At 49.5% G+C, this 101,553-nt stretch carries 100 protein-coding genes and 3 pseudogenes; 33 read left to right on the top strand and 70 right to left on the bottom strand.

Annotated elements, in window-relative coordinates; translation table 11 throughout:
• Positions 1-107: 107 nt before the first annotated feature.
• The 11 genes from RW114_RS05400 (at position 108) to purD (ending at position 11,674) form a co-directional block, all read left to right on the top strand.
• Positions 108-1,190, top strand: a complete 1,083-nt coding sequence (locus RW114_RS05400) for a hypothetical protein (RefSeq protein ID WP_340121696.1) — start codon at positions 108-110, stop codon at positions 1,188-1,190.
• 343 nt (positions 1,191-1,533) lie between these two features.
• Positions 1,534-1,980: a type II 3-dehydroquinate dehydratase gene (gene aroQ, locus RW114_RS05395; RefSeq protein ID WP_340121695.1), complete on the top strand. Its 447-nt coding sequence runs from the start codon at positions 1,534-1,536 to the stop codon at positions 1,978-1,980.
• 3 nt (positions 1,981-1,983) lie between these two features.
• On the top strand, positions 1,984-2,421 hold the full coding sequence (gene accB / locus RW114_RS05390; RefSeq protein ID WP_340121694.1) for an acetyl-CoA carboxylase biotin carboxyl carrier protein: 438 nt from the start codon (positions 1,984-1,986) through the stop codon (positions 2,419-2,421).
• 19 nt (positions 2,422-2,440) lie between these two features.
• Positions 2,441-3,784 (top strand): acetyl-CoA carboxylase biotin carboxylase subunit, encoded by a 1,344-nt coding sequence (accC, locus tag RW114_RS05385; RefSeq protein ID WP_340121693.1) that lies wholly within the window; start codon positions 2,441-2,443, stop codon positions 3,782-3,784.
• A gap of 99 nt (positions 3,785-3,883) precedes the next feature.
• Positions 3,884-4,762, top strand: a complete 879-nt coding sequence (prmA, locus tag RW114_RS05380; RefSeq protein WP_340121692.1) for a 50S ribosomal protein L11 methyltransferase — start codon at positions 3,884-3,886, stop codon at positions 4,760-4,762.
• A 263-nt stretch (positions 4,763-5,025) separates the two neighbouring features.
• Entirely contained in the window at positions 5,026-6,222 is a 1,197-nt protein-coding gene (locus RW114_RS05375) for a class I SAM-dependent rRNA methyltransferase (protein ID WP_340121691.1), read from the top strand.
• A gap of 218 nt (positions 6,223-6,440) precedes the next feature.
• Complete coding sequence (locus tag RW114_RS05370; protein WP_340121690.1) at positions 6,441-6,968, top strand: hypothetical protein; 528 nt, start codon at positions 6,441-6,443, stop codon at positions 6,966-6,968.
• A gap of 393 nt (positions 6,969-7,361) precedes the next feature.
• Complete coding sequence (gene dusB, locus RW114_RS05365; RefSeq protein ID WP_340121689.1) at positions 7,362-8,345, top strand: tRNA dihydrouridine synthase DusB; 984 nt, start codon at positions 7,362-7,364, stop codon at positions 8,343-8,345.
• Between the two features lies 1 nt (position 8,346).
• Positions 8,347-8,631: a helix-turn-helix domain-containing protein gene (locus RW114_RS05360; protein ID WP_340121688.1), complete on the top strand. Its 285-nt coding sequence runs from the start codon at positions 8,347-8,349 to the stop codon at positions 8,629-8,631.
• A gap of 70 nt (positions 8,632-8,701) precedes the next feature.
• Positions 8,702-10,312 carry a bifunctional phosphoribosylaminoimidazolecarboxamide formyltransferase/IMP cyclohydrolase gene (gene purH, locus RW114_RS05355; protein WP_340121687.1) on the top strand — a complete coding sequence of 537 codons (1,611 nt, stop codon included), beginning with the start codon at positions 8,702-8,704 and terminating at the stop codon, positions 10,310-10,312.
• Positions 10,313-10,396: 84 nt separating this feature from the next.
• Positions 10,397-11,674, top strand: a complete 1,278-nt coding sequence (purD, locus tag RW114_RS05350) for a phosphoribosylamine--glycine ligase (RefSeq protein WP_340121686.1) — start codon at positions 10,397-10,399, stop codon at positions 11,672-11,674.
• A 109-nt stretch (positions 11,675-11,783) separates the two neighbouring features.
• Here the strand turns inward: purD and RW114_RS05345 are convergent, their stop codons facing one another.
• On the bottom strand, positions 11,784-12,566 hold the full coding sequence (locus RW114_RS05345) for a methyltransferase domain-containing protein (RefSeq protein WP_340121685.1): 783 nt from the start codon (positions 12,564-12,566) through the stop codon (positions 11,784-11,786).
• 621 nt (positions 12,567-13,187) lie between these two features.
• Between RW114_RS05345 and RW114_RS05340 the strand changes: the two genes are divergently transcribed.
• Positions 13,188-13,970 (top strand): PEP-CTERM/exosortase system-associated acyltransferase, encoded by a 783-nt coding sequence (locus RW114_RS05340; protein WP_340121684.1) that lies wholly within the window; start codon positions 13,188-13,190, stop codon positions 13,968-13,970.
• Positions 13,971-14,148: 178 nt separating this feature from the next.
• On the opposite strand, the gene RW114_RS05335 is transcribed toward RW114_RS05340, so the two are convergent.
• From RW114_RS05335 to msrB, 6 genes are all read right to left on the bottom strand, one after another.
• A complete protein-coding gene (locus RW114_RS05335; RefSeq protein ID WP_340121683.1) occupies positions 14,149-16,260 on the bottom strand; it encodes a TonB-dependent receptor plug domain-containing protein in 2,112 nt (703 codons plus the stop codon).
• A gap of 8 nt (positions 16,261-16,268) precedes the next feature.
• A complete protein-coding gene (locus RW114_RS05330) occupies positions 16,269-18,671 on the bottom strand; it encodes a sensor histidine kinase, YfiR-like protein-associated (protein ID WP_340121682.1) in 2,403 nt (800 codons plus the stop codon).
• Positions 18,664-19,206 carry a YfiR family protein gene (locus tag RW114_RS05325; RefSeq protein ID WP_340121681.1) on the bottom strand — a complete coding sequence of 181 codons (543 nt, stop codon included), beginning with the start codon at positions 19,204-19,206 and terminating at the stop codon, positions 18,664-18,666. Before RW114_RS05325 ends, RW114_RS05330 begins: the two co-directional genes overlap by 8 nt.
• 396 nt (positions 19,207-19,602) lie before the next feature.
• Positions 19,603-20,187, bottom strand: a complete 585-nt coding sequence (locus RW114_RS05320; protein WP_340121680.1) for an alpha-ketoglutarate-dependent dioxygenase AlkB family protein — start codon at positions 20,185-20,187, stop codon at positions 19,603-19,605.
• Entirely contained in the window at positions 20,187-21,494 is a 1,308-nt protein-coding gene (locus RW114_RS05315) for a M18 family aminopeptidase (protein ID WP_340121678.1), read from the bottom strand. The genes RW114_RS05320 and RW114_RS05315 overlap by 1 nt, the downstream gene beginning before the upstream one ends.
• Positions 21,491-21,889: a peptide-methionine (R)-S-oxide reductase MsrB gene (gene msrB, locus RW114_RS05310; RefSeq protein ID WP_340121677.1), complete on the bottom strand. Its 399-nt coding sequence runs from the start codon at positions 21,887-21,889 to the stop codon at positions 21,491-21,493. Before msrB ends, RW114_RS05315 begins: the two co-directional genes overlap by 4 nt.
• Positions 21,890-22,055: 166 nt before the next feature.
• On the opposite strand from msrB, the gene RW114_RS05305 reads away from it, so the two are divergent.
• The 3 genes and pseudogenes from RW114_RS05305 to RW114_RS05295 all read left to right on the top strand — a co-directional run bounded on the left by RW114_RS05305 (position 22,056) and on the right by RW114_RS05295 (position 25,561).
• Positions 22,056-22,289: an OadG family protein gene (locus tag RW114_RS05305; RefSeq protein WP_340121676.1), complete on the top strand. Its 234-nt coding sequence runs from the start codon at positions 22,056-22,058 to the stop codon at positions 22,287-22,289.
• Positions 22,290-22,506: 217 nt separating this feature from the next.
• A pseudogene (gene oadA, locus RW114_RS05300) lies at positions 22,507-24,321 on the top strand (sodium-extruding oxaloacetate decarboxylase subunit alpha).
• A 112-nt stretch (positions 24,322-24,433) separates the two neighbouring features.
• Positions 24,434-25,561 (top strand): sodium ion-translocating decarboxylase subunit beta, encoded by a 1,128-nt coding sequence (locus RW114_RS05295; protein WP_340121675.1) that lies wholly within the window; start codon positions 24,434-24,436, stop codon positions 25,559-25,561.
• Between the two features lie 97 nt (positions 25,562-25,658).
• Here the strand turns inward: RW114_RS05295 and RW114_RS05290 are convergent, their stop codons facing one another.
• The 6 genes from RW114_RS05290 to RW114_RS05265 all read right to left on the bottom strand — a co-directional run bounded on the left by RW114_RS05290 (position 25,659) and on the right by RW114_RS05265 (position 28,784).
• Positions 25,659-26,468: a hypothetical protein gene (locus RW114_RS05290; RefSeq protein WP_340121674.1), complete on the bottom strand. Its 810-nt coding sequence runs from the start codon at positions 26,466-26,468 to the stop codon at positions 25,659-25,661.
• A 278-nt stretch (positions 26,469-26,746) separates the two neighbouring features.
• Positions 26,747-26,950 (bottom strand): hypothetical protein, encoded by a 204-nt coding sequence (locus tag RW114_RS05285; RefSeq protein ID WP_340121673.1) that lies wholly within the window; start codon positions 26,948-26,950, stop codon positions 26,747-26,749.
• A 48-nt stretch (positions 26,951-26,998) separates the two neighbouring features.
• Positions 26,999-27,589, bottom strand: a complete 591-nt coding sequence (locus tag RW114_RS05280; protein ID WP_340121671.1) for a DUF502 domain-containing protein — start codon at positions 27,587-27,589, stop codon at positions 26,999-27,001.
• 14 nt (positions 27,590-27,603) lie between these two features.
• Positions 27,604-27,939 carry a hypothetical protein gene (locus RW114_RS05275; RefSeq protein WP_340121670.1) on the bottom strand — a complete coding sequence of 112 codons (336 nt, stop codon included), beginning with the start codon at positions 27,937-27,939 and terminating at the stop codon, positions 27,604-27,606.
• 23 nt (positions 27,940-27,962) lie between these two features.
• Complete coding sequence (locus tag RW114_RS05270; RefSeq protein ID WP_340121669.1) at positions 27,963-28,328, bottom strand: TSUP family transporter; 366 nt, start codon at positions 28,326-28,328, stop codon at positions 27,963-27,965.
• A gap of 66 nt (positions 28,329-28,394) precedes the next feature.
• Positions 28,395-28,784 (bottom strand): hypothetical protein, encoded by a 390-nt coding sequence (locus RW114_RS05265; RefSeq protein WP_340121668.1) that lies wholly within the window; start codon positions 28,782-28,784, stop codon positions 28,395-28,397.
• 117 nt (positions 28,785-28,901) lie between these two features.
• On the opposite strand from RW114_RS05265, the gene RW114_RS05260 reads away from it, so the two are divergent.
• Positions 28,902-29,519: a TetR/AcrR family transcriptional regulator gene (locus RW114_RS05260; RefSeq protein WP_340121667.1), complete on the top strand. Its 618-nt coding sequence runs from the start codon at positions 28,902-28,904 to the stop codon at positions 29,517-29,519.
• Positions 29,512-30,144 (top strand): pyridoxamine 5'-phosphate oxidase family protein, encoded by a 633-nt coding sequence (locus RW114_RS05255; RefSeq protein ID WP_340121666.1) that lies wholly within the window; start codon positions 29,512-29,514, stop codon positions 30,142-30,144. Before RW114_RS05260 ends, RW114_RS05255 begins: the two co-directional genes overlap by 8 nt.
• Before the next feature lie 29 nt (positions 30,145-30,173).
• Here RW114_RS05255 and RW114_RS05250 read toward each other — a convergent pair whose 3' ends face one another.
• The 4 genes from RW114_RS05250 to trxC form a co-directional block, all read right to left on the bottom strand.
• Positions 30,174-30,410, bottom strand: a complete 237-nt coding sequence (locus tag RW114_RS05250) for an RNA recognition motif domain-containing protein (RefSeq protein ID WP_340121665.1) — start codon at positions 30,408-30,410, stop codon at positions 30,174-30,176.
• Between the two features lie 131 nt (positions 30,411-30,541).
• The gene (locus RW114_RS05245; protein ID WP_340121664.1) at positions 30,542-31,144 is read right to left on the bottom strand and encodes a nitroreductase family protein; all 603 of its coding nucleotides are present in this window, start codon (positions 31,142-31,144) and stop codon (positions 30,542-30,544) included.
• Positions 31,145-31,231: 87 nt separating this feature from the next.
• Positions 31,232-31,372, bottom strand: a complete 141-nt coding sequence (locus RW114_RS05240; RefSeq protein WP_340121663.1) for a hypothetical protein — start codon at positions 31,370-31,372, stop codon at positions 31,232-31,234.
• Positions 31,373-31,395: 23 nt separating this feature from the next.
• Positions 31,396-31,827: a thioredoxin TrxC gene (gene trxC / locus RW114_RS05235; RefSeq protein ID WP_340121662.1), complete on the bottom strand. Its 432-nt coding sequence runs from the start codon at positions 31,825-31,827 to the stop codon at positions 31,396-31,398.
• A 188-nt stretch (positions 31,828-32,015) separates the two neighbouring features.
• Here trxC and RW114_RS05230 point away from each other — a divergent pair, with 188 nt between their 5' ends.
• On the top strand, positions 32,016-33,011 hold the full coding sequence (locus tag RW114_RS05230; RefSeq protein WP_340121661.1) for a hydrolase: 996 nt from the start codon (positions 32,016-32,018) through the stop codon (positions 33,009-33,011).
• Positions 33,012-33,062: 51 nt separating this feature from the next.
• Here RW114_RS05230 and RW114_RS05225 read toward each other — a convergent pair whose 3' ends face one another.
• Positions 33,063-34,874, bottom strand: coding sequence for an ABC transporter ATP-binding protein (locus RW114_RS05225; protein WP_340121660.1), 1,812 nt, complete (start codon positions 34,872-34,874; stop codon positions 33,063-33,065).
• Between the two features lie 710 nt (positions 34,875-35,584).
• Between RW114_RS05225 and RW114_RS05220 the strand changes: the two genes are divergently transcribed.
• A complete protein-coding gene (locus RW114_RS05220; RefSeq protein WP_340121659.1) occupies positions 35,585-35,716 on the top strand; it encodes a hypothetical protein in 132 nt (43 codons plus the stop codon).
• Positions 35,706-35,933 (top strand): ChaB family protein, encoded by a 228-nt coding sequence (locus RW114_RS05215; RefSeq protein ID WP_340121658.1) that lies wholly within the window; start codon positions 35,706-35,708, stop codon positions 35,931-35,933. The genes RW114_RS05220 and RW114_RS05215 overlap by 11 nt, the downstream gene beginning before the upstream one ends.
• A gap of 302 nt (positions 35,934-36,235) precedes the next feature.
• Here the strand turns inward: RW114_RS05215 and RW114_RS05210 are convergent, their stop codons facing one another.
• From RW114_RS05210 to RW114_RS05185, 6 genes are all read right to left on the bottom strand, one after another.
• On the bottom strand, positions 36,236-36,655 hold the full coding sequence (locus tag RW114_RS05210) for a CBS domain-containing protein (RefSeq protein ID WP_340121657.1): 420 nt from the start codon (positions 36,653-36,655) through the stop codon (positions 36,236-36,238).
• Between the two features lie 39 nt (positions 36,656-36,694).
• Positions 36,695-36,928, bottom strand: coding sequence for a hypothetical protein (locus RW114_RS05205; protein ID WP_340121656.1), 234 nt, complete (start codon positions 36,926-36,928; stop codon positions 36,695-36,697).
• Between the two features lie 162 nt (positions 36,929-37,090).
• Positions 37,091-37,294 (bottom strand): hypothetical protein, encoded by a 204-nt coding sequence (locus tag RW114_RS05200; RefSeq protein WP_340121655.1) that lies wholly within the window; start codon positions 37,292-37,294, stop codon positions 37,091-37,093.
• A 509-nt stretch (positions 37,295-37,803) separates the two neighbouring features.
• Positions 37,804-38,592, bottom strand: coding sequence for a ceramidase domain-containing protein (locus RW114_RS05195; RefSeq protein WP_340121654.1), 789 nt, complete (start codon positions 38,590-38,592; stop codon positions 37,804-37,806).
• Positions 38,593-38,622: 30 nt separating this feature from the next.
• On the bottom strand, positions 38,623-38,991 hold the full coding sequence (locus RW114_RS05190; RefSeq protein ID WP_340121702.1) for an HAD family hydrolase: 369 nt from the start codon (positions 38,989-38,991) through the stop codon (positions 38,623-38,625).
• Positions 38,992-39,027: 36 nt separating this feature from the next.
• The gene (locus RW114_RS05185) at positions 39,028-39,225 is read right to left on the bottom strand and encodes a host attachment protein (RefSeq protein ID WP_340121653.1); all 198 of its coding nucleotides are present in this window, start codon (positions 39,223-39,225) and stop codon (positions 39,028-39,030) included.
• 76 nt (positions 39,226-39,301) lie between these two features.
• Between RW114_RS05185 and tnpA the strand changes: the two genes are divergently transcribed.
• The gene (gene tnpA, locus RW114_RS05180; protein WP_340121652.1) at positions 39,302-39,730 is read left to right on the top strand and encodes an IS200/IS605 family transposase; all 429 of its coding nucleotides are present in this window, start codon (positions 39,302-39,304) and stop codon (positions 39,728-39,730) included.
• A 35-nt stretch (positions 39,731-39,765) separates the two neighbouring features.
• On the opposite strand, the gene RW114_RS05175 is transcribed toward tnpA, so the two are convergent.
• The 7 genes from RW114_RS05175 to RW114_RS05145 all read right to left on the bottom strand — a co-directional run bounded on the left by RW114_RS05175 (position 39,766) and on the right by RW114_RS05145 (position 44,806).
• Entirely contained in the window at positions 39,766-40,059 is a 294-nt protein-coding gene (locus tag RW114_RS05175; RefSeq protein WP_340121651.1) for a host attachment protein, read from the bottom strand.
• A 26-nt stretch (positions 40,060-40,085) separates the two neighbouring features.
• Positions 40,086-40,787, bottom strand: a complete 702-nt coding sequence (locus RW114_RS05170) for a dienelactone hydrolase family protein (protein WP_340121650.1) — start codon at positions 40,785-40,787, stop codon at positions 40,086-40,088.
• Between the two features lie 36 nt (positions 40,788-40,823).
• Positions 40,824-42,158 (bottom strand): erythromycin esterase family protein, encoded by a 1,335-nt coding sequence (locus RW114_RS05165; protein WP_340121700.1) that lies wholly within the window; start codon positions 42,156-42,158, stop codon positions 40,824-40,826.
• A 5-nt stretch (positions 42,159-42,163) separates the two neighbouring features.
• Positions 42,164-42,841, bottom strand: coding sequence for a phosphoribosyltransferase (locus tag RW114_RS05160; RefSeq protein ID WP_340121649.1), 678 nt, complete (start codon positions 42,839-42,841; stop codon positions 42,164-42,166).
• A 149-nt stretch (positions 42,842-42,990) separates the two neighbouring features.
• Complete coding sequence (locus RW114_RS05155) at positions 42,991-43,995, bottom strand: SDR family oxidoreductase (protein WP_340121648.1); 1,005 nt, start codon at positions 43,993-43,995, stop codon at positions 42,991-42,993.
• Between the two features lie 14 nt (positions 43,996-44,009).
• Positions 44,010-44,192: a hypothetical protein gene (locus tag RW114_RS05150; protein ID WP_340121647.1), complete on the bottom strand. Its 183-nt coding sequence runs from the start codon at positions 44,190-44,192 to the stop codon at positions 44,010-44,012.
• 197 nt (positions 44,193-44,389) lie between these two features.
• Positions 44,390-44,806, bottom strand: a complete 417-nt coding sequence (locus tag RW114_RS05145) for a PRC-barrel domain-containing protein (RefSeq protein WP_340121646.1) — start codon at positions 44,804-44,806, stop codon at positions 44,390-44,392.
• Between the two features lie 408 nt (positions 44,807-45,214).
• Between RW114_RS05145 and RW114_RS20950 the strand changes: the two genes are divergently transcribed.
• Positions 45,215-45,655, top strand: a complete 441-nt coding sequence (locus RW114_RS20950; RefSeq protein WP_422614788.1) for a CsbD family protein — start codon at positions 45,215-45,217, stop codon at positions 45,653-45,655.
• A 571-nt stretch (positions 45,656-46,226) separates the two neighbouring features.
• Here RW114_RS20950 and RW114_RS20945 read toward each other — a convergent pair.
• Positions 46,227-46,322, bottom strand: coding sequence for a hypothetical protein (locus RW114_RS20945; protein ID WP_422614789.1), 96 nt, complete (start codon positions 46,320-46,322; stop codon positions 46,227-46,229).
• A gap of 218 nt (positions 46,323-46,540) precedes the next feature.
• Between RW114_RS20945 and RW114_RS05130 the strand changes: the two genes are divergently transcribed.
• Both RW114_RS05130 and RW114_RS05125 read left to right on the top strand, forming a co-directional pair.
• The gene (locus RW114_RS05130; RefSeq protein ID WP_340121644.1) at positions 46,541-47,443 is read left to right on the top strand and encodes a heavy-metal-associated domain-containing protein; all 903 of its coding nucleotides are present in this window, start codon (positions 46,541-46,543) and stop codon (positions 47,441-47,443) included.
• A 63-nt stretch (positions 47,444-47,506) separates the two neighbouring features.
• On the top strand, positions 47,507-50,722 hold the full coding sequence (locus tag RW114_RS05125) for an HAD-IC family P-type ATPase (RefSeq protein WP_340121643.1): 3,216 nt from the start codon (positions 47,507-47,509) through the stop codon (positions 50,720-50,722).
• Between the two features lie 208 nt (positions 50,723-50,930).
• Here RW114_RS05125 and RW114_RS05120 read toward each other — a convergent pair whose 3' ends face one another.
• From RW114_RS05120 to RW114_RS05095, 6 genes are all read right to left on the bottom strand, one after another.
• Positions 50,931-51,737, bottom strand: a complete 807-nt coding sequence (locus RW114_RS05120) for an IS5 family transposase (RefSeq protein WP_340121642.1) — start codon at positions 51,735-51,737, stop codon at positions 50,931-50,933.
• Between the two features lie 43 nt (positions 51,738-51,780).
• Positions 51,781-52,269, bottom strand: coding sequence for an aldehyde dehydrogenase family protein (locus RW114_RS05115; protein ID WP_340121641.1), 489 nt, complete (start codon positions 52,267-52,269; stop codon positions 51,781-51,783).
• 301 nt (positions 52,270-52,570) lie between these two features.
• Entirely contained in the window at positions 52,571-55,666 is a 3,096-nt protein-coding gene (putA, locus tag RW114_RS05110; protein WP_340121640.1) for a bifunctional proline dehydrogenase/L-glutamate gamma-semialdehyde dehydrogenase PutA, read from the bottom strand.
• A 75-nt stretch (positions 55,667-55,741) separates the two neighbouring features.
• A complete protein-coding gene (locus RW114_RS05105) occupies positions 55,742-56,248 on the bottom strand; it encodes a hypothetical protein (RefSeq protein ID WP_340121639.1) in 507 nt (168 codons plus the stop codon).
• A 390-nt stretch (positions 56,249-56,638) separates the two neighbouring features.
• Positions 56,639-57,079 carry a VOC family protein gene (locus tag RW114_RS05100; protein ID WP_340121698.1) on the bottom strand — a complete coding sequence of 147 codons (441 nt, stop codon included), beginning with the start codon at positions 57,077-57,079 and terminating at the stop codon, positions 56,639-56,641.
• 11 nt (positions 57,080-57,090) lie between these two features.
• Entirely contained in the window at positions 57,091-57,663 is a 573-nt protein-coding gene (locus RW114_RS05095; protein WP_340121638.1) for a DNA-3-methyladenine glycosylase I, read from the bottom strand.
• A gap of 122 nt (positions 57,664-57,785) precedes the next feature.
• On the opposite strand from RW114_RS05095, the gene RW114_RS05090 reads away from it, so the two are divergent.
• The 3 genes from RW114_RS05090 (at position 57,786) to RW114_RS05080 (ending at position 60,890) form a co-directional block, all read left to right on the top strand.
• Entirely contained in the window at positions 57,786-59,321 is a 1,536-nt protein-coding gene (locus RW114_RS05090) for a thymidine phosphorylase family protein (protein WP_340121637.1), read from the top strand.
• An 8-nt stretch (positions 59,322-59,329) separates the two neighbouring features.
• Positions 59,330-60,205 (top strand): ribose-phosphate diphosphokinase, encoded by an 876-nt coding sequence (locus RW114_RS05085; RefSeq protein WP_340121636.1) that lies wholly within the window; start codon positions 59,330-59,332, stop codon positions 60,203-60,205.
• 118 nt (positions 60,206-60,323) lie between these two features.
• Positions 60,324-60,890: a HupE/UreJ family protein gene (locus RW114_RS05080; protein ID WP_340121635.1), complete on the top strand. Its 567-nt coding sequence runs from the start codon at positions 60,324-60,326 to the stop codon at positions 60,888-60,890.
• Between the two features lie 155 nt (positions 60,891-61,045).
• Here the strand turns inward: RW114_RS05080 and clpB are convergent, their stop codons facing one another.
• On the bottom strand, positions 61,046-63,622 hold the full coding sequence (gene clpB / locus RW114_RS05075) for an ATP-dependent chaperone ClpB (RefSeq protein WP_340121634.1): 2,577 nt from the start codon (positions 63,620-63,622) through the stop codon (positions 61,046-61,048).
• 32 nt (positions 63,623-63,654) lie between these two features.
• Between clpB and RW114_RS05070 the strand changes: the two genes are divergently transcribed.
• Positions 63,655-63,921 carry a hypothetical protein gene (locus RW114_RS05070; RefSeq protein WP_340121633.1) on the top strand — a complete coding sequence of 89 codons (267 nt, stop codon included), beginning with the start codon at positions 63,655-63,657 and terminating at the stop codon, positions 63,919-63,921.
• Between the two features lie 124 nt (positions 63,922-64,045).
• On the opposite strand, the gene phoR is transcribed toward RW114_RS05070, so the two are convergent.
• Positions 64,046-65,383, bottom strand: a complete 1,338-nt coding sequence (phoR, locus tag RW114_RS05065; RefSeq protein ID WP_340121632.1) for a phosphate regulon sensor histidine kinase PhoR — start codon at positions 65,381-65,383, stop codon at positions 64,046-64,048.
• Between the two features lie 89 nt (positions 65,384-65,472).
• Complete coding sequence (phoB, locus tag RW114_RS05060; protein WP_340121631.1) at positions 65,473-66,183, bottom strand: phosphate regulon transcriptional regulator PhoB; 711 nt, start codon at positions 66,181-66,183, stop codon at positions 65,473-65,475.
• 243 nt (positions 66,184-66,426) lie between these two features.
• Here phoB and RW114_RS05055 point away from each other — a divergent pair, with 243 nt between their 5' ends.
• The 4 genes from RW114_RS05055 (at position 66,427) to mscL (ending at position 72,061) form a co-directional block, all read left to right on the top strand.
• Complete coding sequence (locus RW114_RS05055) at positions 66,427-67,479, top strand: phosphate/phosphite/phosphonate ABC transporter substrate-binding protein (RefSeq protein WP_340121630.1); 1,053 nt, start codon at positions 66,427-66,429, stop codon at positions 67,477-67,479.
• Positions 67,480-67,574: 95 nt separating this feature from the next.
• Complete coding sequence (locus tag RW114_RS05050; RefSeq protein ID WP_340121629.1) at positions 67,575-70,694, top strand: bifunctional diguanylate cyclase/phosphodiesterase; 3,120 nt, start codon at positions 67,575-67,577, stop codon at positions 70,692-70,694.
• A 447-nt stretch (positions 70,695-71,141) separates the two neighbouring features.
• On the top strand, positions 71,142-71,513 hold the full coding sequence (locus RW114_RS05045) for a hypothetical protein (protein WP_340121628.1): 372 nt from the start codon (positions 71,142-71,144) through the stop codon (positions 71,511-71,513).
• Between the two features lie 140 nt (positions 71,514-71,653).
• The gene (gene mscL / locus RW114_RS05040; protein ID WP_340121627.1) at positions 71,654-72,061 is read left to right on the top strand and encodes a large-conductance mechanosensitive channel protein MscL; all 408 of its coding nucleotides are present in this window, start codon (positions 71,654-71,656) and stop codon (positions 72,059-72,061) included.
• A gap of 235 nt (positions 72,062-72,296) precedes the next feature.
• Here the strand turns inward: mscL and RW114_RS05035 are convergent, their stop codons facing one another.
• The 3 genes from RW114_RS05035 to rluD are packed head-to-tail and all read right to left on the bottom strand — an operon-like array spanning position 72,297 to position 74,791.
• Positions 72,297-73,121, bottom strand: a complete 825-nt coding sequence (locus RW114_RS05035; protein ID WP_340121626.1) for a ZIP family metal transporter — start codon at positions 73,119-73,121, stop codon at positions 72,297-72,299.
• A 4-nt stretch (positions 73,122-73,125) separates the two neighbouring features.
• On the bottom strand, positions 73,126-73,860 hold the full coding sequence (gene pgeF, locus RW114_RS05030) for a peptidoglycan editing factor PgeF (RefSeq protein WP_340121625.1): 735 nt from the start codon (positions 73,858-73,860) through the stop codon (positions 73,126-73,128).
• Complete coding sequence (gene rluD / locus RW114_RS05025) at positions 73,847-74,791, bottom strand: 23S rRNA pseudouridine(1911/1915/1917) synthase RluD (protein WP_340121624.1); 945 nt, start codon at positions 74,789-74,791, stop codon at positions 73,847-73,849. Before rluD ends, pgeF begins: the two co-directional genes overlap by 14 nt.
• Positions 74,792-74,912: 121 nt before the next feature.
• On the opposite strand from rluD, the gene RW114_RS05020 reads away from it, so the two are divergent.
• A complete protein-coding gene (locus tag RW114_RS05020) occupies positions 74,913-75,758 on the top strand; it encodes an outer membrane protein assembly factor BamD (RefSeq protein WP_340121623.1) in 846 nt (281 codons plus the stop codon).
• A 226-nt stretch (positions 75,759-75,984) separates the two neighbouring features.
• Here RW114_RS05020 and RW114_RS05015 read toward each other — a convergent pair whose 3' ends face one another.
• The 26 genes and pseudogenes from RW114_RS05015 to RW114_RS04890 form a co-directional block, all read right to left on the bottom strand.
• Complete coding sequence (locus RW114_RS05015) at positions 75,985-78,213, bottom strand: primosomal protein N' (protein WP_340121622.1); 2,229 nt, start codon at positions 78,211-78,213, stop codon at positions 75,985-75,987.
• A gap of 682 nt (positions 78,214-78,895) precedes the next feature.
• A complete protein-coding gene (locus tag RW114_RS05010; RefSeq protein WP_340121621.1) occupies positions 78,896-79,699 on the bottom strand; it encodes a class I SAM-dependent methyltransferase in 804 nt (267 codons plus the stop codon).
• Positions 79,700-79,829: 130 nt separating this feature from the next.
• A complete protein-coding gene (locus RW114_RS05005; RefSeq protein ID WP_422614787.1) occupies positions 79,830-80,339 on the bottom strand; it encodes a disulfide bond formation protein B in 510 nt (169 codons plus the stop codon).
• Between the two features lie 145 nt (positions 80,340-80,484).
• Positions 80,485-80,895 carry a CBS domain-containing protein gene (locus tag RW114_RS05000; protein WP_340121620.1) on the bottom strand — a complete coding sequence of 137 codons (411 nt, stop codon included), beginning with the start codon at positions 80,893-80,895 and terminating at the stop codon, positions 80,485-80,487.
• On the bottom strand, positions 80,888-81,244 hold the full coding sequence (locus RW114_RS04995) for a P-II family nitrogen regulator (protein ID WP_340121619.1): 357 nt from the start codon (positions 81,242-81,244) through the stop codon (positions 80,888-80,890). The genes RW114_RS05000 and RW114_RS04995 overlap by 8 nt, the downstream gene beginning before the upstream one ends.
• Before the next feature lie 8 nt (positions 81,245-81,252).
• Positions 81,253-82,032 carry a DUF1538 domain-containing protein gene (locus RW114_RS04990; protein ID WP_340121618.1) on the bottom strand — a complete coding sequence of 260 codons (780 nt, stop codon included), beginning with the start codon at positions 82,030-82,032 and terminating at the stop codon, positions 81,253-81,255.
• Positions 82,029-82,757: a DUF1538 family protein gene (locus RW114_RS04985; protein WP_340121617.1), complete on the bottom strand. Its 729-nt coding sequence runs from the start codon at positions 82,755-82,757 to the stop codon at positions 82,029-82,031. The genes RW114_RS04990 and RW114_RS04985 overlap by 4 nt, the downstream gene beginning before the upstream one ends.
• A 33-nt stretch (positions 82,758-82,790) precedes the next feature.
• The gene (locus RW114_RS04980; RefSeq protein ID WP_340121616.1) at positions 82,791-83,012 is read right to left on the bottom strand and encodes a hypothetical protein; all 222 of its coding nucleotides are present in this window, start codon (positions 83,010-83,012) and stop codon (positions 82,791-82,793) included.
• A 107-nt stretch (positions 83,013-83,119) separates the two neighbouring features.
• Positions 83,120-83,269, bottom strand: a complete 150-nt coding sequence (locus tag RW114_RS04975) for an NAD-binding protein (RefSeq protein ID WP_340121615.1) — start codon at positions 83,267-83,269, stop codon at positions 83,120-83,122.
• A gap of 338 nt (positions 83,270-83,607) precedes the next feature.
• Complete coding sequence (locus RW114_RS04970) at positions 83,608-84,051, bottom strand: DEAD/DEAH box helicase (RefSeq protein ID WP_340121614.1); 444 nt, start codon at positions 84,049-84,051, stop codon at positions 83,608-83,610.
• A 348-nt stretch (positions 84,052-84,399) separates the two neighbouring features.
• A complete protein-coding gene (gene typA, locus RW114_RS04965) occupies positions 84,400-86,211 on the bottom strand; it encodes a translational GTPase TypA (RefSeq protein WP_340121613.1) in 1,812 nt (603 codons plus the stop codon).
• Positions 86,212-86,361: 150 nt separating this feature from the next.
• Positions 86,362-86,754, bottom strand: a complete 393-nt coding sequence (locus RW114_RS04960; RefSeq protein ID WP_340121612.1) for a rhodanese-like domain-containing protein — start codon at positions 86,752-86,754, stop codon at positions 86,362-86,364.
• 459 nt (positions 86,755-87,213) lie between these two features.
• Complete coding sequence (locus tag RW114_RS04955) at positions 87,214-88,122, bottom strand: LysR family transcriptional regulator (protein WP_340121611.1); 909 nt, start codon at positions 88,120-88,122, stop codon at positions 87,214-87,216.
• A 41-nt stretch (positions 88,123-88,163) separates the two neighbouring features.
• Complete coding sequence (locus RW114_RS04950) at positions 88,164-90,224, bottom strand: polysaccharide biosynthesis protein (protein ID WP_340121610.1); 2,061 nt, start codon at positions 90,222-90,224, stop codon at positions 88,164-88,166.
• A gap of 58 nt (positions 90,225-90,282) precedes the next feature.
• Entirely contained in the window at positions 90,283-91,317 is a 1,035-nt protein-coding gene (locus tag RW114_RS04945) for an MraY family glycosyltransferase (protein WP_340121609.1), read from the bottom strand.
• 272 nt (positions 91,318-91,589) lie between these two features.
• Positions 91,590-92,573 (bottom strand): UDP-glucose 4-epimerase family protein, encoded by a 984-nt coding sequence (locus RW114_RS04940; protein ID WP_340121608.1) that lies wholly within the window; start codon positions 92,571-92,573, stop codon positions 91,590-91,592.
• Between the two features lie 183 nt (positions 92,574-92,756).
• Complete coding sequence (locus tag RW114_RS04935) at positions 92,757-93,938, bottom strand: glycosyltransferase (RefSeq protein WP_340121607.1); 1,182 nt, start codon at positions 93,936-93,938, stop codon at positions 92,757-92,759.
• Positions 93,925-94,857: an NAD-dependent epimerase/dehydratase family protein gene (locus tag RW114_RS04930; RefSeq protein WP_340121606.1), complete on the bottom strand. Its 933-nt coding sequence runs from the start codon at positions 94,855-94,857 to the stop codon at positions 93,925-93,927. The genes RW114_RS04935 and RW114_RS04930 overlap by 14 nt, the downstream gene beginning before the upstream one ends.
• Positions 94,858-94,904: 47 nt before the next feature.
• A complete protein-coding gene (locus RW114_RS04925) occupies positions 94,905-95,813 on the bottom strand; it encodes a glycosyltransferase family 2 protein (protein ID WP_340121605.1) in 909 nt (302 codons plus the stop codon).
• Positions 95,814-95,965: 152 nt separating this feature from the next.
• Positions 95,966-97,111, bottom strand: a complete 1,146-nt coding sequence (locus RW114_RS04920) for a glycosyltransferase family 4 protein (RefSeq protein WP_340121604.1) — start codon at positions 97,109-97,111, stop codon at positions 95,966-95,968.
• Positions 97,108-98,259, bottom strand: a complete 1,152-nt coding sequence (locus RW114_RS04915) for a glycosyltransferase family 4 protein (protein ID WP_340121603.1) — start codon at positions 98,257-98,259, stop codon at positions 97,108-97,110. Before RW114_RS04915 ends, RW114_RS04920 begins: the two co-directional genes overlap by 4 nt.
• Positions 98,256-99,110, bottom strand: coding sequence for a GDP-mannose 4,6-dehydratase (locus tag RW114_RS04910; RefSeq protein ID WP_340121602.1), 855 nt, complete (start codon positions 99,108-99,110; stop codon positions 98,256-98,258). The genes RW114_RS04915 and RW114_RS04910 overlap by 4 nt, the downstream gene beginning before the upstream one ends.
• Positions 99,110-100,144: a GDP-mannose 4,6-dehydratase gene (gene gmd, locus RW114_RS04905; protein WP_340121601.1), complete on the bottom strand. Its 1,035-nt coding sequence runs from the start codon at positions 100,142-100,144 to the stop codon at positions 99,110-99,112. The genes RW114_RS04910 and gmd overlap by 1 nt, the downstream gene beginning before the upstream one ends.
• A gap of 792 nt (positions 100,145-100,936) precedes the next feature.
• Positions 100,937-101,236: a HigA family addiction module antitoxin gene (locus RW114_RS04900; RefSeq protein WP_340121600.1), complete on the bottom strand. Its 300-nt coding sequence runs from the start codon at positions 101,234-101,236 to the stop codon at positions 100,937-100,939.
• A gap of 9 nt (positions 101,237-101,245) precedes the next feature.
• A pseudogene (locus tag RW114_RS04895) lies at positions 101,246-101,353 on the bottom strand (type II toxin-antitoxin system RelE/ParE family toxin); the annotation flags it as partial.
• Between the two features lie 15 nt (positions 101,354-101,368).
• Positions 101,369-101,553, bottom strand: a pseudogene (locus tag RW114_RS04890) (IS701 family transposase); the annotation flags it as partial.

The following is a 101,553-nucleotide window of genomic DNA, read 5'->3' as shown; positions in this document are numbered from 1 at the left end:
CAGTTTTTGTACAATTGAATTCGAAAAGCTTAGCGTTATGATTTTAAGTGCTCCTTTAAGTTTTTTCAGTAGAAATAAGTATATCTTCAAAGGAGTTTTTTACTGTTTTGGAAATTAATTTTCTGGAAGTCTATATGGAGAAAATGCAGTGGTATATCAATTTTATATTTTTTGAGGTGTGGTGTAAGGCTAAAGGAAAGGATTATGTCATCGAAGAGCTGTTTTCGGGCAATGAAGAGTTATGTGAAATTATTACGGAGCTGCATTACAGTCAACATAAAGGCGCCGATTTTTTTCTAGCCGGGTTGCAGCACATTTTTGAGGATTTCAAAATCCTGGAAAATACGGATATTGAAAATTTAAAACATTGGTATCGTTCAAATAATAGAGTCGATTTGCTATGTGCTAAAGACCCGTCTGTTTCGCCGGTAACATACAATGATATTGAAAAATTGTCGGATAAACTCAGCCATCATCTGAAAGATTTTTTTAAAAATCTCTATTCTCAAAGCTTTCTTTCACTCACCTCTATCTCCAGCAGAATCGGCCAAATAGAAAACCACTACACCGACTTTATTAGCAAAAATGCTAGCGGCAAATGCCCTTTTTGCGGCATCAATAATGTAAAAGGCAATTACCACAGCAAGCGGGAGGCTTACGATCATTATTTACCTAAAGGAAAATATCCGTTTAACTCAATAAACTTTCGTAACCTGGCACCGGCTTGCAACGAATGCAACAGCTCCTATAAATTAGCCCAAGATCCGCTTTATAACGCCAAAGATCCTCTCTTGCCCCAAACCGGAGGCATACGAAAATCGTTTTATCCTTATCAGGTAAATCAATACACCATTGAATTCAAAATTACACTGGATAGTCATGATTGGAATAATATTCAGCCTGCCGATATTGAGCTGCAAACCGGGCCTGACGAACTCAGGGAAGAATTGGATACTTGGTTGGACGTTTACGGAATAGATGAACGCTACAAAGCAAAATGTTGCACTAAAAATGACGGCAAGTACTGGATTGAGCAAGTGTTGGACGAATGCCAAAATGACGGTAGGACACCTGAACAGATTTTTAATACATTAGCTCGACAGGCAAAGCTTAAGCCTTACGCTGATGTCAATTTTCTGAAATTCCCTTTTTTGGAAGCCTGTAATAATAAAAGACTGTTTGATGTCTAGTTCTTTCAAGCATTAACCATCTACTTCATACATTCAATGTGCCGGCAAAATTGTGTACTTCATTTTAATCAGCCATTAACAAGACCCAACTACAGGCTGCGGATTCCGATTTTAATACTTGCAAAACTCTACAGGCAATTGGGGTGAACGATGCTTTTGAGGTCGACTGCCATACTGATGCACAAATAACTTTTAAAATCCGCTGACTTGTGCGTAACGACTCCAATCAGCTCGGATTCTGTCGCTATCTTTTGCTAAAAATAGAATATCTGGACAAAACCTTACAAATTGGGCAAAATTAGCGGCTAATTATGCTTTTAAACCCTAACCGACTTGCAGATTGATGGCGACTATTACCGTTCTAAATGGGCCGAATTTAAACCTGTTGGGCATTCGCGAACCCGGTCTTTACGGCAATCAAACTCTCGCGGACATTAGACAACATCTGGAACAAAAGGCTGTGGAACTGGGGCATCAGCTTAACTTCCATCAAAATAACGCAGAACACCAGATAGTGGAATTGATACACGAGGCTTACCAAGCCCAGGTTGATTTCATCATCATGAATCCGGCAGCCTTTACCCATACCAGCGTCGCTATTCGCGACGCGCTGCTGGCAACCAAGATCCCATTTATAGAGGTTCATTTATCAAACGTCCACGCACGTGAACCTTTTAGAAAACATTCCTATTTCTCGGATATTGCCAAAGGCGTTATCTGCGGATTAGGCGCAACAGGGTACGAATTGGCCTTACTGGCCGCTCATCAGATATTAGCCGAGAGACACTAAACCATGGATATTAGAAAAATAAAAAAACTCATCGAGATTATCGAAGAATCCGGCATTGCTGAACTGGAAATCAAAGAGGGCGAAGAATCCATTCGCATCAGCCGTTATTCTGCCGCCCCTGCACCTGTCGCCTATGCGTCGGCACCCGTTGCTGCCGCACCTGCGATAGCCGTTTCAGTAGCTGGTTCAGCAGAAGAAAACATCAGCGGACATGTGGTTAAGTCGCCGATGGTCGGCACCTTTTATCGTTCCGCTTCACCGGGCACCAAGGTTTTTGCCGAAGTCGGTCAATCCGTCCAGGTCGGCGACACCTTATGCATCATTGAGGCCATGAAAATCCTTAACCAGATCGAGTCCGATAAAACCGGCACCATCACTAAAGTCTTGGTTGAAAACGCCGAGCCTGTCGAATATGGCCAACCATTATTCATCATTGAATAACACCAGGGACGGAAAACTCATGTTCGATAAAATCGTTATCGCCAATCGAGGCGAAATCGCACTGCGTATTTTACGCGCCTGCCGGGAATTAGGCGTCAAGGTTGTTGCCGTACATTCCGAGGCGGATCGTGATCTCAAGCATGTGCGCCTGGCTGATGAATCGGTCTGCATCGGCCCTGCCGCATCCGCTGACAGCTATTTGAATATTCCGGCCATCATCAGCGCCGCTGAAGTGACCGATGCAGAAGCCATTCATCCGGGTTACGGCTTTTTGTCTGAAAACGCCGATTTTTCTGAAAAAGTCAAACAAAGCGGCTTTGTTTTTATCGGCCCGAATGCGGAAACCATCCGCATGATGGGCGACAAGATTTCCGCCAAGAAAGCCATGCTGACCGCCGGAATTCCCTGCGTACCCGGCAACAACGACCCCTTGTCGGATGACAACAAAAAAAACCTGAAGCTGGCTCAGGAAATCGGTTATCCGATTATCATCAAAGCCGCCGGCGGCGGCGGCGGCAGAGGCATGCGCACGGTACATACCGAAGCGGCGTTATTAAACGCCATTTCGATGACTAAAGCCGAGGCGGGCACTGCCTTCGGCAACCCCACGGTGTACATGGAAAAGTTCCTGGAAGATCCCCGGCACATCGAGTTTCAGGTCATGGCCGATGCGCACGGCAACGCGATACATTTGGGCGAACGCGACTGTTCCATGCAACGTCGCCATCAGAAAGTGGTCGAAGAAGCCCCGGCGCCCGGTATCACCGAAGCACAACGCAAAGCCATCGGTGAGCGTTGCGCCAAAGCCTGTGTCGACATCGGCTATTTGGGTGCAGGCACTTTTGAATTTTTGTATGAAAAAGGCGAGTTCTATTTCATCGAAATGAACACCCGCGTGCAGGTTGAACATCCGGTTACCGAAATGGTGACCGGCTTTGACATCGTCAAAGAACAGCTGCGTATTGCCGCAGGCGAACGGCTGTCAATGACTCAGGATCAGGTAAAAATTCAGGGCCATGCGATTGAATGTCGGTTAAACGCTGAAGATCCCAGAACTTTCATGCCCTGCCCCGGCACTATTGACCAGTTCCATATGCCCGGAGGCCCCGGCATCCGTTGCGAGACCCATATTTACAACGGCTATAAAGTCCCGCCTTACTACGACTCGATGATCGGCAAACTGATTGCCCACGGCGAAGACCGCAAGAGCGCGATTGCCCGGATGAACACCGCGTTAAGCGAAATCATCATCGACGGCATTAAAACCAATATCCCTTTGCAGCATGACATCATGAATGACAGCGCCTTTGCAGTCGGCAGCCAAAATATCCATTACCTGGAAAAAAAGCTGGGGATTTATTAAAAGCTTAAAAGTTCACCACGAAGACACGAAGTTTTCTGTTTATTCTTCGTGTCTTCGTGGTGAATAAATCCCCTGCCCCTACCCACAAGAATCCACATCATGACCTGGCACCAAATTTCCGTTATCACCGATGAAGACCTTGCCCCCCGGCTTGCCGATTTTTTCGACAACCTTGGCGCCGTGTCCGTTACCTACATGGACGCCGAAGACGAGCCGGTTTACGAACCGGCTATCGGCGAAACCAAAATATGGAGCAATACCGAAGTCATTGCGCTATATGAACTGGACGCTGAACCGGCGCTGATCAAGACTTTAGTTTATGCCCGGTTTAAGCCTGAACAATTGCTCAACTGGCGGTATGAAGAAGTTGCCGATCAGGAATGGGAACGCGCCTGGATGGAATTTTATAAACCGATGAAGTTTGCCGATAAACTCTGGGTTTGCCCAACCGATCAGGAGCAATATGAGCCCGGAACAGTTTGCCTGATCCTCGATCCGGGCCTTGCTTTCGGCACCGGCACCCATCCGACCACCGCTTTATGCCTGGAATGGCTGGCCGGCCATGACTTGGCCGGTAAAACCGTCATCGATTACGGTTGCGGCTCAGGCATACTGGCTGTTGCGGCAATATTATTAGATGCCAAAGAAGCGCATGCTGTGGATATCGATCCCCAGGCAATAACGGCAACACAGAGCAACGCGCTAAAGAACAAGGTACAAGATAAAATCAGCTGTTATCTGCCCGAACAGTTTTCCCCGTTTCAGGCTGACATAGTGCTGGCGAATATATTGGCAAAACCCCTGATCGATATGGCGGAACAGATTTCCAAGCTGGTTACTCCCGGCAGCCATCTGATTTTATCCGGCATCTTGCATGAACAAGCCGAAGCGGTCATGGACGCTTATCGGCCATACATAACGTTCGACGCACCGGTACAACAGGAAGACTGGATCAGGCTTGAAGGCATCAAGCGCTAAGCTAATTTCCGATAAGGACCCTACCAAAAGAATCGTCCACGAAGGACACGAAAAGCACGAAATATATTGCAATAAGATTCTTTCGACTGCTTTTTTTCGTGATTTTCATGAACCCTGTTTTTTCCTGCGGATCAAATTCTTGACAGGATGATCTCTCTCGGGAATTCTCCAAGTATCGCATCAGCATCAACTTAAGGCATATCCGCCTGAACATCGCCGCACTGAAAAGTCGGCGGTTATACTTTTTAACTCATTTAACGACAATGGCACATCCGGAAATTTATTTAAAAAAGAACGAGGACAAACGTCTGCGCAAAGGCCATCTATGGGTTTTCAGCAACGAAGTCGACACCAAGCGCTCACCGCTTGAACAGTTCAGCGCAGGCGACCTGGTACAGGTAAAAAGTGACGACGGCAAGGTAATGGGCACTGCCTACATCAACCCGCAAACCCTGATATGTGCAAGGCTTTTGTCCAGAAAGCCCAACTTGAAATGCGGCGCCAACTTCTTCAAAGAACGCTTGACTACCGCGCTGGCGCTACGGGAACGACTGTTCGACAAACCCTACTACCGTCTAATATTCGGCGAAAGTGACGGCTTGCCCGGTCTGGTCATCGACCGTTTCGGTTCGGTATTGTCGGTGCAGATAACCACCGCCGGCATCGAACTGCGTAAAGAATCGCTGTTTACTGCGCTGATTGAATTGCTGAGTCCCGAGGCCATTATCCTGAAAAATGATAACAGCCAAAGGCAACAGGAAGGCTTAAGCCTGGAATCCGAACTCGCTTACGGCAAGCTCCCCGAGCCGCTGATCATCGAAGAAAATGGCGCTCAATTTAAGATCGACATACTGGGAGGGCAAAAAACCGGCTGGTTTTACGATCACCGCAGCAGCCGCGCCCAATTAGCGGGTATTGCCAAAGAACAGCGGGTGCTGGATTTATTTTCCTATACCGGAGCATGGGGCATTCCTGCCGCTTTAGCCGGAGCCTCCGAAGTCACTTGCGTAGATGCTTCGGAAAGCGCGCTGGCATTAGCCGGGGAAAACGCAGTACTCAATCAGGTTCAGGACAAAATGCACTTTGTGCGCAGTGATGTGTTTGAATTCCTAAAGCAATCTCGTTTGGAAAACCAGCTCTATGATATTATCGTACTGGATCCTCCTGCTTTAATTAAACGCAAAAAAGATTTTAAACAAGGCTACGAAGCCTATCGCCGCCTGAATCACCTGGCTTTACAGGTATTGGCCAAGAACGGCGTATTGGTCTCGGCATCTTGCTCTTATCACCTGAGCCGTGAAAATCTGCATGAGATTTTACGCTCGTCAGGACGACACATAGATCGTCATCTGGTGTTTTTTGCAGCTGGAGGCCAAGGGCCCGACCACCCAATCGACCCGGCAGCTCCAGAGACCGAATATCTGAAAACTTTTTTTTGTTCTGTCTCGTCAAGCTTGTAAAATATGAGGCTTATATATGGGCTATGCAAAAGATAAGAAACCCTGCGTACTTTGCGGGCAACCGGTAGAAATCACCGGGTTTTCCCTGACCACGCGTGATGGTCTGCAAAAATTTTGCTGCGCCGGGTGTCTAAGCATTTATCAGTTATTTAATGAGGATAAGACAAAACCAACGATAACCCCCCTACTAACCGAGAAAAAATGAGGATATAAAAATAATGAAAGCCTGCGATTCCTGTTCCGGCCGCGTTGAAATCGGCAAAAACCATAAAAAAATTCCTGTCTGGCAAAGAGGCATCGGCATGGTCTTGATCTACCTGCCTTTACTGACCTTCCCTTTTGTGATTGCCAGCGCCTATCTGACCTACTATCACTTGCGCATGGAAGGCGCTACCAACCTCAAAACATGGGCTGATTTCATCCCTGACCGCGGCAGTCATCGTTATAACCTGAAAAACCAGATCACTATGGAAGGTTCTTTCGCAGCCAGTATGGCTCAGTCAAAACTGTTCTGGATACTGAACTGTACTTGGTACTGCCCTTACAGCGTTGCCTTATTCGAATGGCATGCCTATATGGTCAAGATCGTGGAAAACTGGTGGTGTCCGTTCACCCACGAGAAAAAAGAAAGCTATAACAATGCCAGCATCGATAAGTCGTTCTGGCATTTATATCCTGAAGATATTACTAAATTGGAAGCGGAAGACCGGGGAAATCCAATTTGGAATGATGCTGAAGACAAGTGATTTAGACGAAAGATGAAAGGCTAAGGGCGAAAAAATCTCCCTTAGTCTTTCACCGCTACTAAGCAGGACGGGTTCGGGTTCCCACGCTCTGCATCACTCCGATTAAGTTAAGCGGCACGACAAAATAATTGTTAATGTGGGGGCGACTTCGCCTCGGCAATTGCTCCTGCATTGCTCTACCTTCTGCATCCATGCAGTCGTAAAGCGCCTACTGTTGGTAGTCGCCGATTGAGTGGTAGGTTGTGTACTAACTGGGCGACTAAAGTCGCCCCCACAATTATTATCATGTCTTAACTTAATTGGCAGTGACGCTCTGCGTGGGAACAAGCGAAAATTTGCATTGACCGAGTTGCTACGATTTTTTCGCCTTTTGCCTTTTGCCTTTTATCTCTCATGCACATTGGTCCTTATCAACTTAAAAACAATCTGATTCTGGCGCCTATGGCCGGTATCAGCGACCGTCCGTTCAGGGAGTTGTGCACGCAATTCGGCGCAGGTTTGGCCGTATCTGAAATGGTGGCCTCCAATCCGGCTTTACGTCAGCACAAAAGAACGCTGTTAAAAGCCGATCATGACGGTGAAACCGGCATACGTTCGGTACAAATTCTGGGTACCGACCCTCAGCTTATGGCTGATGCGGCAAGACTCAACGCTCAACGGGGCGCTCAGATTATCGATATTAATATGGGTTGTCCGGCCAAAAAAGTGTGTTCAGTTGCCGCAGGCTCGGCGCTAATGAGAGATGAAGCGCTGGTAAAGCGCATACTGGATGCTGTCGTTAATGCCGTCGATATTCCGGTTACCTTAAAAATCCGTACCGGTTGGGATTTACACAGCCGTAATGCGGCCCAAATAGCCCGAATAGCCGAAAATTCCGGCATTGCCGCGTTGACTATTCACGGCCGAACCCGTGCCTGTAAATTTAATGGTCAAGCCGAACATGACACCGTTAAACAAGTGAAACAAGCCATCAGCATTCCGGTTATCGCCAACGGCGATATTGATACCCCGGAACAGGCGTTATTTGTGCTGCATACAACCGGTGCAGATGCCATTATGATAGGCCGCGCCGCCCAAGGAAATCCATGGCTATTTAGTCAAATAACTCACTTTATCAACCACGGTAAACACCTTGAAAAACCAACAGTTACTGACATATACAGCATACTCATGAGTCATTTGGACAAACTATATAGCTTCTACGGCAATGCAAGCGGTGTTAAAATAGCCCGTAAACATATAGCTTGGTATTTTAAGCATCTTGAGTCCGTGGCTCCGGATACCAAAATCAACATCAACCAGGCACAATGTCCATCCGAACAAATAGCGCTGATTCATTCGGCCTTTAATCTTTTAACTACCGACAGTGCTGCATAATATGAACGCATCCCAAAAAAGTGCCGAAATCATCAACATAGACAGCAAAAAAAACGCCGCCATTCCTTTATCTGCACATGTTAAACAGACCGTGGAGCAGTATTTTTTGCACCTGAACGGTCATGATGCGGTGGGTCTGCATGCGATGGTTATCGGCGAAGTCGAAAAACCTTTATTGCAGGCGACCCTGGAACATTCAGGCTTCAACCAAACCAAAGCGGCCAAAGCATTGGGTTTGAGCCGCAGCACCTTGCGCAAAAAACTGGAATTTTACGGCCTGTCCTAAGACGCCAACAAGCCGGATTTTTAATCCGCTCTAGCTTTAATCGTCCTCACCTTTCATTGAAGAGACCTGCATGAACAAAAAAGTCACTCGCGCGCTGATCAGCGTATCCGACAAATCCGGTATCGTTGATTTTTGCCGTGAACTCGATCACTTAGGCATCGAAATCCTGTCTACCGGCGGCACTGCCAAGACGCTGGCCGAACATCATATTCCGGCGACCGAGGTTTCCGATTACACCGGTTTCCCGGAAATGATGGATGGCCGGGTCAAAACCTTGCACCCCAAAGTCCACGGCGGCATTTTGGCGCGTCGCGGCATCGATGATGCAGTAATGGCCGCGAACGGCATTAAACCGATCGATATGGTGGTAGTCAATCTGTACCCGTTTGAACAAACCATTGCCAATCCTGACTGCGATTTTGCCACCGCCATTGAAAACATCGACATCGGCGGCCCGACCATGATCCGCGCCGCCGCCAAAAATCATGCCGATGTCGCGATCATCGTCGATCCGGCCGATTACGCAGCGGTTATTGCCGAGCTGCAAAACAACAGCAGCGAACTCGCGCAGCAAACCCGCTTCAATCTGGCGCTAAAAAGCTTTGAACACACCGCGCGTTATGACACCGCGATTGCGACTTATCTGGGCAACCTTCCCCGCGCCAGTTCCCGACAGGCTTGCGGCATACACACCATCCCTGGCGATAACGGCGTCCAGTTTCCCGAAACGCTGAATTTGCAGTTTTATCATCACCAGAGCATGCGTTATGGCGAAAATCCGCATCAAAACGCGGCGTTCTACCGGGAAAAATCACCGGCTAGCGGTACGATTGCCGCGGCCAAGCAACTGCAAGGCAAGGAACTGTCCTACAACAACATTGCCGATGCCGATGCCGCGCTGGAATGCGTTAAATCATTCGGCGACCAACCCACCTGCGTGATCGTCAAGCACGCCAACCCCTGCGGCGTAGCCCAGGCGGACAGCCTGCTTGCTGCTTACGACAAGGCTTATGCCACCGACCCGACCTCGGCATTCGGCGGCATCATCGCGTTTAACCGGGAACTGGACGAACCAACCGCCGCTGAAATCGTCAAACGTCAATTTGTCGAAGTGATTATTGCGCCGTCTATCAGCGCAGCCGCGCAAGCTGTTTTGGCGGCAAAACAAAATGTGCGCGTGTTGGAATGCGGTATCTGGAACAGCGAAAACCGGGCGTCACTTGATTTCAAACGCGTTGCCGGCGGCTTGCTGGTTCAGGACAAGGATCTGGGCGAGATCGGCGCCGCCGACCTCAAAATAGTCAGCAAACGCGCCCCGAGCGAACAGGAACTGGCCGATTTGCTGTTCGCCTGGAAAGTCGCCAAATTCGTCAAATCCAATGCGATTGTCTACTGCAAAAACGGCCAGACTATCGGCGTCGGCGCAGGACAAATGAGCCGGGTTTATTCGGCCAAAATCGCCGGCATCAAAGCCGTTGATGCGGGCCTGGATGTGCCAGGTTCGGCGATGGCTTCCGACGCATTCTTCCCGTTCAGGGACGGCATTGATTCCGCTGCCGAAGCGGGCATCACCGCAGTCATCCAGCCCGGCGGCTCGATGCGGGATAATGAAGTCATTGCCGCAGCCGACGAGCACAATATCGCGATGGTGTTTACCGGCATGCGCCATTTCAGGCATTAATTTTAGACAAAAGGTTAAGGGCAAAAGGCAAAAAAAGCCCCCCTTAGCCCTTAGCCCTTAGCCCTTAGCCCTTAGCCTTTAATTATGAAAATCCTCATCGTCGGCAGCGGCGGACGTGAACACGCCCTCGCCTGGAAAGCCAAACAATCATCCAAAGTCGAAAAAGTGTTTGTCGCGCCCGGCAATGCCGGCACCGCGCTCGAACCCTCTGTTGAAAACATCGCCATTGCGGTCGACGATATTGCCGCGCTGCTGGCATTCGCGCAACAACAAGCGATCGACCTGACCATCATCGGCCCCGAAGTGCCTCTGGTTTTGGGCATCGTTGACCGTTTCCAGGAAGCGGGGTTAAAGTGCTTCGGCCCTACCGCAAAAGCCGCGCAACTGGAAGGCTCGAAGACTTTTTGCAAGGATTTCATGATCCGCCATAACATCCCGACTGCCGCGTTCCAATCCTTTACCGACCAGCAGCAAGCCATAGCCTATATCCGGCAACAAGGCGCGCCGATTGTGGTCAAGGCGGACGGCTTGGCGGCCGGCAAAGGCGTGATCGTCGCCCAAACCGAAGCGGATGCAATCGCTGCTGTCGAGGACATGTTATCCGGCAATGTATTCGGCGAAGCGGGTAATCGTGTCGTCGTCGAAGAATTTCTGACCGGCGAGGAAGCCAGCTTTATTGTGATTGCCGACGGCAAACACGCCTTGCCGATGGCGACCTCCCAGGATCACAAAGCTCGCGATAATGGCGACCAAGGCCCCAATACCGGCGGCATGGGCGCTTATTCCCCGGCTCCTGTGGTCACCCCTGAAATACACCAAAGGGTTATGCGCGATGTGATCGAGCCGACCTTAAAAGGCATGGCGGAAGACGGCCTGCCTTATACCGGCTTTCTGTACGCAGGTTTGATGATTAGTGTCGACGGTTCGATTAAAGTGCTGGAATACAACTGCCGTTTTGGCGACCCTGAAACGCAGCCGATCATGATGCGCTTGAAAAGCGATCTGGTAGAATTGTGCGAAGCCGCCCTAGCTGGAGATCTTGATAAGACCACCAGCGATTGGGACGAGCGCGCCGCCTTAGGCGTGGTTTTGGCGGCTGGCGGCTATCCAGATGCCTATCAAAGCGGCGCGGTTATTTCCGGCTTGCCTGGCGAGGAGCGCGAAGACAGCAAGGTTTTTCATGCAGCCACCAAACAAGTCGGTAGCGATCTGGTCACAGCCGGCGGTCGGGTCTTATGCGCTTGCGCTTTGGGTGATGATATTATGGAAGCCCAAAGCAGAGCCTATGCGCTAGCCGAGCGCATCCACTGGGATAAGGTCTATTACCGCACCGATATTGGTTTTAAAGCCATTAAGAAATAAAATCCGAATAATTTGAACTCGCGATAAATTGTAGCGGCGACCGGCCGGTCGCCCATTGCGCAAAGGGTTGAGTGAATAAGGTGCGCCCTACACCTCAATAACAGTAGATTCAATTCTTACGTCCAGCAAACATCATGACATTGACACTACAAAAATAGACACCTTCTGAGTCCGCTTGCTCAAGACCAACCTGCCAGCGGTGGAGTTCCTTAGCCGTAATGACGCCCGCCTTAAGGGCTTCCTGTTCGATTCTTTCTGCCTGCGTTCCCTGACGAGCCAATGCATAATTGGGAGTAGCGACAGGAAACACCTCAAATGAAATATCAGCCAGATTTTGTTGTTTGAATAAGCGGTATAATTTTCGTCCCGAGTAACCATTATGCAAAGAGGATTCGGTCAGAAAGCGAGCCAGGCGGCGCTCAATATCAGTTTCATCGCTATCTGTTGATAAGCTACCCCAATCGGTATCCACAACGACTATCCATCCGCCTGGTTTTGTTACCCGGGTCATTTCAGCTAAAGCTGGTGCGGGATTGGGTAAATGCTGAAACAGCCGCTCACTACGGCAGGAATCGAAATAATCGGTTTCAATCGGCAGTGACATAGCGTCAACGCGTTTATGTCTGACCCATGTATTGACACCGGCTTGTTCGGCACGTTGCTCGGCTTCGGCAATCATGGCCTCATCGTAATCCGCGCCAATGACTTGTCCGTTAACTCCAACCAATGGCGCCAAAGGTATCGTGTCAGTACCCGGACCACAGCCCAAATCCAGCACCTTATGCCCAGACTGAATTTGCATCAGAGCGTAGGAGCGTTGCTTAATGTGATTGAGCTGATTGCCAATGATGCGGAGATAGTTCGGGTCTACATAGCCTTTGGGTTGTGCCATTTTTTATCCTTCATTACAGTTTGTGTGTCATATTGAGTTTGCATTCAAGAATTTCAACCCTTGAAATTTTTTGTCCGAATGGTCTTACCGCAGATCAAGCTCCTTTATCCCGGAGAGTAGCGGTATAAAAATCGACCTCCCTAAGCGCTGCTCAGCCTAGCCGTTGTCAGAAATTTTGCCGAACCCGAACATTTTCCAATGCCGTTTCCCCTGGATAACAATCAGATAGGGTAAGCTGTGCGTACCCTACCTGATTTTTGTTGGATGCTGCACCAATAAGCTCATGGAGTATAGCTCATCAAGCAAAACCTTGTTTTTGTTCATCAGTTCAGCGTGTTACCTTTCTTCCCTGATCAGACGTGTGAAGGGACTCAGAATTCATACCTCCATAGCTTTTTATGCCGATAGAAACTATACTCACTTAAGATTTTCATGGAGTGGAATCATGCAGTGGTTTTCTGAAATGCCCCTTGATGCCGGTTTAGTTGCTGTTGTAAATTGAAGAAATTCAAATTGCATAATGTGTAAAACCCCTCTCCAAAACCTTCAAGTTATTCAAAAGTATTTTGAAATTAAACAGTTATATGTCCAACCACCCCTGATTAGATAAGAGACAAGCACTTGGCTAACAATATAATTGATGCTTTTAATGAATATTTTGAGATGGTACCGGCGATTTCTGATGAACTTAAACATGAGGTGTATAAACTGCGTTATCAAGTGTTTTGCATTGAAAATGAAGTATTTAATTCTGAACACTATCCTGATGATCTGGAATTTGACGACTATGACCGGCGCTCGGTTCATTACCTGATTCGTCACCGCAAGTCTGGAGAATATGCCGCGACAACTCGGCTTATCCTTCCTGCTGCCAATAACCCGGAAAAGTTGTTTCCACTTGAACTGCATTGTGAGATTGATAATTTTGCCGTGCTGCAGCCTATTAATAGAAAGCACTTGGGAGAAGTATCACGGTTTGGTGTATCGAAAGCGTTTAAAAAAAGAAAAAATGAAGCGCATACCTTAGCGGTTATCGCTTCTGATCAGCAGGATCATTTTACACTAGCCGAGCGACGGACTTTTTCCTACATTGCTCTCGCTTTAATGGCTTGTCATATCAAAGCATGCTATGAAAACGATATTCACTATCTATATGCCGGAGCGGAACTGTCGTTGTTACGTTTTGTATCAGCATTAGGCATCCATTTTACCAGGATTGGACCTTTGGCGGACTTTCATGGAAAACGGTGGCCTAGTGTGATAAAAATAACCGATCTACTTGATGGCGTAGCCGAAAAAAACCTGGATATATGGAATTTACTCACTAATAAAGGATGTTATTTACAAGCCGGATCTATTGTTGAGAAGCAGAATCACCTCTTTGGCACCATACGAAAGCTGTAAGATGAATTCACAATAATAATCCGCCGATAGGCGCAAAACAGAGGACAAGCTTTAGCTTGCCCGCTTAAAGAGCGCATATCAATCGATGGACGGCTAAATTCGTTTCAATATCATCTACTCCGCTTTAGTGGCAGGACTCACTCATGAAAGCGCTATAAGTCAACAACACTGGGAAACATCAAAAGTTAACCGATGCTTCAAGATAAAAGCTTCTTCCCGGCATAGGCAGATTTTGAGGCAATTGGAGAGCAGCCGGTTCATAATAATTGGTATCGAACGCATTGCGTAATGAGGCCGCAAGGTTGAGATGCCCGAACAGCTTTTTACCTCGTAGCGTTAAGTCGATGGTTTCGTAATCGCTCAAGTTCCGGTTATCGCCTGGTAAACGGGTTCTACCGCCTATCCAGTTCAGCTGGGGTTGTAATTGCCACTGAGGCAAAAACTGCCAGCCAAGCGCCACATAAACATGATGTTCGGGCACTCCCGTCACCGACCGATTGGTTACTTCGTTGGTTGCGTGTTGCCATGCGTAATTACCCATCACCTTCCATTGTTCGGCAACTTGCCAGTTCCATTCAAACTCTGTTCCATAGCCGTTTTGATTGCCACTATTCTGATAAATGTTTGTTTGTCTGCCTGGATCAGGCACTGCCGTTATAAGATTGTTAATTTTATAATAATATAGATTGACTGCGGTTCTCAGTGATGAAAATGGCCGGTAATCCAAAGCCCATTCATAAGTATTGATGGTTTCGGGATCTAAATTTTTGTTGCCCAGCAATACCGGATTATTCTGGGTAAACTGCTCTGCAAAATTGGGCGCTCTAAACGCCTTTCCATACAAAAGCTTGCTGGTAAGTTGTTTATTAATATCCCAAACCAGGGCGACACGAGGATTGACGGTTCCGCCAAAATCAGAATAATCGTCATAACGTACGCCTGCAGTCAACTGCCAATCGGCAGCAAGTTGCCATTCATCCTGCGTTACCAAGGACCAGATTGTCCGATGCGTATCCGGTAAATAGGCTAAAGGTGTACCCGTTACATTCGTTAATGTGCCGTCAACCACAGCGGACAGCGGCACACCATAGCCGAAATTTCTACTATCACTGGTAGTAACTTCTTCATATCGAAAACCGGCGCTTAAGCGCAGTATGTGATTTTCCAGTCCCTTGTAGACTGAGCTCAATTCAATCGAGGGAATCTTCTCTACTCGGCCCAAATTAAGATTGAATCCATCAGGAAACCTTACCAATGAACTGTTACTTAAAGAGGATGTAATATTCCCATCAGGACCTATGGGTAACATAGTATTATCCGGCAAAAGCTGTGTTTTAGCCCGAAAATCAGCCTGCTGATAACTGGCATGAGCCATCAGCTCCCAGTCATCAAGCCAGTCTTCCGTGGAAAAGCGCACATCGCCTAAATACTGTTCACCGTCGGCACTACCTTTTGGATCCAGTGCTCCGGCAGCACCTGCACGGTTACCTCCGTTACTATTAAATGCCCAGAAACCGATATCCCAATGCTTGCGTTGTAGATTAAGATGCCCGTTCAGAGTCTCATAGCGTGTATCCAGTGCGCCTGGGGCATGAGAGGCATGCGTTCCAAGCGCCGTATCAAAGCCGGTTTGAACATCTGCATTAACGATACGTCCATTATCGCCGCTGGTATGCTGATATTGCAGACTGGTCGCCACATCCCAGCCTGCCCACTGCGCGCCATGCTGACCCCATCCGCTCTGAGTGCTATGATCACCTGCGCGAGCCCCCAGGGCCGTACCGTTGATATCTTTGGCTTTTTTGGTAATGATATTGATGACGCCCGCAAACGCATCCGCACCATACAATGCAGAGCCCGGCCCCCGAATAACCTCCACTTGCTGAATAGCCTCGATAGGCAACTCCGTACCTGACATTAATGTGCCAAAGACAGGCGTGGTAATTCGGGTGCCGTTTAACAGCATCAAAACCTGTGAGTTTTGCGTATTACGGATACCGCGAATAGTGTAATTATAATCATAGACATTCTCCTGGAGACTGGCATGAATCCCCGGCACTGTTTCCAGAACCTCATGCAGCTCGGTCGCGCCCATCGATTTGATTTGCTCGGCGGTAATCACGCTGGTTACTGCAGCGGACTGAAAAATAGGTTTTGATGTGCCGGTAGCAATAGAAGTAACCGCAATTTCACCCAATTCATCCAGAGACAGATCCATTAAGTCGTCAGCACTGGCAACACCTGAACTGAAGTAGCTAATAGTCGCTAACCAGCTAATAATTATGGACAATTTAACATTCATTTTAAAGCCACTGCAAAAGGTTTTATTAGCTTAAGTTCATCCAGAGGCACAGGTTTACCAATACCGTAGCCTTGCGCATAATCTACGCCAAGGACATTGAGCAAATTAAAGATTTGTTCATTTTCAACAAATTCGGCAATCGTTTTTTTGCCCATGACGTGTCCGACTTCGTTAATTGATTTCACCATCGCAAGATCCACTTTATCATTGAGCATATCCTTAACAAACAAACCATCAATCTTAATAAAATCGACCGACAGGTTTTTTAAATACGCAAAAGAAGACAAACCGCTGCCAAAGTCATCCAGTGAAAATAAACAGCCGCGCTCTTTTAGTTGCTTAATAAATTTGGTTGCATGGGATAAATTGGCGATAGCGGCTGTTTCGGTAACCTCAAAACAGATTTTATGCGCCGGAATGGCCCACTTGGAGAATTGTTCTGAGATAAACGCCAGCATGGTTTCATCGGACATTGACAGACCGGATAAATTAACCGAACACAACGATAACTCATCGATAAAGCCCGGCTTAGTCGCTATCCATTCAAACAAATGACTGATGACCCAGCGATCCAGCGAGGGCGCCAGGTTATAACGTTCTGCTGCCGGTAAAAATGCGCCGGGGGGAATAATGCCCCCTTTGTCGTCCTGATAACGAACCAAGGTTTCAAAATGCATGCCTTCCTCATGATGAGTAATTGATACTATCGGCTGCCCATACAGGCAAAAACGGTTTTGTTCCAAACCCTGCTGGATTTTTTCTACCCATTGCATTTCTCCCTGCCGCATCGCCAACTCTTCATCATCAGGACGAAAAACATGCACCCGATTTCGACCATTATCTTTCGCCATATAGCAGGCAGAATCGGCCTCTTTAAGCAGGTTCACCGCATTACCACTGGAACCGTTTATTGCTGAAATACCGATACTCACACCTAGGGTAAAGCTCCTATCTTCCCAGACAAAACGGAAATCTTTAACTAAATCGCGTAAATTCTCGCAAGCTAGAAATGCCTCGTTTAATGAGCAATTGATCATCAACACGCCAAACTCGTCACCGCCCAGACGGGCTACAAAATCTTGCTTCCTGGTATGCGTCCTTAACAACTCACCCAATTGTCTAAGCAATTCATCGCCGGCAAGATGCCCGCAGGTATCGTTAACCACTTTAAATTGATCCAGATCCAGATAGCACAAAACATGCTCCGAATTGTCGGCATAAGCCAAGGCGACTGCCTGCTTAATATAACTATCGAACTCACTGCGATTAGCCAAGCCTGTCAAGGCATCATGACTCGCCTGATAAGCAATACTTTCACTCAATAAGCGAGCTTCCGTTATATCTTCACCCACCAGCAACAAACTGTTTTGCTGATATTCATTTTCGACCAATCTCGCTGTGGCCCTAACCCAAATAATCTTTCCATTATTACAAATCTGTCTAAGCTCCTGTTTATAGATCAGTAAAGGACGCGTCAAGCAGCATTCAACCAAATCATGCATGATAGGCAAATCATCCCGATGAATAAAATCAAAAATCGAACAGCCTTGCACTTCGTCAACAGATAAACCCAGATGCCTGGCACCGGTACGATTAACCGATAAAATACGACCGTCTACTTTCAGATTAAATACCATCGTCGGATTATCGTCATAAAGCGCCAAATAACGGTCTTTTGCCCGCGTCAAAGCCTGGTTTTGAGCCGAAACAGTGGCAATCAGGCCATTAAAGGCGTCAACCAGAACGCCTAACTCATCATCATTAACTTTAACCGCCCTCAACGAATAATCTTGTGTCTCGCTAATTTTTTTAACTTTATCGACCAGTTTTTTGATCGGCGAGGAAATAAGCTTTAACAGCGGAGTTGACATGAGGAAGGTGAGTATCGATACCCCCGCCAATACTAAAAATATCAGCCCTATAAATTGCACTTTACGCCAGTAAGCCAGAGTCAAATCGGCATGAATATAAATGGCACCCACTTCCGCCGCATCGACAACAATCGGCTGAACCACATGTAAATGAGTATCTTCAAATCGGGTTTCTTCAGCTTTAACGGATACAGGGCAGGTCCATTCCTGATCCCCGTTTTTCTGTAATTGTGCAAAAACAGCGTCTTGCGCATCATAAAAACAAGCCGCTTGCACATCTGGCAGGTTGTTAAACACAGCCAAATTTTCATTAGCCAAGTCCCTGTCCTCAAACATTAATGCAGCAGTACTGCGATTACCTACAATTTGAGCCAGGATTGACAAATCATCCCGGGTATTTTTCTGGAACTCTGAGATCTCAAGCACTATCAAAAGCAGGCCGGCAAACAGCAGGGAGGTAATACTGGAGAACAACAAAATGAGTAGTAATTTGTGATTTATTGGCAGATTACGAATAAATTTAATCATTGTTTTCTCCCTCAATAATCTCAGCAACTTCCAATAATTTTGCGCTGATTTTTAAACCACTCTGTTGTAGAGCTTTCAGGTTAATCTGTAATTTAATTTTGCCCAGTCTGTTAACAAAACCAATCATTCCCCCCTGAGCTGCAAACTCGTTACTTTCGCCTATGGTTAATGATGTATGCGTATTGTCAACAATCAGCATGCCTTTGAGCAACACCTTATCTTTGATAGCGGCACTGATAAAAAGGATATGGCAATGCTGCTCGTTATTAAGACGATTAAACCTGAATAGTTTAATAGGTCGTCCAAAAGCTGTGCGCTGTTCGATGGGGTCTATTAAATCGCCAAAAGGATCTTCACCCATAATACAGAGATTAAAGGTTTCGCTGTTATCCTCAGGCCAGGTAATAAACTTGGTGAAATTGTATACATAACCGGCTTTTACTTTATATTCGACATCGGCATCATCAGCGATGACCGGCTGTGAAAGCAATAAGACTACGCTAAAAAAAACACCTAGTAAGTTGATAATATTCATCTATTCTGGCGCCAGAGCAATCGCATTAAAATAAAAACACCTTATAAGCAATAATATTAAAAAGCCATAAAAACACCCAAGAACCGCATTAAAAAACATAAGTAATTGATTATTCGTTAAATTTATAAGTAAAATTCGGCAGCCCCTGATTCTGGCGCGTAGGGGTAATTAAATAAGTATAGCCATATTTGCTATATTTATAATTTTTCATCTAAACCTTGTTGATTTACGACTTCTGTCGCTTGTTAATGCACCTTCATTTTTTCATCGCCAAAGTGAAGGAGATAAAGTGTGTTGATTAGATATGAATCGCTACTTAAGTTTATATTAAAAAAAACCGAAGACACGAAATTTTATTTTCTTTCTTGAGGCTCCAGTTAGAGTCTTCGCGACGAATCAAGCCACCTTAATCTTCCGAAACGTCAAATTAATCCGGGGCATTTTCATTTTTTTGGTTTTAGGCAGCGCATGCATCCAGTGGTGTTGCAAGGTGCCGGACATCACTAACAAATCGCCGTGGCCTAAAACTATATCCAGCTTTTCCTGGCTTTTTTTATGATGCAGCTTGAATAGGCGCTGCTCGCCGAGACTCAATGACGCAATCACCGGATTTTTTCCCAGTTCTTTTTCATCATCGGCATGACAACCCATCGAGTCTTTACCGTCACGGTATAAATTGGCTAATACGCTATTGAAAGTACAGTGGCATTGCTGCTCCAGCTTCTCCCTGATTGCCTGTAACGTCTGAGTCCATGGCATCGGCTGATGATTAACGCCTGAATAGCTATAGCACGCATCGGGGTCGCCATACCAGCACATCAGGCGAGGCACTTTAACCCACTTGCCATAAATAAAAATAGCTTCTTCCTGCCAAGTCAGATCGACTTGCAATTGCGTAAACAGCAGATCGGATTCCGGCTGCCGGTAAAATTGTTTAATCCAATAAAGCTCGCCGTCAAAGGGGACTAGGTTGGCTGTCATTAACGCGCCGCAAAAAACCGTTTCATCACCCTGATCAGGTAATCATGATCCAGAACCCCGGCGCTTTCTCGGATGCTGTGCATCGCCCACATCGGGCTGCCGACATCGATTGAGCGTATGCCCAGTTTTGCGGCCGTAATCGGCCCGATGGTGCTCCCGCAAGGCATATCGCAACGGTGCGAATAGGTCTGGTACGGCACTTCGGCCTGTTCGCACCAGTCGGCAAACATCGCTGCCGAGACGCTTTCCGAGCTGTAACTTTGATTGGCGTTGACTTTAATCACCGGACCTTTATTGACGCCGACTTTATGGTCGGAATCGTAGGCATTGGGAAAATTAGGCTGATAGGCATGCGCCATATCCGCGCTGATCATGAAGCTTTTCGCCAGCGCTCTGACAACATCTTCGCTGCCTTCTGCAGTCGAAAGAGCAATGCGCTGGAGTACATCGGGCAGAAAACTGCCGTCCGCGCCTTTGTTACTTTGGCTTCCGATTTCTTCATGGTCGAAAAACGCGCACACCAGCGTAGTGTCCGGCTGCATATCATCGAAAAGTAATGCCTGCAACGCGGCATGACAGGAAGACAGATTATCCAGTTGGCTATCTGCATAAAACTGGTTTTCCGCGCCCCAGAAAGCGCCTTTCTGGGTGTCGTACACAGCCAAGTCCCAGGATAAAATGCGCGTAGCGGCTACGCCTGTTTGTTGTTGCAATAATGCAGAAAAATAAGCTTTAGGCAGCTGTTCTTCGGTCAATGCCGACAAGATTAACGGCAACTCGGTCTGCTTTTGCAGTTTCAGGCCGTCTTCATTAACTGTTCTGTTCATGTGTATTGCCAGATTAGGCAAGCGCAGCAACGGTTGATCAAATTTGACCAGCAGACTGGCTATGTCACCCTGATCGTTTTTATAACTAATCCTTCCGGCGAGGCTTAAATCCCTGTCGGTGAACGTCGCCAAAATGGGTCCGCCGTAAATCTCGACGCCCAGCCTTAACAAGCCATCCCCGCTGCTGGCAGCATTCGGTTTTATTCTCAAGCCGGGAGAATCGGTATGTGCGCCGATAATTTTAAACCCGGTTTCAGCCAGCGGTTTTTGTCCCTGTACAAACAGGACGATAGACGAATCGTCACGCACCACGTAATAACGCCCGCCCGGCTGCAATGTCCATTTGGCGGTTTCGTCGAGACGCTCCCACGCCGGAGTTTGCGTCGCAAGCTGGGCTTCGATGGTTTTAACCACATGCCAGGGATTGGGACTGGCATCGATAAAATCCAGTAAGTTTTGAACCTGTTGTCTAGCGCTCATAATCTTTCTTTCAAGTCTAAGGCTGCAGAATTTATGCAGTAACGCAGACCTGTCGGTTGTGGGCCGTCTTCAAACACATGGCCTAAATGTGCATCGCAGGATTTACAAGTCACTTCAACGCGGCGCATCCCATGACTGGCGTCGACATGTTCAGCCACGCTGTGTTCGGTCAATACATCCCAAAAACTCGGCCAACCTGAACCTGAATCATATTTGGTCGCCGAATCGAATAACGGATTGCCGCAGCAAATACAGTGATAAATGCCGTCTTTTTTACAATCGGCGTATTTGCCGGTAAACGGCGGCTCGGTAGCTTTCAAGCGGCAAATATTAAATTGCTCGGGCGTTAATTTATCATGCCACTGTTTATTTTCGTCGCGTTCTTTATCTGTCATATTTTTCACCCATAACAACTCGTTATAATGGCGCGTATTGTACGCGTTCAAGACCGCAGAGCCAAAAGACTGTCTGCCAATTATCATCATGAAGAAACATCGATTAGCTCTGATTTTTGCCTATGATACAATGCAATAGTTAAACATTTTAAAAACGTGATCAACCATGACGGAACTAATGACTAGCGGTATCGAATTAATGTTTGTCGGAATGAGTATCGTGTTCCTGTTTTTGACCATGCTGGTAGGCGCGATTAACCTGATGTCGGCAGTAGTGCAGCGCTATTTCCCGGAAATCCCGATATCGCGGGTGGTGCCCGGTATTAGCACCGACATTGATAAAAGCGTTGTTGCTGCGATAACTGCCGCCGTGCATCAGTACCGAAAAAAGCATAACTAACGGCCACAAGGTCAATGATTAAAAAATTTATCGTAATCACTTGGCAGAGCAGGTGCCGCGGATTTGACTGAATAGATGTTGTCCACAAAAAACACGAAAAAACTTTTTATTTTTTCGTGTTTTTTGTGCCTTTCGTGGACAATGCCGTGTCACCCGAGTTCTATTTTTTATAACCAAGCCATTACAATTTATCAAGGTTTCAGGAGAAACAACAAGCATGTCCACAGATATAAAGCAGCCCTTAGGTATCACCGAAGTCGTTCTGCGTGATGCCCATCAATCTATTTTGGCAACCCGGTTGCGCATCGAAGATATGCTGCCTATTTGCGAAAGACTCGACCGGATTGGTTACTGGTCTATTGAATCCTGGGGCGGCGCTACTTTTGATGCCTGTATCCGTTATCTGGGCGAGGATCCCTGGGAAAGGCTGCGTCTGCTGAAAGCCGCCATGCCTAACACGCCCCAGCAAATGCTGTTTCGCGGCCAGAATATCTTAGGCTACCGGCATTACGCCGACGATGTGGTGGATAAGTTTGTCGAGCGTTGCGTAATCAACGGTATCGATGTGTTTCGCATCTTCGATGCGATGAACGACATGCGCAACATCGAGCATGCCGTCAAAGCCGCACTCCGTACCGACGCCCATGCACAAGGCGCCATCTCCTACACCACCAGTCCTGTACACACCATGGACTTATGGGTGGATCTGGGCAAGCAGATCGAAGACATGGGCGCGCATTCCATTTGTATCAAAGACATGGCAGGACTGCTCAAACCTTACGACGCATTTAAACTGGTCAGCCGCCTGAAAACCAGCACTGATATACCCATCCATTTGCATTGCCATGCAACCACCGGCTTGAGTGTCGCCAGCATCATCAAGGCCGTCGAAGCAGGTGTGGACAACGTCGATACCGCCATTTCATCACTGAGCATGACTTACGGACACAGCCCCACCGAGACCATCGTCGCCAGTCTGGAAGGTACCGGACGCGATACCGGCCTGGATCTGGTCGAACTGGAGCATATCGCCACCTATTTCAGGGATATCCGCAAAAAATATGCGCAATACGAAGGCAGCTTGAAGGGTGTCGATAGTCGCATCCTGATTTCCCAAGTACCGGGCGGCATGCTGACCAATATGGAAAGCCAACTGAAAGAACAGGGTGCTGCCGACAAGTTCGACGAGGTCATGCTGGAAATCCCCCGCGTGCGTGAAGACTTGGGCTTTATCCCGCTGGTCACGCCGACTTCACAAATCGTCGGCAGTCAAGCTGTGATCAACGTAATGAACGGCGAACGCTACAAAAACATCACCAAAGAAACTGCAGGTGTGTTAAAAGGCGAATACGGTGCTACGCCTGCACCGGTCAACAAAGCCTTGCAAGACAAGGTACTGAACGGCGCACAAGCGATTACTTGTCGTCCGGCCGATCTGATCGCACCGGAAATGGATAAACTGATTGCCGAAGTCCGGGAAAAAGCCCAGGCCGAGGGCGTAACCCTCGCCGCCAACATCGAAGAAGACGCGTTGATTAACGGCTTGTTTGCGCAAGTCGGCTGGAAATTCCTGTTTACCGGGGGAAACCGGGCCTATTTTTACGCCGCGCGGTAAGGGGGGGGCTAATTCATTCGCCCAGGGCGAATGAATTCGCCCCCACATTCCGCCAACGCCGACAATCCAAGCACCCCGCCACAAACGGAAACCTATACGGTTAATGTCGACGGCAGAAATTTCAGCGTCATAGTCGGCTCCCACAGTGCAGTCCTAAACATTCAGCCGACTGCCAGCGCACCTCATGCCGCACTGATAGCCAGCAGCGGTGCCACAGTTGAATCGCCGATGGCCGGTAATATTCTGAAAATCCTGGTCGATGTGGGCAGCATCGTTGCCGAAGGCGATGTCGTAGTCATCATGGAAGCCATGAAAATGGAGACTGAAATACGCTCCAAAACGACCGGCATCGTCAGCACTATCTATGTCAAAGAAGGCAGTGCCGTTGCCGGCGGGGATGTGTTGATTTCTTTATAAAGAACAACAACAAAGAGCGCAAAGAACCGTAGGGGCGACCGGCCGGTCGCCTGTGTCTGAATAAGGGCGACCAGCCGGTCGCCCCTACATGATTTAATTAAAGGGTCATCCCATGGAAAATCTCATTTCACTCTGGCATAGCACCGGCATATACAGCTTTACCGGTGGCCAGGTCTTCATGATGCTGATCGGCTTTTTGCTACTGTTTCTGGCCATCAAAAAAGGCTTTGAACCCTTGCTGTTACTGCCGATAGGCTTTGGCGCGATACTCAGCAACATCCCGATTGCCGGTATCGCCGAGGAAGGCGGTATTTTATACTACCTGTATTTCGGCATTAAAACCGGCCTGTTTCCGTTACTGATATTTATGGGCGTGGGCGCAATGACCGATTTCGGCCCCATGCTAGCCAATCCAAAAACCTTACTGCTAGGCGCTGCGGCGCAGTTCGGTATCTTTACCTCACTGCTGGGAGCGCTAGCGCTCAATGCGATACCGGGGCTGGAATTCACCTTACAAGATGCCGCCGCGATTGGCATAATCGGTGGCGCCGACGGCCCGACTGCAATTTATGTGGCCTCAAAACTGTCGCCCGATTTGTTGGGAGCCATTGCGGTCGCGGCCTACTCTTACATGGCCTTAGTGCCGCTGATACAGCCGCCGATCATGCGTGCCTTAACTACTGAGGATGAACGTAAAATCGAGATGCAGCAACTGCGGGCAGTCAGCAAGACCGAAAAAATCGTCTTTCCGTTAATGCTGTTGATTATTTGCGCCTTGCTGTTACCGTCAGCCGCACCGTTAATCGGCATGTTCGCACTGGGTAATCTGATGAACGCGTGTGGCGTGGTAGAACGCTTGAGTCAAACCGCACAAAACGAACTGATCAATATCGTCACTATTTTCTTAGGGTTGGCGGTAGGTTCAAAGCTCAGCGCCGAAGCCTTTTTGCAAATCAAGACGCTGGGTATTTTAGGCTTGGGAGCGATTGCTTTCAGTATCGGCACAGCCTCGGGGGTGATCATGGCGAAAATCATGAACAAATTCAGCAGCACCCCGATTAATCCACTGATCGGTGCCGCCGGCGTCTCTGCAGTCCCGATGGCGGCGCGAGTAGTCAACAAAGTTGGTCTGGAAAGCAACCCGCATAACTTCCTGCTGATGCATGCCATGGGACCTAATGTTGCCGGGGTAATTGGTTCTGCGGTAGCGGCGGGGATTTTATTGAGTTTGGTTAAGTAATCACGGCAACAATCACCGTCGGCGCTGAGGACAGGCGACCAACCCGGTCGCCTCGTCGTTTTTTAAATGCCTGCCATCCTTGAATAAAAAGCAACTATTAAGCCGCTTCTATGTTGCGCTTTCCATCCCAAAAGGGTGATTTTTTGATTGCATCGACGGTATAAGCCAGACCCTGTTCCGCTCCGGATTTCAGCCGACCCATCAAACTTTTTAGTATTAGATCTGCATGAACACCAAGCTCCTTGCCGATAACGGGCAAAGCCTTAACTTTCTGCATGACCGGCTCCGCCAACCACACTTGAAAAATGACCTGACTCTGCGTCGGTAGTGCCTGCGCAACAGCAACAATATTGTCGTACCAGACTTTTCCTGGATAGATGATTTTTTGCACGACCAGATCCTGACCGGTTTTCACCTTGCTATCGACCAATTCGACTACTTCAGTGACCAATGATCTAGCCGGTTCAACAACCGTTCTTTCAAAATACCTTACCGCTTGATCAGGACATTGATGAACCAAATTTGAAGTTGCATTAATGTTTTCTTGAATCAGCACTTTTTTCTTGTTAATGAGATCTTTGGCTTCATAGACGATACCCTGAATAACCTCAATCTGCTGCTGAATTTGCGATAACACCGGATTGATGATTTTTTCGTCAATTCCGTTTTTAATTTGATCCCTGCACTGGTGAATTGTAAATGTCGCTTTTTTCAACAGCGATTGTTGAGCGTATATCAATTTCGATTCTAATTCATGAATTTTTAAATCGCGCTCAGTTAACGATTTTTTCAGTAAAATTATTGTTTTCTTATTGGATTTCACCTGTTCAGAAAGCTTAGTTAGCTCCGCTTCCAGCTGAGTTAGTTTTGCCAGCTTGCCCGTTTTGGCGCCATTATTAGATACCATGCCCATCCCCTCCTCTTAAGTAATTACTATATTTATTATTATTTTTTGCTAATTAGCAGGATCATTCATAACAAACAAGCACCGTAAAGTCAATAAAATCAACCCGACAGGCTGCAACTAAAAACACGGGGATTTTGTTATCTGCTTTGGCATAAAGCAACATTGTTTAACTGTATTGCACATGTTTCTTGGCATAGGGCATGCCGTGTGTGCCAAAGGAAGGAATTAACGCTAAGCGGTGAAGGCGTGCACGACGGGGGGCCATGCACTTTCCCGAATTATTTCGTTTCCTGCTCTACTTGCTGGCGCTGTTGCGCCGCCGCATCCTGCAACACTTGTTCAACCTGTTTGGCCTGGTCCAAAGTTTCCAGTTGCGTCTTTAATACCCCTGTATCTGCCGCTTTAACCGGCTTATCGCCTTCGCCGCAACCGGTAATTGAAACCAGCATCAAGATCGCTGCCACTCTATTTATCAATTTCATCTAGGTTTCATCATGCTCTCTCAGAGCTTAAAATACTAACAATTAGACTCAGGATAATTGGCTCATTTCCGAAGCCTTGCTGTAATCAACACCCACACTGATCACAAAACTGCTGGCCTCTTCGATATTCATTGCCGATTTAACTATTCTTGACTTATCCGCAATGACTGTAAAACCGGATGTCGGATTAGGCGACGTAGGAACATACAACACATACTTGTCACCCAGTCTGTTGGTCACATACGCAGGCACCCAAAGGCCTTCTTTTGGGTATTCGACATAAACCACTTCCTTAGCGATAGTCTTATCATGGGTCGAAAACATATTGATCACTTTTTTCAGCACCCGATAAACCGTGTTCAAAAATGGAATTCGCTCAATAATATGATCAAAAGCGGCAATAACCCAGGACCGGCCTTCTCGGACTAACTTATGACCGATATACACCAGAATAATAAAACTAACCGCGAATACCAAGCTCGTATATAAATAACTATCCGCATAACCGTAAACCAATTGAAATAAATCGGAAACCCGGTCTTTTACAAAAATCATAATTTGTAAAATAACAACAATAGGAATGACCGCAAGAATACCGATCAGGAAATAATTCAACAGCTTTTTAACCCACTCTTTCATGTCTCTCTCCAATTTTATAATGATTTGATCATTAACAAGATACCTGATGCAAACAAAAATGCGGCAAATATTTTGCGATATTTTGCATTATCAATTCCGCTATAAAGTATTTCTTCCGTCAGTAAAAACATCACCACAGCAACCTGAATAAAGCTTACCTTGTCTGCAAATGACACCGTAAACTCGCTATCCATAACAAATAACGTTGCCAACTGGCACAAAGCAAATGTCGCATAGCTCGCCGCCGTTGTCACACGCGTTTTGTTTTTTGAATATTTTTTGCTGTAAACCATCACGGTCAACAGCGAACCGCCTAAATTGCTGACACCATGAACCAGCCCCATCGCCATCAGATAAATCTTTTCATGTCTGGCTATGGACTGTAAGGTTTTTTTTCAATAGCCGTTGAAAAACTTTCTAGCGCCACAAAAATCAACACGACACCAATCACCAAACTGATGTTGATTTTGACGGTAGTCACCAGCATTAAAAACACCACCACCAAAGGAACGCTGTAAACCAACACGTTTTTATAAAATCCGGTATCGACATCTTCATAGTGCCTTAGCACTTGCAAAGCGCTTATCGCAATAGAAACCGGCAGCAGCACACCCAGCGCATCGACAAAATCATAACCGAGTAACAGCAACAGCGGCGTACCCAATGATAATACGCCTACCCCAAAAATAGACTGAATGACCGATGTTGCAACAACCGTCAGTAAAATATCGACCGGCATTGAACTCCTCTTTTTATTGTTGTTATTTTAAATTTTCATTATACCCGAGGTTGGAAATGAGCAAATTTATAAAGCGTAATTCAACAAGCTGATGCAAATCCAGCCAAAACCTATCGTTGTAATGATAAAGCTGATAGCCGAATAAACTTTCCAGATTGTTTTTTCCCAAAAGGCCGGATCGAATGCAGCAACAACAAAGACACAGGGATTGCTGATGCCGCCAATCACCACCAGCCAGCAAGCGGTAACCGATAACGGTACTTTAACGGCATAAAACGCAAGACAGAATAATGCCATTAAGGCAAAATCGATATGCGCCCTGATCAGGGTTTTGTAGTCTGTCAGGAATTCGCCATCAATGCCCTTAATTGGAAACCATCTTGCAAAGGTCATCAGCCATGCCGATACCAAAACAGCAAAGATCATCAGCACCGCGCCAATTAATAATATTTCCATCGTGTTATCCTATTTAGTATTGTTTATTAAAAATATAGACTATACCGGTCGGTATATTGACATTGCAGTATACCGACCGGTATAGTCACAATCAACCTGTTTTTATTGTTCTCGCCTATGCCTTTAAATCTGCAAGAAAAAATTCTGCAAGCCGCATCAGAGCTGTTCTATAGCCATGGCATCAGGGCGACCGGGGTCGATGCCATCGCCAAGGCGGCAAACACCACCAAAATGAGTCTTTATAAGTACTTCATGTCCAAAGATGACTTGGTGCTTGCCTTTTTACGCAAGCGGGATGAAGATTTTCGAGTCTGGTTTGTCGACCAGGTTGACGGCAAGGCGGATACGCCTAAGGCTAAGTTATTGGCGATTTTTGATGTAATTGGCGAATGGATAGCTATTCCCGAGTTTCGCGGTTGCGCCTTTATCAATGCCGCCGCCGAGTTTCCTCTGGAAGGCAACCCTGTACACCGGGTCTCCGCCGAGTTTTATGATCATTTCCGAAGTTACATTGCCGGTCTGGCTGGACAGTGCGGTTCAAAGTCCCCGGAAAGTCTGGCGCTGCAATTAAGCCTGCTGGTCGAAGGCGCGATAGTCTCGGAACAGATGAAGCGTCATTCAGGCGCCGCCGAACAAGCCAAGCAGGCCGCTATCATTCTTATCGAGCACAGCATAATCGATATTCCCGACACCTCTTTACCAACCAGCAACGCCCAGGAGAGCAGCAATGAGTGAATTTTTCCATGAAGGTAACCGGCAACTGCAAGACCGCTTCGAGACGCGCCCCATGGCCGACCGACTGGTCGAAGCGATAGTCAATGATCAGATCAGCCCGGAAGATCAGGTATTTATCGAAGAACAGAACATGTTTTTCTTTGCCACCGTCGATAAAGAAGGCCGCCCTAACTGTTCTTACAAAGGCGGCAGCGCCGGACTCGTCAAGGTTATCGATGAACGCACGCTGGCTTTTCCAATCTACGACGGCAGCGGCATGTATATGTCGGCCGGTAACGTGTTGGTTAACGAGCATGTCAGCTTGTTGTTCGTCGACTTTCAGCGGCAAGCGCGTCTACGTTTGAACGGCAGCGCCTTCATACAGGACGATGATCCTTTAATGGATGTCTGGCCCGAAGCGCAAATGGTGTTGCGGGTCAAACTGCGGGAAATGTTTCCCAACTGTCCGCGTTATATCCACAAAATGACCCTAGTCGAAGAGTCCGCATTCGTGCCCAAACAACATGGCGAAACACCGGCACCGGCCTGGAAACGTCTGGAAGTTGTCGCAGACGTATTGCCGCCCCGCGACGCACATCTGGCCGGTAACGAGCAGGATGCCGCCGCCGCGTTAAACCGCAACTAGCGTCATATGTTGTAATAAGTCCCGCATCCCTATTCGCTCTTTTTAACGCGGATCTTGCTACCGGCCACATCCTTGCCATTGAGGACACTTATCGCCGCCTTGGCCTCGCCCTGTTTTGGCATTTCGACAAAGCCAAAACCCTTGGATTTACCGGTGTCTTTGTCGATGACCAGAGTGCAGGACTGCACGGTGCCGTGAGCCGCGAACATAGCACGTAGCTCTTCTTCTGTGGTGGTGCGGGCGAGATTGCGTATCAGTAGTTTCATCAGATTACCGTGTTAGTATAAATTGTATAAATTATACAGCTTCTTAACAAACTTGGCTGATTCAACGCCCTGATGTAATTCAGTTCAATTCCAGTCATCATGCGACTTTTTGCTCCAAGTTCAGCAAAAAATCATTCAATTCCCCTGCCCCATTGCCCCGCATAAAATTGTTCATTCAGCGCGACCCTGGAACGAACGGCTAATTCGGCTTCTTTAAAGTCATCATCCAGCACATCCACCTCGGCCTGATAGCCGACGGCCATCATCGCCATCGGCTTGCAATCGCCCGGAAGGTTAAAAACCTCGCGGGCTTTTTCAGCATCGAAACCACCCATTTGATGCACACACATGCCTAGCGCAGTAGCCTGAAAGCACATGCTGACGCTGGCGGCGCCGGTGTCGTACATCGCCCAGCGATTGGCTTGGCCGTTATGATTGAAACTGTCCATGGCGACGGCAAGCATCAGCACCGGCGCATTCTTGGCCCATCGCCTGTTTTTTTCAGCCAGGATTGAAAACGCATGCTGCCAGCCGGTTTCATCGGTGGCTTTATCGCATACCACAAAACGCCAAGGCTGGTCATTGAAGCAAGACGGTGCCCAATGCGCGGCTTCCAGCAGTGACAGCAAATCGTCATGACTCACCCGTTTGTCCGGGTCAAAGGCTCGGGGACTCCAACGCGCCTGAATAATCTCGTGGATTTTTACACGGGTTATTGCCGGTTTCTGCTGCATATTTACATCCTTTGTTTGATGAATAAAAACTGATTTACCGTGTCAATTCGCCTTGGAAATCATGGACCAAAACGGCATGTTGCTAGGCTACCGGAATAACCGGCTGTTGCTGCGGGCGTAGCCGTACATCGAATGCTGACTGATAATGCGCTTGAGTTTGACGCCGACGCCATCCGAGGTATTTTGCCCGGTGATAACGGCTGCGAGTTGTCGTGTTTGCTTATTCATTTTTAGTCTCCCCTATATTCGGTTCAAATACGGCTATTGATCCAGCGGACGATATCCGCAGTACTCATAGCGCCGGACTTTCGGTCTATTTCACGACCGGCTTTGAAAATGACCAGGGTGGGAATGCTGCGAATAGTAAATTGAGCGGCAACCCCCTGTTCCTGCTCGGTATTGAGTTTGGCTAAACGTACCTTCGGTTCAAGAGCAGCCGCCGCTTGGGCATAAGCGGGAGCCATCATCTTGCAGGGTCCGCACCAGGCCGCCCAGAAATCAACCACAACAGGAATATCGTTACGGGTAATATGCTGCTGAAAATCTCGGCCGGTTAATTCCAGCGGATGTCCGGTAAACAACGGCTCTTTACATTGACCGCAGCGGGGATGCTGGGTCAAGCGCTCGGCTGCTAGTCGATTTACCGTCTGGCAGTGTGGACATACAATGTGTTGTGTACTCATGGAAGGGCCTTGTTGTTCAGGTTTAGTTGTTGAAGATATGAGGCCATCAGGCCTAAAACTCAACGCTTAAATCACATACCCGCTTAATCTCAAGCATTAAGTTTTTCATATCGACAATCGCCAAGATTGATTAATCGTTGGTGAATGGTATTACAATCAGGCATTCTTGTTACAAAAATCCATAAACCATGCCGTCCAAAACAACATTCAAGCCCGCCTGGTGGTTATGCAATAGCCATTTACAGACTATGTATCCGGTTTTATTAAGAAACGCACCCAATCCTCCCGATTATCGCCGCGAAAGATTAACCACGCCTGACCAGGACTTTATCGACATCGATTATTGCGGAACCGGCAGCCAGCCGCTGATTATGCTGGTGCATGGCTTGACCGGTAGCTCGCAATCGGGTTATATCAAAGGCTTGCAAAGCGCACTGCTCAAACAAGGCTTTCGTAGCGCCGCGCTTAATTTTCGCGGTTGCAGCGGCTCATCCAATAACAGGGCGCGCAGTTATCATTCAGGCGAAACCGAGGACATTGATTTTCTCTATCAAACCTTGCGACTGCACGAACCCGACACGCCTTTAGGCGTCGTAGGTTTTTCATTGGGCGGCAATGTGGTTTTAAAGTGGCTGGGAGAACAAGGTAATCAGTTGGATTTGTTTGCCGCTGTCGTCGTTTCCGTGCCGTTGCTGTTGGGAATTTGCGCGACAAAACTGGATAGCGGTTTTGCAAAGTTCTATCGCGTCAATTTACTGCGGGAGTTAAAAACTTATATGCACGCCAAATTGCACCATCTGGAACGCATAGGCCAAACCGAAGAAGCCATGAAGATCAGAGCATTGGGCGATTTGTCGAGCATCAACTCGTTCTGGCAATATGACGATCAGGTCGTAGCCAGGTTACACGGCTTTAACGATGTACACGATTATTACCGGCGCGCAAGCTCCAGACAATACCTCAAGTCAATCGCGGTACCCACGCTATTGCTTCAGGCAATTGACGACCCGTTTATGACCCCAACAGTCCTGCCCGGCCTGAATGAGTTATCGCCGCAGGTACAACTGGAACTTAGCCGGCACGGTGGTCATGTCGGCTTTATCTCGGGATTCATTCCGTTTAGACCGGAGTATTGGCTGGAACAGCGTATCCCGGAATTTTTGCTGGGCTGCATCGTTACGTGACAAAATTTCTGAACAACTATTTTGCCTAGGATTACCCTGATTAAGCAGAAGTTACGTTTTCTCCTGCTCCTGTTCCGGCAAGAAGCCGCCCGCCTGCATCGTCCACAAACGATAATAAACACCTTGCTGCGCCAAAAGTTGATCATGCCCGCCATCTTCGACGATACGCCCTTGGTCGAACACCAAAATCCGATCCAAATGCGCAATCGTGGACAGGCTGTGCGCAATGGCAATGACGGTCTTGCGGCCCATCGCACGATCCAGATTTTCCTGGATGGTTTTCTCTGTTACCGAATCCAAACTGGACGTAGCTTCATCCAAAATCAAAATCGGCGCGTCTTTCAACATCACCCGTGCAATCGCAATCCGCTGACGCTGACCGCCGGATAATTTCACCCCGCGCTCACCAACCAAAGAGTCATAACCTTCGTGCATTAGCTTGATAAACTCATCGGCATGCGCCATACGCGCCGCCGCTTGAATGGCTGCATCGTCCGCCGCCAAACGACCGTAACCGATGTTTTCTTTGAGGCTGCGATGAAACAGACTGGGATCTTGCGGTATCAGGCTTACCTGTTCATGCAGCGAATCCAGCAAGACCTGTTGAATATCCATGCCGTCAATCAGAATCTGACCGCTTTGCGGCTGATAATTACGCAACATCAGGCTGACAAACGTCGATTTGCCTGAACCGGAAAAGCCGACCAATCCGACTCGCTGCCCCGGTTCAATGATGACATTCAAGCCGTCGAACACCGGTTGCTTAGGCTTATAAGCAAAACACACATTACGAAACTCAATCCGGCCTTGGCTGATTTTTAGCGGCAACGCCCCCGGTGCATCGACAATCTCATGCGCCTGAACGATGGTCTCCACGCCGTTAGCGACATTGCCGACATATTCGAAAAATTCCAAAAAACGCCGGGTCAGATTGCGCGCATCATTGATGATCAGCAAGGCCAGTCCGATGCTCATCGTAAAGTCGCCTACGCCGATCAAACCGCCGTCCCACAAGGTCAGCGCATAATACACCGTGCCGACTTTGAGCGTGGCGGCGGCAGTAAACTGGAACCAGCGCACCCGTTCCATATACCAAAAAGTGCGCCGCCCGGCCTGGACTTCCGTTTCCAAAAACGCGTCCAGATACTCCCGTTCAAAATGCAACCGTGCAAACAACTTGGCATTCAGGATATTGGTCACCGCATCGACAATCTTGCCGTTCACCATGCTACGCGTCGCGGCGTAACTTTGCGCATAAGGCTGGCAGTGTGTCGCCAGCCAATACGAGAGGCTCACATAGGCAAACACCCAGCCCGCGACCAACAGCCCTAAGCCTTGATGCACGTTGAATAACAGCGCAATAGAAACCGCGAAGGTGACTAAAATGGGCCAAAAATCGCACAACACCGACCATGTCGTGTGATTGACGCTGATCGATGTTTCGCTGATGCGATGGGCTAAAGCACCCGCAAAATGACTGCCGAAATAACGCGGCGCATGATATTGCAAGTAGGCATACAACGCTTTGGTAGTGCGCTGGCGCAAGCGCGGCCCCATAATAATCAACACCGCGCCGCTCGCCCGGCTAAACAGGATTTCCGCCACATTCAAACCCGCCAACAGCAACAGCGGCCCGCGCAAACTCTCCAGCACCGTCCCGCCGGACAGTTGCGTCACGCCGTCCATAATGGCCTTGATCGCATAAGGCACCAGAATACTGCCCGCCGCCTGCCCTGTCTCCAGGATCAACATCAAAATAATCCAACCCCGAAAACCGGCTAAGCAGTACAAAATAAACTTAACAGTGCCGGTGGGTAAAGGCGGTGCGTCTGCGGCGCGTTGGAAAGGGGTATTTCTGGGCATGATAGTAAGAAAACTCTATGAATGAACTGCCATTATAATGGAAAGTGTAGTTATCCAGAGTTTGTAAGGAATTTCAATACATTCCTGCCCAGCCTCGTAAGTTGGGTAGTGATAGCGTATGTGTTGGGTTACGGCTAGTGCCTAACCCAACAACACTATAGTTCTTGACGCGAATATGATCGCGCATTTGATCCAGCAACCTGGAAGGTGTATTTCTATTTTGCATAAAAAGGTTGCTATCAATAATGCAAATGCTATAGCATCAAGCCTAACGGATTATCCAGGCGGCACTATGCACCGGTAATTTAAATTTAATATACACCTGAAAAGGTGTCTACTTAACGTTAAGCCCCACGATTGGGCGATAGCGTTGATTTTAAACAAAAATTTGCCAACCCCCGCAAAAAATGCTATTAGTTTATCGAAGTAGACGCGGTGCATAACTGAAGTTGATACACCGCGTCTACTTCGATAAACAAGCCGGTGTTTTGCAAAACTTGGCGGCTTTTTGCGTATCGAACACCGTCCAGTCGCGTGGCCTAACGCCTCGCTCAAGCACACGCTTCATCAGAGATTGATGATTTTTTAAAGGGTTAAGAAATCCGAAAAACTGTTGAAACTTTAAAGTTCACAGAGAAGCGGTGCTTAGCTCGAAACGTTAGGCGTATGCGGCACCGCCTTCAAATGCCGCAACAAAAGGAGGTCATCACATGAAAATGTTACTTACTGTCGAATTCCCACTTGAGCCTTTCAACTCCCTCGTCAGAAGCGGCAAGGTGGGCGAGATCATTGGACGTATCCTCGAAACCATCAAGCCCAAGGAGTCATGTTATGCCCTATAAAACCAATAAAGATTTACCAGAAAATGTAACCCATGTACTTCCTGCCCATGCACAGGATATTTACCGGGAAGCATTTAATCACGCCTGGCAGGAATATGCGAGCCCTGGAGAACGCCGGGGCGATGCTTCCCAGGAAGAAACGGCGCATAAGGTGGCATGGTCAGCGGTGAAGAAAAAATATGAAAAGACCGGTGATGCGTGGACAGCAAAAGAATGATTGTAGTGTGTAGAGTGTATCTGGGAAGCTAATGTAAAAATTGCTTCCCGGATACTATGGCATGTCAGCAATTAAAGGAACCAGGCTCGAAATAGTTTAGACAGAAAAATAAATCGAGCGTGGCCCTTTTGATTGGCAAGATGGACCTGGTCAACTCGCGGCCGATGGTGTCAGACACCCAACCGAAGAAAGGCCGGCATATGCCGTTCATGATGCGATCGAGCGACAGCGCGAAACTCAGTGCGGGAAGTGTCAAGTCCAAAACCGGTACCGCCTTTGTTCATGGCGGCAGCCGGATTAAATCACGTGGGTTTCGAAATCTCCGAAAGCGCTTCACCGGCGATCTCGATATCGGCGCTCTCAACGGCAAAATCGCCCAGCGCCACGATTCCCACGAGTCGCTTATCGGCGTTTACAATCGGCAAGCGCCGAATCTGGTGATCACTCATGAGCTTTACCGCATCGTCCACGGAATCTTCCTCATATGCCCAGACGATACCTTCGGACATGATCTCGCGCACCTTGGTGCTCGGATCCTTGCCCTCGGCCACGGCGCGAATGGCAATGTCGCGATCCGATATCGTACCGATCATGCGATCATTTTCTCCCACGGGCATCATTCCGAAATTACCCTTGCGCATTTGTTGCGCAGCTTCCTTGATCGTTCCATCCGGGCTAATAATCTGCACATCACGGCTCATCAAATCTTTAAGCTTTTGCATATCTATCTCCTTGTCTCAAACATCAATAAAAAACGCGACTTACGAACGATCGCGCAGTTCCGTCACGCCCTCCTTCGCGGCACAGTGATTACAGCAAAACATCCGGCCGCCGTTTTCCAAGCCATGCCCGACGATGCGTACACCGCAATGCGCACAGGTGGGCGCAAGTGCGTGGATCGCGCATTCGAAGCTATCAAAAGTATAGGTTTTACCCAAGGCCATCACCTGAAAAGATTTATCGTATTCATTTCCGCATACATCGCATTTAGCCATAAGTTTCTCCTCTGTTGAATTGGTTGTCGCCCTAGTCCGGCTTCACGTCAGGCGTCAACCGTGCGCACATTTTGTAACCGCTGGTTCCAGTTGATATCAGCTTTAAAATTATCAATCAAAATCTGAGTCGTCCTAAAACCAGCAGCCGTTTTCACGCAGTTATTACTTGGCCGAACACTCGCATGCAGTTGCCGAATGCTTTTGTGCCTTATTGCAACAATCCATTGCGCTCTTGGAACTGACCTTAGCATCACTCAGCTTGTTCTGATCGTGACATTCCGCTGCTTTGCGATGGTGTTTGGCTGCTTCTTCATGATCGCTTGCAGCCTGTTTATGGAGACCGCTAGCTTCTTTGGTATTTGACATGATGTTTGTTCCTTTCTTAGAAAATACTGATGAATTGAAATCCAACGTGCATGACGCAGAATTGATCGAACGTCATAGCACATCACCATAAGCTTTCAAGCGCGGTTAAACAGTGCGCCAGCACACATAGTGCGAAATGCTCACGGTCTCTTCCTGACACGGACTTGCCCGTCGAGCTATGTTTATAGCCATCTTGAAAGCGGACAGTGGGGCTTTACGTTCAGGTCAATTTATTCAAGTCACCCAGAGCAGACACTGGTGACGGGCGACCCAAACCAGCCAATCGATCTACTCTGAAGCAAACATTCAATAGCCGTGCTGAGAGGGTTGGCACTTCGTGCATCGGGTTGCCCGATCCTTCTCGAGCGTGTTGTTATTTCAATTCTATTTCAAAGGTCAAATAACTCGGTAGGGGCGTGATTTATCGCGCCCTGATCTGTTCATGTATCAGAAGAAAGGCGCGATAAATCACGCCCCTACGATATTGCACTATTGATCGGGAAATGGAATTATGGGGTGGACTCATCGTCGACCGGTCTCCTCGTTTTGAGCATCACCAGCACCGAGAAACAACCCAATGCCGACAGAAGATGTTTAAACGAATGGCCGCTGAAAAGACTCTGAGTGAACATGAACACCTCCCGGTCATAAGCTTCCGAGAGTTTGGCTAGCATATAGCACGCAAGAGCCACCAGGAGCAGCCATTGGTGGGAGTACCTCGGTCGGAACAGCACCATTACAACCGGAACTGTCAGTAGCGGGATAAACTGAATCCACACATAGAACCGCAAGTCATCGAACCAGTGCCAATAAAATACACTGGATAAACCCATCAGTAACGCAGGCACCAAAAGAAATCTGCCAAGCCGCGCACTCACATACTCGGCCAAGACCGCTACGAATAATCCCATGAATCCAATTGTCATAGGCAGCCTGTCCCAGACCAGCGTCTCGTTGGTGGGATTCCAGTGATAATACCCAGAACCAACACTGACAATCGCCACGCCTGCGAAAAACGTAAGCCATGCAGGTCGAAAACTCACCAAACGATTTCCAAAACAGAAGCTCATGCCCGCCATCCCGACCAGCAGAAAAGGGATATTCGACATGACATCAAAGAAATTTGGAATGCCGAAAAATGCGCGCCGGTCGGCAAAGTCATGATAGTCCGGATTCTGTCCAAAGGGCTGCATCGATAGCATGGACGCCAGTGAGCCGATTACAATGAACGACAACAGGACATGCCGCCAGCCGGTTCCGAAGGAAGACAGGGTGGTTTGTTTATTCGGTTCTTGCATCGGCGAGCCTCCTGACAGGTTGCCCGTGACTCACTGCTCCTCGAAGAAGCGGATGGCGTTTAGCAACTCGGGAAAATTGTAAATAATGTAATCCGGCTTTACGCCCTCTTTTTCCTGCGTCCCCTGGTTTGACTTGAAAAAGACCGTTTTCATCCCGAGTTTCTGCGCCCCATAAACATCGCGGTACATGTCGTTGCCCACATACAGAACCTCCGACGGCTCCATTTTCATGGCGGTCAATGCTGCTGCGAACAGGCGTTCGTCGGGCTTGCGGTACCCGAAGTCTCCCGAGACTATGATCGGGTCGAAATATCCAGATAGCCCGACGGCGTTCAGCTCTGGGACTGCGTAGGCGGTCTGACCATCGGAAATTATTGCAAGATGATATTTCGGGTGCAGTTGCCGGTACCCTTTTCGAGTGTTTTGAGAAATGAGTTATTTGAGATATTCAGCTAAATCTTCTTCTTTTACATCAAGCAATTCTTTGTTCACGGTTTGGACTACTAGAGATGCAGTGTTTTTATCCAAGGCGGCGCGTAGTATCCCGAGAAATTTTGGCTCAGCCATAAGGACGAGTTTGTCGTAAGCATGAGTGACACGGCCTTTATTAGTCCGTAGTAAGGTTAAAACCACCGCCTTTCAGGCGGTCAGATTTATCTATGATTTTTTGCCGTATGATATTGCTCTGAACTGAAAAATAGGTGGGCACATGGATTACCTTTATGGAAGTCATACTGTTTTTAAAATCCAATATCATTTTGTGTTTGTCACAAAATACCGCTACAAGGTATTGAAAGGTGACGTTGGTTTGAAAGTTCGTGAGCTGATTAGGCAAACGTGTGAAGCCTTTGAGATAGAAATTCTGAAAGGCGTTGTCAGCCAGGATCATGTCCACGTTTTGCTATCTGCGCCACCCAATCTGGCACCGAGCGAAATTATGAGACGGATTAAAGGAAGAAGTTCGATGAAGCTGTTCGAAAGTTTTCCTGATTTGAAAAAGCGCTATTGGGGACGTCACTTTTGGGCACGGGGTTACTTTTGCGTGACTTCTGGTGAGTTGACAGATGAAATGATAAAAAATTATCTGGAGCATCATTTTGAACCGAAAGGAGATGATAATTTTAGGACGGAAACATGAACGGGTCTTATGACCCGTATCCGGACTTTAGTCCATTATACGAACCCACCAGCTTTAGCTGGTGGTTGTTCAGTCAACAGTTCGGCCAAATCCAGCGCAAATTGTTGTGCAATATGTTCAGTGGGCTCCTGTTTGGGACTCATGGCATGGCGACCCTGCCCAAAACTATCAAAGCTACGGCCCGGCTTGTCAGCATCAATATCCTGATTCTGCATCCGCCCTTGAGGGTGGGGGATATCTTGTATGCGGCGCATCGATTTGCCCGACCAATCACTCTCAAACAAACTCGCGCTGCTACGGTTTGCAATTAATATCCATGTAGTTGTCATCGATTTAAGCTCCTTCTGTGTGGGATTTAAACATTTCTCTTCGCGAAACTCGCTGAATTCGGATGCGCTGTGGTAGAGATCAGGTACCGCTCAAACCATTGGCGCGCCAAGCTGGCGACTTGTTCCAGCGTACCCGACTCTTCGAACAGGTGTGTTGCACCCAGAATAATATCGAGCCGTTTTTCTCCGGGTATTTGTGCCAGTGCGGTCTCGTTGAGACGAATCACATCATGGTCTTCTCCTCCGACGATAAGCAACGTGGGTGCCTTGACCCGCAACAGCGCGTCTCCCGCCAAATCAGGTCTGCCACCGCGGGAAACGATGGCGGCCACATCCTGAGGATGGTCGGCCGCCGTCAGCAGCGCGGCGCCGGCACCGGTGCTCGCGCCGAAATAGCCGATTTTCAGTGCACGGGTTGATGGATTCTGCTTGAGCCAATCCGTCACATATCCAAGTCTTTGCGCCAGCAATTGAATATTAAAACGTAAATGGCCACTGGAGCGATCAGCAATCTCTTCCTCTGCTGTTAACAAATCGATCAGCAGCGTTGCCAGCCCTGCCCGCTGTAATTGCTCCGCCACGAATCGATTACGCGGGCTGTGCCTGCTGCTGCCACTGCCATGCGCAAACAATACAATTCCGCTGGCATTTGACGGTAAGCTTAAATTGCCTTCAAGCTCGACTGGGCCAGCCGAAACGTGAACCAATTTTTGTTCCTGAAGATTCATTTTGGCCTCCACGGAATTCAATATTTGTAAATCGCGCTACACGGCAAATGGAAAAGTTTCAGGTACTTCGCCTTCTTTCCATAGTGCGCTTCTCTCCAGAGGCTCCACTGCACGCGTTTCGTCAAAGTGGAGAACGACATCGAACTGCTCGGGCAAACTTGCAAAAAAATAATGACTGCTACGCTCGGTCTCGGGCAAATAAATCACCCCGATCGCACGCTCAAGGCGCGGCTCGCGTAAATAATCTGATGTTTTGTTATTGCGTAACGGCAGCAGGAAAGATGACAGGCCAGTTTGATGCAGCAATGCCTCGTAACTGTTAGATAGCGCCGGGCGTATATGCTTGCGTTCGGCGCCGTTATCCCATCCCGAAGCGGCTGTTACCGTGCCATGATGTGTAGTAAACCCGACCAGCACGGCTTCCTGGTTATACCGCTCGCGTACCAATTGACCTACATTTAATTCGCCGCCTTGACCCATTTGAGTGGCTCGTGCATCACCGAGATGAGAGTTATGCGCCCACAATACAATCTTGCTGTGTTGCTCCTGCCGATCAAGATGCTTAATCAATGCATCAAGTGTCTCCGCCATATGGCGATCGCGCAAATTCCAGGACGATATGCGTGATTGAAACATCGAGCGATAATATTCTTCGGCATTTTTGACGAGTCTGGCATTTTGTTCGGCGTAGAAAAATTCATCCGCTGCCACGTGACCGTCCTGCCGCATGTATGCCGCGAACTGCTGCCGCAAATCGATCAGCTCGTCGATCACTTGTTGCTCGCATGAGGTGTTTAGTCCAAAGCTGGCTGCGTAGCCATAAGCTTCAATATTTTCGCTAAAGTGATCAAAGCAGCTATAGCGGTAGCGTGCCCGCCGGGCCGCTTGCAAATCGACCTTGTCGAGATAATCCAGCACCGCGCGGGTAGAACTGTAAAGACTATAGAGATCAAGTCCATAAAAGCCGACGTGCTTGTTCGGGGAATCCAGAGCATCGTTATGCTCACGCAGCCAACCTATAAAATCCAGTACATCGGCATTGCGCCACATCCAGGTCGGGAAACGTTTGAAATCAGCCAGTGCTTCGGCTGCCGAGACATCATTTGATATGCCGCGCACATAGCGATTAACGCGATAGGCGGCAGGCCAATCGGCTTCGACAGCAACAGCCGTGAAATTCTTTTCTTTAATCAACCGTTCAGTAATCCGCGCGCGTTCGCGATAAAACTCATGCGTCCCGTGCGAGGCTTCGCCCAGTAGAACCAGGCGCGCATCACCAACAATCGACATGAGGGCATCATAATCATTGTGATCCCCGATCAGAGGGTGCGCATCCGCCTTTATCAGATCAATCAATACGCTATCGGGCATCGTGTTCACAGGCCAGCCTCCTGATTAATATTCCTCGCTTCGCTGTTCTTCCGATTTCTTTCAAGCAGGTCAATTACTTCCTCGTCCGTGGTCTGCGAAAAATCTCTGTACCATAATCCAACCGCGCTGAAATTCTCAGGCGTTTCGAGACATATGACCTCGTCTGCAAGCGCCTCTAATTCAGAACAGGTCATGCGCGCTCCCACCGGAACGGCGACAATTAACTTTGCCGGCCGCTTCTGGCGCAAGGCCGCAATGGCTGCACGCATGCTTGAACCGGTAGCCAGTCCGTCGTCTATGATAATAATGGTACGGTCGCGGACATCCAGCATTGGGCGCTGACCACGGTATGTTCGCTCACGACGCTCAAGTTCACGCTGCTCACGCGCTACGATATGCTCGATGATTTCATCGCTGAGCGATAGCTGGCGTATCAAATCCTGGTTCAGTACCCGCGCACCGCCGGACGCAATCGCCCCTATCGCGAACTCCTCGTGACCAGGCAGGCCTAGTTTTCGCACCACAAAAATATCCAGGGGCAGGTTGAGCGCTTCAGCAACTTCAAAAGCAACCGGGACACCGCCACGCGGTAATGCAAGAACCATTGTGTCCGGATAATTGGCGTAAGCGGCAAGGCGATCCGCTAATATCCTGCCTGCTTCGGTTTTATCTCTGAATAACATTTGTTAAACCTCCCCTTATTTATAGCGTCCTGAGCCTTTATTCATTGGGCTGATGCCCGATTTGATTCTAAAACGCGAGCTTTCGGCGGCGAGCAGCAGCGTGCCGCGCTGAGATCCGTCTGGCCGCTTTCGGCGGTGTAGGGTGAAACTCAGGGGCCGACACTGCCGGTGATGGGCAGCACGATACCTGTGATGTAGCCTGAACAAACCGGTGCGGCCAGAAACACATAGGCTGGCGAAATTTCTTCGGGCTGAGCCGGGCGTTTCATGTCGGTGTCTTCGCCGAAGGTCTGGATATCTTCAGCTGACTTGTCCGCCGGGTTCAGCGGCGTCCACACCGGGCCGGGCGCGACGGCGTTGACCCGGATGCCTTTGTCGATCAGGTTGCTGGCCAGCGATTTGGTGAAAGCGTGGATGGCGCCTTTGGTGGCCGAGTAATCGAGCAGTGTGGCGCTGCCTTCCAGCCCGGTCACCGAGCCGGTGTTGATGATGCAGGCGCCCTTGCCCAGATGCGGCAAGGCGGCTTTGACCATGTAGAAGTAGCCGAAGATATTGGTGTGGAAGGTTTCTTCAAAGCGCTTTTCGCTCAGGTCTTCCAGTGCGTCTGCGTGCTCCTGGAAAGCGGCGTTGTTGACGAGGATGTCGAGATGGCCGAATTCCTTGATGGTTTTTTCAACGGCTTTGCGGGCAAAGGCCGATTTTTTGACATCGCCCGGAATCAGTATGCAGGCCTGGCCTTCCGCCTCAACACAACGTTTGGTCTCCCGCGCGTCCTCGTCTTCGTTCAGGTAGGCAATGGCCACGTCGGCACCTTCACGAGCAAACAACACAGCCACAGCGCGACCTATGCCGGAGTCGCCGCCGGTGATCAGTGCGACCTTGCCGCGCAGCTTGTTGCTGCCTTCATAGCCAGGTGCCAAGAACCGGGGCTTGAGCTGCAGGTCGGCTTCACGCCCGGGTTTTTCCAGATGCTGGGCGGGCAGCGGGAGTTCCGGCTGCAGCCGCGCGCCGGCTTGTACTGCCTTGGTGGCCGACTTGGTTGTCCTGCTTTTGTTTTTGTCCTTGGCATCTTGCTCGGCCTGAATCGCACGCTGCGTGCGCACGGTCCCACGGCTGTTGTTGTTCTTACTGCTTAAAGGTTTCTTCATCGCCATAGCTGCCCCCGAGTTTATGCTTTTTTGCGGCTGCCCGAGCCGAATTTTTTGCCGCCACCGGATGTTTTGTTCACCGTGGCCCAAGCCTGTGCTTCGGCTTCGCCCCTGGACACGCTTTTTTTGTCGTAGCCTTTTTCAATGTGCCGGGTCTGGCGTTTTTGCTCGCTGGTGTAGACCGACTTATCTCCTTGAGGCATGGTGTTGTTCCTGAAATGAATATGCCCATGAGAGCGGAGGCCGGGAAGGATAGGAAATTCAACCGTACGAGCCAAAATATCCTCGACGCAAGTGCCTAAATTTCGGGAGAAGCTCACTTCTGACTGTCAAAAAACTCTCACGCGTATGTGTCGGCAGGTTTTACATTTATGACTGATCCTAAATTTAATCCGGATGTTTACGCTAGCGGATCGTAATACGGTTTGGTGCCATAGTAAGAATGGACTCCAGCCGCCCAAGTTAGATCTGCCATATCAGGCCAAGCGTCCTTGTCGAAGCCGGGCGCATCATTTATGCGATCCTTTTCCACGTTCAAAATAAAACGTTTATTCACGGTATCAAGCGTCAAAGCCTTCCAAGGCACCGCGAATAATTTTTCGCCCATACCGAGAAATCCGCCAAACGACAATACAGCGTATGCAATTTTGCCGCTGCGCATGTCCAGCATTATTTCCTTGATGTCGCCGAGGTCTTCCTCCTTGTGATTATAGACATCGTTGCCCATCAATGTATCGGCACCCATTAGCGAGGGGTCGGGACCTTTTTCATCGTGGGATTTATACATACCAAAGGTATCGCGATCCAGATAGTTCATACTATTTTCTCCTTTAAAAGATATGAGCATAAATTGGAAAACGCGCATGTTCTGTGCGGTACCTAACATACTTGGTTAAATACCTTCAGCTCGACGATGGAAATCCTAAACAAACAGGATATGTCATAACTTCTACAATTCAAAAACGGAAATACCGCCAAGACAAATAACATCCTGCAAAAAGTCATCCGCGCCAACTACTGCTTAAGTTCCAAGAAGAACGAAGCACTACACTAGGGTGACGACGACGGCTATAAGTGCTCTCTCTCTCTGTGTGCCAGCGCACAGAGAAGGTTTTGAGAAAGGGGGATGATCAATATTACGGTCAAGAGATAGAGGCCAAAAAATTTCCTCCGTTTGCTGCTATGGGTCGCAATTCTCAATCAACCATACATAAAGGAATCCATCATGAACTGGGATCGTATTGAAGGAAATTGGAAACAACTCAAGGGTAACGTCAAGCAACAGTGGGGCAAGCTCACCGATGACCAGCTCGACGTGATTGCAGGCAAGCGCGATAAACTTGCCGGCAAAATCCAGGAATCGTACGGCATCTCCAAGGACGAAGCGGAGAAACAGCTTACCGCATGGCAAGAGCATCAGAAAACAATGGAACACTCCATAGACCAGGAAGCAACGCAAAAGAAAACTCCGCAGCAACATCATCAGAAAGCGGCAGAACACCACGAACTGGCATCCAAGCATCACAAGGAAGCCGCCAAGCTCCACGAATCTGGCGACGACGAAGCTGCCAGCACACCACGCGCTGGTAGCCCATGGACATACGGTCCAAGCCACAGAACAAGAGGAGGAAGCCAGCAAGAAACACGCGAACAGGTACAGTGTTGAAAAGTAATCGGGATCGACCATAATCGCAACCAAGTTCGTAGATAAACGAAACTCGGCACTCACAGAGTGAGTAAAAACTCTGTCGTAGCGGTTCAATAAAAACCGCTTCGGTTTCCGACGAGCCGTTCAACTAAAGTGTTGAAATTCTGAAATGCCCTCCATTAAATCAGGAGGGCATTTTTTACCAAATTGTGAGGTGTGTTGCGGCCAATCGAGAATTGACCCAGATGCCGAAACTGGGCTGACCTATGTCAAATCCTTACAATCCAAATGCTGGCAACGGTTCACAAGCCTGATGCTTGGGTCAATGAGATCCCGGCACATGGGTCAAATTGGATCGGCGTCGATAGCCATCGGAGATAACTAAACAACAATGAACATAATTTATCTTGGGCGGCTATCGGAACACGACCCTCTGCACGGTTATCTCCAGCATGACATTCAGCCGCAGATCAGCGGCGCCTCGGGTAGCTCGGGGTATCGTGTATTCAGGCTCAATGGCTCAAACGACGTGTACCTGTATGAAGACCGCAATACCGGCACTAAGCTCATAGGCAAGTTTTTTCTTTCATCAAGAAAGAAAGTAGCGCTGACCCAGGGCTTTCATCAAGGTGTCCGGCGCTTCCGTCCGTTTTGCGGAAATCAGCAGATGGACATGATTGGTCATCAGCACGTAGGCATGAACGCGGCAACCGGTCTTGTCTGCGTGTTCGCGTGAAAATAAATCCATTGACGGTAAGCCCGCCCAGCCGACCATGCTGGTCAATGTGCCCAGGCCAGTCAACAAATCGTATTCGCATACTATGGCTCAAACCTCGAAAACGGCCAGATTGCGAAGTGATCGGAAATGTAACAAGACATTTTTAATGCCATTAAGGAAGTGCGATGAAAACGAGCGTTATTGAAGTGCACGATATGCTGTCGGTATTGACCGTGGACGAAGTGGAAAAGCGGATTGGCGGGGTGCCGGGTGTCGAAAGCGTAACAGTGAATTACGCTGCGGGAAACGCCACAGTGCGCTACGACGAAACCCGACTCGATGTCGCCGATATCAAGGTGATCGTGCACCAACGCGGGCCTCAGACCGCAGGCGAATCCCACCCCACGCATGTGAGCGAACACGAGCCCGCACGCACGAGTGCTGCAGTGCCAACGCCGAAAGCTGCGTCGGCCTCTGCTTCAACGCCCGTAGCCGCTGTGCCAAAAACTTCCACTGTCGCGGCCGCCGCCGTGCCCGCGATGGCTGTTCCCGGAGGAGACGAACAACAAGACAAAGCGACGCCGAGCGCGCAGCCTACAACGCCGGAACCTGCAGCACCGAAAGCTGCCCCCGCCGCCATGCCCGCACCGATTGTTCGTGCAGGGGACGGACAACAGGACAAAGCGACGCCGAGCGCGCCGTCATCAGCAACGGTAGCTGCTCCGCCGAAACCGTCCCCGGTCGCGTCGGCCGCGAAGCCCTCAACGCCCGTAGCTGCTGCGCCGAAAGCCGCTCCCGACGCGAAATCTTCAACGCCCACAGCCGCTGAGCCAAAAGCTGACTCCTGGAAAGTACATGCGCTTTCGCTGACGATGACTCTGAGTGTGGCATATATCTTATGCGCCATTTTCGACGTTCTGTTTTCGCCCTTCGGGCTGCTTGCTGCACTTGCGCCGGCCAGTCCGTTGCCAATCTCCGGTAGTCCTCTCGCTTTCCTGACGGGATTCGCGCTGTTCACCGTCGCTGGTTTTGTGTTTGGCGCACTCCATGGAATCGCATGGGGATTCTGGAGCAAAAGACTGCGGTGAGATGACGTCATGGATCCGGATCCGAATACCTTGAATGAAGATGACGACCATTAAGGAAGTGCGATGAAAACGAGCGTCATTGGAGTGCGCGACATGCTGTCGGTATTGACCGTGGACGAAGTAGAAAAGCGGATTGGCAAGGTGCCGGGGGTAGCAAGCGCTACGGTGAATTACGCTGCGAGAAACGCCACGGTGCGTTACGACGAAACTCGACTCGAAGTCGCCGATATCAAGGTACTCATGCACCAACGCGGGCATCAGTCCGCAGACGAACCCCTACCCAAGCATGAGAGCGAACACGAGCCTGCACAAAAGCATGCTGTAACACCAACGCCGGAAGCGGCTCCGACCTCCGCTTCAACGCCCGTAGCTGTTGTGCCTGCACCGGCTGCTCCCGCAGTCGACGACCAAGCGGGCCACACAACGCCGGGCGCGCCGCCTCCAACCCCCCCATCCGCCATGGCGAAGGCAGGCAGACTCGATGACCCGTCCATCAAGGATGCGGACGAAGTGGTAAGGACTCTCGGCGCAGACCTCGAAAACGGACTCACTTCACAGGAGGCGTCGCGCCGCCTTTCGGAAAACGGCCGCAACGAACTCCGCTCTGTTCCGAGGCGGCCAGCGTGGCTTCGCTTCCTGTCGCACTTCCATGATCCCCTGGTTTATCTGCTGCTCGCCGCCATCACCATCGCCCTCATCGCCTGGATCATTGAGGGCATGGGCGGCTGGCCGGTGGATGCGATTGTTATCACGATCGTTGTCCTGTTCAATGGGGTGCTGGGCTTTATGCAGGAAGCCAAGGCACAGAACGCCGTAGCCGCGCTGGCCCGGATGACCGCGGCGACCTCCGCGGTCCTGCGTGACGGGCAGGTGCTGCGGGTGCCAAGCGCCGAGCTGGTGCGTGGGGACTTGCTCGTGCTCGGCGAAGGTGACGCCATCGGGGCGGATGCGCGCCTGATCGAGGCTACATCACTGCGCGTGCAGGAAGCCACGTTGACTGGCGAGAGCGAGGCTGTGCTCAAAGATGTCGCCACGTTGCGTGAACCGGCGCCGCTCGGCGATCGGCTCGACATGGTCTTCAAGGGCACGGCCGTGGCGCAGGGCACCGGTCGCGCCGTGATCACGGCGACCGGGATGGACACCGAGATGGGTTCGATTGCCGCAATGCTTGAGGCCACTGCGGACGAGCCGACACCGTTGGAGAAAGAAGTCGGACGTGTCGGGCGCATGCTGGGTATCGCGGTCGTCATCATTGCCGTGGTGGTGGTGGGAACCATCCTGCTGATCTCCGACATCCGCAACGCAGCCGATGTTATTCACGTCTTGCTGCTCGGCGTGGCTCTGGCGGTGGCGGCTGTGCCCGAGGGGCTGCCGGCGATCCTGTCGGTAGTGCTCGCGCTGGGGATGCAGCGCATGGCGAAGCACAACGCCATCGTCAAGAACCTGTCGTCGGTGGAAACGCTGGGCTCCGCCTCGGTTATCGCCTCGGATAAGACCGGCACCCTGACCCGCGGGGAAATGACCATCGTACAAATCATGACCGCATCGGGCGGCACCCATGTGACCGGGGTGGGATACGCGCCCGAGGGGCGGGTCGAGCATGAAGGTGCCGAACTCACTGCCGGAGCGCTGCATGATGAGTTGATCGTCATGCTCAGCGGCGGCAGCCTGGCTGGCAACGCCGACCTGCGCCAGGGGGCGGGCGGCGAGTGGGAGATTCATGGCGACCCCACCGAAGCGGCTTTCCTGGTGGCCGAACGCAAGCTGGGCGTTACCGAGCGGCGCGAGCAGCGTTTCGAGCGCATCGGCGAAATCCCGTTTACGTCTGATCGCAAGATGATGTCGACGATAGAACTCGACCACGAGCACGACGACGAAGTCGTGGTAATCACCAAGGGTGCCCCGGACGTCTTGCTCGAGCGATGCACCCGGGTAAGGGTGGGGATGGAGATCGTTGAACTCGATGACGCGCTGCGTGCGCGGCTGCTGGCAGATGTCGACACCCTTACCGAGGCGGCGCTGCGCACGTTGGCCGTAGCCTACCGCTCCCTCGCGCCGAGCGAGGATCCGCAAGTTACGGAATCGCTGGAGCGCGACCTCGTGTTCGTGGGCACCGTGGGCATCATCGACCCTCCGCGCGAGGAGGCGGTGGTTGCCATTCGCGAGGCTCATCGGGCTGGCATCCGGGTGATCATGATTACCGGCGACCACCCGCGCACCGCCGCCCGCATCGCCGCGGATCTCGGGATCGTGGAGGCCGATGTCCCGGCGCTGACTGGGTTCGAGCTCGACGCACTGGACGACGCTGGATTCGCCGAGGCGGTGCGCAAGACGTCCGTCTACGCACGGGTGTCGCCCGCGCACAAACTGCGCATCGTCGACGCATTGCAGGCCGACGGCAACATCGTCGCGATGACCGGCGACGGCGTCAACGATGCACCCGCGCTGAAGTCAGCCCACATCGGTATCGCGATGGGGGTGACCGGAACCGAGGTGACCAAGGAAGCGGCCAAGATGATCCTCGCCGACGACAACTTCGCGACGATCGTTGAGGCCGTGCGCGAAGGGCGCGGCATCCTGGATAACATCCGCAAGTTTCTGCGCTACCTGCTGTCCTCAAATATGGGCGAGGTGCTGACTGTCTTCCTGGGCGTGGTAGGGGCGAGCGTGATCGGGCTCAAAGGCGCTGGCGACGTAGTAGTGCTGCCACTGCTCGCCACACAGCTCCTGTGGATCAACCTGATCACCGACTCCGGGCCTGCGCTGGCGATGGGCGTCGACCCGCCCGCTGACGACCTCATGGCCCGCAAGCCGCGGCACATAAGCGAGCGGTTGATCGACGCCCGCATGTGGGCGAATGTGATCCAAACTGGCGTGGTGATAGCCGTGGTGACGCTGCTGACGATCGACATCTACCTGCCTGGCGGGCTGATCGAGGGCACATATGACCTCGCTACTGCCCGCACCGCAGGTTTTACGGTGCTCGTATTCACCAGCTTGTTCACCTGCTTCAACGCGCGCTCGGATACGACAAGTGCGTTCACACATCTGTTCGTCAACCCGTGGCTTTGGGGTGCCGTCGCGTTGTCGGTGCTGTTGCAGGTGGCAGTCGTCAACCTCGATTTGCTCAACCTCGCCTTCGGCACGGTGCCGCTCGCGTTAGACCAGTGGTTGCTCTGCGTGGGGATGGCCAGCGTGGTGTTGTGGCTCAGTGAATTGCGCAAGCTGGCGAGTCGCGCATGGGGCCGACAAGTCATCGCCCCAAGGCTTGCGACATGATCGAAGCGTAACAACGCTGTAAGGCGGATTCGCGCTAGCAATCCGCCATGATCGTAGTCACGTAGGTCGGGCAAGCTGTTTATGCCCGACATTCACATACATCAAAATGTCGGGCAACGAAAAGCTGTTACCCGACCTACGGGGCTTCAGGAATACCCAACAAGACAGTTATTAAATCAGCGCAAATCCTGAGTGCGTGTTTTAAAAGTCAGTCGCAAAGTCGCCCTAGCATTAAATTTATCATTGCAATGTGAATAAAGGCAGTGCTGGAATCGGTCAGCACCTCGTAATCTTTGCTTAATCGACGGTAGCGATAAAGCCAAGCGAAAGTTCTTTCAACAACCCAGCGGCGCGGCAATAATTGAAACCCCTTGGCATCATCAGAGCGTAAAATCGTCTCTAAAACAATGTGGAAGCGTTGCGCGACCCAGTCCATCAGCTTGGGGCCTCGATAACCGCCATCAACCCAAATGCGACGTATTTTCTTGCAACTTCCGGTAAATGCTTTGAAAATAAGCTTTGATCCATCACGTTCTTGAACCGAAGCCGCCGTCACAACAACGACCATAATCAACCCCAGTGTATCCACAAGAATGTGACGTTTTCGACCTTGAATTTGTTTGCCGGCATCGAAGCCTTTAATACCCGATAAAGCTGTTGTTTTAACGCTTTGACTATCAATAGAGCCTGCAGTTGGATGCTTATGTCGCCCTGCTTTCTGCCTAACCCAAGCACGCAACGTGTCGTGAATACGTTGCCACATTCCATTTGTTGTCCAACATCGATAATAACCGTACACGGTCTGCCATGCAGGAAATTCGTGCGGCAACAATCGCCAAGCACACCCACTTCGAACAATATACAGAATCGCGTTGATAAGTTTCCTTAACCCCACACGTCTCGGACGCCCTCCTGGCAACGCACTTGGTAATAACGGGTTAATAAGAGCCCATTTTTTATCATTCAAGTCTGTCGGGTAACGCTTAATTTTTGAGGCCTGCTTCTTTTTCGTCATGACAAAAATGCTTATTTTTACATGTTAGCGATTTTTGCTACTTTTAAAACACGCACTGAGCAAGCAAACCGGCATTGCCGCCTATCGCAGCGGTATTGGTTGTGACGGTCTGCTCGATGGCGAAACGGCGCAGATAATCAGGGCCGCCGGCTTTTGGGCCGGTGCCGGAAAGCCCCATCCCGCCAAAAGGTTGCACACCGACCACAGCGCCGATCATGTTCCGGTTGACATAAATATTGCCGACTTTTACGCCCTGCCGGATGGTATTAATGACGGCATCTATTCTGCTGTGTATACCCAGCGTCAAGCCGTATCCGGTCGCATTGACGGCGGCAATGACCTGATCGAGTTCCGATTCGCGGTAGCGGATCAGGTGCAATACCGGCCCGAACACTTCCTGGGTCAGTTGCGATAACGACTGTAGTTCTATCAGACTGGGCTGGAAAAAACTGCCCTGCTCCAAACCTTCCGGTAGCGGCAGTTGATAAAGCAGCTGGGCCTGTTCCTGCATGGCTTCCAGATGTGCCGACAATGGCGCCAGTCACGTAGGTCGGGCAAGCTGTTTATGCCCGACATTCACATACATCAAAATGTCGGGCAACGAAAAGCTGTTACCCGACCTACCGGGCTAAACAGCAATCTAACCTTAGCAAGCACGGGCTTGATTTCGCTGATGCCGGGAAAGTGCTTTATGCACTAACTCTAAAAATTGCGGGGCCAGCTTTGTTTTCAGCGTACAGGCTGCACCCGATTTCCCCATCCATTTTTCGTGACTTTCGTGTTTTTCGTGGATTGCACCATCTCATTAGGCGTGCGTAACATCAGTTATTAAATTAGCGCAAATCCTGGGCGAGCAAACCGGCATTGCCGCCTATCGCGGCGGTATTGGTGGTGACCGTCTGTTCGATGACGAAACGACGCAGATAATCGGGGCCGCCCGCTTTCGGGCCGGTGCCGGAAAGCCCCATGCCGCCGAAAGGCTGCACGCCGACCACCGCGCCGATCATATTCCGGTTGACATAAATATTGCCGACTTTTACGTTCTGCCGGATGGTATTGACGACCGCGTCGATTCTGCTGTGTATGCCCAGCGTCAAGCCGTAGCCGGTCGCATTGACAGCGCCAATGACCTGATCGAGTTCCGATTCGCGGTAACGGACAACATGCAATACCGGCCCGAAGACTTCCCGGGTCAGTTGCGATAACGACCGCAGTTCGATCAGGCTGGGCGGAAAAAAACTGCCCTGCTCCAAACCGTCCGGCAGCGGCAGTTGATATAGCAAACGCGCCTGTTCCTGCATGGCTTCCAGATGTTCTGCCAAGGGAGCCAGTGCGGCATGGTCGATAATCGGGCCGATGTCGGTTTGATAAACGCCGGGATTGCCGATAGTTAATTCCTGCATGGCGCCGATCAGCATGGCTATGGTTTTATCGGCGATGTCCTCCTGCACGATTAAAACCCGCAAAGCCGAACACCGCTGACCGGCGCTGTTGAAGGCCGAGACCACAGCATCCTGCACCAGTTGTTCAGGCAATGCCGAGCTGTCGGCAATCAGCACATTCTGTCCGCCGGTTTCGGCAATCAGCGGCACAATAGCTTGATGATTCCGGGCCAATTGCAGGTTGATGAACTGCGCCGTCGCCGTGGAACCGGTGAAAACAACCCCGGCAACGCGGGGATCAGGAAGCAGATGCTGTCCAAGCAGACTGCCGCCGACCGGCAAAAACTGCAACACCGATTCGGGTATGCCGGCCTGATGCAGTAACTGTATGCAACGCATCGCGGTTAATGCGGTCTGGCTGGCCGGTTTGGCGATGACCGTATTGCCGGCGGCAAGCGCCGCCGCTATCTGGCCGATAAAAATGGCGATCGGAAAATTCCACGGACTGATGCAGACATAAACGCCGCGGCCGTAATGATAGAGCAGGTTTTCCTCGCCGGTGGGACCGGGCAGCCGGATCGGTTCGCCGAATAAATCCAGCGCAGACCGGGCATAATAGCGGCAAAAATCGACCGCCTCCCTGACTTCCGCCAACGCGTCTTTAATGGTGCGGCCGCCTTCCCGTATGCATAAAGAAACCAGCTCCAGGCGGTGCAATTCCAGAAGATCGGAGGCCTGTTGCAAATACCCGGCGCGCTGTGCAACAGGGCAAAGCCGCCAGTCGACAAATGCCTGAGCCGCGCCGTTTAGCGCCTCGCCAATAGCCGCCGGTTCCACGAAAGTTACAGAGCCGACAATCAAGCGGTTATCGCAGGGATTAACGATAAGTCGCTCCCTGCCTGAACACGGACTGCCGTTGATTAACGGCATTGCCATCCAGTGTTTATCCGCCAACGCATCCAGGTTTCGCTGCACCGATTCCAGCTGTTCGGGGTCGGCCAAATTTAGTCCGGAGGAATTAATCCGTTCGCCGAATAAATTGCGGGGCGATACGATTAGCGATTGGTGGGCCGCTGTTGTTACAGCTTCTACCGGATCGCTGACCAGTTCATTGATGCTGATATCCGGATCGCTGATCTGGTTGATGAAAGAGGTATTGGCGCCGTTTTCCAGCAAGCGCCTGACCAGATAAGGCAACAGCTGGCGATAATCGCCGACCGGCGCATAAACGCGGCAAGGAATCCGCCAGTTTTGCACGTCGATGATTTCCCGATAAAGCCCCTCGCCCATGCCGTGCAGACGCTGGAATTCATAACCCGGATGCTGTATTCCGAATTGATAAATAGCGGCGACGGTATGCGCGTTATGGCTGGCGAACTGGGGATAAAATGCGTCCGGTATGGAGAAGATAAACTGCGCGCAGGCCAGATAGCATAAGTCGGTCGCCGACTTACGGGTAAACACCGGGTAATCGGCTAGGCCGTTTTCCTGCGCCCGTTTTATTTCGCTGTCCCAGTAAGCGCCTTTGACCAGGCGCAACGGAATCTTCCGCTGTTGGCTTTCGGCAAGCCCGGCCAGCCAGCGAATGACCGGCAGTGCCCTTTTTTGATAGGCCTGCACGGCCAAACCCAGTCCCGGCCAAGCCTCTAAATCGGGATGCTTAAAAACGGCGGCAAAAATATCCAGCGACATGTCCAGGCGTTCGGATTCTTCTGCATCGACAGTGAGCGCAATATTGGCCATGCGGGCTGTCCGCGCCAGCGCCAGCAGTTTATCGCTTAACTCCTTGACCGCACGGACATGCTGCAACGGCTCGTAACGGGGACATAGCGCCGATAACTTGATCGAAATGCCCGGATTGGCGTAAAGTTCGGCAGACCCCGCATGCCCGGCCAGCGCATGAATGGCCGAACGGTACGCCTGGAAATAATGCTCGGCATCGGCCTGCGTTATCGCCGCCTCCCCCAGCCTATCGAAAGAATAGCGGAATACCGGGTCCTGCCCGCTACGCTGCACGGCTTCCTGCATGGATTCTGCAAACACAAACTGCAACGCCAGATGCTGCATGGCCTGCTTTATTGCGGTGCGTATCAAGGGTGCTCCCATCCTGGATAGCAATTGTTCGAAGACTTGCGGCCCAGGATGAGACTCAAAGTCTCCGGCAAATAACAGCGCTTTGGTGGCTAAATTGACCAGAGGCGAATCGCTGTGCTGTAAATGGCTTTGCCAGTCTGCGCCGGTGAGCTTTTCCTGTAAAAACAGGTCTTGCGTGCGGCTGTCGGGAATACGCAGCAAGGCTTCGGCAATCCCCATTAAAACCACGCCTTCATGAGAATTTAACTGATATTCCTGCAGGAACGCTTCAATCGCGGTTTGCCGATATTTTCTCTCCCTGACTGCGGTAACCAGAGTTTTGGCGCAATCACCTATCGCAGCCGGATCGTAACCGGCTAATGCGGCTGATAATTCAGTGAGGAGCTGTTGCTCATCGGCCAGATAAGCCTGATTAACGGCTTTTCGTAATTCGGCTAACGGTTTTTGAGTCATAGCGGCTAACCCACGGGTAAGAATCCCCAGTCTCTTGGTAACTAAGCTTTGAAACCGGAAATTGGATAATGTTAATCAGCTGTCGATAATTTCAAGGCAGGCGATCATCGTATGACGGACGATGAAAAGAGTCATCGCTATCGGGTAAAGCGTGTAATGGCGAGTGATCAGCAGACTAATCAGCACCAAGCCGACAAGCACACCGATATTAATGCGCGAATTTTTTTCCAGATAACGCAGCTGTACGATAGATTCATGATCGAAACGTTCGCTTTTGTTGATCAGCGTTAACGTGACGATTGAGGTCAATAGCGCGTAATACAGTGGGAAGAAAAAGAACATCGGCGCATCCTCGTTGAACTGCGGCATCCAGTAGCCATACCAAAGTAACAAACAACTGATCGCAAAGCCATCGTGCCAAGTAACGGCGGGGACTTTTTTCAAATAACCGACCAGCAGACTGACTGCCATCATCGTCAGACCGATGCCCAAGGCCACAGGAGTGGCGAGTAACTTCAGAAATTCGTTTTGGCTATGAACCAGAGCCGCCAGCGACAAGCTGCAAAGAATGAATCCGATCATGATCAAATGTCCTGTGAATTTTCTAAGACTATAACATCACCAGCGGAAGCAACAGCAACCTGAAGGTATGGGCTTACCAGACAACGCCAACGCACCATTAAGTAGGCAACCAAAAGTTTTTTAACAAAATGAAAAAACATTTGTCTCCTTATTTACCATGAAGAACATGAAGATCACGAAGAAAAATAGTTAACTTCATGTCCTTCATGCTCTTCGTGGTTACTAAAAAATGTTAAAAGACTTTTGAACGACTATTTAGGTTATAGCATTCTGGGCCACCCACTTAAAGCGGGACAGTTTGAATAGCTCATGCCCGTACTCCGGTTTTCCCCATCTTAAGTTGGTGGCCGAAAACCGTCAGTGTTCAGCACTCAGCAAAACAGATACGGTTTACCAAGTCCCGGTATTTTCCATAGACAGCCACGGTTCAGCAGGCGCAAGCGGCGCGCCTTTTTGCAATAACTCGATAGAAATCTTGTCCGGCGAGCGTATAAACGCCATATGCCCGTCACGCGGCGGACGGTTGATGATCACACCGGCCTCCATCAGTTTTTGGCAGGTTTGATAAATATTATCGACTTCATAAGCCAGATGTCCGAAGTTGCGCCCGCCGCCGTAATCTTCGGTATCCCAGTTATAAGTCAGCTCCAGCAACGGCGCATGCCTCTTTTTGGCCTGATCGGCATCCAGCGGCGCATGCAGATAGACCAGTGTAAACCGACCGGCTTCGCTGTCTATCCTGTTACTTTCGATCAGGCCCAGTTTGCTGCAATAAAAATCGAGCGATTCATTCAGGTCATGAACCCGAACCATGGTATGTAGATAACGCATCATGTTTCTCCTTATGAATATTGGGTTTTAATTTCGGCATGCCGGTAACAATCGGTGGTGTGATCGTTGACCATGCCGGTCGCCTGCATATAAGCATAACAAATGGTGCTGCCGACAAATTTGAAGCCGCGCCTTTTAAGATCCTTGCTGATCAGCTCGGAGATTGGCGTAGATGCGGGAATGTCGGGGGCGTTTTTCCAGGCATTGTGCTGCGGCCTGCCGTCAACGAATTGCCAGATATAGCCGTCGAAACTGCCGAAAGCCTGCCGAACTTTTAAATAAGCCTGTGCGTTGCTCACGGCCGCATGAATCTTTAGCCTGTTTCTGACTATGGCCGGATTAGCCAGCAGTTCGCTGATTTTCTTGTCATCATAAGCGGCGATCTTTTTGGCGTCAAAATTATCGAAGGCTAAGCGGTAGCCGTCGCGTTTGTTTAAAATGGTCGACCAGCTTAAACCCGCCTGAGCGCCTTCAAGAATCAAAAACTCGAACAACAGCCTATCGTCATGCGCCGGCACGCCCCATTCGAGATCGTGATAGTGTTCTGTATTAGGGCTGGACAGCGCCCATGTGCATTTATTCATCGGTGCTCCCATAATTCTCGCGAATGATGCGCTTCACTGCGTTCAGCACATCCTACAGTTATTGACAATATCCACCTCAAACCGCATCATCAATCCACGTTATCTGCCGACTATTTTAACCCATGAGTAATGACACCCTGCAAATTCGCCGTATCGCTATCGATACTTATCATGAAAACGTCGCTTATCTGCATCGCGAATGCGGCATTTACCGGGCTGAAGGTTTTCAGGCGCTGTCTAAAATCCAGGTCAGCACTAACGGCTCCAAGGTACTCGCCGTCCTTAACGTAGTCGATGACAGTTCCATCGTTCAGCCGTGGGAACTGGGTCTGTCCGAGCAGGCCTTCGCGCAGCTCGATGTCGCTGAAGGCTGTCTGGTCACCGTCAATCATGCGGAAGCCCCCAAGTCTATGGATGCGGTGCGCCGCAAAATCAACGGAGAACGCCTCAATCAGGATGACTTTAGCAGTATAGCCAACGATATTGTTGAAGCCCGTTATTCAAAAATGGAAATGGCGGCATTCCTGGTTGCGACCGGGCAAAACAATCTGGATCGCGACGAACTGTTCTTTCTTACCCGCGCGATGCTGCAATCCGGCGAAACGATGAACTGGCATGAATCACTGGTTGCCGATAAGCATTGCATCGGCGGCATCCCCGGCAACCGCACTTCGATGATAGTCGTGCCTATTGTTGCCGCGCACGGCATGTTAATACCGAAAACCTCCAGCCGCGCGATCACCTCGCCGGCAGGGACAGCCGACACCATGGAAGTGCTGGCCGAGGTCAATCTGACGCCGGATCAGCTGCACGACATCGTGCGCAAGGAACGCGGCTGTCTGGTCTGGGGCGGTACGGCCAGACTCGCGCCGGTCGATGACATGCTGATTTCTGTTGAACGCCCGCTAGGCATCGATTCTCAGGGACAAATGGTGGCATCGATTCTGTCCAAAAAACTGGCCGCCGGTTCCACGCATCTGCTTATCGATATTCCGGTCGGCCCCACCGCGAAAGTGCGGCACATGAATCAGGCGCTGGCCTTGCGCAAGCTGTTCGAATTTGTCGGCGACCGGCTCAATATTCATCTGGAAGTGATGATTACCGATGGCCGCCAGCCGATAGGGCGGGGCATAGGTCCGATACTGGAAGCTCGGGACATTATGCAGGTGTTGGATAACGATCCCGATGCGCCGTTCGATTTGCGCCAGAAATCCTTGCAGCTGGCCGGCAGGATCATTGAATTCGATCCCGATGTACGCGGCGGCCAAGGCTACGCGATTGCCCGCGACATACTCGAATCGGGCCGGGCCGGGGCTAAAATGAAAGCCCTGATTCAGGCGCAAGGTGCCAAAACGATCGACCTGCGCCCCGGCAGTCTTTGCCATGAGGTTGTAGCGGATTACGACGGCGTAGTCACCAGTATCGACAACTTTCAAATGGCAAGAATTGCCCGGCTTGCCGGTGCAGCGATGATGAAAAAGGCGGGGGTCGATTTGTTAAAAAAACTGGGTAATCCGGTAAAAAAGGGCGAGACCTTGTATCGCATCTATGCCGAATTTCCTGCCGATTTTAAATTCGCGCAGGATTTGGCCGCCCACAATAACGGCTACACGATAGGCAGCGACGAACAAATTATCAAATCGCTGATTGCCTTTTAACTTAGCCCATGATGATACTCGCCTTTCCCGACTATTTAAGCCAAACACAACGCTTGGCGGCCCGGCTTGACCTACCGCTGGCGGAGGTAACGCTGCATCATTTTCCCGACGGCGAAAGCTTGATCCGCCTGCCGCCGTTATTGCCTGAACACCTGATTGTCTGCCGCAGCCTTAATCAGCCCAACGACAAGCTGATCGAGTTGTTACTGTGCGCCACCACCGCACGGGAATTAGGCGCTAAACGCCTGACGTTGGTTGCACCGTATTTAAGTTATATGCGCCAGGACATCGCCAATCAGCCCGGCGAAGCAGTCAGCCAGCGCATCATCGGCAAACTGCTTGCAGAGCTGTTTGACGATGTGCTCACCGTCGATCCGCATTTGCACCGTATCTCTTCATTAACTCAGGCGATTCCGATAAAAAACGCGATCAGTCTTACCGCCGCCGATGAAATCGGAACTTTTTTAAAACAACAATTCGACCATGCGGTATTGTTAGGACCAGACAGCGAATCGAAACAATGGGTCGCCGCTATCGCAGCCAGCATCGGTTTCGATTACGCGATTGCCGATAAAAATCGGCTCGGCGACAAGCAGGTTGAGATGACCTTGCCGGATAGAGATTATTGCAAGCAAGCCGTGATCATCATCGACGACATGGCCAGCACCGGCAGGACGCTCGCCAAAGCAGCCGGGCTGCTGCAAGCCGCAGGTTGCAAAGACATTTACGCCGTTGTCACTCATGCGCTGTTTTGCGACGATGCTTACGCCCATATCCTTAAATCCGGCGTCAAAACCATCTGGAGTACCGACAGCATCGACCATCCGAGTTCCTGCATCAGCTTAGACAGACTGCTAGCCGACGCAATTAAGGCAATTACCTGATAAAGCGTTGACAGACACCAGGTCAGTTAATAGACTGGGCTTTTTTTACAGCAATGATAGCCAGCAAGCTTGCAGACCATTGTTTATCGATTTAACAACTTTAAAGAGGACTTCATTTATGCATATAAAAAACGGGCTAATTGCCACCTTATGCCTTGTATCTCCGTCGCTTTATGCGCATACCGGCGGCCATATCGACCACAGCTTAATCAGCGGTTTACTGCATCCTTTAACCGGTATCGACCACTTGTTGGTCTTAATGGCGGTGGGCTGGATTGCGGCTAAACAGGGCGGCAAAGCGGTGCTTACCTTTCCGGCTATTTTTCTGGCATTGATGGCGTCTGGAGCATTGTTTAATGTTTATGCGGTACAAATACCGTTTGTTGAAGCATTCATCGCTTTATCGTTGGTGGCCTTTGGCTTGTTGGTCACTATCAACCAAAAACAACGCGCTAAGATACTCTTTTTGGGCGTATCGTTTTTTGCCGTTTTCCACGGCTATGCCCATGCCGCAGAAATTCCAACCGATTCCAGCGCCTTGATGTATTTTTCTTCGTTAATGCTGATGAGTCTGGTTATTTGCCTGAGCGGCGGCTTATTAGGTCTAAGCACAGGCAAGCGTATGAACTACCTGTTTTCATTAGCCTGCTTAAGCAGCGGCTTGTATTATTTAGCCGCTGTTTAGTCAGTCTGCGAGGGTGGAAACAGGAATATTCGGACCGGGCAACATGCCCCGTCCGCCTTAGATCATATTGTGGGCGCGAATAAATTCGCGCCCACGGCATTCAACCCTAACTATTTTCGGCTTAACGTAAAGGCAATGCCCCACCTTACCCGATCTTAGCCTTTCAAAAACCGCATGGTCTCATGCTCAACATCCACTTTTATAGTATCCCCGGCAACAAAGTCGCCTGCCAGTATCTTTTGAGCCAACGGGTTTTCAAGCTGTTGCTGAATAGCCCGTTTCATCGGTCTGGCGCCGTAAACCGGATCAAAACCCGCCTCGCCTAACAGATCCAGCGCTTCTTCGGTAATTTCAAAGCCGATTTCTCGATCCAGCAAACGTTTACGCAAGTATTCGATTTGAATGCCGGAAATAGCGCGAATTTGTCCGCGACCCAAGGAATGAAACACCACCGCTTCATCAATCCGGTTGATGAATTCGGGACGGAACTTGGTGCTGACGATGTCCATGACCGCCGCTTTCATCACCGAATACAGCGCCTCGCCGGACAGCGATTGAATAATGTCCGAGCCCAGGTTGGAGGTCATCACGATGATGGTATTCCTGAAATCGACCGTCCGGCCCTGTCCGTCGGTCAATCGACCGTCGTCCAGCACCTGCAACAGGATATTGAATACGTCGGGATGGGCTTTTTCGATTTCGTCCAGCAAGATGACCGAATACGGTTTGCGCCTGACCAGTTCGGTCAGGTAGCCGCCTTCTTCATAACCGACATAACCCGGAGGCGCGCCGATCAGACGCGCCACCGAATGTTTTTCCATAAACTCGGACATATCGATGCGCACCATCGCATCGGGCGTGTCGAACATGAACTCGGCCAGCGCCTTGCACAGCTCGGTCTTGCCGACGCCGGTCGGCCCCAGAAACAGGAACGAACCGTTGGGACGGTTGGGGTCGGATAATCCGGCTCTGGAACGGCGAATCGCATTGCTGACCGCTTTCAGCGCTTCTTCCTGACCGATCACCCGCTTGCTGAGTTGCTCTTCCATGCGCAACAACTTGTCGCGTTCGCCTTCCATCATTTTCGACACCGGAATGCCGGTCCATTTCGACACCACTTCGGCGATTTCTTCTTCGGTAACCTTGTTGCGCAACAAGGTCATTTTCTTTGTTTCAGCCGGTACCGCTGATTGCAATTGTTTTTCCAGTGCCGGAATAATGCCGTATTGCAACTCGGACATCTTCCCCAGATCACCGGCGCGGCTGGCCGCTTCCAGCTCGGTTCTGGCCTGTTCCAGCTTTTCCTTGATCGATGCCGAACCCTGTAACGAGGCTTTTTCCGCTTTCCAGATTTCTTCCAGATCGGAATATTCTTTTTCCAGATCGGCGATTTCTTCTTCCAGAATTTCCAGGCGTTTTTTGGACGCGGCATCTTTTTCTTTTTTAAGCGCTACCTGCTCGATTTTTAACTGAATCAAACGCCGATACAGCTTGTCCATTTCCTCCGGTTTGGAATCGATTTCCATACGGATACGGCTGGCCGCTTCATCAATCAGATCAATGGCCTTATCCGGCAACTGCCGGTCGGCGATGTAACGGTAGGACAAATTCGCTGCCGCAATAATGGCCGGGTCAGTAATATCGACGCCATGATGCACCTCGTACTTTTCCTTCAAGCCGCGCAGGATAGCGATAGTGTCTTCAACCGACGGCTCATCGACCAACACCTTTTGGAAACGGCGCTCCAGGGCCGCATCTTTTTCGACATATTTGCGGTATTCATCCAGCGTGGTGGCACCCACGCAATGCAATTCGCCGCGCGCCAGCGCCGGTTTCAGCATATTACCAGCATCCATTGCGCCTTCGGCCTTGCCGGCGCCGACCATGGTATGCAGCTCGTCGATAAACAAGATCACCTGCCCTTCCTGTTTGGCAAGATCGTTTAACACCGCTTTCAGACGCTCTTCAAATTCGCCGCGAAACTTGGCTCCGGCAATCAGCGCCGCCATATCCAGCGCCAGTACCTGCTTGCCCTTGATGCCTTCCGGCACTTCGCCGTTGACGATACGCTGCGCCAAGCCTTCAACAATCGCGGTCTTGCCGACGCCCGGCTCACCGATCAGCACCGGATTGTTTTTGGTGCGCCGCTGTAAAACCTGAATCGTCCGGCGGATCTCGTCATCCCGCCCGATCACCGGGTCAAGCTTGCCTTGCTCTGCGCGCTCGGTCAGGTTAATGGTGTATTTTTTCAAGGCTTGGCGCTGCTCTTCGGCATTGGGATCATCGACCGGCTGACCGCCGCGCATCGCATCAATGGCTTTTTCCACCGCCGGTTTAGTGATTCCGATTTTTTTAAACAGGTCCTGAAGCAGGCCTTTTTCTTCAAAAGCCGCCAACAAAAACAGCTCACTGGAGATGAATGTGTCATTGCGCTTTTGCGCCAATTTATCGGTTAAATTCAGCAGTCGTGATAATTCATTGGAAAGCTGCACGTCGCCGCCGGAACCGCTAACCGTTGCAATACGGCCCAGCTCCCTGACCAGCTCGGTACGCAGCAACTGCGTGTTGATGCCCATCTGGGCCAGCAGCGGCCTGATGCTGCCGCCCTGCTGATCCAGCAAGGCCAGCATCAGATGGGTCGGCTCGATGAACTGATGGTCTTTGCCCAAGGCCATACTCTGTGCATCCGCCAATGCCGTTTGAAATAGGCTGGTTAATTTGTCCATACGCATAATAGTTGCCTCATCTGTGAGTTTTTTAAGATATGACTAGCATGGGGGATAATGCGATTGTTTTCAAGCCGGACGGCTTGGACAGAGCAAATGCGGGGAGTCGCTATTTTTGCGACAGCTTTTATGGGCATCCCTACCCAACAAGCGGCAAAAATCACGCGACCGCTGATGCCTGCGGCTGCCCCAGCCGTCCTGGTCACTCGATCGCTACCCAACAAGGGGTAGCTCACATGCTCTCCAATGACTCGACGCGATGTCGGAAAGCCTGTATTTTCACTACGCAAAAAGACGCTTCGTGAAAACACATGCACTATCGCTTCTGGGGACTACTCGACTCCTGTCTCGCAGCGAACGAATCATTAGGCAGGGTTAAGATCAGTCTTATGTAGGCTACATAACCACCCTTGCGGAGGCACTCTGCGACTAATGACAAATCCGCTTAGCCGGAAAATGACAACTGAATCGACTGCCCTTGCCCAATTCACTGGTAATGTTTAACTTGGCATCGTGCCGCATCAGCACATGCTTGACGATAGCCAAGCCTAGCCCGGTGCCGCCCACTTTCTTGATACGCTTGACTTCAGACCGGTAAAATCGTTCGGTAACACGGGGAATATCGGCAGCCGCAATGCCTTCGCCCTGATCCTCGACATCCAGCACGATGCTATCGTTGGACCGATACCAGCGCACTTTTACCACGGAATCCTCCGGCGAATATTTAAGCGCATTGCCCAACAGATTGGTAAAGGCACTACGCAATTCCTGCTCATCACCCATTATATTCACGTCGCTTTCCAGGCTTAATTCGATCCGGGCTTCGATCCGCTTAGGGAGATTGCCTACAGGATGCAGGTAAGGGGCGTGAACAGGAGCGGAAGCTTTGCCATGTATCGTCTCCGCTTCCTTGCAAATCTGACTTAATAAAGCCGGGACATTAATGCACTCGGTTTTCTTTTGCTGAGTTTCCAGTCGGGTCAGCAACAGCAAATCATCGACCAGATGCTGCATGCGCTCGGTCTGTCCCTGCATTTGCTGAAACGAGGTGGTCAATAACGCTGACTCGCCATCATCCATGTCCTGCAACGTTTCCAGATAGCCTTTCAATACGGTTAAAGGCGTTCTGAGTTCATGCGACACATTAGCGACAAAATCCTTGCGCATCCTTTCCATTTTTTTCAGCTGGGTAACGTCCTGGGCCAATAATAGACGCAAGCCTGCGCCATAAGCGATAATCCGCACCGCCAGTGTGATCCGATTGTTTACCGGAGAGGGTAATATGACCGGCTCGCTATAATTTCCGGATTTAAGATAGCGGATAAATTCCGGGAAACGAATAAGATTGGGAATGCGTTGGCCTTTATCCGATTGCTGCAAGCCGAAAACTTCTCTGGCCGCTTTATTCGCCCATTCAATCTCGTCGTTGGCGCCCAAAACGACTGCCGCATCCGGTAACGCTTCGGTGGACTGGCGAAACTGGTCAACCATTTTTCCCAGTTTCTTTTTGCGTTTTTTTTCGTTCTTTTTAATGCGGTAGACATGGTAATAAATCTCTTCCCAAACGCCGGATGTCTTGGGATATTTGGCCCTGCCCCCTGTTCGTATCCATCTTTCAAAGCGATTAATCTGGTACAGTTGGCGCATTAACATGCCCAGCGTCAACACCAGCGCCAAAGGCATAAACAGCCCGGTCATGCCACCCACTACCGATACCGCTAAAAACAGCAGCAATCCGGTAATGAGTTCTTTTTGCCAAACGTCCATTATCGATTACAACCCATGGGCAGATATATCGCCTAAAACGCCTACTTTGGGTGTTTCTGCAATCTCTGCTTTCACCGCATCCATGCAGATCATGTAGAAACAGTTGGCGAATTCGCCACGGAAAACCGGTAGCCAAAGCCGCGCACGGTTTGTACTAGCTCTTCCCGCCCATATTCCGCCAGAATTTTCCGTAACCGCCGTATATGTACGTCAACGGTTCGTTCTTCGATGTAGACGCTACGCCCCCAGACCTGATCCAGTAATTGGGTGCGATTGAAGACTTTATCGGGGTGGGTCATAAAAAACTGCATTAAACGGAATTCGGTCGGACTCACATCCAGTTGTTTATCGCCGATACTGAGCCGGTGCTGTTCGGTATCAAGAGCCAGATCGCCCGCAGTGATTTGCGCCAGATCATTTATTTTTCCGCTACGGCGTAAAACTGCGCGAATACGGGCCACCAGCTCTTTGGGTGAAAAGGGTTTGGTCATATAATCGTCTGCGCCGATTTCCAAGCCTTTAACCTTATCTTCTTCCTCGCCTCGCGCGGTCAGTAAAATAATAGGCAGCCCCCGATACATGGGATCTTTTTTTAAGCGTCTGGCCCATTCGACACCGCTGACTCCCGGCAACATCCAGTCCAACAAAATCAAGTCAGGCAAGGCATCATCCAGGACTTTTTGCGCGTCTTCCGCATCCGCTGCCGCAATCGACCTGAAGCCGGCCTGCTCAAGCACCATCATCAACATCTCCCTGATGGCATCTTCATCTTCAACAACGAGAATATTTAAACTAGACATATATCAAATAGCATAATAATAAACGAGGTATTTTAACAAACCACATGTTACCCTTTTATGACAAAAAGGATTTGCTTATTGTCATGACGAAGTTAAGACCTTCCCTGTAAAAAAGGTTCAAATGAATTCCAATACTCAACTATTACGGGTATCATTTGATCCCCTTATATCTACGTAATAATACTAACTTATTGATAACCGTAGCTTAATCCGCCAACCTCAGCCGCAGAGCTTCGACCTATCATGATTGCAATTTTACGCCGATATAGCTGCATAACGCTGTTGCTGATGTTCAATTCTTCTACTTTTGCTGACGCGCCGCCCTTGGAAGCCCTAGCGGACAACGCCAAGACGACCGCCCAAGTATCTAAAATCGATTCCGCGTCTCAAGAAACAACTATCCCAAAAAAGTGGCAATTATTGTTGAGTTTCCCGTTACTTGTCGGCTGGAATAAACAGGCCGATGACATTTATAAACCCAACTTCAGCACACACAGTAAATCTAACGCGACCAAATATGTGATTGGCATCCATCCCTTGCATAATCCCAAACGGCTGTTTGAAGTTTACGGCCCCATTGTCGATTTTCTTAACGTAAACATACCCGAAGCAGATTTTACCCTGGAAGCATCGCGCAATTATGAGGAGTTTGACAAAAAACTCTACAGCGGACACTTTGATTTTGCAATGCCCAATCCTTATCAAACCGTCAACGCCCTTAAACATGGCTATCGCGTATTTGGCAAGATGGCCGATGACGATGATTTTCGCGGCATTATTCTGGTACGTCGCGATAGCGGCATTAACGCCGTCGCCGACCTCAAGGGCAAAGCAGTATCCTATCCTGCCCCGACTGCGCTGGCTGCGACCATGATGCCCCAGTATTATCTGCATACCCACGGCATTGATATTAACCACGACATCGAAAACCGCTACGTCGGTTCCCAGGAATCATCGATCATCAACGTGTTGCGTGGACATGTCGCGGCGGCCGCAACTTGGCCGGTGCCATGGAAAACATTCAGCAAGGAAAATCCCCAACTAGCCAGCCAACTTGAGGTTAAATGGCAAACCGAGCCGCTACAGAACAACGGCTGGGTGGTGCGTACAGACCTGCCGACGCAGGTGGCAGACAAGTTTGCTACACTGCTGTTTAATCTCGACCAACATCAGCAAGGCCGGGAAATGTTAGCCCGGATTCCGGTTACTCGTTTTGAACCGGCTAATGATGCCAGTTACGAAGCTGCGCAGGCATTTATTGCGGCCTTTATAAAAACAGTGCGGCCTTTAGAATAAATGAATCATCATGAAGCAAAGCGAAACGGGCTTTTTTTAGCGGCTCCATTCGGCGTCAATTAGCATGGTCTTTTGGCAGTGTTGCACTGATCATAATGGTAGGACTTGCCGGCCTTTTATATGACCGACAACGCAATTTTCTTTATAGCGCCGCATTGCAGCAAAGTAAATCGCTCACTATGTCGCTGGCCAGCAGCAGCACATCATGGGTATTAGCCAATGATATTGCCGGACTAAAGGAAGTATTACAGGGCTTTGTCGGCTTGCCCGATATCGAACGGGCATATGTCCTATCGTTGAACGGCGAAGTACTGAGTTCCACACGGCCTGACGAAGCCGGGCTGTTCGTTACCGACGCGCAAAGTCAAAAGCTGTTAAGTTCCCCGCCAACAACTCAAGTGCTGCTTGCCAATACCCATCAAATTGATGTTGCAACACCGGTGATGGCCGGACTGCGCCATGTGGGATGGGCGCGGATGGAAATGACCATGAACGGGGTCAATGCCAATCTTCGTTCCGTTGTGGTCATGGGCATCAATTTTATCGTGTTTGCGGCGCTGACCGTATGGATTGCCGCAATATTATTAGCGAGAAAACTCACAAGACGATTGCATCACCTGATGCGGGTAGCCGCCGAGGTCGAGGGAGGAAACCTTGAGGTACGTGCGCATCTTTCCGGCGATGATGAGGTTGGCATACTGGCACAGGAATTTAATCAAATGCTGGATGCACTGTCCAATTCCGAACGGCAACGAGAGCGAATCAACCAGCTGTACGCGGCGTGGACCGAGAGCGCCGACATTATTGTGCGCGAATCGGACGAGATAAAGCTACTGAACCAGGTATGCCGGATTATAGCCAATCATGTCGCCTTTAAGCTGGTCTGGGTAGGCATGACCGATCCGGATGGCTGGGTGCGTAAAGTAGCCAGTAGTCATTCCGATTCTATCTACCTTCGCAATATCAAAGTTTCGGCGGAGGAAACATTACCTGAAGGGCGCGGACCGATGGGAATGACAATCCGGGAAGGTGTGCCGAAAATTTTCAACAACTTTCTTAATGAATCCAATACCCTGCCCTGGCAACCCGCAGCCGCTGCAGAAAACATTAACGCGGCCGCCGCATTCCCGTTGATGCGCGACGGCCGCTGTATTGGAGCTATTGCCGTCTACTCAGATGAACAGAACTACTTTACTCCCGACCTGATTGCCCTGATGCGCGGACTGACTGACGATCTTTCCTATGCGCTGGATAATTTCGACAGCGAAAAGCGGCGACTCAAAGCCGAGCACGAGCTGCGCATTGCCGCGGCAGCGTTTGAATCCCAGGAAGGCATACTGGTCACCGATGCCAACAATAATATCTTACGCGTCAACAAGTCGTTTACCGCACTAACCGGTTACAGTGCTAATGAAGTTATCGGTAAATCGACCGGCATACTCAAATCCGGTCGGCACGATAGTGAATTCTATACAGCCATGTGGGCAAGTATCAATCATAATAAATACTGGCAAGGCGAAATCTGGAATAAAAGAAAAAATGGTGAAATCTATCCTGAATGGCTGTGCATAACCGCTATTTCTAACCCTGAAGGCCTGATTACCAATTATGTCGGCACCTTCACCGACATCAGCCAACGCAAGGCTGATGAACAACGCATCAGAGACCTGGCTTACTACGATTCCCTGACTAAACTCCCTAACCGCACCTTACTGTTTGATCGGCTCGATCTGGCGCTCAACGCCAGCCATCGTAACAAGACTCACGGCGCGTTAATGTTCCTTGACCTTGATAATTTTAAAACGCTTAACGATACGCTCGGACATGACCGGGGCGATCAATTGCTGATTGAAGTAGGGCAACGCTTGCAAAACTGTGTCCGGGAAGTCGACACCGTAGCCCGCCTTGGCGGTGATGAGTTTGTGATCATGCTGGAGTTTCTCGATGAACAGGAGATTGAGGCGGCCATCCAGGCCCACGCAGTTGCCGAAAAAATTCGCAGTAATTTAGCTGAATTCTATCTACTGAAAAACAATCTCGATCGCGTCGGTTCCCTCGGCAACCGCTCCATGCGTTGCTCTACCTCCTGCATCCCTGCAGTCGTACCGACTGCGACACTTCTGACCTCCACGGATGGAGGAAATGCCGAAGACTGCCGGGAGCAGTCGCGGCCGCCATCCCTGGCAGTCGATCGCGTCGGTTCCCTACCGACTGCGACACTTCCGCCATCCCTGGCAGTCGACAATAAGCACCAGCCTGTTGTCGTACACTATTCCACGGGCAGTATCGGTTTTGTGCTGTTCTTTGCCCACGAAGTCAGCAGCGAAGAACTGCTTAAACGTGCCGACCTAGCCATGTATCAGGCCAAACAAGCGGGGCGGAATGTGATACGTGCTTTTGCCCCTGAAATGCAAGAGGCTTTAAATTTACGGGCAGCTTTGGAAACCGATTTACGCAATGCGCTGGACCGCAACGAATTGAGCTTACATTATCAGGTACAGGTCGACGCATCTGGACAGCCGGTTGGTGCGGAAGCCTTGCTACGCTGGAATCAGGCCGAGCGCGGCATGATTTCTCCTGCCGAATTCATTCCGCTTGCCGAAGAAACCGGCCTGATTCTGCCTATCGGTCAGTGGATATTGAGACAAGGCTGCAAAACCTTAGTTGACTGGACTCACTACCCGGAAACCTGCGAACTGAAGTTGGCAGTCAATATCAGCGGTCGACAACTCAATCAGCCTGATTTTGTAGAGCAAGTGCGTACAATACTACTAGAAAGCGGCGCTAACCCTGCCCTGCTCAAATTGGAAATTACCGAGTCCGTCATTCTGGATAATGTCGAAGACACCATTGCTAAAATGCATGCTGTCAGGGACCTGGGAGTCAGTTTTTCGATGGATGATTTCGGTACCGGTTACTCCTCGCTGTCTTATCTGCAAAAATTACCCTTGGCGCAGCTGAAAATAGACCAATCATTCGTCAAGAATATGACCGTTAACAACCATGATTCAGCTATCATCCGAACCATTCTGGCACTGGGAAAAAATCTTGACCTTAATATTATTGCCGAAGGCGTAGAAACGGAGATTCAACGCGAACATCTGACAAATTACGGATGCCTGGCATTTCAAGGGTATCTGTTTGGCAGACCGGTTCCTGCGGAACAATTCAAGCAGAGTCTGTTGGCTGGACAGACGGAATCACCGTTATCGTAGTGCGTAGCCGAATTGGAACGGCAGGGTGTTGATTTCAGGGAATGTCATTTGTTTTTACCATGAAAGGCTTGAAGAATTTACCGTATTAACTTCCTGCGTTTTCTATAGAGATGATTTTATCAAACAACACTTTTTAGTCCTTGCTTTAATAGCTTTACAGTAAAATTGCTTAGAAATCCTTATTCGACAAATCGCCAAATTCTCTTTCCTTCATTATCTTCATGTCCTTCATGGTAATAAAAACAAGCTATAAACTGGATAAAGGATCAATGAGACATGGTTACGCATCAGCATCACTAGGTATTTTAACCTATTGAAATATCACCAAATACACCTAGAATGGCAGCTGTTATTCTTCCATCAATAACAATCTTTTTATTTTTTCAGAACGTTGATTGTACATACAATTAACCCTTAACCCCCATCAATCTAACCAAGGTGATCCCGATGAAACATCTCTATAAATCAACTGCTGTGCTATTACTGTTGCTGCCCATAAGCATGATGAGTTCCGCCGCAGATCCGAAAAAAGCCGATATGCCAATGAAAGAAATGGGCATGCATCAAGGAATGGAAATGGGCATGATGAGCGGCATGACCGAAGAACAAAAAAATGAAAATATGCGCTCCATGCAGGAACACATGTTGATGATGCATGACCTCTCAAATCAGATTTTGTCAGAAAAAGACGCCACCAAAAAAGAAGCGTTAAAAAATCAGCAATTGGAGCTCATGAAAGCGCACCACGCTCAAATGATGGAGCACCGCCAACAAAAGATGGAACAGCATCAACAAAAGAAACAAGAACTTAAAAAATAACCGGAGTGGATAACACTTAAGTTATCACTTTCAAGGCAGGAAAAACCTGAGCTGTCCAGCCGCTTATTCCCCGACTTTCTGCCGGGGAATCAGTGCAAAAGTCACCTCGCCGTTACCGTCAAAAAACGAAGGAGTCGATTATGGGCATGTTACAGGAATTCAACGAATTCGCCATCAAGGGTAATGCTATAGACATGGCCGTGGGCATCATTGTCGGCGCCGCGTTCGGCAAAATTATTTCATCCCTGGTTGCCGATGTGTTTATGCCCCCGATTGGCGTATTAATCGGCGGCGTAGACTTTACCAAGCTGGCATATACCCTAAAAGAAGGCGCTGAAAACGCGCCTGCCGTGACTCTTAATTACGGCAATTTTATTCAAAGCATGGTTGATTTTACGATTATTGCCTTCGTTATTTTCATGGCCATAAAGTTCCTCAACAGCCTCAAGAAAAAAGAAGTTGCGGCTCCCACAGTAGTTCCAGAACCTTCCAAGGAAGAGCTATTATTGACCGAAATTCGAGATTTACTCAAAGACAGAAAATTATAGTTACCTCTGCCGGATGGGGCATGTTGCCCCATCCGAAATGAAATTACAGCGTCTTCAAATTCAGTTGATGTCTAAATATAAGCGCGCTGGGAGTGCAAGCTTTGCTTGCCAGAGCAGGCGAAGTCTGCACACCAGCGACAATATTATGTTGATGGCTAACCAACATTGAAACCGCTGCAAATAACTCATGCCTTTTACACAATGGTCGACCGGCCGGTCGACCCTACAATTTATCTTAAACTTCCATATTGTGTGCAATGCCGTGCAAGGTGCAGACCAGCAATACACCCATAGCAATCAAGCTGATCTGTTGCAACGATGTCTTCATATCGGTCTTTTTATGCAATGACGGGATCAAGTCGGCTACCGCGATATAAATAAAGCTTGAGGCCGCCAACGCCAGAAAATACGGCAAACTATCGTGCAAATCTTCCAACCCGAAATACGCCAACACGCCTCCCAAAACCGTGGTTAAACTGGCGAGCATATTGTAAAAAAGTGCTTTCTTTTTGGAATAACCGCTGTGCAGTAAAATCGCAAAATCACCCACTTCCTGCGGAATTTCGTGCGCGGCAACGGCCAGACTGGTGACTATGCCCAATTGCACGTCGGTCAAAAACGCTGCCGCGATTAAAACCCCATCGACAAAATTATGGATACCGTCACCCAAAATAATCAACGCGCCGGCTGACTTAGCCGTGCCATGACTGTGACCATGCCCGTGATCGTGATCGTGATCGTCTTCATCGCCATGTGCCTCACAACTGCCGGAATGGCAATGCCGCCAAATCAGTAATTTTTCCAACACAAAAAAACCGAGTATGCCCGCTAAAATTGTCCCGGATAAGGCTTGAAACTGCTCAGGTTTAACTTGCTCAAATGCCTCGGGAATTAACCCCCAAAAAGCGACCGCCAATAAGGCGCCAATCGCAAAGCTGATTCCGTGCGGCAACACCGCATTCCTGAGATGATCAGGCAACAACAAGAAAACTGCAGCTGCCATAACGCTTAATACGCCGCCAACCGCTGTAAAGATGATAATTAATAGCAATAAATCCACTAGCTTATGCTCTCCAAATTAGCGTAGCCATACGCCCTGTTTCTTTATCCCTACGATAGGAATAAAAACGCTCCTGTTCGGTGACCGTACAAAAACCGCCGCCGTAAACTTTATCTATACCCAACAGACCCAGATCGATTCGGGCCAGTTGATAAATATCTGCCAGCCACTTGCCGTTGCTTTGCGGTTTAAAAGCCGGAATGAATACTGCCGATTTTGCCAAAAAAGCATCCCTGACTTCAGCGCCAACTTCAAAACAGTCCGGGCCGATTGCAGGGCCCAGCCAAACCAGTAAATCGCTCTGTTGCATTGCACTGACAGTATTGCTAATCACTCCTGTCAGCAAGCCGCGCCACCCTGCATGAATGGCGGCCACTTGGCTTCCGTCAGTCGAACAAACCAACAACGGCAAACAGTCCGCCGTCATCACCGCACAGACAATTCCGGACTCGGAGGTATAACTGGCATCGGCTTGTTGCAAGGGTTCGGATGTTACCGCCTGCACTGCCCGATGACTGTGGATTTGATCCAGCCAAACCGGATCGCCAGGCAATCCCAACAAGCCCTTAATAATCTGCCGGTTTTGCGTGACAAGATCAGCATCATCGCCCACATGCATGGCCGGATTAAGGCTACCGTATACGCCGCCACTCACCCCGCCGACACGCAAGGTAGTCGCCGCGTGAATATTTGCCGGCGCAGGCCAATCAGGGGTCAGCCAGTGCTTAATCCCGCTCATTTTTCGCCAAGGCGTCCAGCAGTCGGGTCATATCCTCGGGCAACGGTTGCTCCCACTCGACATATTCATCGGTAACGGGATGCTGTAAACCCAATTTTGCCGCATGCAAGGCCTGCCGCTTGAAGCTGCGCAATTCTTTTTCCAGCTGTTCACTGCAATCCGGCGGCATTTGAAAGCGCCCGCCGTAAACCTGATCACCCAGCAACGGAAAACGGATATACGCCATATGAACCCGGATCTGATGGGTACGACCGGTTTCCAGCTTAACCTGAACCAGCGTATGGCGAGTAAAACGCTGACCGACCCGGTAATGGGTCACGGCATGCTTGCCATTCTCCCTGACCGTATAGCGTTTGCGATCGGCAGGATCCCTGCCGATCGGCTCATCCACCGTACCTCCGGCGGTCATACGGCCTCGGGTAATCGCCTGATATTCTCGCGTAATTGTCCTGTCCTGTAGCTGCTGCGTCAGACTGTTATGGGCTTGCAAGGTTTTTGCAATCATCAACAGCCCGGTGGTGTCCTTATCAATCCTGTGCACGATACCGCCCCTGGGCAAGGTTTCCAGATGCGCATCATGATTCAGCAGGGCATTTAACAGCGTACCGTTCCAGTTTCCCACCGCAGGATGTACCACCAAGCCTGCCGGTTTATTGACAATGAGCAGACTGTCATCTTCAAAAACAATTTCCAATGGAATTGGTTCCGGTGCAGCGGTTATCACTATTTCCGCCTCGGCATCCAGTTCTATCGTTTCTCCTCCAACCAGTTTGTCTTTTGCCTTGAGTGTCAGTCCATTGACCTGCACCCGACCGGCTTTAACCCAAGTTTGCAGTTTGCTGCGTGAATAATCGGCAAATAGTTCCGCCAGCACCTGATCTAAGCGCATACCAGCCATTTCAAATGGCACTTCTTCCGTCAATCTTGTCATAACAAGTTCTTCTGATTAACCCATTGTTAAGTTATACTCGCGGGACACTTCCAGCCATTTTCAAGTATCGCAGTTATTTCCAGCGAGAAAACCCACAATATTACAACGTGTCGTTAACACTATGCGATTAATTTTAATTAAATTTTTATTTATCTGTTGTTTAGGCCTGTCTCTTCAAGGTTGTGAGACGCTTAAAAGCCTCGGCCTCGGCAGCAGTGATTCCGAAACCGAAGACGAATACGCCGGCTGGAATGCCGAAAAATTCCGCGACCAGGCCAAGACGGCGCTGGATAGCGGCAATTATGACAAAGCCATCAAGCTCTACGAAGCGCTTGAAACGCGCTATCCATTCGGCGATGAATCCGCTCAAACCCAGCTGGATATTGCTTACGCTTATTATAAAAATAGTGATCCTGAGGCCGCAATCGCCGCCGCAGACCGTTTTATCAAAATCAACCCACGCAGCTCCAGCGTCGATTATGCTTACTATTTAAAAGGCCTGGCTAATTACAATCGCGGCATTGGCTTTATCGATCGCTTCCTGCCCACCGATACTTCGCAACGCGACCCTGGGACAGCGCGTGATGCTTATGACAATTTTTCCGAACTGCAGCGCAGATTCCCAAACAGCAAATATGTAGCCGATGCCCAGCTACGCATGATTGCGCTTAAAAACAATCTGGCGATGTATGAAGTCCACGTCGCCCGTTTTTACATGAAGCGCAAGGCGTATATTGCCGCCATCAACAGGGCGTCTACCGTCGTTGACAAATACCAGCGCACGCCGGCAGTCCCTTATGCCTTGCAAATCATGCAGGAGGCGTACACTAAACTTGAACTGCCGGATCTTGCCAAAGATACTGCCCGGGTCTATGAGCTAAACTATCCGAATGGCCCGCCGGTGCCTGAACATAAAGACGCAACATTTTCGCATAAGGTTTGGGATTTTATCGGCTTGGAAAAGTAGTAGAGCTGTCCACGAAAATCACGAAAAGGCTTTACCCTAACCCTCAAAAAAATCCAGCTCTCCTGAGCGTGGACGAAGGGGCTCAGCGAACTGGATTAGAAATGCTTAACTACTGTTCCCATTAAAACAGAAAGTGCTTTCCGAATCGCGCAACCTACGCTACCCCAATTTTTCAATCTTTTTTTCGTGCCTTTCGTGTTTTTCGTGGACAAAGAGCAACGCAAGCTCAATACAAATCCACCGGGTCGACATCCAGCGACCAGCGTACTTTGTTTGCCTGCTTAAGTTTTTCAATTTTCGGCATCAGCACATTGAGCAACGCATGTAACTCCGGTCGCTTGCTGCTCTGAAACAGCAACTGATAGCGATAAAGCCCCGCACGCCTGGCCATCGGAGCCGCAACCGGCCCCAAAATATGGGTATGTCCCTTGCTGTGCTCCTGCGCCAACTTTACAACCGCATTCAGAAACAGCTTCGGCATCTCGGCATCTGCGGCCTGCACTCTTAATAAGGCCTGATAACTGAACGGCGGCAATGACGCATCCTTGCGCTCCGCCAACGCGGTTCTGGCAAAACAGCTGTAACCCTGAGAGATCAGCGTTGTTAATAGAGGATGCTCCGGCTGCCGGGTTTGCATGATGACTCTTCCGGGTTTTTCCGCACGACCGGCACGACCTGAGACCTGGACGATCATTTGCGCCAGTTTCTCGGGCGCATGAAAATCAATGCTAAATAGACCGCTGTCCACATCCAGTATCGCCACCAAGGTCACATTGGGAAAATGATGGCCCTTCGCCAGCATTTGCGTACCCAGAATAATATCTACTTCACCCTGATTGATTCGCTGCAAATAATTTTCCAATGCGCCTTTGCGCTGAGTGGAATCGCGATCCAGGCGAACAATCGTTTTATCGGCAAATAATTCCGCCAGCACTTTTTCCACGCGCTCGGTACCCAATCCCAACGGCGTCAACTCCCCTGTCTTACAGGCAGGACACTCCCTGATCAACCGCTGCTCCTGTCCGCAATGATGACAACGCAACGTCCCTTCATCCTGATGAATCACCAGATTGGCGTCGCAGCGCCGACAACGTGCAACCCAGCCACAACCATGACAGATCAAGGTGGGCGCAAAACCTCGCCGGTTTAGAAATAACAGGACCTGTTCGTTCTTTGCCAGGGTTTTACGCATCTCGGCAACCAGCGCTTCGGATAGACCTTCCTGCATCCTCTTGTTTCTGATGTCCAATAGCTGCAACACCGGCGCTGTGGCATTCCCTGCCCTTTCCGGCAGATGCAGCAAGCGGTAACGTTTATTATCGACATTATGCAGACTTTCCAACGCAGGCGTTGCCGAACCCAGCAATACCGGAATATTTAACAGCTTGCCGCGCACCACCGCCACATCGCGGGCCGAAAAACGAAAACCTTCCTGTTGCTTGAACGAGGCATCATGCTCTTCATCGAGAATAATCAGGCCGGGATTTTTTAGCGGCGTAAACAGCGCAGACCGGGTGCCCAACAAAATCGAACATTCACCCCGCTGCATGTTAAGCCAAGCGACAGCCCGCTGCCGGTCGGTCAATTTGGAATGGGAAATGGCAATGCTGACGGTAAAGCGCTGCCGGAACCGGTCTTCAAGCTGGGGCGTCAGGGTGATTTCCGGCAACAACACCAAAACCTGCTGCCCCCGTTCCAACACGGTACGGATAATCTGCATATACACTTCGGTTTTGCCGCTGCCGGTCACTCCCTCCAGTAAGAAAACGCCAAACTGTCCCAGACTGCCGCAGACCACATCTATCGCCGCTTGCTGCTGCGGATTACAGTGCAGAGCACCATTCCTGATGATCGGCTCCCGGCTATCAATCCCGAACTCTGCTGCGGCAAGCTGTAGTAACTGCTTGCCCATCAGCTGCTTTACAGCGCTGCGCCAGTTTTGATTCCATGCGGAAAGCTCCGCTTCGGACAAGCTGTGGGGGTGGGCTTGAAACTTTTCCAGTACGCTTTTTTGTTTGGGCGATCGCTTCAACTGCTCGCCAGCAAGCGCCTTACCAAGCTCGGTCAAGGCATAGCGTTTTTCTGTTTGAATAACCGCCGATTTGCCTTGGCGTAGCGCCACAGGAAATGCAGCGCTGAAAACTTCGCCCAACGGATGATGGTAATAACGACTGGCCCAATGCAGCAAAGCCAAGTCTTTTGTTGATAACAGTGGCTTTTCGTCCAGAATTCGTTCGACGCGTTTTAATTTACCGATGGCTATATCGCTATGCTGAGCGCACTCGACCAGAAAGGCGATTTTTTTAGCGTTGCCAAAAGGCACTTCCAGACGAATACCCGGTTTGATAGCCGTCATCTCGATATTATCTGGTGCCAGATAATCGAATAATCGATAAACAGGCAATGCAATAGCAACCCTGAAAATCAACTCGCTCCCACTTTGCAACTTAGCCATTATATTTGAATTATTTTTGATATTTTAAGACTAAGTGATTATACGTATTCAACAATTTGAGTTAGCCACAGAAGCTGTGGATAACTTTGTGGACAAGTGGTTTTTAACAACGCTTACTGGCGGTTTTTATTACACTTTTGTTACATTGAGTTATTTTTACACATTAATTAATTTTCCTTTACTTTCAACTGCTTATTATTTTTATATAAAAAATATCAACAGCTCTATCGACTCTATTTTAACTTGACTTACCGTAAATCCACATTGTGGATTAGCCGCGCCAAGTTGGGCGGCTTCTTTTCGCAATCCAACACCTTGGCACACCAAGCTACTGAGACTGTGAAAGAATGAATAAATACGGCATAAAAAGTAATATTAACCATGAAGCTCATGAAGAACATGAAGAAAAGGCTAAATCAATCAATGCATTAAATCTTCATGCTCTTCATGTACTTCATGGTTATTTCTTCTATATTCGAATACTTTCACAGTCTCTACTGCTCAGAGACTGTGAAAGTATTATCCATCTCGAGCTGAAAAAATTATTTACCACAGAGAACACGAAAGACACGGAGAAAATAGCAGCATTAATTCAATGCATTAAAAACTTCGTGCTCTTCGTGGTTATTTCTTAGATCTAGGCTGAAAACGAATTTTTCGCCACCTCTGAGTAGTTTAAATTTTATTGCGGTTTGATAAACTTAATCGTCATCCTATCGCTTTCGCCGATAGCCAAATATTTTTTTCTATCCTTATCCTTGAGCCTTAAAGCAGGGGGCAAAGTCCAGACGCCTTCCGAATAGTCCTTGGTGTCCTTACTATTGGCATTGATTTCGGATTTATCCAGAAACTCAAAGCCCGCATTTCTTGCCAGCGCAATCACATAGTCCTCGGTGACGTAGCCGGATTCGGCCTTGGTATCCTGCTGTTTTAACGTTGAATTTCTATGCTCCACGACGCCTAAAATCCCACCGGGCTTTAATGCCTTGTACATCGCATTAAATACCGCTGCGGCCTGATCGTTTTTCATCCAGTTATGCACATTACGAAACGTTAAAACCCTGTCGGCCGAGCCATCGGGAGCTATCTGCAAAAACTTAGGCGGCTGTAATACGCTTAACTCAACTTTGCCATAAACTTTCGGCTGCTTTTTTACCTTATTAACAAATTCATGCAGGTTCTTTTTAAAATAAGGTTCGTCGGCATCGGCTGAAAAATGCGCTGCATACAGTTTGCCGTGATTTTTTAGATAAGGCGCAAGAATTTCCGTGTACCAACCTTCGCCGGGCCAGACTTCGACGACTGTCATATTGTCCTTCACATCGAAAAATTCCAAGGTTTGCTGCGGATGGCGATATTTATCTCGCTGTTTATGAGCTACAGAGCGTTTCCCGTTAATCACCTGATGCAATGAGCCCGATTTTTCTACCGCCTGCGCCGATGAAAAACTGCTTGCCAGCAACAACGCCAATAAAATATTCTTCATGCTATTTATTCCAATGAGTAATTTTTGTAAGCGAGATAATTCGCGCCGATAGCAACGCTCCCGATGTTAGTTTCTTCATTTACCTGTTTGACCTATTCATAGCAAAAACTCATACCTTATAAACACTCTATTATCCCGCCTGTTTGTCATTCCAAATTTGCAGCAGGCTTAAGCTTGCCAGCATTAAAAAGGCCAGTAACGTCCAGGCAGGCATACTGAAACCCAACAGCGTCCAATCCACTTTGGCACAATCCCCGGTACCACTGAGCATTAACTTGACCGTTTCAAACAACGGGAAATTTTGCAGCACGTATTCCAGGCCGGGGCCGCATTCCGGCACCTTATCGGGCGGCAAATGCTGTATCCAGACATGCCGGATTGAAATCGCCGCACCGCACAAAGCCGTTACCGCGCCTGAAATAGCATAAGCGGTCACTCCGGTCCGCCCCGGATTATGAATGGCGGCGCTTAAAAAAACCAGACCGGTCAGCAAAATGGCGATGCGCTGGGAAATGCACAACGGACAAGGATCCAGACCGCCGACAAACTGGAAATAAGCGCCCATCGACAGCAGAAAAACACAACCGACGAAACCTAAAAAGAACCAAATTTTCGAATTAAATCTTAACAATTCCAACATAACCAACTGCCTTTTAAAAAAGTTTATTGTAACTATTCCACGCGCTGCGTCACTACCATTAAGCTAAGGATTTGGTTTATTGTGGGCGCGAATAGGCAACCCTAACTATAAAGTTTGGGCTGTCTATTCGCCCTTCACTTTAATTTTATTTAAACGTCCTATACATCCCATCCAGCACCAGCGAATTCGGGCTGACCATACCGATGACCTTGTTATTTTCAATGACCGGCGCCCTGACCAGATTGTAGTTGGCAAACAAGCGCGAACAATAGCGGATATCCATATCAGGCTGCACCGAGATCACCGGTTTGCTCATCACTTCGTAAACGTTGACCCGATCCGGCGCCCGATCTTTGGCCAGCACATGACGGGCAATATCGCCGCAATTGATCATGCCGTATTCATCGTCGTCATGGCGCTTATTGACAATAAGCACCGAGGTTTTAAGCTTTTTCATCTTTTTCAGCGCATCGTCTATGGTCGAAATGCCGTCTATGGTGCCGAAGTCGGTTTTCATTACATCCCTGACGCGAATGATAATACGTGGCTCAATCATATTTTTTATCCTCAAGTTCCTGGGTTAATTGTTCAACCTGATGCATGACACCGACGGCATCTTCAACATCAATTTGAATGGCGATGCCGGTACCGGGTTTGCTGTCGAATTGCCCAACCTTGGCGATGGTTTCCAGAATGTGCCGGCTCAGATGCTCTTCAACCAAGAACAGCAGTACATCACGCTGGGTCTCCAGCGTCAGGCCGAAAAAAGTTTTCGATTGTTTCATGCCTTCGCCGCGCGCATTGCTAACAACGGTTGCACCTTTAGCGCCGTTCTCGCGTGCGGTATCAAGCACCAGGTCGGTTTTGTCATCTTCGACAAAGGCGATAATTAATTTGAAATGCATAGTTTTCCTCAGGGTTTGGATGAAAGACTGCGTTTGTTAAGCCACTGTGCGATTTGCGCATAACCTAAAACGGCCATAATGGGACATAAACTGGCAAAGGCGATCAAGCCGAAGCCATCCAGTAACGGGTTACGACCGGGAACAGTAGAGGCCAGTCCCAAACCCAATGCGGTCACCAGCGGCACGGTGACCGTTGACGTGGTGACCCCGCCAGAATCATAGGCCAGACCAATAATCAGTTTAGGCGAAAACAGGGTTTGGACAATGACAATGATGTAACCAGTGAGAATAAAATAATAAAGCTCCATACCCGTCACAATTCGATAAGCGCCCAAGGCTATGCCGAAAGCGACGCCGAAGGACACTGCAATGCGCAAGCCCCATGCACGGACAGTGCCGCCGGAAATCTGTTCGGCTTTCATCGCCACCGCAAGCAACGAGGGCTCGGCCAAGGTGGTCGCAAAGCCGATACTGGCCGCAAAGATATACACCCAGTAATACGCTTGCCAGGCCACGTTCTGCTCAGCGGGGTCAATGCCCAGAAACTCCGGCGTAGTCAGCTGGTTTGCCATCAGCTTCCCCAACGGAAACAGCGCCATATCCAGGCCTTCCAGAAAAAACGCAATGCCGAGCAGAACATAGATAAAACCGATCAGCATTTTTTTCGGGTACGCCACCGGTTTGCGGATAACCAATACCTGAAAACCGATAATAACAGCGGCAATCGGCAAAATATCACGGCAGGTCGTCAGCAAAACCAACGCAAACTGGTTCATCCAATCAATCATATAATCATTCCGTAAGCCATCACAAAAATAATCGGCGTCAATGAGGCGAAGGCGATCAGTCCAAAGCCGTCAGTCATCGGATTGCGTCCTTTAATGGCGGTCGCCAAGCCAACGCCCAGCGCGGTCACCAGCGGAACGGTAATGGTCGAGGTGGTGACGCCGCCGGAATCGTAAGCGATGCCGATAATTTCAGGCGGCGCAAAAGGAGTCATCACAATGACTCCGCAATAACCGCCGATAATCAGGTAATACAAAGGCCAGCCCCGGATAATTCTTAATACGCCGATCAAAATAGCAAAGCCGACCGACAACGCCACAGTAAAGCGCAGTCCCAACGCATAATTATTGATCGCCTCCTCGCTGGATTCGATAATGTTGGCCTTACCGGCAATATTGGCCGCTTCCTTAGCGACGGCGATCAGCGCGGGTTCCGCCACCGTAGTGCCAAAACCCAAACAAAAAGAAAAAAGCAGCAGCCAGAATAAACTGCCTTTCCGGGCAAAGGCATAAGCCATCGACTCGCCAATCGGGAACAGGCTTTGCTCAAGCCCCTGAATAAACAGGGTAAGACCGAGAACCACGAAAAGAGTACCGACGATTAAATTGCCGACATCGGGAATAGGTTGTCGGATCACCAAAACCTGAAACACCAAAACAACCGCGAGAATAGGCACTAAGTCTAAAAAACTGTTGAACAGTTGTCTAATAAAAGCGTTTTTTAACATTCAATCTCCTTGTCTGACTTGCCTTTGCCAATCTCAGCATCGCTCAAACTCTCTTCTAAATGATTTAATTTCCCTTGCAGACCTCATGACTACCCGAACATCTCCCGCATCCAAACAAGGTTCTTTCTCGCCGATCGCAACATGCCGTTGATCACACAATTCCCTGTCTACAACACCGATGAGAATCAGATTATGCTTTCCATTCATCATCAAGTCACTGGTTTTGGCGTTTTTTAAACAGGAGCCTTTAGGCATGTCTAAAGGCTCCTGTTTAAATCATGCCGACCAGAAACAGCGTTATTCAGAATGTTGGTGATATCCGGCTTGGTCAACATCTCGTGGAGTTTTTCTGCCGCAGATTACTAAGGATCAATGATTTTATTGGCACCTGCGGCTAATAATTTTTCAGCGGATTCCGGGTCATCAACAATGGCGACAATGGTAATATTTTTATCAATCGCCCGAGCCGAAACCGTTAAAAATACATTATCAAAATGCGTGGGTAAAAACAAAAAAGGGTACCGACATTAATTAACGCCTATGCCAATGGATTTGAGCGCATCATCATTGCGAAAACCAATGACTTCAGTGTCAAAGCCTTTTTCTGCAACCTGCGCGACTTCGGCAGCATCTTTTGCTGTAAAAACAATGCTGCATTACTGCTGATTCAATCGACACATCGCTTCCAAAAAACATGATAACACGGCAATACGCTTGATCGTTGCCTCCTGCCCTTTAACCCAGGACAAACGCATATAAAAATATTCAAAAACAACAAGCTATGGGTTTATAGTAATGTTTTTTGCGGAGAAAGCAGATGAATCCTTGTTTTGTTGAGCATTTTTCAAAATTACCTGATCCCCGTGGCTTTTTGAAAGCTCAGACTGCGCAACTGCTCCGGCGACACATACAGCAACGCAATATCGCCGTTTTGTATACCCTGCAATACCTCGCCGCGCTCCGGTGCGGTCAGCATGCCGGATAAAGCGACGGCGTTGGGCGCGCCGGTTTTATTGCGCAAGTTATCCACCTGATCCTTCATCAACGCCTGTAACGGCGACACCACGATGGTTAAAACGCCGCGCCGTTGATAGCGCACTAAAGCCGGCAACTGAAAACACAACGACTTGCCGCCGGTCGGTAATATCGCAAATAACGGCTTACCGCACATCTTGGCCTTGACGATGTTTTCCTGCAAGCTGCTGCCATCAGCGGCAGGCGGTTCCTGCCTGAAATGGGTAAAGCCGAAATAACGTTCCAGCCTGTTGCTGTTGTAACGCGTCCCATTGATCATTAAACAGTGGTAAGGCTGGGCGCTTACTGTAGAAAAGCAACAATGGGTAGAGTAGAAAGCTGACTCACAACACTGCCATAGGGATTCAAAAGCCTTGCGTACCTTTTTAATTACGTTGAGTGGCAGACAAATGGAGTGGGTAAGTTATTGACTAATCCCGCGTTATTGGCTGGACTATGGGTGTTTTTTTGTAAGCGGGAAGTGTTGAATTCCTACCCCATGATGGAGCTTGCCGTTTCGCAAGAAACAGCCCAGGATTTTCTAATGTGACTGGTGTAGATAGCTATGAGACAGGGCTAACTATTGGCTTGCCCGATCAGGCAAGCCAATGAGTACTAAATCCTTAGCTTATTTCTTAGCGAATCTTTTACGCTCATTTTCAGTTAAGTATTTCTTGCGTAAGCGTATCGATTTTGGCGTGACTTCAACTAACTCATCCTCAGAGATAAATTCCAGTGCCTGCTCTAGAGTCATTTTCTGAATTCTGGCTAACACCAAACTTTCATCGGTACCTGACGCGCGAACATTGGTTAATTGTTTCGGTTTGCAGGGGTTGACGGTTAAATCATTGGTGCGTGAATGTAAGCCCACTAACATGCCTTCGTAGACTTCATCGCCATTGACCAAAAATAATTCACCACGTTCTTGTAACGGATGCAGTGAATAGGTAACGGCTTTGCCTGCAACCATTGAAATCAGCACACCACGCGAACGATTACCGACTTCGCCGGGTTTCATCGGGCCGTAATGGTCAAATACATGGTACAGCAGACCGGAACCGGAAGTGGCGGTCATAAACTCAGTTTGAAAGCCAATCAGGCCGCGTGACGGCATCATGTATTCCAGACGAATACGGCCCTTGCCGTCTGGAACCATATTGGTTAAATCACCTTTACGCTCGCCCAGTTTTTCCATGATCGTACCCTGGTGGATTTCTTCCACTTCAATGGTGACCATTTCAAAAGGCTCGCACTTTTTGCCGTCAATTTCTTTCAGAATAACTTCAGGGCGCGATACGCCCATTTCAAAGCCTTCGCGGCGCATGTTTTCAATCAATACCGATAAATGCAGCTCGCCACGACCCGATACCTGGAATTTATCCGGATCTGCAGTATCTTCAACTTTTAGCGCGACGTTATGTTGCAATTCTCTATCTAAGCGGTCGCGAATTTGGCGAGTCGTGACAAATTTACCTTCTTTCCCTGCAAACGGTGAGTTATTGACCTGAAAAGTCATCGATACCGTTGGCTCATCAACCGACAAAGGCGTCATGGCTTCTACAGTATCGGGATGGCAGATGGTGTCCGATATTTCCAGCTTTTCAATGCCGGCAAAAGCAATAATGTCGCCCGCACGCGCTTCCTGAACTTCAACGCGATCCAGACCGTGAAAGCCATAAAGCTGCAACATACGACCTTTACGTTCAACGCCGTCTCTATTAACAATAACCAGAGGCATATTAGGCTTGATGCTGCCGCGCTGAATACGACCAATACCGATGACGCCAGTGTAAGTGTTGTAATCCAGACTGGAGACCTGCATTTGGAACGGACCATCCATATCGACCGGTGGCGGACTCACTTTGGAAACAATCGTCTCAAATAATGGCGTCATATCACCGCCGGTAACCGTGTGCTCTAAACCGGCATAACCATTGATGGCCGAGGCAAACACAATAGGAAAATCCAGTTGTTCATCGGTTGCGCCTAGACGATCGAATAAATCGAAAGTTTGATCCACAACCCAATCAGGGCGAGCGCCTGGACGGTCAATTTTGTTGATAACGACAATCGGCTTTAAACCCAAAGCAAAGGCTTTTTGCGTGACAAAACGGGTTTGCGGCATAGGGCCGTCGACTGCATCAACCAGCAACAATACCGAATCAACCATCGATAATACCCGTTCCACTTCGCCGCCAAAGTCGGCATGGCCTGGGGTGTCAACGATATTGATATGATAGCCGTTCCAATCCAGCGCGGTGTTTTTGGCCAGAATGGTGATACCGCGTTCTTTTTCGATATCGTTGGAGTCCATCATCCGCTCAGTCACTTTAGTATGAGCGGCAAAGGTGCCGGACTGTTGCAATAATTTATCAACCAGAGTTGTTTTACCGTGGTCAACGTGGGCAATAATTGCAATGTTTCTTAATTTTTCGATCACTTTTATGGTCTCTAAGGGTTTAAATAAACAAATGTAGAGCGTGCTGTGCACGCTCTTTTAAACTGGGGTGGTATTTGAAAAAGGGTACGCGCTACCTACCCTGCATGATTTTGTTGAACGCACACGGCTTGGTTCAGTTTGACGATAAGATTAACTCTGCTCCCAAGGCAAGCCCTGAAAGCGCCAGCCGCCAAGATTGCCGCGATGCTTATGCTCATCCAAGGTACCTTCAAAACCGTCGACAATATTGATTAACAACCGATAACCGGCTTCTTCCAACGCTTTTGCCGCATCCAACGAGCGTTGGCCGCTACGACACAGCAATAAAATCGGCGCATTACGGTCAACTACGACGCGTTTAACATCGGCAACAAACTGTGGATTAACCTGCCAATCGGGTGCTTCCTTCCAGGGAATGGATATTGCACCGGGAGGGTGCCCTACAAAGGAATGTTCAATTTTTGTTCTTACATCCACCAATACCGCATCGGCATTATTTTGTAACAAATCCCATGCCTGTTGCGGATCTAAATTTTCTATCATCGTGTTAATCTCTGGGTGCGCTTTTGGCCGACAAACAGAATTTCAGTCGTCAGTACAGCCTACGGTTCTGCTTTTTCTTGCGTAAAAGCCTGATAAAACAGCAATCCATCCGTTTTAGAACTGTCTATTATCGCATCCCCTAGGCCACGGTCAAGAAATCGACTCTCGACGATCGGATCAAAACCGCATTCTGTACGACCATAATGGGAAATTTTTCTTGGCGGGCATGGCTATTGAGCCTCTGCCGGTTTGCCTAAGCCATCACCTAATCAATCGCCATCGACAAAATTCCAGGCAGCGACCGCCAAAAATAGACGCGCAATCAAACCTCTTATTCGGCTGCCAACTTAAGACGGAACAACGTGAAGACTATAACATGCGGAGTGCAAGCTCTGCTTGCGAACAGGCAAAGCCTGTACTCCTGATCTGTCACGCTTTAAGTTGATAATGAGTAGCCTCTTATTCCGTTCCCGGCAGACTGACCCGATGTTCCAGCCATTCCTGCAAAAAGTCCATAAAACCCCTGACCTTGGCTGACAAATACTTTCGATGCGGATAGACCGCATGAACATCCAGGGGTGGCGAGGTGTAATTTTCCAGAACAACTTTCAGCCTGCCCTTTTCAATATCTCTGCCGACAATGTAAGTTGGCAGCATGACCAGCCCCAAGCCGTTAATGGCGGCGATGCGTATCGGATCGGCCGCATTGGCCTGTATCCGCCCGGAAACCGTTATCCCGGTATAGCCGGCATCACCTTTGAACAACCATTTATTTCTCGGTGCGATAGCCCAATTAACCAGGCAGCTGTGATTTTCCAAATCTTCCGGCATCTCGGGCATACCGTATTGTTCAAAATAGTCCGGCGACCCGCAAACCACCAACGACGAACTGGCTAATTTCCGCGCAAACATACTGGTATCATCCAACGCGCCCAGAGATATAGCCAGATCAATCCCCTCATCGATCAAATCGCCGGGACTGCTCTGTAAAATCATCTCGACAGTTAAATCGGGATGCAATTTCAAAAATGCAGACACCGCGTGAGCAATATGGGTTGCGCCGATGACCGGCGGAGCGCTGATTCTTAAAACTCCCCTGGGTTCAGTCTGTAAATGCGTTACCGCGGCTTCCATCTCCTCAACCTCCAGCAACACTTGCTGACAGCGTTCCAGATAGGAGGCGCCCACGTCGGTCAGGCTTAAGCTGCGCGTAGTTCGGTTAAATAATCGCGTACCCAGAACCCCCTCAAGATGCATAATATGCTTGGTTGCCATAGCCCTGGAAATATCCAGGTCACGCGCGCCGCCAGCAAAGCTTCCGGCTCTTGCGACCCGAACAAAAACGGTCATACTGGTCAATTTATCCATTTACAAAAAACTCCCGACCTTTTCGATTCGAACAAAAATATTCATGCCGTGTGTTGTCCACTTACAATCCGCCTATCTTCTTTCCATAGCACATCTTCAATCCCGCATTGCGGCACGAAACCGGAAACGGCATCCATCAAAACGCTTCTAACCTGCTCAAAATCGTCATCTTTCGTTGCTTGCTCCAATGTCGCCAGCAGCTTTTCCAGATCAGCCCAAGGAATAACGTGCTCTTGTGCGCGCATAATTCTGGTGTGATCGGTTTTTGAAACATTATCGCCGATCAAAAGCTCTTCATACAGTTTTTCACCAGGCCTTAAACCGGTAAAACCAATCTCGATATCGCCGTCGGGATGTTCCGCATCTTTGATTTCCAGACCGCTCAAATGGATCATTCGCTTAGCCAAATCGACAATACGAATAGGTTCGCCCATATCCAGCACAAACACATCGCCGCCCAGACCCATTGCCCCAGCCTGAATAACCAACTGCGATGCCTCGGGTATGGTCATAAAATAGCGGGTGATTCTTTCGTCGGTAACCGTTACCGGCCCGCCTCTTGCTATCTGCTCTTTAAACAACGGCACCACGGAGCCTGAAGAACCCAATACATTGCCAAACCTGACCATAGTAAAACGGGTATCGGCATCCAGACTTAACGCCTGCAAAATCAATTCGGCAAAGCGTTTGGTAGCCCCCATGGTATTGGTTGGCCTGACGGCTTTATCCGTTGAAATGAGCACAAAGGTTTCAACTTTTGCGCTGATCGCCGCTTGTGCTGTTCGCAACGTTCCAAAGACATTATTCCAGACCGCTTCCCCCGGATTTCTTTCAACCATCGGCACATGCTTATAAGCTGCTGCGTGATAGATTGTTTGCACACCGAACGTCTTACACACTTTTTCAATACGCGTCTTATTCACTACCGAACCCAATACAGGAATCAGTTTTATTTCTTCAGCATTTTTTATATCGCCAGGGATGGTGTGTATGCCGTAAGGCTGCCGGGAGCAGACTCGGCAATCGCCAGGAATGGTGTGTATGCCGTCGGCCAGTCCGGAACTGGCGCGGCATTTGCTTAACAGATGCTGTAACTCTTTTTCTATCGCATAAAGCGCAAATTCACTGCTTTCAAAAAGAATCAACACATTCGGTTGCAAGCAGATAATTTGCCGACAAAGCTCAGAGCCGATTGACCCGCCCGCACCGGTTACCATCACCGCCTTACCGGCAATATTGGCATGCAGCAGCGATTGATCCGGCACCACTGCGTTGCGCCCCAAAAGATCGGCAATATCGACCTCCTGCAGCGCATCAACAGTGACTTTACCTTGGGCAATATCAGACAGGCCCGGCATAGACATCACATGAACGGCAAAAGGTTCCAACAAACGGATAATTTCACTTTTACGCGCCCGGTTGGCCGATGGCATAGCCAGCAGAACATCTGAAATCCGATGCCTTTCTATCAAGTACCTCAACGAGCTGAGCGGATAAATCCTAAGGCCGTTGACCTTTTGTTTATGCAACAACACATCGTCATCAATGAAAGCGACCGGTTTAAATTCACGCCCGTAAGCTAATGCCGAAGCCAACTGGACACCGGCGTTTCCCGCGCCATAAATCACCACATTTTTTTTGCTGTGACTTTTTACACCCCGGCCTCCTCCCAGGTTTAAATAAACCTCTCCCAACCACCAGCGCGCAAGAAAACGACTGCCGCCAACCAGCAGCATCATATTCAACCAGTTTAGCGGCAATACCGTCCGGGGAATGCCCCTGATGCCGGACTCATACAAGATAAACGCAAAAACCAGTGCATAAAGCGTAGTCGCCTGAATAATGGTCCATAAGGCCCTGACTTCTATGTAGCGAATAATCGCACGATACAGACCCAGTTTAACAAAAATCGGCACTGCGATCACAGGGGCCACAGCAAACAGATACCATTCATCGTCTTTCGGGAGATACAGCTCCCCCCAGCGCAAAGAAAGAGCTGCCCAAAGAGCCAACATGGCAAAAAATACGTCGGCGCTAATCAGGATAAAGGCCTTAGTTTGTCGCGGAAGGCCGATAAATGAAGTGCGCATTTGTGATCTCATGAATCAGTCCTGATCGTTTATCGCAAAAATCAATTTTATTATACCCGATTCAATAAGTTCATTCGGTCTGCTCAGTTTGAGCCTGCCGGTCACCCGCTTTATAATGATACACCAGCAATAATAGCGGCAAATACGCCGCCATGAGTCCAACAACACCGTCCACTTTATCCAACGCAACCAAGCTTGCAACAGGCATCAGCCAAAAAACATTAATAGCCGCTATGGCCAAGGTGACGGGGCGATGGGCACCCAAAACACGAGAGGCATATTGATAAGCATGGCTACGATGCGCCTCATAAAACTTCTCCCCTCGGAAGACCCTGCGACACAAGGTAACGGAGGCATCAACGATAAATACACCCAGCAAAATCAGCCACACCCACAATAACCGGGGATCGACCCAGGCCGCCTGCACAGAAAGCAAGGCCAGCATAATGCCTAAAAAACCGCTGCCGGCGTCCCCCATAAAAATACGCGCAGGCGGAAAATTCCAAAAAAGAAATCCCGAAACGGCTATCGCCAAAAGGAGCGGCAGCATCCAGGCGGTTGAATCCGGTGCAACTAGCCATACCATCAAAGCGCCACTGCAACAGGCCGTAATCGCCTCAATGCCGGCAAGACCATCAATGCCATCCATGAAATTGTACAGATTGAGCAGCCAGACGATATAGACCGCCGCACACACAGACCCAAGCCATCCCAAATCCAGCACATGGCCGAAAGCCGCGAGCTGTGGGAAACCGCCCAGCCAATAAAGCCCCCAAACCGCCGCACAAAAATGTACCAATAAGCGCCAGCGCGCGGCAATATGCCCGTGATCGTCCAGAAAGCCGGTTACCGCAACGGCAAAGCCTGCGCCCCATAAGGCCAAAAACACCGGGGTAAAAATCAAATCAAACTGGTTTAAAATGGGCAGAGCAATCAGCAATGACGCCACAATGGCAACACCGCCGCCGCGAGGTGTTGGCACCGAGTGTGAGCTGCGCTCATTAGGAATGTCGATTAAGTTCTTCGCTAGCGCATATTGACGCAAAAAGCCGGTGAGCATCCAGGATGCAACACCGGCCATCAAAAAAAACCACCAAAAAATCATTTACACCTCTGCTGCAGGGGCATCGGTGTATATACACAAGCAATATCACCGTCATTCCGGCAGGGATTGCCGGAATCCAGAACACAAGGATGTGAAAATAGATCAAAAAGTGGTTTCATGTGGAAAAAATGGTCTGCGCACAGGGTATTGCCATCCATGGCTTCTGGATCTCGGCAATCCCTGCCGAGATGACGAGTTGTGTAAATACCAATGGCTGTAGGCAACCCCTTGTGCTTGCCTTGATAGATAGAAGGACAGGCACAAGACCGCCCCTACGATTTACCACGACTGCATTCACTACATCCATGTGGATTATGCAATAAAAAATCTAATGCGGTTTTCTTCAAAGCTTCATCCACACTCACAGGTGGCTGCCAGCCCAGCAGATCACGCGCCTTGCTAATATCGACCTGAAGCGAATTGCACAAACGTTGCGCCATATCACGCTTCCCCAACAACATAGCGCCGGCTTTCAATAGCCAGATAGGCATAGGAAACAGTCTGGCAGGCTTGCCCAACGCGTTGCCCATGCGTTGCATCAGTTCGGTAGTCGACAGATCCTCACCGTCCCCGGTCAAAAACGTCTGATTGGCGGCAGCAGGATGAGCGATGCAGGTTACGATCAAATCGACCAAATTATCCAGGGCAACCAGACTGCGCTTGTTATGAATCGCACCCAGAGGTAACGGGACACCTTTCTCAAGCCAATGCATCATGCTGTGAAAATTGGCCTTCACACCAGGTCCGTAGACCAAAGGCGGACGAATGATCACCACTTCCATGCCGGTTTGTTCAGCCAGCTGCCGCAATGCATCTTCCGCTTCAAGCTTGGAAATGCCGTAAGGATCAATCGGCGCGGGCCGATCTTCAGCGGTATAAGGCCGCCCCAATGGCGTGGCCTCGCCGTTCACCTTAATCGAACTGATAAAAATGAAGCGTTGCACGCCTGCATCGGCGGCCTGCCGAGCAAAATTAAGGGTGCTGTCAACATTTGCCCTTCGGAATGCATCCAGCGAATCTGTTACGTTATCCTTCATTACATGCACACGTGCGGCAAGATGAATAACCGCCTTTATACCGAGCAAGGCCTCCGTCCAGTCCGTTTCACCATCTATAGCGCCGATCGGCACGGTCTCAATATTTTCGCTTTGTCCCGTTGCAGAACGCACAGCCGCACGGACATCCTGCCCTCGTCGAAATAACTCAGCACAGAGCGCTTTGCCGACAAAGCCATTGGCTCCGCTAACAAGCACCATCTTCGAGCTTGGGCTAAAGGTGCTATGCAATGTATTCCTATCCCTCATTTATTAATCACAACGCTCAGCCGATAGCTCGCCATAAAGCCAAAACATTGCTTGAGTAATTTTTCTCTGAAAAAAACAACTTTAATGGTCGGCATTTGTCAGTATCTGTTTTTTCGCATTTGTGGTCGGCAATTTTTAATGATCTTGTAATTGCTCGGAATAAAACTGCACTAATGCCTGGAATAGCTTATCAGCACTAAAGTGTACTTCAACGCGTTGTCTAGCCGCTTTACCCAAGCGTTGCAAGTAGTCTGGATGGTTGAAAACCGACAGCATCGCGGCAGTAAATTGTGCAATATTGCCCATAGAAAACAACACACCCGTCTGATCTGCTTCAATAGCATCTCGTAAACCCACAATATCGGAACCGATAGCGGGTACGCCTAATGCCGCTGCGTCAATAACAATGGTGCCAAAACCTTCACGATAACTCGGTAGACACAACACCTGACTTATCGCCAAATAACACGGATGATTTTCCACACGATCCACAAGGATGACTTGATTAAACAACGCCGGCTGACTCTGTTGCAAGGCTGCCAGTTCACCCTTTGACTCATCAGGACCAATAAACAACAAGCGGCATTCAGGATGTCGCGCGGCAACTTCAGAGAATGCTCTGATCATATCCAAGGCACCTTTATCACGCGTTTTTCGGGCGATAAAAGCAAAGACGAAATGCTCGGTTGTTAAGCCTAATTCCTTACGCAATGCGTTTGCAGGCTGTACCAAGGCATTTGCGGCAAAGCGGCTAAGATCAACACCCGTCAACGAACCTTTAGCCAATACCGGCATCGGTTGGTTTCGATGCGCTAGGCCGTGCTCGTACAAGAACTGTGATTGCGAGGGACTGTCTGTCAAACAAACCGTGTTTAAGGTATTGATCAGCTTATCCATGTTATAAAGAAAAAACCTGGCTACGCCGCGTTTGGTTGCCCATACCTGACCGGTGAAGGTGTGAATACGCACCGGAACCCGACAGAGAAAACCCGCTAGCGCAGTTAATAAACCCGCCTTGGGCATAATCGAATGGACAATATCGGGTTTATAACGGACAAACAGTCTACACAGCGAGAATAGCGCCTCAATATCCGATGACACACTGATTTTTCGGCATAAATCAATGTCTACCCAGGTAACATTGGGATACCTCTGTCGATAGCCGGAAACGTCTTGCCCAACCACGCAAATCTCAAAATTATCAGGTAACCGTTTTAAGGTATTGTCTAAATGCCACGCCACCACAAAGGACGCGGTAACTACATAGATAATTTTAACTTTCTGGCTTTGCCCGGTAAATGCCTCAGTTTTTGACATGATTTACCAGCTCAGTAATACCCTTTTCCATAGAAATAGTGTTTTTAAAACCTAATTCGGCCTCAATTCGAGTCGTCTTATAAATATGTCTATTAGTGAGCGCTTTCACTCTCGATAGACTTAAAGGAAATTGGGGAATATGACCAAACACGGTAGCCAGTAACCGTATTAAGGATTCGGGCAGCCTCTTCTGAGGCGCTTTTTTTGCTAATGCGCTTGCAATAATGCTAACAAAGTCCTCTAGTTTTCGATAATCGGAGATAACATAGACTCGACCATTAGCCGGCAGTTTTGAGACTCCACAAAGCATCAACGCGTCAATAACATTTTCCACATGAATATAATTAGCAATAGCGCCCTTTCGTCCTATAAAGAAAAACCAGCCGCGATTGATCATTTTAATGAGTTGAAAAAGAGATGAGTTCGGCATGTCGACACCGTAAACATTAGATGGCCTCAGCACAACACATTCCAAGTTCTGATGACGAATAGCCGATAACACTAAGTTATCAGCTTCGGCTTTGGAAATTTCATAAGCATTAGCCGGATTCATTGCCGCATTCTCATCAATATCGCTTTCTGGTCTGATGCCATAAACGCCGGTACTGCTTAATTGCACCCAGCGTTTTACTTTACCCTTGGCAACGGCTAACAAATTTGCCGTCCCTAGTACATTGGTATTGTGCATCTTAGTCTCATCATGCAATTCTGCCGCACAATGATAAAGCACATCCACCCCTTGTACAAACTGTTGCAAATCATCCGTAGGAGAGCATAAATCAGCAATATAAGCAGACGCTCCAGCAATAACCCTGGATTTTTTACGCGTCAAATAGCGCACTTGATCACCGCGAGCAATATGCCTCGCTATCAAATATCTACCAATAAACCCCGTTCCCCCTGTAACAGCGACTATCACCAACGAACTCCAAAAATTAAATTCAATTCAAATCAAGCTCGTACCCATCAGATACGATTAATCAAGATAACCAGCCGTAAAATCAGATTATCTGACCATTTTTGCCGCCAAATTTGTTTCGAAAATGCCAACCGAATACGACTCCAATAGGATGATTTTGCCTTGATAAACTGATTCAGAATCTGCCGATCAGATAATGGAATACTGCTTTCAAACAGGTTAGAAAAAACAGCGGCCTGTTCGCTTATCCAAAGCCGCCCGCTTACCATCCTAGCTAATTTTCTTTTTAATACCTGAAACTTACTTGTTGCCGCGCCAATGGCGTTATTGCCATGCTGCCGATATCTAAGGTGAGGATTGCTATCGAAAATCACCTCACCAAAACAAGAGACAAGCAAATAACACCACCAATCATGTATATACACATTGTCAGGAAGCTTACTGCAAATCATATCCAGTGCCTTTCTATTCAGCATCATAGTACAGCCAACCGCAATATTTTCAACCAAGGCGTTACCAAAGCCGATTTTTCTTGGTATTGCCGTCAAGCCGATAGGATTTAACTGCTCGTCAACAATTTCTAAACGTGAACAATACAAGGCAGGAGGGTCGACAAGCGCGGCCAATGCAGAAACTGCACACTCGATTTTATCAGGCAGCCACACATCATCTTGATCGCAAAAAGCCACATATTCAGTGTCCGATAATGCCGCTAGACGTAATAACTCAAAAAAACTACGTGTTGCTCCTAAGTTAGTATGCCCCTCTAGTAGCTCTATAGCCCCTCTTACTTGCTCAGCCTCCAAAAATTCCCGTGTTGCGTCGGTCGAGCCATCATCGCGCACCAAAATTTTGATGTTCCGATAAGTTTGCTCGTATAGGCTATTAAGCTGTTGCTTGAGAAATTTACTACCGTTATACGTAGATAATAAAACAGTTACTTTTCCCTGAGTCATATTTTCAACATCCTTAACTTACATTGCTCCTGTTAGTTGAATCATGCCTGTCCGATTTAGTGTAGTCACCTTACGTAGGTTAGGCGCGCAGGGTAAAGCTTGTTGAGGCATCCACCCGCTCTTTTATCGCGCCGTAACCCGACGTGTCTACCTCAGCGATCCGCTCCATGGTGATTTCTTATCAATTCATCATACAGATCCACATACGACTTCACCATCTGCTCAGCCGTAAAGTGCTTCCAATATCGCTGCTCGGCACGTCTGCCCATGTCTGCCGCTTCCTCAGGATGTTCCCACAGATAACTCATCGCTTGCCGCAACGCCACCGGGTCGCTGGGCGGCACGACCAGCCCGGTCTCATCCCCGATGTTGATAAAGGTCGTGCCGGTGCCAATCTCGCTGGAGATCATCGGCTTGCCGTACATCGCGCCTTCCAGCAGCGAGAGACCAAAAGCCTCAGAGCGCAGATGCGAAGGAAAAACCACCCCATAACACAGCATTAACAGAGCGACTTTATCCTCATCCGGGACAGCGCCCAGAAAGAAAATATTGCGTAAACCCAGTCGCGCCGCCTGTGCTTTCAATTCCGCCTCAATCGGACCGGCGCCAACAATCACGATGGGGAATTCGGTTCCTTGCGCAGCCTCCAGCAAGATGTGCAGTCCCTTGTAGTAACGCAGCATCCCGACAAAAAGAAAAAAGCGCCCCCCCACTTTTGAACGCCACTTTGCAAGCAGCTCAAGCGTGGGCGACGGATAGGTCGACTTATCCAAGCCATAGGTGATTTCCACGACCTTGTCGCGAAAACGATTCAACACCGGACTGGTAGCCAAGTAGTTAGGGGAAGTTGCGATGATCCGATCAACACTGGCGAGAAAACGGTTTTTCAGCGGGCGGTACAGCTTCAGTAATGTCTTTTGCCGGATAATATCCGAGTGATAAGTGACGACAGTCGGTTTGCCATGGCTGGTGGCAAAATGGACTATATCCATGAACGGCCACGGATAGTGCAAATGAATGATGTCAGCTTGCTTGGCAAGTGCGGAGAACTTACGAAAAGCCGACAGCGAAAATCCCGTGGATGCCAGCTGCAAGTCTAGCTGAGCCTGATGCACAAGATGCCCGGAATACTCTATAGGTTGTTCATGTGCGTTAGCGGAGAGCGCCAGCACCTCGCTGGTATAGCCATAGCGAGCGGTTCCCTTGCACAGCTGAAAAATAACCTGTTCAATCCCGCCAAATGAATCCGGATAATAAGTCTTGAAAAAATGCAGAACCCGCGGCGACTCTTTGCTCATGAACTCACCTCACCATATACCGCCACAGTTTCCTCGGCGCAACGTTGCCAACTGAAACCGGCTGCTTGCAACAAGCCTTTGCTTTTCGCCTTATCGCGCCAGATTTCATCCTCCAATCCTGTTGCGATCAATCGGCATAAAGTATCCACATCCTGCGGTTCGCACATGGCTGCGGCATCACCAGCCACTTCAGGCAACGTCGATGAATTGGAACAAACGACCGGAATACCAGAAGCCATCGCTTCAAGCACCGGTAAACCAAAGCCCTCATATAATGACGGAAACACAAAAACGCGCGCACCCGCATAGATCAATGGAAGCTCATCAGCAGCCACAAAACCCAAATAACGCGCCCAGCCCTCTGACACGGCTGCTTCAATGCGGGCATGCAGCTGTTCACTACGCCAGCCACGATAGCCTATCAATACCAGCGGATAGCGTTGTCTGATAGAAGGCGGCAGCAGCGCATAGGCATCCAGCAGCACTTCCAGGTTTTTACGCGGCTCAATAGTCCCCACATACAAGCTGTAACCGCCTAATCTTAAGCCATGTCTGCCTAATACAGGGCTTAGCTCGTCCGCTGTTCTGGGTCGAAAATCTTCCGAACACGCCAAGGGAACGGCGCGGATTTTCTCCAGCGGCCAGCCAAAATAAGCGGCGACCTCCTGCCGCGTATATTCCGAATCCGTTATCAGCATGTCCGCCCTCTTAAGTGTCAGAGCGATTTCTTTGCGCATGAACCTTACCCGCTCAGGAGGATGACAGTCTGCCCAAGTAAAGACCGAAAGATCATGAAAAGTACACACCCTAGGCCCGTCAAACGGCGGCAAATAAAAATTTGGCCCATGAAAAACATGATCTGAATGACCACGCAACGCGTAACGTTTGATCAGCGGCGATGCCAAATGAAACATTTCGACCGTCAACCGATTCTTAAGAATTGTCCGACGAATATTGATTGAAGACGAAGCTATGGGTTTAGCCGATTGCCTGGACTCAGGAAGATCGTCGGCAAAGCGATAACCCGAGAAAAAACGCAGTTGCTCAAGCTGCGATATTTTTTCAAGATGCCGCGCCAGCTCAAACGTGTAACGTCCAATACCGGTCAGCGGAAACCGCACCGGGTCAATCGATAAAATAACTTTCATGCGCCTGCCGACAACATCCAGCTTAAGGTATCCTCCAGCGGGGGGTGCTGTAACTGACCTATGCAAGCTTCCAGCTTGGCCGGGTTACCGCACAGGCGATGTACCTCGTTGGCGCGAATAAAATCAGGATTCACCTTGACAGCCAAATCATGTCCGGTAATTTCTTTCAATGCCTCTATCGCGGACTTAAGACTGACCGGTCGCCCCGAACATACGTTATACGTTTGTCCCGGCTGTCCCAGTTGCAACAGGCGCAGATAAGCTGTGCACACAGTGCGCACATCATTAAACTCTCGCTCAACATCCAGGTTACCCAGTTCAATAGTGTCAGCCCGCCGGACAAAATGCGCCACCAGCTTGGGAATCACAAAGCGCGTATCATGCCCTATTCCTGTGTAATTAAACGGTCGCACCGTCACCAGCGGCAAACGCTCCGCAAACGTCGCCGACATGAATTCCATCGCCAGCTTACTCATCGCATAGTGATTCACCGGTGCCGGACAAGTAGATTCGTCGATCGGTGATGTGTCCACATTACCATAAACATTGGCACTGCTAGCCAAGAGTACCCGCTTAGGAGCCTGGGGCAAAGCAGCCAGCGCCTTCAGTAAATTCAAGGTGCCGAACAGGTTGACTCGGTAAAGCGCTTCTTCATCAGCATGGGTCACTGCACTAATTGCCGCGAGATGCACCACAAAATCCGGTGCAGCTGCGGCAGTCTCGGCAGCCACCGCTTTTGCATCGGTCAGATCAGCGGATAGCGGATGTACCTCGTAGCCGGCCAGCTGTGCGGCTTTAGCAAAATGCCGCCCGGTAAAGCCACGCGCTCCGGTCAATAACAGTTTGGACATTAAAACGAGAACCCCTCAGCATTGCGCCGCAAATCAGCCTCTACCATCATCTGGCACAATTCCTCCAGCGTGGTCTTCGGCTCCCAGCCCAGTTTGGCTTTAACCTTGGCGGGGTTACCGATCAGCAGCTCCACCTCGGCCGGACGATAAAACTTGGGATTGACACACATCACCACCTTGCCGGTTACAGTATCAATAGCGGTTTCATTTTCTGCCGAACCTCTAAACTCCACCGAAATGCCGGCGCCCTTGAAGGCCATGCGCACGAAATCGCGGACTGTTTCGGTACGATTGGTCGCCAACACAAAAGTGTCAGGCTCATCCGCCTGCAACATGCGCCACATGCCCTCTACATACTCTTGGGCAAAACCCCAGTCGCGTTTTGCATCAATGTTACCCAGCTCCATACAGTCCAGTTTGCCCAGCTTAATCTTGGCCACAGAATCAGTGATCTTGCGGGTCACAAACTCTCGCCCGCGCAACGGCGACTCATGATTGAACAGAATGCCGCTACAGCCGAAAATGCCGTAACTCTCGCGGTAATTGATCGTCATCCAGTGCGCATACAACTTGGCCACGCCGTAGGGGCTGCGCGGATAGAAAGGCGTATCTTCGATTTGCGGAATGGCCTGCACCTTACCGAACATTTCCGATGTGCTGGCTTGATAGAAGCGAATCTTGGGGTTAACGATACGAATCGCCTCCAACAGATTCACTGGGCCGATGCCCGTGATTTCTGCGGTAGTCACGGGTTGATCGAACGACACCCCGACAAAGCTTTGTGCGGCAAGGTTATAGACCTCCATCGCCCCTGTACTTTGCAATAAACGAATACTGGATGAGAGATCGGTGAGATCATATTCCACCAAATGAAGATTAGGGTTTTTATCGATCCCCAACTCTTGAATCCGCCAGAAATTGACTGAGCTGGTGCGACGATAAGTACCATAAACGGTATAACCCTTTGCCAACAGGAGTTGCGCTAAATAGGCTCCGTCTTGGCCAGTGATTCCAGTGATGATTGCTTTATTCAAGTTACTTATCCCATGTTAATTATATTCAAAACTTCTAAATGCTTGGCTGCCACATTTAACTCTAGTTAGATTCAAGTTAGAAGTGCAACAGCTAATGTTGACTGGGTATATTATCAGGTTATTTTAAATTGCCTATCCGGTTTAGTCGTCACTTCATTTGACACAGTGGAACTGCGCCGGCAAGTAATTTCAAGTAGCAACTCTGCATAGTTTCATTTTCCGCATAAGGGGATAGAGGTGTCTACACAATTTATATCGCCGTCATTCCGGCAGGGATTGCCGGACCCGTTAGAGCGCGAAGCGAATCCAGAACACAGGGATGTGAAAAATAGATCAAAAACGGTTTCATATGACTAAAAAATGGTCTGCGAGTTCCAACGTTGCCATCCATGGCTTCTCGGCAACTGCTCCTGCGTTGCTCTACCTCCTGCATAACCCACAGGGATGTGGGGAATGCAGATATTGCATAACGCCATGGATGGCGTGTAGTAGAGTAATGCAGGAGCAATTACCGAGGACCAAATATCTGTCCATACAAGTCGTAGATCACGGCACAAATCTGTCTGGAACAGACTTGCATTAACCCGAAGGGTGTCAGGCAGGAAGCCTGACGTAAATCCCTGCCGAGATGACGAGTTATGTAGATACCTATGGCATAGGGGTCAATAGCAGTTCAAAATATTCGCCGTATTGAGTTATCTTTCTCGGTAAAATCGCTTGCCGCTCTATGTTTTCGTTTGCACCTCAGTGTCAGACTCATTTTTTGTTAACACGAATCCGCTGTACAGTTTTTTATGCAGCTACAGAATCAAAGCGATGAATGCGCAAGAGTTCGTCATGCAGTGAAGTTTCAGCCTCTTCGGTATCGTAATCGGCTTGCAATCCAAGCCAGAAACCAGGCGAAGTACCAAAGAACGCAGCCAGTCGCAAGGCCGTGTCCGCTGTGACAGCACGCTTGCCCGCGCAAATAGCCGAAATACGCGCATCAGTGACGCCGATTCCCTTTGCCAGCCGGTACTGGCTAATCTGCAGCGGGATAAGAAATTCCTCGCGCAACACCTCGCCTGGGTGAATGTTGGGTAGTCTATTCATATTGTTTCCTCAGTGGTAATCACAGATTTCGACCCGTTCCGCGTGCCCATCGTTCCAGACAAAACATACCCGCCACTGGTCGTTGATACGGATGCTCCATTGCCCTTTATGATTTCCCTTTAGTAACTGATGTTACGCAGCCAGTAATTTTTGCAACTCTTCATAAGCTATCTGGTTCGCTTTGATAAACAGCTTAGTTCTTAGCGCAAAATGATTGGCCTTGTATTTTATCTTCAGACATTCCAGCTTGAACACCGCATAGATCGACATGAAGACATGGTTGTTCTGAGTAGTGACCGTACGGGTTGGTGACTTTG

Source organism: Methylobacter svalbardensis (assembly GCF_037671525.1).
Lineage (GTDB): Bacteria > Pseudomonadota > Gammaproteobacteria > Methylococcales > Methylomonadaceae > Methylobacter_A > Methylobacter_A svalbardensis.
The sequence above is the reverse complement of the archived record's forward strand: the minus strand, read 5'-3'. Positions and strand labels throughout refer to the sequence as shown.

Excerpts from the sequence above, each read along its gene's own strand:
- RW114_RS05045 (WP_340121628.1), top strand. The coding sequence starts at position 71,142 with ATGAAACATCTCTATAAATCAACTGCTGTGCTATTACTGTTGCTGCCC.
- RW114_RS05265 (WP_340121668.1), bottom strand. The coding sequence starts at position 28,784 with ATGGAAATATTATTAATTGGCGCGGTGCTGATGATCTTTGCTGTTTTG.
- accB (WP_340121694.1), top strand. The coding sequence starts at position 1,984 with ATGGATATTAGAAAAATAAAAAAACTCATCGAGATTATCGAAGAATCC.
- rluD (WP_340121624.1), bottom strand. The coding sequence starts at position 74,791 with ATGACAAGATTGACGGAAGAAGTGCCATTTGAAATGGCTGGTATGCGC.
- RW114_RS04920 (WP_340121604.1), bottom strand. The coding sequence starts at position 97,111 with ATGAGCAAAGAGTCGCCGCGGGTTCTGCATTTTTTCAAGACTTATTAT.
- RW114_RS05220 (WP_340121659.1), top strand. The coding sequence starts at position 35,585 with ATGAAAATGTTACTTACTGTCGAATTCCCACTTGAGCCTTTCAACTCC.
- RW114_RS05090 (WP_340121637.1), top strand. The coding sequence starts at position 57,786 with ATGAGTAATGACACCCTGCAAATTCGCCGTATCGCTATCGATACTTAT.
- RW114_RS20945 (WP_422614789.1), bottom strand. The coding sequence starts at position 46,322 with ATGACCAATCATGTCCATCTGCTGATTTCCGCAAAACGGACGGAAGCG.
- RW114_RS04970 (WP_340121614.1), bottom strand. The coding sequence starts at position 84,051 with ATGATCAATGGGACGCGTTACAACAGCAACAGGCTGGAACGTTATTTC.
- RW114_RS05170 (WP_340121650.1), bottom strand. The coding sequence starts at position 40,787 with ATGAATCTTCAGGAACAAAAATTGGTTCACGTTTCGGCTGGCCCAGTC.
- RW114_RS05100 (WP_340121698.1), bottom strand. The coding sequence starts at position 57,079 with ATGCGTTATCTACATACCATGGTTCGGGTTCATGACCTGAATGAATCG.
- RW114_RS04995 (WP_340121619.1), bottom strand. The coding sequence starts at position 81,244 with ATGCATTTCAAATTAATTATCGCCTTTGTCGAAGATGACAAAACCGAC.
- RW114_RS05250 (WP_340121665.1), bottom strand. The coding sequence starts at position 30,410 with ATGAAACTACTGATACGCAATCTCGCCCGCACCACCACAGAAGAAGAG.
- RW114_RS05305 (WP_340121676.1), top strand. The coding sequence starts at position 22,056 with ATGACGGAACTAATGACTAGCGGTATCGAATTAATGTTTGTCGGAATG.
- RW114_RS05095 (WP_340121638.1), bottom strand. The coding sequence starts at position 57,663 with ATGAATAAATGCACATGGGCGCTGTCCAGCCCTAATACAGAACACTAT.
- RW114_RS05150 (WP_340121647.1), bottom strand. The coding sequence starts at position 44,192 with ATGCCTCAAGGAGATAAGTCGGTCTACACCAGCGAGCAAAAACGCCAG.
- RW114_RS04900 (WP_340121600.1), bottom strand. The coding sequence starts at position 101,236 with ATGAATAGACTACCCAACATTCACCCAGGCGAGGTGTTGCGCGAGGAA.
- dusB (WP_340121689.1), top strand. The coding sequence starts at position 7,362 with ATGCACATTGGTCCTTATCAACTTAAAAACAATCTGATTCTGGCGCCT.
- RW114_RS05370 (WP_340121690.1), top strand. The coding sequence starts at position 6,441 with ATGAAAGCCTGCGATTCCTGTTCCGGCCGCGTTGAAATCGGCAAAAAC.
- RW114_RS04910 (WP_340121602.1), bottom strand. The coding sequence starts at position 99,110 with ATGTCCAAACTGTTATTGACCGGAGCGCGTGGCTTTACCGGGCGGCAT.
- RW114_RS04980 (WP_340121616.1), bottom strand. The coding sequence starts at position 83,012 with ATGCCTAAAGGCTCCTGTTTAAAAAACGCCAAAACCAGTGACTTGATG.
- RW114_RS05375 (WP_340121691.1), top strand. The coding sequence starts at position 5,026 with ATGGCACATCCGGAAATTTATTTAAAAAAGAACGAGGACAAACGTCTG.
- aroQ (WP_340121695.1), top strand. The coding sequence starts at position 1,534 with ATGGCGACTATTACCGTTCTAAATGGGCCGAATTTAAACCTGTTGGGC.
- RW114_RS05290 (WP_340121674.1), bottom strand. The coding sequence starts at position 26,468 with ATGGTATCTAATAATGGCGCCAAAACGGGCAAGCTGGCAAAACTAACT.
- RW114_RS05020 (WP_340121623.1), top strand. The coding sequence starts at position 74,913 with ATGCGATTAATTTTAATTAAATTTTTATTTATCTGTTGTTTAGGCCTG.
- RW114_RS05225 (WP_340121660.1), bottom strand. The coding sequence starts at position 34,874 with ATGCCCAGAAATACCCCTTTCCAACGCGCCGCAGACGCACCGCCTTTA.
- RW114_RS04925 (WP_340121605.1), bottom strand. The coding sequence starts at position 95,813 with ATGACTCAGGGAAAAGTAACTGTTTTATTATCTACGTATAACGGTAGT.
- RW114_RS05175 (WP_340121651.1), bottom strand. The coding sequence starts at position 40,059 with ATGACAACTACATGGATATTAATTGCAAACCGTAGCAGCGCGAGTTTG.
- RW114_RS05315 (WP_340121678.1), bottom strand. The coding sequence starts at position 21,494 with ATGAGCGCTAGACAACAGGTTCAAAACTTACTGGATTTTATCGATGCC.
- phoR (WP_340121632.1), bottom strand. The coding sequence starts at position 65,383 with ATGGACGTTTGGCAAAAAGAACTCATTACCGGATTGCTGCTGTTTTTA.
- accC (WP_340121693.1), top strand. The coding sequence starts at position 2,441 with ATGTTCGATAAAATCGTTATCGCCAATCGAGGCGAAATCGCACTGCGT.
- RW114_RS05000 (WP_340121620.1), bottom strand. The coding sequence starts at position 80,895 with ATGATTGAGCCACGTATTATCATTCGCGTCAGGGATGTAATGAAAACC.
- RW114_RS04945 (WP_340121609.1), bottom strand. The coding sequence starts at position 91,317 with ATGATTTTTTGGTGGTTTTTTTTGATGGCCGGTGTTGCATCCTGGATG.
- RW114_RS05070 (WP_340121633.1), top strand. The coding sequence starts at position 63,655 with ATGACTAGCATGGGGGATAATGCGATTGTTTTCAAGCCGGACGGCTTG.
- purH (WP_340121687.1), top strand. The coding sequence starts at position 8,702 with ATGAACAAAAAAGTCACTCGCGCGCTGATCAGCGTATCCGACAAATCC.
- RW114_RS04935 (WP_340121607.1), bottom strand. The coding sequence starts at position 93,938 with ATGTCAAAAACTGAGGCATTTACCGGGCAAAGCCAGAAAGTTAAAATT.
- RW114_RS05270 (WP_340121669.1), bottom strand. The coding sequence starts at position 28,328 with ATGCCGGTCGATATTTTACTGACGGTTGTTGCAACATCGGTCATTCAG.
- RW114_RS05010 (WP_340121621.1), bottom strand. The coding sequence starts at position 79,699 with ATGAAGAATATTTTATTGGCGTTGTTGCTGGCAAGCAGTTTTTCATCG.
- RW114_RS05160 (WP_340121649.1), bottom strand. The coding sequence starts at position 42,841 with ATGTTATTCAGAGATAAAACCGAAGCAGGCAGGATATTAGCGGATCGC.
- RW114_RS05165 (WP_340121700.1), bottom strand. The coding sequence starts at position 42,158 with ATGCCCGATAGCGTATTGATTGATCTGATAAAGGCGGATGCGCACCCT.
- prmA (WP_340121692.1), top strand. The coding sequence starts at position 3,884 with ATGACCTGGCACCAAATTTCCGTTATCACCGATGAAGACCTTGCCCCC.
- RW114_RS05205 (WP_340121656.1), bottom strand. The coding sequence starts at position 36,928 with ATGGCTAAATGCGATGTATGCGGAAATGAATACGATAAATCTTTTCAG.
- RW114_RS05320 (WP_340121680.1), bottom strand. The coding sequence starts at position 20,187 with ATGACAGCCAACCTAGTCCCCTTTGACGGCGAGCTTTATTGGATTAAA.
- RW114_RS05080 (WP_340121635.1), top strand. The coding sequence starts at position 60,324 with ATGCATATAAAAAACGGGCTAATTGCCACCTTATGCCTTGTATCTCCG.
- RW114_RS05280 (WP_340121671.1), bottom strand. The coding sequence starts at position 27,589 with ATGAAAGAGTGGGTTAAAAAGCTGTTGAATTATTTCCTGATCGGTATT.
- trxC (WP_340121662.1), bottom strand. The coding sequence starts at position 31,827 with ATGAGTACACAACACATTGTATGTCCACACTGCCAGACGGTAAATCGA.
- RW114_RS05345 (WP_340121685.1), bottom strand. The coding sequence starts at position 12,566 with ATGGCACAACCCAAAGGCTATGTAGACCCGAACTATCTCCGCATCATT.
- phoB (WP_340121631.1), bottom strand. The coding sequence starts at position 66,183 with ATGTCTAGTTTAAATATTCTCGTTGTTGAAGATGAAGATGCCATCAGG.
- RW114_RS05200 (WP_340121655.1), bottom strand. The coding sequence starts at position 37,294 with ATGTCAAATACCAAAGAAGCTAGCGGTCTCCATAAACAGGCTGCAAGC.
- RW114_RS05360 (WP_340121688.1), top strand. The coding sequence starts at position 8,347 with ATGAACGCATCCCAAAAAAGTGCCGAAATCATCAACATAGACAGCAAA.
- tnpA (WP_340121652.1), top strand. The coding sequence starts at position 39,302 with ATGGATTACCTTTATGGAAGTCATACTGTTTTTAAAATCCAATATCAT.
- RW114_RS05015 (WP_340121622.1), bottom strand. The coding sequence starts at position 78,213 with ATGGCTAAGTTGCAAAGTGGGAGCGAGTTGATTTTCAGGGTTGCTATT.
- RW114_RS05230 (WP_340121661.1), top strand. The coding sequence starts at position 32,016 with ATGCCGTCCAAAACAACATTCAAGCCCGCCTGGTGGTTATGCAATAGC.
- RW114_RS05195 (WP_340121654.1), bottom strand. The coding sequence starts at position 38,592 with ATGCAAGAACCGAATAAACAAACCACCCTGTCTTCCTTCGGAACCGGC.
- mscL (WP_340121627.1), top strand. The coding sequence starts at position 71,654 with ATGGGCATGTTACAGGAATTCAACGAATTCGCCATCAAGGGTAATGCT.
- RW114_RS04950 (WP_340121610.1), bottom strand. The coding sequence starts at position 90,224 with ATGAGATCACAAATGCGCACTTCATTTATCGGCCTTCCGCGACAAACT.
- RW114_RS05125 (WP_340121643.1), top strand. The coding sequence starts at position 47,507 with ATGAAAACGAGCGTCATTGGAGTGCGCGACATGCTGTCGGTATTGACC.
- RW114_RS05085 (WP_340121636.1), top strand. The coding sequence starts at position 59,330 with ATGATGATACTCGCCTTTCCCGACTATTTAAGCCAAACACAACGCTTG.
- RW114_RS05255 (WP_340121666.1), top strand. The coding sequence starts at position 29,512 with ATGAGTGAATTTTTCCATGAAGGTAACCGGCAACTGCAAGACCGCTTC.
- RW114_RS05295 (WP_340121675.1), top strand. The coding sequence starts at position 24,434 with ATGGAAAATCTCATTTCACTCTGGCATAGCACCGGCATATACAGCTTT.
- RW114_RS04940 (WP_340121608.1), bottom strand. The coding sequence starts at position 92,573 with ATGGTGCTTGTTAGCGGAGCCAATGGCTTTGTCGGCAAAGCGCTCTGT.
- putA (WP_340121640.1), bottom strand. The coding sequence starts at position 55,666 with ATGACTCAAAAACCGTTAGCCGAATTACGAAAAGCCGTTAATCAGGCT.
- RW114_RS04985 (WP_340121617.1), bottom strand. The coding sequence starts at position 82,757 with ATGTTAAAAAACGCTTTTATTAGACAACTGTTCAACAGTTTTTTAGAC.
- RW114_RS05330 (WP_340121682.1), bottom strand. The coding sequence starts at position 18,671 with ATGATTAAATTTATTCGTAATCTGCCAATAAATCACAAATTACTACTC.
- RW114_RS05155 (WP_340121648.1), bottom strand. The coding sequence starts at position 43,995 with ATGGCGATGAAGAAACCTTTAAGCAGTAAGAACAACAACAGCCGTGGG.
- RW114_RS05215 (WP_340121658.1), top strand. The coding sequence starts at position 35,706 with ATGCCCTATAAAACCAATAAAGATTTACCAGAAAATGTAACCCATGTA.
- RW114_RS05245 (WP_340121664.1), bottom strand. The coding sequence starts at position 31,144 with ATGCAGCAGAAACCGGCAATAACCCGTGTAAAAATCCACGAGATTATT.
- purD (WP_340121686.1), top strand. The coding sequence starts at position 10,397 with ATGAAAATCCTCATCGTCGGCAGCGGCGGACGTGAACACGCCCTCGCC.
- RW114_RS05130 (WP_340121644.1), top strand. The coding sequence starts at position 46,541 with ATGAAAACGAGCGTTATTGAAGTGCACGATATGCTGTCGGTATTGACC.
- RW114_RS05055 (WP_340121630.1), top strand. The coding sequence starts at position 66,427 with ATGATTGCAATTTTACGCCGATATAGCTGCATAACGCTGTTGCTGATG.
- RW114_RS04915 (WP_340121603.1), bottom strand. The coding sequence starts at position 98,259 with ATGAAAGTTATTTTATCGATTGACCCGGTGCGGTTTCCGCTGACCGGT.
- RW114_RS05210 (WP_340121657.1), bottom strand. The coding sequence starts at position 36,655 with ATGCAAAAGCTTAAAGATTTGATGAGCCGTGATGTGCAGATTATTAGC.
- RW114_RS05240 (WP_340121663.1), bottom strand. The coding sequence starts at position 31,372 with ATGAATAAGCAAACACGACAACTCGCAGCCGTTATCACCGGGCAAAAT.
- clpB (WP_340121634.1), bottom strand. The coding sequence starts at position 63,622 with ATGCGTATGGACAAATTAACCAGCCTATTTCAAACGGCATTGGCGGAT.
- RW114_RS05145 (WP_340121646.1), bottom strand. The coding sequence starts at position 44,806 with ATGAACTATCTGGATCGCGATACCTTTGGTATGTATAAATCCCACGAT.
- RW114_RS05050 (WP_340121629.1), top strand. The coding sequence starts at position 67,575 with ATGGTAGGACTTGCCGGCCTTTTATATGACCGACAACGCAATTTTCTT.
- RW114_RS05275 (WP_340121670.1), bottom strand. The coding sequence starts at position 27,939 with ATGGCGATGGGGCTGGTTCATGGTGTCAGCAATTTAGGCGGTTCGCTG.
- RW114_RS04990 (WP_340121618.1), bottom strand. The coding sequence starts at position 82,032 with ATGATTGATTGGATGAACCAGTTTGCGTTGGTTTTGCTGACGACCTGC.
- RW114_RS04960 (WP_340121612.1), bottom strand. The coding sequence starts at position 86,754 with ATGATAGAAAATTTAGATCCGCAACAGGCATGGGATTTGTTACAAAAT.
- RW114_RS05260 (WP_340121667.1), top strand. The coding sequence starts at position 28,902 with ATGCCTTTAAATCTGCAAGAAAAAATTCTGCAAGCCGCATCAGAGCTG.
- pgeF (WP_340121625.1), bottom strand. The coding sequence starts at position 73,860 with ATGAGCGGGATTAAGCACTGGCTGACCCCTGATTGGCCTGCGCCGGCA.
- RW114_RS05005 (WP_422614787.1), bottom strand. The coding sequence starts at position 80,339 with ATGTTGGAATTGTTAAGATTTAATTCGAAAATTTGGTTCTTTTTAGGT.
- RW114_RS05105 (WP_340121639.1), bottom strand. The coding sequence starts at position 56,248 with ATGATCGGATTCATTCTTTGCAGCTTGTCGCTGGCGGCTCTGGTTCAT.
- RW114_RS05325 (WP_340121681.1), bottom strand. The coding sequence starts at position 19,206 with ATGAATATTATCAACTTACTAGGTGTTTTTTTTAGCGTAGTCTTATTG.
- RW114_RS04955 (WP_340121611.1), bottom strand. The coding sequence starts at position 88,122 with ATGGATAAATTGACCAGTATGACCGTTTTTGTTCGGGTCGCAAGAGCC.
- RW114_RS20950 (WP_422614788.1), top strand. The coding sequence starts at position 45,215 with ATGAACTGGGATCGTATTGAAGGAAATTGGAAACAACTCAAGGGTAAC.
- RW114_RS05120 (WP_340121642.1), bottom strand. The coding sequence starts at position 51,737 with ATGACGAAAAAGAAGCAGGCCTCAAAAATTAAGCGTTACCCGACAGAC.
- msrB (WP_340121677.1), bottom strand. The coding sequence starts at position 21,889 with ATGACAGATAAAGAACGCGACGAAAATAAACAGTGGCATGATAAATTA.
- RW114_RS05285 (WP_340121673.1), bottom strand. The coding sequence starts at position 26,950 with ATGAAATTGATAAATAGAGTGGCAGCGATCTTGATGCTGGTTTCAATT.